Below are 110777 nucleotides of genomic sequence, written 5' to 3'. Positions count from 1 at the left end.
CAGCTGGAACAGCTGATGCGGCACCTGCGCGCCAACTGGCCGCACGTGCCGGTGATCCTGGACGCCAAGCGCGGCGACATCGGCTCCACCGCGGAGCAATACGCCCGCGAAGCCTTCGAGCGCTACGGCGCCGACGCGGTGACCCTGTCGCCCTTCATGGGCTTCGACTCGGTGCAGCCCTACCTGAAGTACCCGGACAAGGGCGCCTTCCTGCTTTGCCGCACCTCCAACCCGGGCGGCGACGACCTGCAGAACCAGCGCCTCGCTTCGGTGGACGGGCAGCCGCTGCTGTACGAGCACGTCGCGCGGCTGGCGCAGGGGCCGTGGAACCTCAATGGGCAGCTCGGTCTGGTGGTGGGCGCCACCTATCCGGCGGAGATCGAGCGGGTGCGCGAGATCGCGCCGACCTTGCCGCTGCTGATTCCCGGTGTCGGGGCGCAAGGCGGCGACGCGGTGGCGACGGTGCGGGCCGGCTGGCGCGAGAACGGGGCGATCGTCGTGAATTCCTCGCGGGCGATCCTCTACGCGTCGAGCGGAATGGATTTCGCGGACGCCGCGCGGGCGGAAGCCTTGCGCACGCGCGAGGTGTTGCAGGCGGCGCGGCCTACTGCGGGTAAACCGTAGGCGTCGAGAAGTCCCGGCCGACCAGCGCGCGCGCGTACAGGTAGTTGTTGCGCGCCTTCTCGCTCAGGCTGTCCAGGTCCACGTGGCCTGCGGCGTCGCAGGGGAAGGAGAAGCCGCGGCCGCTGTCGAACAGCGAGCAATAGCGCAGCTGGAACGCTTCGTCGAAGTGGGCGGCGGTAGTCATGGCGTCCCTCCCTCAGAGCACGCGGTGCTGCCGGCCGCGGAACAGGCCGACGATGACGAGCAGGACGATGGCGCCGATGATGGAGGCGATCCAGCCGGCCGGCTGGCCCGGCGCGTACCAGCCCATGGCCTCGCCGACGTACTGGGCGATCAGCGCGCCGGCGATCCCGAGCAGCGTGGTCAGGATGATGCCCATGCGGTCATTGCCCGGCTTCAAGGCCCGCGCGAGCAGGCCGACGATGAAGCCGACGACGATGGTGCCGATGATGGTCATGTTGCGCTCCCTTGGCGTCCTTTTGCCTTGGTACCAATGTAGCCAGCCCGGGCTGGCTTAGCTGTAGGCGCAGGCGGGCGGGAGCAGTAAGACGAATTACAGCAAGCGCTGCAGGTAACGCCCCGTGTGGCTGCCGGGATGCTTCGCGAGCTCCTCGGGCGTGCCGGCCAGCACCAAGGTGCCGCCGCCGTCGCCGCCCTCCGGCCCCATGTCGATCACCCAGTCGGCCGTCTTGATGACGTCCAGGTTGTGCTCGATCACGACGATGGTGTTGCCGGCGTCGCGCAGCTGGTGCAGCACCTTCAGCAGCAGGTCGATGTCGGCGAAGTGCAGGCCGGTGGTCGGTTCGTCCAGGATGTAGAGCGTGCGTCCCGTATCGCGCTTGGACAGCTCCAGCGCCAGCTTCACGCGCTGCGCTTCGCCGCCCGACAGCGTGGTGGCGGCCTGCCCGAGCTTGATGTACGACAGGCCCACTTCCGTCAGCGTCTGCAGCTTGCGCGCGATCGACGGCACCGGCTTCAGGAACTCGTAGGCGTCCTCCACCGTCATGTCGAGGATCTGCGCGATGTTCCGGCCCTTCCACAGCACTTCCAGCGTCTCGCGGTTGTAGCGCTGGCCGCGGCAGACGTCGCAAGGCACGTAGACGTCGGGCAGGAAGTGCATCTCCACCTTCACCACGCCGTCGCCCTGGCAGGCCTCGCAGCGGCCGCCCGCCACGTTGAAGGAGAAGCGGCCCGGGCCGTAGCCGCGTTCCTTGGCGATGGTGGTCTCGGCCATCAGCTCGCGGATGGGCGTGAACAGGCCCGTGTACGTCGCCGGGTTGCTGCGCGGCGTGCGGCCGATGGGCGACTGGTCGACGTTGATCACCTTGTCGAAGTGCTCGATGCCTTCGATGGCGTCGTGCGGCGCCGGCTCCTCGTGGGCGCGGTACAGCTCGCGCGCGACCGCCGTGTACAGCGTGTCGTTGACCAGGGTCGACTTGCCCGAGCCGGACACGCCGGTGACGCAAGTGAAGAGGCCCACCGGCACCTCCACCGTCACGTCCTTCAGGTTGTTGCCGCGCGCGCCGACGATCTTGATCACCTGCGGGTCGGGCTGCTGGCCGAGGTGGTTGCGCTGCTTCGGCACCGGGATCTGCAGCGCGCCCGACATGTAGCGGCCGGTCAGCGAGGCCGGGTCGGCCAGCACTTCCGCCGGCGTGCCCTGCGCCACCACCTGGCCGCCGTGGATGCCGGCGCCCGGGCCCATGTCGACCACGTAGTCGGCGGCGCGGATCATGTCCTCGTCGTGTTCCACCACCAGGACGGAGTTGCCGAGGTCGCGCAGGTGCTGCAGAGTGCCGATGAGGCGGTCGTTGTCACGCTGGTGCAGGCCGATCGAGGGCTCGTCCAGCACGTACATCACGCCGGTGAGGCCGCTGCCGATCTGCGAGGCGAGGCGGATGCGCTGCGCTTCGCCGCCGGAGAGCGTCTCGGCGCTGCGATCGAGCGAGAGGTAGTTGAGGCCGACGTCGTTGAGGAACTTCAGGCGCGCGCCGATTTCGCGCACCACCTTGTCGGCGATCTCCGCCTTCGCGCCCTTCAGCGCCAGCTGCTCGAACCAGGCCTGGCTGTCGCGCAGGGTCATGCGGCCGATCTCGTAGATCGCGCGGCCCTGCGGGCCTTCGCCCAGGCGCACGTGGCGCGCTTCGCTGCGCAGGCGCGTGCCTTCGCAGGTGGGGCAGGGCTGCAGGCTGCGGTAGCGCGCCAGTTCCTCGCGCACCGCGGCCGAATCGGTTTCGCGGTAGCGCCGCTCCATGTTGGGAAGGATGCCCTCGAAGGGATGCTTCTTGTTCACCTTGCGGCCGGCGGACGGGCCGCTTTCCAGCGCATAGGTGAACTTGACCTCCTCTTCGCCGGAGCCTTGCAGCAGCGCCTTGCGCACGTTGGCGGGCAGCTTCTCGAAGGCCGTGTCGACGTCGAACTTGTAGTGCTTCCCCATGCTCTCGATCATCGAGAAGTAATAGGGGTTGCGGCGGTCCCAGCCCTTGATGGCGCCGCCGGCCAGCGACAGCTCGGGGAAGGCGACGACCCGCTGCGGGTCGAAGAACTCCATGGTGCCGATGCCGTCGCAGCTGGGGCAGGCGCCCACCGGCGAGTTGAACGAAAACAGGCGCGGCTCGAGTTCGGCCAGCGAGTAGTGGCAGATCGGGCAGGCGAACTTCGCGTTGAACAGGTGCTCCTTGCCGCTGTCCATTTCCATCGCCACGGCGCGCGAGTCGGCCAGGCGCAGCGCGGCTTCGAAGCTTTCGGCCAGGCGCTGCTGGATGTCCGGCTTCACCTTCAACCGGTCGATCACGACGTCGATGTCGTGCTTCTCCGTCTTCTTCAGCTTCGGCAGGTTGTCGAATTCGTAGATCTCGCCGGCCACGCGGAAACGCACGTAACCCTGGCCCTGCATCTCGGCGAACAGCTCGGTGAACTCGCCCTTGCGGTCGCGCGCCACCGGCGCCAGGATCATCAGCCGCGTGTCCTCGGGCAGCGCCAGCACCGCGTCGACCATCTGCGACACGGTCTGCGACTGCAGCGGGATCTCGTGCACCGGGCAGTAGGGCGTGCCGGCGCGCGCGTACAGCAGGCGCAGGTAGTCGTGGATTTCGGTGACCGTGCCCACGGTGGAACGCGGGTTGTGGCTGGTGGCCTTCTGCTCGATGGAGATCGCCGGCGACAGGCCTTCGATGACGTCGACGTCGGGCTTGTCCATCAGCTGCAGGAACTGGCGGGCATAGGCCGACAGGCTTTCCACGTAGCGGCGCTGGCCTTCGGCATACAGCGTGTCGAAGGCGAGCGAGGACTTGCCCGAGCCGGACAGGCCCGTGATCACGACCAGCTGGTAGCGTGGCAGGTCGAGGTCGACGTTCTTCAGGTTGTGCGTGCGGGCGCCGCGGATGCTGATCCGCTGGCCCAGGGCGGCGTGCAGGTACTTGCCTTCGGTGCTGTCGTTCAAGGGGTCAGGCGGCGTTCAGGGAAACCAACCATCTTAGCCCGCTACGGGCATCCGCGCACCCCGCTTTCTCGAATGCCGGAGAATGCAGGGTTTGCCGGCCATCCCGCCTGCGCCTGCCGGCGTGCTTTTTTCACGACCTCCTTCCGTGACCGCCCCTGCCTCCGCCCCCCTGGCCAACCGCATGACGCCGCTGGAGCGGCGCGCCAGCGGCTCACTGGCCCTCATCTTCGCCGCCCGCATGCTGGGCCTGTTCCTGGTGCTGCCCGTGTTCGCGCTGGAGGCGGCCCGCCTGCCCGGCGGCGACGACCCTGCGCTGGTCGGCCTGGCCATGGGCATCTATGGCCTGACGCAGGGCGTGCTGCAGATTCCCTTCGGGCTGGCCAGCGACCGCTTCGGCCGCAAGAAGGTCATCGTCATCGGCCTGCTGGTGTTCGCGGCGGGCAGCTTCCTCAATGCCTCGGCGACCACGCTGCACATGCTGGTGATCGGCCGCGCGCTGCAAGGCGCCGGCGCGGTGTCGGCTGCCGTCACCGCGCTGCTGGCGGACCTGACGCGCGACACCGTGCGGACCAAGGCGATGGCACTGGTCGGCGCCAGCATCGGGCTGATGTTCGCGCTGTCGCTGGTGGGCTCGCCGATCCTCGCTGCGCGCATCGGCCTGCATGGACTGTTCACCATCACCGGCCTGCTGGCGCTGGCCTGCATCGCCGTGGTGCTGTGGTGGACGCCGCCGGAGCCGAAGGTCCACGCGAACGTGCCGCGCGGCCGCCTGGCCGACGTGCTGAAGCACGCGCCGCTGCTGCGGCTGGACGTGGGCGTGCTGGTGCTGCACGCGGTGCAGATCGCGATGTGGGTCGTGCTGCCGTCCTTGCTGGTGCAGTCCGGCCTGGCCAAGGAGCAGCAGTGGCAGGTCTACCTGCCCGCCGTGCTCGCTTCGTTCGTCGTGATGGGCGGCTTGCTGTTCCCGCTGGAGCGCCGCGGCTACCTGCGCGCCGTGTTCCTCGCTTCCATCGGCTTGGTGCTGCTGGTGCAGCTGGGTCTGTTGCTGGTGGCGCCGCATCCCAGCGTGCCCGCGCTGGCCGTGCTGCTGTTCCTGTTCTTCTGCGGCTTCAACGTGCTGGAGGCGACGCAGCCCAGCCTGGCCTCGCGCGTGGCGCCATCGCAGGCGCGCGGCGCCGCGCTGGGCGTCTACAACACGCTGCAGTCGATCGGCTTCTTCCTGGGCGGCGCGCTCGGGGGCTGGCTGGCCAAGCATGCGGGCTTCTCGGGCCTGTTCATCGCCTGCGCGGTGCTGATGCTGGTGTGGCTGGTGGTCGCCTGGCCGATGAAGGCCCCGACCTCCCGCCCGACGCCCGAGGAAGTGCTGGCCGACGAGGCTGAGGCCACCTGAAGCCGCGGCCGGCCCGCGTTTCGTCTTTCGACTTAACCGGACCCTAGGGTTGGTCCGGAGCGCTAATTTCGGCAGCGCCCGTCGCGAAAAGTCATTCTTGCGCGCACACCTTGCGTCACCGAGGATTCGTCCACTCTCGGAGACAAAAGGAATTGCAGATGACCCATTTCGTGGACATGCACCGCCGCCGCTTCCTCGGTTCGACGCTTGTGGCCGGCGGGCTGGCCGCCGCCGGCCCGATGCTGTCGGTGCAGGCATTCGCCGGTGACAAGGCCAAGCTCAGCATGCAGCTGGGCTGGATCGCCAGCGGCAACCAGGTGGGCGAGGTCGTCGCCAAGCGGCTCGGCTACTTCGACCAGGAAGGCATCGCCTTCAGCATCGCCGCCGGCGGCCCCAACGTGGACGGCGTGGCGGTGGTGGCTTCGGGCCGCTCCGAAGTCGGCCAGGTCTCGTCCAGCCCCTCGGTCATGCTGGCCGTGTCCCAGGGCCTGCCGATCAAGGCCTTCGCGGTGGGCGCGCAGCGCCACCCCTTCTGTTTCTTCTCGCTGGCGAAGAACCCGGTGCGCAAGCCGGCCGACCTGGTCGGCAAGAAGGTGGGCCTGCCCGCAACCGCGCACATCCTGATCCGCGCGCTGCTGGCGCAGAACAAGGTCGCCGAGAAGGATGTGACCATCGTCCCGACCGGCACCGACATGACGCCGCTGCTCACCGGCCAGGTCGACGTGGTCACTGGCTGGCTCACCAGCACCACCGCGCTGAAGGTGCTGGGCAAGGACCGCGTCGACATGGCGCTGTGGGACGGCGGCGTGAAGCTGTACGCGCTGCCCTACTACGCGACGAACGAGACGATCCAGCAGCATCCGCAGGTGCTGGCCGGCTTCCTTCGCGCCACGGCCCGCGGCTGGTCGTACGCCGAAGCCAACCGCGAAAAGGCGGTGGACCTGCTGGTGGCCGAATACCCCAACCTGAACAAGCAGGACGAGCTGGCCGGCCTGGACGCCATGCTGCGCTACAGCTTCGGCGAGCTGACGAAGACCCGGGGCTGGGGCGCGATGGACCCTGCGATCTGGAAGGACCAGATCGACCTGTACGCGCGCCTGGGCCAGTTCACCGCACGCACGCCCAAGGTGGAGGATGTCATGACGCTGGACATCCTGAAGGCCACCGAGGCCGCGCGCCTGAAGGGCTGAGCCATGCTGGCCACTGCCACCGCGCCTGCTTCCGCGGATGCTTCCATCCGCTGCCGCGACATCGGCGTGCGCTTCTTCAGCGAGCGCCGCACGGTCACCGCCATCGGCTCGCTCGACCTGGAGGTGAAGGCGGGCGAGTTCCTCACCTTGCTGGGCCCCTCGGGCTGCGGCAAGTCGACTTTCCTGCGCGTCGTCTCGGACCTCGTCACGCCCAACAAGGGCAGCATCGAAGTGCTGGGCGGCACGCCGGAAGCCGCGCGCCTGCGTCGCGACATCGGCTTCGTGTTCCAGGACGCCGCGCTGCTGCCCTGGCGCTCGGTGCTGCAGAACGTGGAGCTGCCGCTGCAGGTGGGCGGCGGCGCCGCCCGCCAGGGCAAGCGCAGCCCGCGCGAACTGCTGGAGCTGGTGGGCCTCAAGGGCCGCGAGAACGCCTGGCCGCACGAACTCTCGGGCGGCATGCGCCAGCGCGTGGCGATCGCCCGCGCGCTCGCCAGCGATCCGAAGATCCTGCTGATGGACGAGCCCTTCGGCGCGCTGGACGAGATCAAGCGCGACGGGCTCAACGAGGAACTGCGGCGCGTGTGGAAGGAACTGGGCATCACCATCCTGTTCGTCACGCACAGCATCGCCGAGGCGGCCTACCTGGGCCAGCGCGTGCTGGTGCTGGCCGCCAACCCGGGGCGGGTGCGCACGATCGTGCCCGTGAACCTGCCGGAGGACCGCACGCTGGCCGTGCGCGAATCCCCCGCCTTCGTGGAACTGAGCGCGCAGCTGCGGCGCGAGCTGGAGGCCTGCTGATGAACATGCGAACCCTGGATCCGGCCCTGGCCGGAGCGCTGGCCGCCGCGCCCGCGGGCGAGGATGCCGAGATGGTGCAGTGGCTGGCCGAGCGCAGGCGCAAGGTCTGGCGCCGCCGCCTGCTGCCCACGCTGGGCATCGTCGGCCTGCTGGTCGCCTGGTGGGCCATCGTCGCCGGCTTCGGCGTCAAGCCCTTCATCGCGCCGTCGCCGCTGCTGGTCCTGCAGACGCTGTGGGACAAGCACGACGTGCTGCTGCAGAACCTGTGGCCCACGGCCGTGGAGGCGGCCGGCGGCTTCCTGCTGGGTGGCCTGGCCGCCGTGCTGGTGGCCACGGTGTTCATCCACAACAAGACGCTGCAGGACATCTTCTTCCCGGTGGTGGTGATGTTCAACGCGATCCCCGTGGTCGCCAAGGCGCCGATCCTGGTGCTGATCCTGGGCAACGGCATGTCGCCCAAGATCACCATCGCGGCGCTGGTGTGCTTCTTCCCGACGCTGGTGAACATGGTGCGCGGGCTGGAGTCGGTGAACCCGCAGGCGATGGAACTGATGCGGGTGCTGAACGCCAGCAAGGCGGAGGTCTTTCTCCGCCTGCGCATGTTCAACGCGTTGCCCTACCTGTTTTCGGCGCTGCGCATCGCGGCTTCGCTGAGCGTGATCGGCGCGGTGGTGGGCGAGTGGATCGGCGCGAACACCGGCATCGGCGCGCTGATCATCCAGGCCACCTTCAACTTCGACTCCGCGCTGCTGTACGCCGCCATCGTCATGAGCGCGTCGCTCTCCGCGGCCTTCTTCCTGGCGGTGACCCTGGCCGAACGCTGGGTCATCCGCTGGCAGCCGGACATCGGCCAACACTGAAATCCCGGGCGTCCCGCGCGGGGCGCCCTCCCAACCAAGGAAATGAACATGAGCCAGATCGGTGATTGGCTGCGGGAAGACGTGCGCGACGTGCGCGTCGTCGCGAAGTCGGACGTGGTGGTGGTCGGCGGCGGACCCGCCGGCCTGAGCGCGGCGATCGGCGCGGCGCGCAACGGCGCCCGCGTGACGCTGCTGGAGCGCTACAACCACCTGGGCGGCCTGGCCGCCGGCGGCATGGTGCTGGTGCTGGACGACATGTGGGACAGCCACCTGCGCGAGATCTCGGTGCGCGGCAACTGCCTGGAGATGATCGAGCGCATGGCCTCGCTGGGCCTGGCGCAGTTCCCGCGCGAGGACGAGTGGGGCAGCGACCCGGCCAGCCAGCGCCGCTGGGGCCGCTGGGGCACCTTCGACTTCCACAGCCACGAGAAGCCGCATCCCATCTGCTTCGCCGCGGCCTTCGACCCCGACGCCTGGAAGCGCGTTTCGCTGGACCTGGTGCAGCAGCACGGCATCGACCTGCGCCTGCACTCCTGGTTCTCGCGCACGCTGGTCGAAGACGGCAAGGTCAAAGGCGTAATCTGCGACACCAAGGCCGGTCGCCAGGCCATCCTGGGCGACGTGGTGATCGACGCTACCGGCGACCTCGACGTCGCCGCCTCGGCCAGCGCGCCGCACGTGGGCGGCAGCTACATCATGACCACCGTGTTCCGCCTCGGCGGCGTGGACGCGGAGGAGGCGGAGCGCTTCGAGCGCGAGGAGCCCGAAGCCTTCGACGCGATGGACCGGGAGGTCAAGCGGGTGCTGGGCGGCAGCTGGGCCAAGTGGTGGCTGCGCACCCCGCTGCCGGGCGTGGTGTGGTGCAACGCCCCGCACATCGCGGGCCTGGACGGCACGCGCGTGGAAGACCTGACCAAGGTGGAGATCGAAGGCCGCAAGGCCATCCACCGCACGGTGGACTTCCTGCGCACGCGGCTGCCCGGTTTCGAGAGCTGCTTCGTGGTCGACGTCGCGCCGCAGACCGGCGTGCGCCAGACCCGTTTGCTGGAAGGCGAATACGTGATGAGCAAGGACGACGTGGTGAACCGCGTGCGGTTCGCCGACAGCGTGGCGCGCGGCCGCGACTACTACTACCCCTACCGCTCGCTGCTGCCGCGCGGCATCGACAACCTGATCGTGGCGGGCCGCCACTACTCCGCCACCTCGGCGGCGCAGAAGATGTCGCGCGAGATCCCGCCCTGCATGGCCATGGGCGAAGCGGCCGGCGTGGCCGCGGCGCTGGCGGTGGATGCCGGCGTGAGCGTGCGCAACGTCGACGTGCAGAAGGTGCAGCGCACCCTGCGCGCGCAGGGCGCCGACCCCGGCGACCGCGAAGGCTGCAACCCGGACGTGCCGGCGATCGCCCGCGCCGCCCGCCAACGCGTGGAGGCCCTGGCATGAAGGCGCACCCGGACATCTTCCGCGAAGAGGGCGGCGCCGCGCTGCCGCTGGCCGGCATCCGCGTCATCGACTTCACCCAGGTGATGATGGGCCCGGTCTGCACGCAGATGCTGGCGGACTACGGCGCCGACGTCATCAAGATCGAGCGCAAGGGCGCGGGCGACCTGAGCCGCTCCACCTTCAAGCCGGTGGCGGGCAACGACAACCCCATCTTCTGCAGCCTGAACCGCAACAAGCGCAGCGTCGAGATCGACCTGCGCGACGCCGCGCAGATGGAGCAGGTGAAGGCGCTGATCGCCGGGGCCGACGTGGTGGTCAACAACTTCCGCGCCGGCGTGATGGAGCGCCTGGGCCTCGGCTACGAGGCCTGCGCGCAGCTGAACCCGCGCATCGTCTACGCCGTGGGCACCGGTTTCGGCGAGACCGGCCCCAACGCCCACAAGGGCGGGCAGGACGTGCTGGCCCAGGCCATGAGCGGGGTGATGGCGCGCCGCTCCGACGCCGGCGCGCCGCTGTCCATCTACGCCACGGCGCTGGCCGACTACACGGCCGGCATGCACATGGTGCAGGGCGTGCTGCTGGCGCTGCTGCAGCGGCAGCAGACCGGCCGCGGCCAGAAGGTCAACGTGTCCCTCTACAACTCCATGCTGGCCATGCAGATGCAGGAAGCCGCCATGATCATGATGGAGGACTCGGAGGTGAACTGGGCGGCCATGCCGCTGTCGGGCGTGTTCGAGACGAGCACCGGTGCGCTGGTGCTGGTGGGCGCGTTCAAGGCCAACCCGCTGCGCGACATCTGCGCGGCGCTGGAGCTGCCGGACCTGTCGGGCGACCCGCGCTTCGACAGCCTGCAGCAGCAGTTCAAGCACAAGGCGGAACTGCACCAGATGTTCCGCGACCGGTTCGCCACCAACACGCGCGAACACTGGCTGGCGCGGCTGGAGGAACAGGACCTGCTGTGCGCGCCGGTGCGCGACATGCGCGAGGTGCTGGTGGATCCGCAGACGCTGCACAACCGCATGATCATGGAAGCGCAGACGTCCACCGGCCGCAAGCTGCGCTTCATCGGCAGCCCGATCCAGCTGTCCGGCGCGCAGGTCGCGCTGCGGCGCGAGCCGCCGCGGCTGGGCGAACACACCGACGAAGTGCTGAACGAAGTGAGGGCCTCTGCATGAGCGTGCAATTCCAGGTGGTGGACCACGTCGCCACGATCACCGTCGCCCGCCCCGACGTGCTGAACGCGATCGACCTCGACACCGAGGCGCTGCTGCAGAAGATCTGGACCGAGATCGAACAGCGCGACGACGTCCGCGTGGTGGTGCTCACGGGCGCCGGCGACCGCGCCTTCTGCGTCGGCGCCGACCTGAAGAACCCTTCGGTGAAGGGCGTCGAGTACTGGGCTCGCTCCCGCGTGGGCGGCTTCGGCGGCATCGCGCTGCGCGAGACGCTGAACGTTCCCGTCATCGCCCGCGTCAACGGCTTCGCCCTGGGCGGCGGCTTCGAGATGGTGCTGGGCTGCGACATCGTGGTGGCCGCCGAGGAAGCCAGCTTCGGCCTGCCCGAGCCGCTGGTGGGCCGCATGCCGCTGGATGGCGGCATGACCTTGCTGCAGCGCCAGGTGCCGTACCGGCAAGCCATGGGCATGCTGATGACCGGCCAGCGCATCAACGCGAAGCGCGCGCTCGAGATGGGCCTGGTCAACGAGGTGGCGCCGCGCGCCGAACTCGACGCCGCGGTCCGGCGCTGGGTCGACAACATCCTGGCCTGCGCCCCGCTGTCGCTGCAGGCGATCAAGCAGGTGGTGCGCCAGACCTCGACCCTGTCGCCGGCCCAGGCCCAGGCGGTCCGGCTGCCGGCCCTGGTGAAGGCGCTGCAGTCGCAGGACGCGGAAGAGGGCGTGCGGGCCTTCCAGGAAAAGCGCAAGCCGCGCTGGCAGGGCCGCTAGCGCCATGGCCTACGTCGTCACCAGCGCCTGCATCGACTGCAAGGACGGCGCCTGCGTGCAGGCCTGCCCCGTGGACAGCATCTACGAGGGCAAGCGCACCATGTACATCCACCCGGATGAGTGCATCGACTGCGGCGTGTGCGTGTCCTTCTGCCCGCCGCAAGCGATCTTCGAGGACCTGCGGCTGCCGGAGTCGGAGCGGCACTTCCTGGCCGTGAACCGCGAGTTCTTCGAGCCGGCGGTGAGCGGCCTGGGTTCGCCGGGGGGGGCCGGCGACGTCGGCCCCGTTCCCTGCGATCATCCGGTGGTTGCCGCGCAGCCGCCATGCATGCCAGTGTCCTGAAATATTTCGTCGAAGTCGCCCGCTGCGGTTCGGTCCGCAAGGCGTCCGAGAACCTCTACGTCGCCTCCAGCGCCATCAACCGGCAGATCATCAAGCTGGAAGACGAGCTGGGCACCGAGCTGTTCGACCGGGTGCCGAACGGCATGCGCCTGAACGCGGCGGGCGAGCGCCTGCTGAAGCACGTGCAGTCCACGCTGCACGACTTCCAGGTGATGCGCTCCGAGCTGGACGCGCTCAAGGGCGAGCGCACCGGCCACGTCAAGGTGGCCACCATGGACTCGATGCTCAACGACTTTCTGCCGGCCTCGGTGGAGGAGTTCTCCGAGGCCTTTCCCGCCGTCACGTACACCATCACGTCGGCCGCGCCGATGGACGTGCCGTCCTACGTGCTCTCGGGCCAGGCCGATGCCGGCCTCACCTTTATCGTGCGGCTGCCCAGCGGCCTGGAGACGGTGGCCGAGGCGGCCCTGCCGGTCGGCGTGGTGATGTCGCCCGGCCATCCGTTGACCGCGAAGCAGGCGATCGGCCTGGACGACTGTGCGCGCCAGCCCTTCCTGCGCTCGGGCGGGCAGTCGCCGATCAGCAGCACCCTGTCGCCGGAATTCGCCCAGTTCTGGGACGGGCTGGAGCCGGTGGTGACCTGCAATTCCACCGAGATGATCAAGCGGCTGATCATTGCCGGCAAGGGCATCAGCTTCTTCTCCAAGATCGCCTTCATCGGCGAGCTGGAGCGCGGCGAGGTGGTGTGGCGGCCCTTCGACCTGCCGGCGCTGAACCAGCTGAAGGTGGGCATCGTGGTGCATGGCCAGCGGGTGCTGCCCGCCGTCAGCCAGAACTTCATCGGCCGCATGGTGCGGCGGCTGCGGCAGATGGAGATCGCCGCGGCGGCGGTCTGAAGGCCGGCCTGCGACTTATTTCCGTCACCCCAGGGTCGGCGGATGCGGGTTCCACCGCGTTGCAGGTGGGTGCCGCCCAGGCTCCATAATCTGCACCATCTGGAGGAATCCCCATGGCATCCGTCAATAAAGTCATCCTGGTCGGTAACTGCGGCCGGGACCCCGAAGTCCGCTACCTGCCCTCGGGGCAGGCCGTCGCCAACGTCAGCGTTGCCACGTCCAGCCGCCGCAAGGACAAGACCAGCGGCGAAACCGTCGAAGAAACCCAGTGGCACCGCGTCTCCTTCTTCGACCGGCTGGCGGAAATCGTCGGTGAGTACGTGAAGAAGGGCACCCCGATCTACGTCGAAGGTCGCCTGGTGTACCGCAAGTTCACCAACAAGGACGGCGTCGAACAGAACGCCACCGACATCATCGCCACCGAAATGCAGCTGCTTGGCGGCCGCCAGGGCATGGGTGGCCCGTCCGCCGGCGACGACGACGGCGGTGGCGCCCCGGCGCCGCGCCGCTCGGCGCCCCCGCCGCGCGCGCCCGCTCCCGCGAGCCGTCCCGCGCCGTCGAAGCCCGCCTCCGGCTTCGACGACATGGACGACGACATTCCCTTTTAAAAAATCGAGGGTGTCTGCCGCAAGACGCTTGCCGCTCTCCAGGCGGCAGGCGTTTTCTTTTTTCCGGGGAGGGCTTGCCATGTTCCGCCTGCGCCTGCTTGCCGCCATCGCATCGCTGTTCCTCGCGGCCGGCGCGCCCGCGCAGGAGGCGACGCAGCAAAAGGCGCAGGCCCTGATGGCCGCCATGCTGCAGCGGGAGCTGGAAGGCGACACGCTGCAGCAGCGCATCGCCGTGCTGTATGGCGGCCGGCTGGACGCCGACAAGTCGCAGGTGGTCGAAGACGTGCTGCGGCGGACTTACGCCAACCCGCACCTGGCGGAGTACCTGGGGCGGTTGACGCTGGCTCTGTATCGCCAGGGCGCCAGCAACGAGCGCATGCGCGCCACCGTGCCCGAAGCCATGCAGCTGCTCAAGGTGCGCGGCATCGCGCGCCTGCCCGCGGAGGACCAGGCCAGCTTCCTGCGCTACATGCTGCGCATGGCCGGCCAGCTGCCGGCGGAGACCTGCGCGGCGATGTTCCTCGGCAAGCTGCCCGAAAAGGCCGTCGACCAGCTCGAGTCGGATTTCGCGGTGGGGGTCGACCTGCAGTCGTTCAAGGAGATCATGGACGTCTACGGGCGCGCCACCCTTGCGGAGCTGGATGGCGACCCGCCGATGCGCTCCGTGAGCCTGCTGCAGGCTTCGCAGGCGCGCGATGCCCTGGTGCGGGCGCTGGCGGCGCGGCTGCGCGAGACCATGTCACCGCAAGCCGTGCAGCGCATCGCGCGCGACATCAAGTCGGCGCCCGAGGGCGACGTCTGCACCTACATGCGCAACGTGGCGCAGGCCGTGCTGGACCTGCCCGAGCCGGAACGCGGCTGGCAGCTGGTCGCCTTCACGGAGGCGATGCGCGGGCAGCGCTGAGGGGCGGCGTCACACCCGCCCGCTCAACTCCCGCGCCGCCGCCAGCACGTGCTTCGCATGGCTCTCCTTGTAGCGGTGCGAAGGCATCGTCAAGGTCACCGCCGCGGCGATGCTGCCGTCGGCGTGGAACACCGGCGCGGAGATGCCGCCCACTTCGGCCAGGCGGTCGCCGATGGCGGTGTAGAAGCCGGCCTCGCGGATGTGGGCGTAGAGCTTGCGGTCGGCCGCGCTGCCCGCCTTGGCGCGCTCCGGCTCGAAGGCCGTCAGCACGCGGCCGCCGGTGCCGCGGGCCATGGGCAGCACGTCGCCCGCCTGGATGAAGTCGCGGATCGGGTGCGGTGAATCCACCCGGTAGCGGCACAGCCGCACCGCGTTCGCGCCATGCCCTTGCTGCACGTGGTAGGCCGCGCTCTCGCCGGTGACCTCCACCAGCTTGCGCAGCGCCGGCAGCACCACGCGGTCCTGCGAGAACGAGGCCGCGTGGATGGCGTTCAGCCGCGCGACCTCGCTGCTCAGCGCATAGCGGCCATCCTCCAGCCTTTCGAGGAAGCGCGCATGTTCCAGCGAGGCCAGCAGGCGCAGCGCCGTGCTCTTGTACAGGCCGCAGCGCTGCGCCAGTTCGGTCAGCGTGAGCGCGGCATCGCCGGTGCGGAAGGCGGCCAGCAGGCACAGCGCGCGGTCGACGGCCGCGGCGCCGCCGGGCGCGGGCTTCTCGTCGGCGACCGATGCGTTGAGGGGCTTGCGGGGCACGTTGACATCCTCCGGCCGTTCGGCCAATATTTCCATAGACAGAACTTGGTTCTATCTTACAGAACCACTCCTCCCCATGCAAGAGAATCCCCCCGAGGTCCTCGTCAGCGAGGTCGGCCCGCGCGACGGCCTGCAGTCGGTGAAGGCCGTCATGCCCACCGCGGACAAGTTCCGCTGGATAGCCGCGCTGTACGCCGCCGGCGTGCGCGAGATCGAAGTCGCCTCCTTCGTGCCCGCGAAGCTGCTGCCGCAGATGGCCGATGCGGCCGCAGTCGTGCGCCACGCGCTCACCTTGCCGGGCCTGACGGTGATGGCGCTGGTGCCCAACGTGCGCGGCGCCCAGGCCGCGCTCGAGGCCGGCGTGCACAAGATCACCATTCCCGTTTCGGCCAGCGAGGCGCATTCGCTGGCCAACGTGCGCAAGACGCGCGAGCAGATGGTCGAAGAGGTGCGGGCCATCGTCGCCCTGCGCAACGAGATCGCGCCGCAGGTGAAGGTGGAGGCGGGGCTCTCCACCGCCTTCGGCTGCACGCTGCAAGGCCAGGTCGCCGAAGACGACGTCGTGTGGCTCGCCGGACAGGTCATCGCCGCCGGCGCCGACGAATCCGGCCTGTCCGACACCACCGGCATGGCCAACCCGGCGCAGGTGCGGCGGCTGTTCCAGCGCGTGCGCGCCGAGATCGGCGAGCGCACCGGCGCCGCCCACATGCACAACACGCGCGGCCTGGGCCTGGCCAACTGCCTGGCGGCCTACGACGTCGGCGTGCGCACCTTCGATTCGTCGCTGGGCGGCCTGGGCGGCTGCCCCTATGCCCCGGGCGCTTCCGGCAACGTCGTGACCGAGGACCTGGTCTTCATGTTCGAAGCCATGGGCGTGTGCACCGGCGTGGACATCGACAAGCTGCTCGCCGCGCGCGAACCGCTGCGCGCGGGCCTGCCCGGCGAGCCGGTGTACGGCATGCTGCCGGAAGCGGGCCTGCCCAAGGGATGGAGCGTCGCATGAGCAAACGACTCCCTTACGAAGGCATCCGCGTCGTCGAATTCACCCACATGGTCATGGGGCCCACCTGCGGCCTCGTGCTGGGCGACCTGGGCGCGGAAGTGATCAAGGTGGAAGCGGTGGGCCACGGCCGCGAGGGCGATGCCACGCGCCGGCTGCTCGGTTCCGGCTCCGGCTTCTTCCCCATGTTCAACCGCAACAAGAAGAGCGTGGCGCTGGACCTGCAGACGCCCGAAGGCCGCGAGGCGGCGCTGCGCCTGATCGCCACGGCGGACATCGTCAGCGAGAACTTCAAGCCCGGCACGATGCAGAAGCTGGGCCTGGACTACGAAAGCCTCAAGGCCAGCAACCCGCGCCTCATCTACGTGAGCCACAAGGGTTTCCTGCCCGGCCCCTACGACCATCGCACCGCGCTCGACGAAGTGGTGCAGATGATGGGTGGCCTCGCCTACATGACCGGCCGCCCCGGCGACCCGCTGCGCGCGGGCACCAGCGTCAACGACATCATGGGCGGCATGTTCGGCGCCATCGGCGCGATGGCGGCGCTGGCCGAACGCGAAGCCACCGGCTGTGGCCAGGAGATCCAGTCCGCGCTGTTCGAGAACAACGTGTTCCTGGTGGCGCAGCACATCCTGCAGTACGCGGTCACCGGCAAGCCGGCGTCGCCGATGCCGGCGCGCATCTCGGCCTGGGCCGTGTACGACGTGTTCGAGGTGAGCGACGGCCAGATCTTCCTGGCCGTGGTCAGCGACACGCAGTGGGCGATCTTCTGCGAGGCCTTCGGCTTCGCCGACCTGCGCGCCGACGAGCGCCTGAAGTCCAACAACGACCGCGTGCGCGCCCGCGAATGGCTGATGCCGGACCTGCGCCAGCGCGTCGCCGGCTTCACGGTGCAGGAACTGTCCGCACGCTTCGAGCAGGCCGGCCTGCCCTTCGCGCCGATCACGCGCCCGCAGGACCTGCTGGACGACCCGCACCTGCAGGCCACCGGCGGGCTGTCGCCCATCACGCTGCCCGATGGTTCGCAGACGCAGACCGTGCTGCTGCCGATCACGATGGGCGGCGAACGCCCGCAAGTGCGCCTCGACCCGCCCAAGCTCGGTGAACACAACGAAGAAGTGTTCGCCGCGCTCGGCTACTCCCCCGAACAGATCCAAGCATTCACATCCAAGGAGACCCAGTGAGCCTCAATCGCCGCCAGTTCGCTGCCCTCGCAGCCATCGCCGCCTGTGCCTTCGCCGGCGCCGCCCTGGCGCAATCCTGGCCTGACAAGACCATCCGCTTCGTCGTGCCCTACACGCCCGGCGGCGGCACCGATGCCGTGACGCGCCAGCTGGCCGATGCCATCACGCGTGACACCAAGTGGGCCTTCCTGGTGGACAACAAGCCGGGCGCGGCTGGCAACATCGGCATGGACCAGGTTGCCAAGGCGGCGCCGGACGGCTACACGCTGGGCATGGGCCAGACCGCCAACATGGCGATCAACCCTGCGGCGCTGTCGCACATGCCCTTCGACGCCAGCAAGGACTTCGTGCCGGTGGCGCTGGTGGCGGCCGTGCCCACCGTGCTGGTGGTGCGCGCCGACAGCCCCTGGAAGTCGCTGGCCGACCTGGTGAAGGCCGGCAAGGCCAAGGACGGCGGCCTCAACCAGGCGCTCGCCGGCACCGGCACCGTGGGCCACCTGTCCGGCGTGATGCTCGCGTCCAAGGCGGGCTTCAAGACGGTGGACGTGCCGTACAAGGGCGCAGCGCCCGCGGTGACCGACCTGCTGGCCGGCCAGACCGACTTCATGTTCGCCACGCCGCAGGCCATCATGGGCATGCTGCAGGGCAACAAGCTGCGCGCGCTGGCGGTCACTTCGGCCAAGCGCGTCAACGCGCTGCCGAACGTGCCCACAGTGGCGGAGCAGGGCTATCCCGGCTTCGTGGCGGTGGACTGGAAGGTGGTGATCGCCCCGGCCGGCACGCCGGCCGACGTGGTGACGCGCCTGAACGCCGCGGTCGCCAAGGCGATGACGCAGCCCGCTGTCGTGGCCCGCCTGGCGGACGAAGCGAGCACCGCCATGCACGGCAACCCGCAGGAAGCGGCGAAGTTCGTGCACGCCGAACAGGCCAAGTGGGCCACGCTGATCAAGCAGGCCAACATCCACCTGGATTGACCTTGACGCGGCGGCCCCCCGCCGCTCAAGATGCCTGCTGAGCAAAAAAAAAGAGGGGGCGGTTCATGAAGTGGACGGGCAGGCTGGTCCTGGCGCTGGGCGCCTTCGCGCTGGCGGCGTCGGCGCAGGCGCAGCTGAAGAAGGTGCGCGAAGTCGAGAGCGTCACCGAGTACGCGCTCCCCAATGGCCTGACGGTGCTGGTGCACGCGGATGCATCCAAGCCGACCACCACCGTCAACCTGATCTACAAGGTGGGCAGCAAGCAGGAAGGCCACGGCGAAACCGGCGCCGCGCACCTGCTGGAACACATGCTGTTCAAGGCCAGCGCCACCATCCCCGACCCCAAGCTGGAGATGACGCGCCGCGGCGCACGCTGGAACGGCACCACCTGGGACGAGCGCACCAACTACTTCGCCCAGTTCGCCGACAACGCCGAGACGCTGGACTGGATGCTGGGCTGGCTGGCCGAGTCCATGACCGGCGCGAAGCTCGATGCGAGCGAGCTCGCCAGCGAGATGACCGTGGTGCGCAACGAGCTGGAGCGCGCCGAGAACAACCCGGACCGCATCCTCGGCGCCCGCATCCGCGCCGCCGCCTTCCAGTGGCACGGCTATGGCCGCGACACGCTGGGCGCGCGCAGCGACGTCGAGAACATCCCGATCGAGCGCCTGCGCGCCTTCTATCGCACCTGGTACCGGCCCGACAACGCGGTGCTGGTCATAGGCGGCCGCTTCGACGTGCCGGCGGCCTTGCAGCGCGTCGAAAAGACCTTCGGCGGCATCCGCCGCCCCGATGCGCCGCTGCCCGCCGACTACACGCGCGAGCCGGTGCAGGACGGCGAACGCCAGGTGGTGCTGCGGCGCGTCGGCGGGCCGGCGAGCGTCGCCGTGCTGTACCACGTGATGCCGGCGGCGCAGCGCGATTACGCCGCGACGCGCGTGCTCGCGCAGCTGCTGGCGCAGGAGCGCGGGCCGCTGGACCGGCAGCTGGTCGACAAGCACCTGGCCGCGCTGCGCTGGTCCTGGGCGATGGCGGGCACCGATCCCGGCTACCTGATGGTCGGCGTCACGCTGCCGGCGGCGCCCGACCCGGAGGCCGCGAGCCGCGTGGCGCTGGACGCGCTGGTGAAGACGGTCGAGACGCTGGTGGTGGACGAGCGCGGCGTCAACGAAGCGCGCGCGCAATTGCTGCAAGGCGTGCAGGCGCAGCTGCGCGACCCGGAGCGCCTGAGCCTGGGCCTGACCGAGATGGTGGCCGAGGGCGACTGGCGCCTGCTGTTCGCGCAGCGGGACTGGATCGAGGCCGTGACGCCGGCGGACGTGCAGCGCGTCGTCGCCACGTGGCTGCTGCCGTCCAACCGGACCACCGGGCTGTACATCCCGGAAAGCGCGGCGCCGGCGCGCGCGCCCTTGCCGGAGCTGGTCGCCGCCGCCGACGTGCTGCGTGACTACCGCGGCCGCACCGTGCAGGCCGTGGCCGAGGACTACGCGCTGACACCGCAGAACATCGAAGCGCACCTGGTGAAGTCACGGGTGGCGGTGGCCGGCGCGCCGGGCCTGCAGCTGGCGGTGCTGCCGCGGCAGACCAAGGAGGCGCGCGTCACCGGCGTGCTGCGCCTGCGCTGGGGCACGGCCGAAAGCGTCAAGGGCGACGCGGTGCTGGCCAGCTACCTCGGCCCGATGTTCACCCAGGGCTCGGAGAAGCTGCGCAGCGACCTGTTGGCGCTGGAAGCGACGCTGCGCATGAACAGCGGCGCCGGCGGCCTGACAGCCAACTTCGAAGTGCCCGCGCGCAATCTCGAGCCCTTCCTGCAGCGGCTGGCCGGCCTGCTGCGGCAGCCGGAATTCGACGAAGCCGCCTTCGAGCGCATCCGCGCGGCCTCGCTCGCGGTGAACCAGACCAACCAGTCCGACACCTCCGTGCTCGCCAACAACACGCTGCAGCGCGCCTTCTCGCAGTACCCGGAAGGCGACCCGCGCGCGGCGCGCACGCTGCAGCAGACGGCAGACCTGCTGCGCGCCGCCACGCCGGCGCAGCTGCGCGCCTTCTGGCAGCGCTTCGGCGGCGCTGGCCATGGCGAGCTGGCGCTGGTCGGGCCGGTGGACCCGGAGGCCGTGCGCGCCAGCGCGCAGCAGCTGTTCGGCGACTGGAGTTCGGCTGAGCCGAACCGGCCCTGGCTGTTCGAATATCCCGCGGACCTGAAGGCGCGCTGGGAGCAGGTGCCGGTGCCGGACAAGGCCAACGCGAATTACAGCGCGCGCATCCCGCTGGCGATGAACGAGGAGTCGCCGGACTTTCCCGCGCTGTTCGCCGCGGTGCAGCTGCTGGGCGGCCGCGCGGGCGGCACCGCGTTGTGGAAGCGCGTGCGCGAGCAGGAAGGCCTGAGCTACGGCGTGAGCTCCTCGCTGTACGTGCCGGCCAGCCCGCGCGCCGAAGGCGAGGCCGCGGCCATCAACATCGGCGCGAGCTTCGCGCCGCAGAACCGCGACCGCCTGCGCGCCGCGATCCGCGACGAGCTGCAGCAGCGCGCCAGGAACGGCTTCAGCAGCCTGGAAGTGGGCTTTGCCCGCCGCGCGCTGGTGAGCGGCCGCGCCGACTGGCTGGCGCAGCCCGGCAACCTGGCTGGCCTGCTGGCGAGCAACCTGCGCTGGGGTCGCGACATGGGCTGGTACGCCAGGATGACCGACGCCTACGACCACCTCGATGCGCAGGCGGTGAATGCGGCGCTGGCGAAGTACCTGGATCTCGATCGGCTGACCGAGGTGGCGGCGGGTACGTTCCACTGAGCTGCCCGGCTCCATGCGATTGCCGGGCGCAAGTCATGCAAGACTTGCATTGGCACGTGCGCTGGGCGTCCGCTAGATTGAACGGACCATGTCGCACGTCGTCTACCTCTGCTCCCGAAGCGTCCGCTCCGCCGGCCGCCAGGCGAGCGTGCGCATGCCGTTCTTTCGAATTGCGGCCACCGCACCTTCCCTGCCGCTGACGCGAAGCAGCTTCCGCTGACCTTCGCTTCCAGCGAACTCGCGCTGTCCCTTGCTTGAACGCGCTCCCGCCGGGAGCGCACTGGAGCCGCCATGAACAAGAAGACATGGCCCCGGGTCGGGGCCTGGGCAGGTGTCTGCGCGCTGAGCGTGGGCGCGGCGCTGCTGGTGGTCCTGCAGGAACTGCGGGACGACGCAGCTAGCGCTCGTTCGCCAGCGGTGGCTCAGGCGCCGGCTCGTTGACGATCACCATGCCGGGCAAGGCCTGCGCCACGACGCGGTCGCCCGGCGTCTTGTTCAACAGCAGCCGCGTCACGTCCGGCCGCGAGTAGTGGCCCGCCGGGTCGGCCGCGGCCTTCGCCAGCGAGATCAGGCCGAGGTCGAGGTCGGCGATCACCAGGCCTTCCTCGGTCTCGGGCAGCGGCGTGCCGAGGGGCGAGCCGTCGGGCGCATAGATGCGCGCGAAGCCGCCGCCTTCGCGCAGCAGCTGGCGCTTGGTCTCGTCGGTGCACAGCAGCTCCACCATCTCCTTCGAGACGGTGGCGCAGGGCGCGACGACGAAGCACTGGCCCTCGGCCGCATAGAGCTGGCTGGCGGCGTTGTTCAACTCCGGACCCAGTGCGTAAGCCGCGCCCCGGTACAGCGAGAAGCTGGGCCAGGCGGCGATGTGGATCTGCTCGTTCTGCGCATACATCGCGTACTTGGTCAGCGGCTGCAGGTGTTCCCAGCAGCACAGGGAGCCGATGTTGCCGATGGCCGTCTCCATCACGGCCAGGTGGCTGCCGTCGCCTTCGCCGAAGACGGTGCGTTCCACGTGCGTGGGCTTCAGCTTGCGCCGCGCCTGCACCAGGCGGCCCTCGTCGTCGAACAGCGCCTGCGCCATGTAGAGGCTGCCGCCGGCTTTCTCGCTGAAGCCCATGGACAGCCACATGTGGTGCCGGGCCGCCGCCGAAGCGAGCCGCTGGAACTCCGGCGAGCCGACGGTGAGCGAGTTGTCGTGGTAGCGCTGGACGAAAGCCATGCCGCCCGCGGGCGAATCCAGCCAGGCCCACCAGGGGTAGCCCGGGATCCAGGTCTCCGGGAAGGCGATCAGGTTCACGCCCTTGTCGGCGGCGCGGGCCATCAGCGTGATGGCCTTGTCGATGCTGGCGTCGATGTCCAGGAAGACGGGAGCGGCCTGGACGGCGGCGACGCGGGGCTTGGGGTGGCTGCGGCTGGGCATGGCGCTGTTCTCCTGTGCGGGCCTGCATGTTCCCGCGCCGCCGCCGGGCCGTCTTGTCCAGGAATCGCGGCCTTGTTGCCCCGCCTTCTCGCGCGGCCGACAATGAAGCGAGGAGGGCCGCCATGAGCCACGTCCTGTCCACGGCCGCGGTCGAGCCCGCGCGGCGCCTGGCCTACTGGATCGACATGATCTGCAGCACCTACGTGCAGCTGGAATGCGACGCGCCGGCCGCGCCGGGTTTCGACGGCTCCATCGAAAGCCGGCGCATCCCCGGGCTGGACCTGTCGGTGGTGAGCTCGGGCCCGCAGGACGTGCTGCGCACGGCCAGCCAGATCTCGCGGGCGACCGACGACTACTTCCTGGTCAGCATCCAGTCGCGTGGCCACGGCCGCATCGAACAGGACGGCCGCAGCGCGCAGCTGGCGCCGGGCGACTTCGCGCTGTACGACAGCACGCGCGAATACGCGCTGCGCTTCGACGGCGACTTCCAGCAGTTCGTGCTGAAGCTGCCGGCCGAGCGCCTGCGCCACCGCGTGCGCGACACGCAGAAGCTCACCGCCACCGCGGTGTCCGGCAAAGCCGGCGCGGGCCACCTGATGATCAACATGATCCGCACGCTGTGGCAGGACGTCGATGCGTTGCAGCCCGCCAGCGCGGCGGCCGTGGCCGACGGCGTGCTGAACATCCTGGCCGCCGGCCTGCAAAGCCTGCCGGCCAGCAGCTGCGCCGAGCCGTCCTCACTGGCGGCGTACCACCTCGCGCGAATGAAGCTGGTGATAGCCGCGCGCCTCGGCGATCCCGCTTTCGGCGTGGGCGAACTGGCGCGCGAGCTGCGCCTGTCGGTGCCGCACATTCACCGCCTGTTCCACCACGAGGCGACCACGCCGGCGCAGTACATCTGGGGCAAGCGGCTGGAAGCCTGCAGCCGCGACCTGCTGGACCCGCGCCAGGCGCAGCGCTCGATCAGCGAGGTGGCCTACCGCTGGGGCTTCAGCGATGCCGCGCACTTCAGCCGCGCGTTCCGGGAACGGTTCGGGGTGGCGCCGCGGGTTTGGCGGCAGGGGCGGTGAGAGTGCGTCAGCGCCGGCTTGCAAAGGCGATGACGGTCTCTGCCAAGGCAAGGCACTCCTCGAAAGGGCGCTTGTAGTCGATTCGCTGGATGTGGATGAATTCCTCTTCCAGGTACTCGGCGTTTCCTTTCAGGCGTGCAATGAAGGCGTCGCCGTTCCGCACGAAGAAGGGCGCTGCCTGGTCGATGGACGCGGGGTCCAGGTCGGCAACCGCGCAAAGGTCGAACAGATCGCGCGCCTGCGCCTGCGTGCCACGGTAGTGCGGATCCGGGACGAACAGGTCGATGTCCCTGCTGTGGCGATGATTGATGCGCAGCATCAACACCGTGCCTCCGCCGAAGGTCCATACGGGTTCTTCAAGGACGGTGGCTAGATGGTCCGTCAGCGTGAGAGCTGCCTCGAACAGGCCGGTCCAGGCTCCTGGCCTGGTCAGATTGGCATGCTTTGCCACAGGCGCCGGTCGCATTTCAGCACGCCCGCAAGCATGCGCATGCGCTTCCAGGTGTCGGGAACGGGAACGTCGTGCGATTGCCGCAGTTCATCCGCGACGTTCGCCAGGATGGCAACGGGCGCCTCCTGGAGCAAGGTGCGCAGGTGTGGGATGTAGCCTGGTGGCACGACCCCCTCTTTCAGCGATTCGAGAAGTACGGCCGCCGGCAACTCCTTTGTGTAAGGCACGCTGGCGATCCGGGCTGCCGCATCAATGGCGCTCTTGTCCTTCGAGCGCCGCGTGCCGACGAGCCCGACGGCAAAGCCCAGCTCGTTGGCGAGCCGCTCGATCCTGTTCGAGCTCAGGTCGTTCAGCTTTCCGGTCTCCAGCGAATTGACGGTGGCCCGCGAGAGGTCCACGAGACTGGCCAATTGCTGCTGGCTGAGGCCCATTTCCTGCCTGCGTTGGCGCACCGCTGTGCCGAGTTCCTTCAGGAGTGGCATGTCACAAGGTACTCCGTCGGACGTGTCATGTCAAATATATTCAGCTTCGCCCTGCCAAACATATTTGGCTTCGTGCCTGACTCGCGTTCAGTCAGCAGCCCTGGCCGCCTTCGCCGCAGCCGCTCGCAACTTGTCCTTCTTGCTCGGCCTCTTCCCCTTGATCCCACCCGTCCCCGGCGAGGCCGGCGGGGCGGCCTCCGTCGGCTCGAAGCCCGCCACCTGCTCGCGCGGCAGCGCGAGGCCTTGCCGTTTCTCGATCAGCCGGAAATGCGCCTCGGTGGCCGCGCTGACGAGGCTCACCGCCAGCCCCTTGGCGCCGGCGCGGCCGGTGCGGCCGATGCGGTGGACGTAGTCGTTGGGCGAGCGCGGCAGGTCGTAGTTGACCACCACCTCCAGCGCGGGGATATCGATGCCGCGCGCCGCCAGGTCGGTCGTCACCAGCATGTCGATGGCGCCGTCCTTGAAGTCCTGCAGCACGGTGCTGCGTGCGCCCTGGCTCATCTCGCCGTGCAGGGCGGCGGCGCGCACGCCGCGGCTCGCCAGCTTCTGCGCGACGTTCTCGCTCGCATGGCGCGTGGCCACGAACACCAGCACCCGCCGCCAGTCGTCCTGGTTCGCCAGTTGGCGCAGCAGCTCGGTGCGGCGCGGCTCGTCCACCGCGATGGCGCGCTGCTCGATGTCGGGCACGGCCTCCGGCAAGGCGGCCACCTCGATGCGCACGGCATCGCGCAGCAAGGTGTCCGCCAGCGCCTGCACGTCCGGCGCGAAGGTGGCGGAGAACAGCAGGTTCTGCCGCCGCTCGGGCAGGGCGGCCAGCACGCGCTCGCGTTCGGCGGCGAAGCCGAAGTCCAGCAGCCGGTCCGCCTCGTCGAGCACCAGCGCTTCGACGGCGTCCAGCCGCAACGCGTTGTGATCCAGCAGGTCGAGCAGGCGGCCCGGCGTGGCCACCACGACGTCCGCACCGCCGCGCAGCGCCATCATCTGCGGGTTGATCGAGACGCCGCCATAGACGATGGCTACCTTCAGCGGCCGCGGGCAGGACGTGCCCAGGCGCTGGAACACCTCGCCCACCTGCGCCGCGAGTTCGCGCGTGGGCGCGAGCACCAGCACGCGCACGCGCCGGTAGGCGTGCTGCCGCCCGGCAATCAGGCGCTGCAGCAGGGGCAGGGCGAAGGCGGCCGTCTTGCCGGAGCCGGTGGGCGCCAGGCCCAGCAGGTCGCGGCCTTCCAGCAGGGGCGGAATGACCTCCACCTGCACCGGCGTGGGCTCGACGTAGCCGGCGGCCGCGCAGGCCTGCAGCAACGGAGCGGATAAACCCAGGGAGGCAAAACTCATGGCGACCGATGCAACCGCGGGGCCGACAGCGCCTCCAGGCTTTCGCCGATGGCGAGGTCGACGTCGCGCCACTTGCCGGTCAGCTGTGCTTCGGCCATCTGCTTCTCCAGCGCCCGCAGTTCGCGCACGCCGGGCGCCACCTTGATCTGGGCGATGGCCGCCGCCGGGTTGCCGGCGCGCAGCAGCGCCAGGACCTTGCCCGGCCAGGGAGAGGGAGGTTTCACGGTTTTCTTCATCGGATCAGCGAGGCCTGCATTGTCCGCTGTGGAATGATCGGGGCCATGCCCCAGGCTTTCGACACTCTATCCCTCTCTCCCGCCACGCTGGACAATTTGCGCCGGCTCGGCTACCTGGAGATGACCGCCATCCAGGCCGCCAGCCTGCCCAGCGCGCTGCTCGGCAAGGACCTCATCGCCCAGGCCAAGACCGGCAGCGGCAAGACGGCCGCGTTCGCGCTCGCCCTGCTGGCGAACCTCAACCCCCGGCGCTTCGCCGTGCAGTCGCTGGTGCTGTGCCCCACGCGCGAGCTGGCCGACCAGGTCACCACCGAGATCCGGCGCCTGGCCCGGGCCGAGGAGAACATCAAGGTGGTCACGCTGTCCGGCGGCGTGCCGCTGCGCGGCCAGACGACCAGTCTGGAAAACGGCGCCCACGTCGTCGTCGGCACGCCGGGCCGCGTGATGGACCACCTGGACCGCGGCAACCTGCAGCTGGACGCGCTCGGCACCCTGGTGCTCGACGAAGCCGACCGCATGCTCGACATGGGCTTCTTCGACGACATCGCCAAGGTCGCCCGCCTGTGCCCCGCCCAGCGCCAGACTTTGCTGTTCTCGGCCACCTATCCGGAAGGCATCGCCAAGCTGGCGGCGCAGTTCCTGCGCGATCCCGTCACCGTGAAGGTGGAGGCGCAGCACGGCGGCGAGCAGATCGAGCAGCGCTGGTACGAGGTGCGCGACTCCGAGCGCTTGCCCACGGTCGGCCGCCTGCTGGACCACTTCCGTCCCGTGAGCACGCTGGCCTTCTGCAACACCAAGGTGCGCTGCCGCGACCTGGTGGAGCTGCTGCAGGCCCAGGGCTACAGCGCGCTGGCGCTGCACGGCGACCTGGACCAGCGCGACCGCGACCAGGTGCTGGTGCGCTTCGCCAACGGCAGCTGCTCGGTGCTGGTGGCCACGGACGTCGCCGCGCGCGGCCTGGACGTCGCGGGACTCGCTGCCGTGATCAACGCCGACGTCACGCCCGATGCGGAAATCCACGTGCACCGCATCGGCCGCACCGGCCGCGCCGGCGAGACCGGGCTGGCGCTCAGCCTCGCGAGCCTGGACGAGATGGGCGCGGTCGGCCGCATCGAGCAATTGCAGGGCCGCGAATCCAAGTGGCACCAGCTGGACGAACTGACGCCGGCCGACGGCGGCCGCCTGCTGCCGGCCATGGCCACCGTGCACATCCAGGCCGGACGCAAGGACAAGATCCGCCCCGGCGACGTGCTGGGCGCGCTGACCGCGGACCTGGGCTACACGCGCGAGCAGGTCGGCAAGATCGACATCAACGAGTTCGCCACCTATGTCGCCGTGCAGCGCGACATCGCCGGCGAAGTGGTGGCGCGCCTGAACCAGGGCCGCATCAAGGGCCGCACCGTCAAGGCGCGGCTGCTGAAGGATTGAAGCCATGGACGAAGGAGACGAACCACTACGCCTCGCGCGCGTCGTCGCGTCGCGCAAGGGCTGCACGCGCCGCGAGGCCGAGCAGTACATCACCGAAGGCTGGGTGACGGTGGACGGCCAGCCTGTCGATCTGCCGCAGTTCCGCGTCGCCGCGGGCCAGCAGGTCGAGATCGACCCGAAAGCGAAGCTGCAGACCATCGAGCCTGCCACCTTCCTGCTGCACAAGCCGGCCGACACCAGCCCGGACGATGCGCGCGCGCTGGTCAACGCGGCGACCCGCTGGAGCGAAGACGCCTCCGGCATCAAGCATGCAAGGAGCCACGAAGTCCACCTGGCGCCGCTGTTGCCGTTGCCATACCCAGCCAGCGGGCTGGTGGTGTTCAGCCAGGACCGGCGCATCGTGCGCCGGCTGCAGGAAGACGCGGCGCTGATCGAGCAGGAGCTCGTCGCCGACGTGGCGGGCACGATCAAGCCCGATGGCCTGGCGCGCCTGTCCGGCGGCATGGTCTGGCAGACGCGGGCGTTCCCGATGGCGCGCGTCAGCTGGCAAAGCGAGACACGCCTGCGCTTCGCGGCCAAGGGCCTGCCGCTGGAGGCCTTGCCGTGGATGTGCGAGCAGGTCGGCCTGCAGCTGAAAGCGCTGCGGCGCATCCGCGTCGGCCGGATCCCGATGGCGGGGCTGCCCGCGGGCCAGTGGCGCTACCTGGCGCGCGGGGAGTGGTTCTAGCGCGGCGCGCTCGCCGCGGCGCGCCCCGCCTGCGCCGTGCCGTTGTCGCGGCTGTCGGTGTCCGCCGGCGCCAGCGTCGTCGGGCCGGGGTGCCGCATCGCGTCCACGGTGGACACTTCGGTGCCGGCCACGTGGTCGAAATGCAGCTTGCCGCGCAGCTCGCCCACGGCCTTCGCGTCCACCGGCTCCGCCGCGTTGCCCCAGCTGTTGCGCACGTAGCTGGCGACGGCCGCCACCTGTTCGTCATCGAGCTTCCAGGCATACGAGGGCATGGACAGCGGCGCGGGATTGCGGTCGTTGGGCGTGCGCCGGGTGCCGGCCAGGATGAAATGCAGCATCGAGGTGGCGTCCTTCTGCTGCACGTTGGCGTTGCCCTTCAAAGGCGGGAACAACCGCGGCACGCCGCTGCCGTCCATGCGGTGGCAGGCGGAGCAGCTGTCCTGGAAGATCGCTTCGCCCTGCTTCATGGCCGCAGCGTCGGGCGCCGAGACCTTCGCGTCGGCTGAGGCCGGCATGCTGCGTACGTAGGCGATGATGGCGTCGCGGTCGGCGTCGGTCATCTGCGAAGTGGAGAAGCCGACCACCTCGCCCATCTCGGCGGACGCGTCGCTGTGCACGTTGGCGCCCAGGCGCAGGAAGTCGCGCAGGTCGGCGTCGCTCCAGCCGCCGATACCCGTGCGCTTGTTCGGCGTGATGTCCGGTGCGTAGAGCTCGCCGAAGCGCCCGCCCTGGTAGGCCTCGCCGTTCTTCGAGCCGCCGAGGAAGTTGCGTGGCGTGTGGCAGGCCGCGCAGTGCCCGAGCCCCTGGACCAGGTAGGCGCCCCGATTCCAGGATGCGGAGCGGTCGCTGCGCTGCTCCACCGGCCCCTGGTCGAAGAACAGCCAGTTCCATCCGGCCATCAGCGCGCGGATGTTGAACGGGAAGGGCAGCCTGTTGCGCTCGAAGTCATGCCGCACCGGCGGTACCGTGCGCATGTAGGCGTAGATCGCGTCCGAGTCCTCGCGCGTGATGTGCGTGTAGTAGTTGTAGGGGAAGGCCGGGTAGAGATGGCTGCCGTCGGCGGACTTGCCCTCGTGCAGCGCGCGGTAGAACTGGTCGGCGTTCCAGCGGCCGATGCCGCTGTCCGCGTCCGGCGTGATGTTGGCGGACAGCACCGTGCCGAAGGGCGTCTGCAAGGGGCGGCCGCCGGCAAAGCGCGCGCCGCCCTTCTGCGTATGGCAGGCCACGCAGTCGCCCAGCTGCACGAGATAGCGCCCGCGTTCCACGGTGGCCGGGCTCACGCCGGCCGGTGCCGGGTTGGGGTGTTCCACGGGAAGCTGCGGCGCCGAGTCCGGCTGTGCCGCAACCCAGCCCGCCGCGCCCAGCGTGCCGAGCGCGAAGGCGACCAGGAAGGAGGAAGTGACTCGCCGCATCGCCCGCTCCTCAGGCCAGCGGCCCGGGCGCCTTCAGGTAGCGCGTGCGGATGGCGTCGGCGGCCCAATAGGCCAGCGCCGCGACGGTGCCGGTCGGGTTGTAGCCCGGGTTCTGCGGGAAGGCGCCGGAGCCGAGCACGAAGAGGTTCGAGACGTCCCAGCTTTGCAGGTAGCGGTTCACCACGCTGGTGGACGGGTCCGTGCCCATGACCGCGCCGCCGGTGTTGTGCGTGGTCTGGTAGGGCACGACGTCCCAGCTGCCCTGGCGCTTGTTGACTTTGATCTCGCGCGGCTTCATCGCCTTGGCCAGGTCGGTCGCCTTGTCCGTCAGGTAGTCGGACATCTTGTGCTCGTTGTCGGTGAAGTCGAAGGTCATGCGCAGCAGCGGGCGACCGTAGACGTCGCGGTAGGTCGGGTCCAGGTCCAGGTAGTTGCCACGATGGCTCATGACCGCGCCGTGCGTCACCACCGAAGTCGAGCGCAGGTAGTTCCTGGCGATCGCCTTCTTGAAGGCGCTGCCCCACTTGGGCGTGCCCTCGGGCGTGGCGTGCATCTCGATCGGCCGGCCGCCGGTCTGCACGATGCCGATGAAGCCGCCGCCGATGAAACCCAGGCCCGAGTGGTCGAAGTTGTCGCCGTTGAACTCGTCGATCAGCATGCCGTGCGCGCCGGCGCCGATGAAGGGGTTGAGCAGCTTGTCGTCGTAGAACACGTTGACCGAGGACGTGATCTGGTACGCGTAGTTGCGGCCCACGACGCCGGTGCCGGCCACCGGGTCGTAGGGCTTGCCGATGCCCGAGAGCAGCAGCAGCCGCACGTTGTGCAGGATGTAGGCCGTCAGCACGATCAGGTCGGCCGGCTGCTCGTATTCGCGCCCGGCAGCGTCGACGTAGGTCACGCTCACCGCGCGCTTGCCTGTGGAATCGAGGTTGATCTTCAGCACCTCGGATTCGGTGCGCAGCGTGAAGTTGGGCTTGCGCATCAGCACCGGCAGGATCGTGGTCTGTGCTGTCGCCTTGGAATAGTTGCCGCAGCCGAACTTCTCGCAGAAGCCGCAGTAGGTGCACGGGCCCAGCTGCACGCCCAGAGGATTCGTGTACGCCTGCGACATGTTGGCCGAAGGCTGCGGGAAGGGCTTGTAGCCCAGCGAGCGCGCGGCTTCGGCGAACAGCGTGGGCGGGTAGCTCATGGCCATGGGCGGGTTGGGGTAGGGCCGCGCGCGCGGTCCTTCGAAGGGGTTGCCGCCCGCCTGGATGGCGCCGCGCAGGTTGCCGGCCTGGCCCGAGATGCCGCAGATGTATTCGAAGCGGTCGTAATGCGGCTCGAGCTCGTCGTAGCTGACGCCCCAGTCCTGGATGGTCATGTCCTGCTGCAACTTGCCATAGCGCTGCAGGTTGTGGCTGTGCGCGACGAAGTCGCTGGGCAGGAAGCGCCAGGTCTGGCCGTTCCAGTGCACGCCCGCGCCGCCCACGTTGGAGCCGGGCAGGAAGGAGCCGAGCTGCCGCATCGGCAAGGCCGTCTGGCCGATGTTGTTGCGCACGGTCAGCGTCTCGTGCGAGAGCCGCTCGAACAGTTCGTGCCGGAAGTAGTAGCGCAGTTCGTCCTGCGCGAAGGTCGGCGCGAAGTCGGTCGGCGTGTCGCGCCAGGCGCCGCGCTCCAGCGCGAGCACGTTGAGTCCGGCATCGGTGAGTTCCTGGCCGAGGATGGCGCCGGTCCAGCCGAAGCCGACCAGCAACGCGTCGACTGGCGGCAGGCGTTCAGCCATTGCTGCCCTCCTTGCGCCAGGCCGGCCGCCCGCCCAGGCCCGTGGGCGGCAGCGGGAAGGCCTCGCCATGCTTGCCGACGTAGGCGGTGTAGTCGTAGTGCGCGCCGGGAAAGCCGATCAGCTTCCAGCCCGCCATGTCGCGGTTGCCACCGTAGACGGGATCGGACCAGAAGCCTTCCAGCGTGTTCTGCAGCAGCATGGTGAAGAAGGTCTTGGCATCGGCCGTCGGCAGTTGCGGCTTGCCGTCTTCCAGGTCCTTCAGCCAGCGGTCCTGCTCGGCGACGGCGAGCTTGGCGAAGCTCGCGGCCTTGCCTTCGTGTCCGACCGCGGCGTCGATCTCGCGGATGGCGGCGCGGTACAGGTTGGCCGGCGTCATCCGCGTCTGGTAGCCCTGTGTCTTCTCGCCCTTGGCCCACGGGCCCTGCATGTACCAGCGCTCGCCGCGGCCGAATTCGCCGGCGAGTTGGCGGTCGATGAAGACGGCGGCGCCGGCCTCGAGCGCGCCGGGGCCGAGTTCGTCGTGGGGAATGATGCGTGCGACGGCCGCTTCGACGAAGGCGGCTTCGGCGGCGGCCAGGAAGGCGTATTGGTTTCCCTGCGAGGCCTGCGTCGCGGCCGTGGGCTCGGCGGCGGTGCCTTCCTGCCAGGGCATGTCGCGGCGGATCAGCTGCGAGGCGGCGGTGGCTGCGACCGGGAGCACCGCGCCGGCGGAAAGGAGCCGGCGCCGCGTGATGCGGACCGGTGCGGAGTCTGTTGTCATGGGAATGCTTCCGCAGCGTGAATTGCGCTACGCAAGCATCCTAGGACGCGCGCTTCGTTTTGGGGCCTCGGTCTGGACGCATGTACAGCGTCCGGCGCGATGAATTTGTACGAATGCTTGGCTTCAGCGCGCGGCCTGCAGCCGGAAGATCGGCGAGGTCGCGCCCGACAGCCCGAGCTCCGCGGCGGCTGCCACCAGCGGCTGGCCCAGTTCGAGCATGCGCTGCGGTGTGAGCCGGATCAGCGGGCCGGCGATGGTGATGACGCCGATCGCGCCGGTCGCGCCGCGCCGCGTCACCGGCGCCGCCATCGCCGTCATGCCCGGCGCGTACTGCTCCACGATCATCGCGTAGCCGCGCTTGCGGTCCTCTTCCAGCACCTTCATCAATGCGCGGAAGGTCGTGGGCGCCTTCGGCCCGAACTCCTTGGCCGGGCCGAAGCCCTGGCGCGCGACGAGCTCGGTCGCGCGTTCATCGGACAGCGTCATCAGCCACGCATGGCCACCGGCGCTGCACGACAGGCGCACGTCGATGCCCATGTCGGGGTCGTAGCGCAGGCCGGAGCGCGCGCCCTGTGCCTTGGCGACGAAGGTGAGGCGATCGCCGTCGACGATGGCCAGCCGCACCAGCTCGCCCGAGACCTCGGCGAGCCGGTCGATGATCGGCTGCGCGATGTCGACGATGCCCGCGCCGCCGAGGAAGGCGAGGCCAACCGCGGGCAGCTTGCTGGTGAGCACATATTCACCGCGGTCGCGCAACTGCCGCACGTAGCCGATGGCCGTGAGTTCCGCCAGCAGGCGATGGCACGCGCTCTTGGGCAGGCCGATCTCGCCGGCGAGATCCGCCAGCGCGATGCCTTCGGGTTCGTGCGCGAGCGCCTCGACGATCCGGAAGGCGCGCTGCACGGTGCCGGTGGAAGTGTTCGTCATGTGAAATGCTGTTCCAGTTTGAAACGCCATTCTGTTGGCCTTCCTATGATGCCGCACCTCAAAACGCATTCAGGAGACAAACAGTGAAAGCAAACCTCCGCGGCATCGCCTTGGCCGCCACCCTTGTCCTCGCCGCCGGCTTCGCGCAGGCGCAGGACATCCAGCAGCGCGTCATCAAGTTCGGCCACTTGAACAACACGGACCACCCCGTGAGCATGGGCGTGCACAAGTTCGCCGAGCTGGTGGCCGCCAAGAGCGGCGGCAAGCTGAAGGTGCAGGAGTTCCCGTCCTCCACGCTGGGCAACGAGCTGCAGCAGCAGTCGGCGCTGCAGGGCGGCGTGCAGGAGATGTCGGCGCCGGCCACGACTTCGCTGGCGGGCATCGTCAAGGAGTTCGGCCTGGTCGACTTCCCCTTCACGGTGGCCAACTTCGCGCAGGCCGATGCGCTGCTCGATGGTCCGCTGGGCCAGGCGCTGATCGCCAAGCTGCCGGAAAAGGGCCTGGTCGCCCTGGGCTTCTGGGACCTGGGCTTCCGCAACGTCACCACCAGCAAGCACCCGATCACCCGCGCCGAGGACCTCGATGGCCTGAAGCTGCGCGTCATCCCGAACCCGGTGTTCCTCGACACCTTCAAGGCCTTCAAGGCGAACCCGGTGCCGATGCCTTTCGCTGAGCTGTACAACGCGCTGGAGTCCAAGGCGGTCGACGGCCAGGAGAACCCCTTCGCGGTGATCCTGTCGAACAAGTTCTACGAAGTGCAGAAGTACGTCAGCGCCACCAACCACGTCTACGCCGCCAACATCGTGCTGGTGAGCAAGAAGTTCTGGGACAAGCTGTCGCCCACCGAGAAGAAGATCCTCAGCGACGCCGCCATCGAGGCGCGCGCCTACCAGCGCCAGGTGAGCCGCGAAGCCGCGCGCAAGGCCGTCGGCGAGCTGGAAGCCAAGGGCATGAAGTACAACGAAGTCTCGCCCGCAGAACAGGCCCGCATGCGCCAGATCGCCAAGCCGGTGACCGACAAGTTCCTCGCGAGCTACGACCCCGCCATCGTCAAGCTCTACACCGAACAACTGTCGCAGCTGCAGAAGTGAAGATGACGCGCCTCCTCGTCCTGCACGGCCCGAACCTGAACCTGTTCGGCCGGCGCGAACCCCACATCTACGGCACCACCACGCTGGCGGAGATCAACGAGCGGCTGCAGAAGCTGGCCGGCGAGCTCGGCGTCGACCTGCACATCGTGCAGTCGAACCACGAGGGCACGCTGATCGACACCTTGCACGAGAACATCGACACCGCGCAGGGCGCGCTGGTGAACCCCGCGGGGCTCACGCAGTACGGCGTGCCGCTGCACGATGCGATCAAGGCGATGCCCTTCCCGGTGTTCGAGATCCACATGAGCAACATCGCCGCGCGCGAGCCCTGGCGCAGCCATTCGATCATCTCGCCGGCGGTCAAGGGCACGATCCAGGGCCTGGGCTGGCGCTCGTACACGGCGGGCCTGCGCGCCCTCGCCGAAATCGCGGCGGAGTCCAAGGCGTGAAGGCGCTCGCCAAACCCGCCGGCGAATTGGCCGGCGACCGCATCCTGCGCCTCTATTGCCGCGGCCTCGAGTACGTGGTGGCCGGCTGCCTGGTGGCCATGGTGCTGCTGGTGTTCGGCAACGTGGTGCTGCGCTACGCATTCAACTCCGGCATCGCGGTGTCGGAGGAGATCTCGCGCTGGCTGTTCGTGTGGCTCACCTTCCTGGGCGGCACCGTGGCCTTGCGCGAGCACGGCCACCTCGGCACGGAAGTGCTGGTGGGCCGGCTCGGCGTCACGGGCAAGAAGGTGTGCCTGGTCGTCGGCTACGTGCTGATGTTCTGGGTCTGCTGGCTGCTGTTCAGCGGTTCACTCGCGCAGGCGCGCATCAACTGGGACGTCTCGGCGCCCTCCAGCGGTGCGTCGATGGCCTGGTTCTACTCGGTCGGCGTCGTCTTCAGCGTGTCGGCCGCGGCCATCCTGGGCATGGACTTGTTCAAGCTGCTGACCGGCCGCGTGGCCGACGCAGACCTGATCATCGTGCGCGAGTCGGAGGAGCAGGCATGACCTTGTTCGTTTTCGTCGGCTCGCTGCTCGGCGCGATGGCGCTGGGCATCCCGATCTCCTTCGCGCTGCTGGTCTGCGGCGCGGCGCTGATGTGGCAGCTGGACATGATGGATGCGCAGATCCTGGCGCAGAACGTCATCAACGGCGCCGACAGCTACCCGCTGCTGGCCGTGCCCTTCTTCCTGCTGGCGGGCGAGGTGATGAACGTCGGCGGCCTGTCGCGGCGCATCGTGGACCTGGCCCTGGCGCTGGTCGGCCACATCAAGGGCGGCCTGGGCTACGTCACCATCGTCGCCGCCTGCCTGCTGGCCGCGCTCTCGGGTTCCGCCGTGGCCGATGCGGCCGCGCTGTCCACGCTGCTCTTGCCGATGATGGAACGCGCCGGCCACGACCGCGCGCGCTCCGCGGGGCTGATCGCCTCCGCCGGCATCATCGCGCCGGTGGTTCCGCCCAGCATCGGCTTCGTCGTGTTCGGCGTCGCCGCCAACGTGTCGATCTCCAAGCTGTTCTTCGCCGGCATCTTCCCCGGGATCATGCTGGCCGCGACCTTGTGGGTCACATGGGCCTGGCTGGTGCGCCGGGAGAACGTGGCATCGCCGCCGCGCAAGTCGGCCAAGGAACTGCTGCGCGCGCTGCGCGACGCCGCCTGGGCGCTGGTGCTGCCCTTCATCATCATCATCGGCCTGAAGATGGGCGTGTTCACGCCGACCGAAGCCGGCGTGGTGGCCGCGGTGTACGCGCTGGTGGTGGCGACGCTGGTCTACCGCGAGCTGAAGCCTTCGCAGCTGTTCGGCGTGCTGGTCGCAGCCGCGCGGACCAGTGCGGTGGTGATGTTCGTGGTGGCCGCGGCGGCGGTGAGTGCCTGGCTGATCACGGTGGCCAACATCCCGTCTCAGGTGGTCAGCCTGCTGCAGCCGCTGCTGGGCAACCAGACGCTGCTGATGATCGGCATCATGGTGCTGGTGATGATCGTGGGCACGGCGCTGGACATGACGCCGACCATCCTGATCCTGACGCCCGTGCTGATGCCGCTGGTGACGGCGGCCGGCATCGACCCGATCTACTTCGGCGTGCTGTTCATGATCAACAACGCGATCGGGCTGATCACGCCGCCGGTGGGCGTGGTGCTCAACACGGTGGCGGGCGTGGGCCGGGTCAGCATGGATGCGGTGACCAAGGGCGTGCTGCCCTTCATGCTGATGCAGTTCATCGTCATGTTCGCGATGGTGCTGTTCCCGAAGCTGGTCACCGTGCCCGCGCACTGGTTCTACAAGTAGCGGCGCCGGCCCGCGAGTTCGGGTCTAATCGCGGCCATGGTTCGCGAGGAAGAAGTCGAGTTCACCGCCATGCGCGCCCAGGGGCCGGGCGGGCAGAACGTCAACAAGGTGTCGAGCGCAGTGCATCTGCGCTTCGACATCCGTGCCTCGTCCCTGCCCGAATCCGTGAAGGAGCGCCTGCTCGCCATGCCGGGCCGGCGCGTCAGCAAGGACGGCATCCTGATCCTCAAGGCGCAGTCGGCGCGCAGCCAGGAGCAGAACCGCGCGCTGGCGCTGGCGCGCCTGGAGGCCCTGGTGGAAGAAGCCTCGCAGGTGCAGGCCGTGCGCAAGCCGACGAAGCCGACCTATGGCTCGAAGCGGCGCCGGCTCGAAGGCAAGTCGATCCGCTCCGAGCTGAAGGCCGGGCGCGGCAAGGTCCGCGAGTAGGGCCGCGAGTAGGGCATCAGGCCCGGCGCTTTTCCTTGGGCAGCAGCGCCGCGACCAGGCCCAGCAGCGGCAGCCAGGCGATGGTCTGGTACACGTAGTCGATGCTGGTGCGGTCCGCGAACACGCCCAGCACCGCCGCGCCCAGGCCGCCCATGCCGAAGGCGAAACCGAAGAACAGGCCGGACACCGTGCCCACCTTCCCCGGCATCAGTTCCTGCGCGTAGACCAGGATCGCCGAGAAGGCCGACGACAGCACCAGGCCGATGATGATGGTGAGCACCGTGGTCCAGAACAGGTCGGCGTGCGGCAGCAGCAGCGCGAACGGCGCCACGCCCAGGATCGACACCCAGATCACCGGCTTGCGGCCGATGCGGTCACCCACCGTGCCGCCGAAGATCGTGCCCAGGGCCGACGCGAACAGGAAGATGAACAGGTGCACCTGCGCGCTTTGCACCGACAGCCCGAAACGCTCGATCAGGTAGAAGGTGTAGAAGCTGCTGATGCCGGCGACGTAGAAGTACTTGGAGAAGATCAGCACCAGCAGCACGAGGACGGCGCCGATCACGACCCGGCGCGGGTACGGCGCGGCCGGCGCGGCTTTCGCACTGCGGCTGATGGCGACGTGGTGCGCCGAATACCAGCGGCTCACCTGCAGCAGCATCGCCGCGCCCACCAGGGCCGCCAGGCTGAACCAGGCCACGCTGCCCTGGCCGAAGGGCACGATGAAGGCCGCGGCCAGCAGCGGGCCGATGGCCGTGCCCATGTTGCCCCCCACCTGGAACAGCGACTGCGCCAGGCCGTGCCGGCCACCCGAGGCCAGGCGCGCGATGCGCGAGGACTCCGGATGGAAGATCGAGGAGCCCACGCCCACGAAGGCCGACGCCAGCAGCAGCATCGGGTAGTTCGGCGCAAAACCCAGCAGCAGCAGGCCGACGAGCGTGAAGAACATGCCCACTGGCAGCGAGTAGGGCCGCGGGCGCTTGTCGGTGACGAGGCCGATGAAGGGCTGCAGCAGCGACGCCGTCAGCTGGTAGGTCAGGGTGATGAAGCCGATCTGCGCGAAGCTGAGGGCGAAGTTGCCTTTGAGGATCGGGTACATCGCCACGATCAGCGACTGCATCATGTCGTTGACCATGTGCGAGGCGCTCAGCGCCCCCAGGATGCGGAAGGCGGGCCGGGCCTTCGCGGGCGCCGGGTCCGCGGCCGGCTGCGCGCCGCCGGGAGAGAGGGTCTGGGCTGAAGCGGTCATGGGGATTCTGGTTTTTGCAGCCAGAATCCTAGGCAGGCCGCGAGCGCCTGTCTCGCGCCATCCGACCAGGAACCTTCGCAAAAAGGACATGGTGTACCCGAGCCCCTCCCCGCCCGGCGCAAGTCCCGTCCTTGCGCGGCGGACGACCTACCCCGTCGGTTGGCACATCCCGCCGCACCTGCACGACCGCCACCAGCTGCTGTACGCGGACCGCGGCGTGATCGTGGTGCAGGCCGAAGCCGGCCGCTGGATCGTCCCGCCCACGCGCGGCATCTGGATGACCGCGGGCACGACGCACGAAATCCGCTGCGTCGGGGAAGTGCGCATGCACAGCCTGCTGATCGCCCCGAAGATCGCGCCGAAGCTGCTGGACCAGACCCAGGCCGTGGCGATCCCGCCCCTGCTGCGCGAGCTGCTGCGCGCCGCCATGGACGTCGCGCAGCCCTACCAGGCCGGCACGCGCGACGCCCGCCTGATGCGGCTGATCCTCGACGAGCTGCGGGCCTTGCCGGTGCTGCCGCTGCACCTGCACATGCCGGCGGACGCGCGCCTGCTTCGCATCTGCCACGCGCTGCAGGAGCAGCCGGACGACACCTCCACCCTCGGCGACTGGGCGAAGCGGCTGGCCATCGACGTCAAGACGGTGCAGCGCCTCTTCACCAGGGAAACCGGCATGACCTTCGGCCAGTGGCGGCAGCAGGCGCGGCTGCTGCGCGCGCTGGAACTGCTGGCGACCGGCGAGAGGGTCATCGACGTCGCGCTGGCGCTGGGCTACGACAGCCCCAGCGCGTTCGCGACGATGTTCCGCAAGAACTTCGGGCAGTCGCCGACGCAGTTCTTCGCGCCGGAGGCGGCGTAGCCGCAAAGCCGGCGGGGGTTCCGGCATGGCAGTTGCTTCATGCAACTGCGCTGGCATAGACTTCCGTCCATGCAGCGCAAGAGTTTCACCGGAATGAACTGTTCGATCGCCCGCTCCCTCGAGGAGGTCGGCGAGTGGTGGTCCCTGCTGATCGTCCGCGAGATGACGCAGGGCATGAACCGCTTCGACCAGTTCCAGAAGGAGCTGGGCATCGCCCGCAACATCCTCACGGCCCGCCTCGAGCGGCTGCAGGAGCTCGGGATCGTCGAGCGCTACCCGCTGCCGGACCGGGCCAACACCGACGGCTACCGCCTGACGCCCAAGGGCGAGGACCTGTACCCGGTCATCGTCGCGCTGATGCAGTGGGGCGACCGCTGGCTGGCCCACCGCGGCAAGCCGCCGACGGCGCTGGTCGAGGACAAGACGGGCCGCCCGATCGAGACCTTGTCGGTCCACGCCAAGGGCGGCAAGCCGCTGGGCTTCCGTGACGTTCGCTTCGCGCCCGGCCCCGGCGCGACCTCCAACACGCACGCCGTCATCGACGGCCGCAACGAGCGCGTCCTGGGCCGGATCCCGCCCCGCTGAGCTCACCTTGACCGTTCGTCCAGTCAGTTGCATGAAAAAACTGCTTCGCCTATAGTTGCATCACGCAACTGTGACGCGAAGAGGTGATGGGAATGGACAAGCGGCTTCTGGTGCTGGCGCTCGGGATGTTCGCGCTGGGGACGGATACCTTCGTGGTGGCCGGCGTGCTGCCGAAGATCGCGCAGAGCTTCCAGGTCGACATCGGCATCGCCGGGCAGTTGACGACGCTCTATGCGATTGCCTATGCGCTGCTGGCGCCGACGGTGGCGGCGATCGCCGCGCATGTCCCGCGCAAGCAGCTGATGCTGTCGGGGCTGGGCATCTTCGTGCTCGCCAACCTGGCGACGGCGCTGGCGCCCAGCTTCACGATCGCGCTGGTCTCCCGCGTGTTCGCCGGCCTCGGCGCGGCCATGTACGCGCCCACCGCAACGGGCACCGGCGCGACGATCGTCGCGCCCGAGCGCCGCGGCCAGGCGATCGCCATCATCGTCGCCGGCCTGACCGCGGCCACGGCGCTCGGCTCTCCCATCGGCACGGTGATCGGCGGATTGAGCGACTGGCGCTGGACGATGTATTTCGTCTCGGCGATCGGCCTCGCCGCGGGCCTGGGCATCCTGTCCCTGCTGCACGACGTGCCCCTGCCGCCCAAGGTCGCCCTGAAGGCGCGCCTGGCCCCCTTGCAGGATGCGCGCGTGGGCTGGACCCTGCTCACCACCTTCCTGGGCATGGCCGGCAACTTCCTGGTCTACATCTACTTCTCCGTGGTCTTCGACCGCGTGCTGGCCAACGCCTTCGTGTTCGGCGCGCTGCTGGTGGTCTGGGGCACCAGCGGCACCGTGACGAACATCGCCCTCGCCCGCGTCCTCGACAAGGTCAGTGCGACCAAGCTGATGTTCGTGGTGCTGGTGGTACAGGCGGCCACGATGGCCGTCCTGCCGTGGGCCAGCGCCTGGCTCTGGTCGGCTGCGCTCGCCGTCGCCGTGTGGGGCGCGACCGGCTGGGGCATCCAGGGGCCGCAGCAATACCGGCTGGTCACCGTGGCGCCCGCCATCGCACCCATCGTGCTCGGGCTGAACACTGCTGCGACCTACCTGGGCGTGACGACGGCCGGCGTGCTCGGCGCGGTCGGGATCCACCTGCTCGGCGCGCACCAATTGGGCTTCCTCAGCGTCGGCGTCTTCGTGCTCGCCATCCTCAGCTCGCAAAAGGCGGGCGCTGCCATCCGCCGCTCGGCTAGTCCCGATGTGCCAGGTAACGTGCGGCCAGCGCCGCCCAGAAGCGCGCAGCCGGCGCGATGATGTCGTCGTTGAAGTCGTAGCCGGGGTTGTGCACGGCGCAGGCGCCCGGCGTGCCCGGGCTGCCGTTGCCCACCAGCACGTAGCAGCCCGGCACCTTCTCCAGCATGAAGGCAAAGTCCTCGCTGGCGGTCAGCGGCGCGGCATCCGTGTTCACGCGCTCCCGGCCGAACAGGTCCAGCGCCACCTGGGCGGCGAAACCCGTTTCCGGCTGCGTGTTCACCAGCACCGGATAGCCGTCGCGCCAATCGATCTCCGCCGTCACGCCGAAACTCGCGGCCTGCAGGCGCGCGAGCTCGCAGATGCGCTCCTTCAACAGCAGCCGCACCGCGCGGTCCAGGGCGCGCACGCTCAGCTCCAGCACGGCCTGCTCGGGGATCACGTTGTTGGCCGTGCCGGCGTGGAAGCTGCCCACGGTCACCACCGCGCTGTGCAGTGGATCGACGTTGCGCGCCACCACCGTCTGCAAGGCCGAGACCAGGGCCGCGCCTGCAACGATGGGGTCCGCCGCCGCTTGCGGCATGGCCCCGTGGCCGCCGACGCCGCGCAGAGTGATGGTGACGTTGTCGCTCGAGGCCATGGCCGGCCCGCTGCGGAAGTGGAAGTGCCCAGCCGGCAGCCCGGGGATGTTGTGCAGCGCGAACACCGCGTCGCAAGGGAAGCGCTCGAACAGGCCGTCCCGCATCATGCGCGGCGCGCCACCGGCGCCTTCCTCGGCGGGCTGGAAGATCAGGTTCAGCGTGCCGTCGAACTCGACTTCTTCCGCGATCAACCGGGCCGCGGCCAGCAAGGTGGCCGTGTGGCCGTCATGCCCGCAGGCGTGCATCACGCCCGGCGTGCGGCTCCCCCAGTCGCGGCCCGGGTGTTCGGTGACCAGCAGCGCGTCCATGTCGGCGCGGATGCCCAGGGATCTGGCACCGCGGCCGCGGCGCAGGCGTCCCACCACGCCGGTGCCGCCGATGCCTGCGGCCACCTCGTAGCCCCATTCCGCCAGCTTGCCCGCGACGAGCGCCGCCGTGCGGTGTTCGCCGAAAGCGAGTTCCGGGTGCGCGTGGATGTCGCGGCGGATGCGGATGAATTCGCCCAGCCGCGGCAACAGCGCGTCGCCGAGGTAGCCGCCCTCGATGGCACCCATCACTGGGGTTGCAGGTTCATCGCCTTCGCGATGGCGCGGTACTTGGCCGCATTGTCCTCATAGAGCCTGGCCAGCGCCGGCAGCGGCTGCGGGCGCGGCACCACCATCGCCTGCGCTTCCAGCGCCTCGCGGATGGCGGGGTCGTTCGCCACTTCGCCCAGCGCCTTGTGCAACGCCTGCACCACCGGCTCCGGCGTGTCCTTGCGCACGAAGTAGCCGGCCCAGGTGTCGAACACGAAACCCTTCAGCGCCGGCGTGTCCTGCAGCGGCGGCACGTTCTTCAGCAGCTGCTGGCGGTCGGCGGAGAGCACGGCCACGGCCTTCAGCTTGCCCTGGTCGATCATCGCGACCTGGCCGGTGCCATAGGGCGTGATGAAGATGTCGACCTGGCCGCCCATCAGGTCCTGCAGGGCCGGCGCGCTGCCCTTGTACGGCACGTGCGTCATCGGGATGCCGGTCAGCTTGGACAGGTGCTCGCCCAGCAGGTGGTACATGGAGCCGGCGCCGACACTGGCGTAGGTCATCGGCTTGCCCTCCGCCGCGGCCTTGCGGGCGTAGGCGAGCAGCTCGTCGCCGTTGCTGGCCGGCAGGTCCTTGCGGGCGAACACCGCCAGCGGGTTGATCGAGATCATCTGCACCAGGCGGAAGTCCTCGCTGCGGTACTTGAGCGCCGCGTTGGACATGGGCGCCAGCACCAGCTCGTTGGGCGAACCCTGGAACACCATGTGGCCGTCCGCCGGCGCGGACAGCACCTTCTGCGCCGCGATGCCGCCGCTGGCGCCGCCCAGGTTGTCGACGATCACGGTCTGCCCCAGCTGCTTCGACAGCGTGCTGCTGATCGTGCGGGCGATCACGTCCGAAACCCCGCCGGCGGGGTAGGGGACCATCAGCGTCACCGGTCGGCCCGGCAAGGACTGCGCGAAGGAGAGGCCGGCGAGGGTGAGGCCGGCGAAGGCGGCCGCCGCGCGGCCCAGGACGAGGCGTTTGCTGGGGTTCATCGTCCGATGCTAGGAGTGGGCCCTGCATGTGTCCAATGCATTATTTTCCGGATAATGATTCGAGGAGCTCATTCATGCACATCCGCCACCTCGAGCATTTCCTGGCCGTCGCCGAGAGCGGCTCGTTCAGCCGCGCGGCCGAAAAGCTGTTCCTCACGCAGTCGGCCCTGAGCCGCAGCATCCAGGCGCTGGAAATGGAGATCGACGGCAAGCTGCTGGATCGCATCGGCAAGCGCAACGAGCTGACGCCGCTCGGGCGCCACTTCGTCGAGCGCGCCAGCCGCATCGTGCTGGAGGCTTCCGAGCTGAAGCGGGCCACCGAGCTGATGCGCAATGCGGACGCAGGCGCGATGCGCATCGGTCTCGGCTCGGGGCCAGGCGCGATCCTGATGGTGCCGCTGCTCAGCGAAATGGCGGTGCACCACCCGAAGGTGCGCGTGCGCCTGGTGCGCGGGCCGACCGAGCTGCAATTGGTCCACCTGCGCGAGCGGCAGCTCGATGCGCTGGTGGTCGACATGCGCGTGCTGTCGCCGGACGAGGACCTCAGCATCGAGCCGGTGGCGGAGATGGCCGGCGGCTGGATCGTGCGGGCCGGGCACCCGCTGCTGGCGCGGCAGTCGGTGACGCTCGCGGACGTGCAGCGCTACCCGATCGCCTCCACGCCGCTGTCGACTGAAGTGGCCCGGGTGCTGATGGACCAGTACGGCGCCGCCGCCAACCCTGCACGGCTGCTGACGATGGAAAGCGAGGACGTGCGCGGGATGCTCGACGTCGTCGAGCGCACCGACACGATCCTGCTGGGCGTGCTGGCCACGGCGCGCGAGCGGCTGGCGGCGGGGGCGCTGGAAATCCTGCCGGTGCGGCCCGCCCTCAAGGCGACGGCGCGCTTCGCCTACGTCACCTTGAAAGGCCGCAGCGAGGCTCCGGTGATGTCGCTGTTCCGCGAGTTCGTGGCGCAGCGGATGGTGGACTGAGGCCCGCGCGGCCTCAGTGCCGGCCGGATCGCTCCGCCTGGCGCGCCAGCACCCATTGCAGCTTGCCGATGTCGATGGGCTTGCCGAGGAATTCGTCCATGCCCGCCTCCAGGCAGCGCTCGCGGGCGCCGTCGACCACGGTGGCGGTGACGGCCACGATCAGCGAGCGGCAACCCGCTTCGCGCAGCCGGCGCGTCGCCTCGTAGCCATCCATCACCGGCATCTGGCAGTCCATCAGCACCAGGCCGTATTCGCGCTGCGCCGCCATGCGGACGGCTTCGCTGCCGTCGTTGGCGACGTCGATGTCCTCGCAGCCCAGTTTCTGCAGCAGCTTGACGGCGACCACCTGGTTGATCGGGTTGTCGTCCACGACCAGCACGCGCGGCTTGCCGGCTTTCGCCGGCAGCCCCAGGCCCAGCCGCACGAGCTGCGTGATGTCGTGCAGCACGCCGGTCACGGCAACCAGGCGGCCGTCCTCGTACTGCGGCTCGCCAACGGAGCGGACCCAGAGCTCGCGTCCCTTGGCCGTGCGCATCGGCAGGCGCAGGTCCCAGGACTGGCCGCTGGCGATCGACTGCCGCACGGCGTCCTCCAGCTGCATGCGCGCCCCGGCGGAAAAGTACTTCACGTGCTCGTCGCCGCGCGGCACGTAGTCGTCCGGCAGTTCGTGGATGCGCCGCATGTTGCTGGTCCACTGCAGTTCACGCGTGCGGATGTCGAAGCGCCAGCAGCCGACGCCGGCGATGGCCTCGGCGCGCGCCAGGAAGGCGTTGGCGGACTCCAGGCGCTCCAGCTTGCTGGCCGAAGGCGTCACGTCCACCAGCGACACCGTGTAGCCGCGCAGCTTGCCGACGTGCGAGGCCAGCGGCGCGGCGCGCAGGCGCACATGCGTCATCGGGCCATCCAGCCGCTCGACGCGCAGGATGCGCTCGATGCCGAGCGTGTCGTAGGGGCGGTGCCACATCGCGCTGGCGGTCGCCTGGTCCAGCGGATGCACCGCCTGCATCCAGCCGGTGCCCAGCGGGTCGACGACGTCCAGCAGGCGCACGCACTCCGCATTGGCGTAGCTGCAGTGGCCCTGGGCGTCCACCTGCATCAGGCCCGCCGGGCAGGTCTCGGCGAGCTCCCGGAAATCCAGCGCGTTCTCCGTCTTGTCCGCGATGCCCATGCTGCGTCCTTCCTGGCGGCGGACTGGCGCCTTTGCCAGCCTGCATGCCAGGCGGATGTTATCGGCAAAGCCCGCGGCGCGGGAGGGGATTCAGTTCCGCCAGGATTTCCGGTCCCGCCGGAAGCCCTGCGCGACGAACTCGCCGGCCTGGATCGGCTCGTACGCGGTGTCGCCGCCGCCCGGGATGTCCGCCGGGTCCACCTTGGCGAAGTAATCGAGGTGGTGGAACTGCGGGATCGAGAAGCGCTCGTTGCCGGAGATGTTGACCACGCGGTGGACGGCGGAGCGGAAGCGGCCGTTGGTCCAGCGCGTGAGCAGGTCGCCGACGTTGATGATCAGCGCGCCCGGGCGCGGCGGCGCGTCTATCCAGTCGCCCGAGGTGGACTGCACGTGCAGGCCGCCGTTGGCGTCGTTCAACAGCAGCGTGATCAGGCCCTTGTCGGTATGGGCTCGCGCGCCTATGCCTTCTTCCAGCGCCGGCGGCTGCGGCGGGTAGTGCACCAGCCGCATGTTCGTGAAAGGCTGTTCGCAGCGCGCCACGAAGAAATTGGTATCAAGATCCAGCGACTCGGCCATGGCGCGCAGCACCTGCTGGCCGCACTGCAGCATGGAGAAGTAGAGGTTCTCCACGCGCCAGCGGAAACCGGGGTCCTGCGGCCAGGCGTTGCGCGAGTAGAACGGGATCTCCGCCAGCTGCGCGAGGGCTGCCTCGTCCAGCGGATAGCCCATGTCGAAGGACTCCTTGACGTCGGGCGCCTCGCCTTCGCGCTGGGTGTCGAACATCGGCTGGTAGCCGCGGTTCTGCCGGCCGGTGGTGGCCTTGCAGGCCACGCGCTGCTCCACCGGCAGCGCGAAGAATTCCTGCGCGGCGGCGAAGCCGTTCGTGATCACGTCTGCCGGGATGCCGTGCTGGTCCAGGTAGAAGAAGCCGTAGTTGCGGCAGGCCTGGTTGATCTGCCGCGCGACCGCGGCGCGTTCTTCCGCCGCGCCATAGCGGTAGCGGGAGAAGTCGATGGCGGGAATGGTCTCGGGCGACATCACGCGGCAAAGATCATGCGGGCCGGGGCGGCGGGCAGGTGCTTCATGTCCACCAGGTCGGCGGCCTTGGGCACGCTCTTGAACTCCAGCACCTTGGCCAGGGCGTCGATGCCGTGCTGGTAGCGGTCCAGGTCGAACTGGCCGATGCCGTTCTTGCGCACCGCGGCCGTGCCGATCTCGTCTTCCAGGATGATGCGCAGGCGCTGCAGCTCGATCGCGTCCACCGCCAGCGGCTCGTGCGCCTTCAGCAGGGCCACGGCGCCGTTGCGGTCCATCAGGGCGTCCTTGTAGCCGCGCGTCAGCGCGCGCAGGTAGCCGGCCACCGCGTTCGGCTGCTCGCGCAGGAAGGTCGGCGTCGCCATCACGGCGTTGCCGTACAGCGGCACGCCGTAGTCGGAGAAACGCATCGTCGCGATGTCTTCCGGCTTCACGCCCAGGCGCTGCAGCGACATCAGGCCGGAGGCGATGTAGCCGGAGATGGCGTCCACCTGGCCGCGGGCCAACATGGACTCGCGCAGTGCGGCGTCCACCGTCTGCCATTTCACGTCGTTGGGGCCGAGGCCATTGGCGCTGGCGAACAGCGGGAAGATGCGGCGCGCACCATCGGTGATGGGCGCGGCCAGCGTCTTGCCCTTGAGGTCGGCGGGCTTGGCGATCGCGCTCTTCTTCAGCGAGAACACCGCGGCCGGCGTGGTTTCGTACAGGACCATCACGGCCTTGGCCGGGACCTGGCCGTTGTTGGCGGCGAATTCCGCCAGCGAGCTCATGTCGCCGGTGCCCATGTCGAAGTTGCCGGTGGTCAGCCGGTTCACCGTGGCGGCCGCGCCGATGCCGACGGTGAGGCTGACGTCCAGGCCTTCCGCCGCGAAGTAGCCCTTGCGCAGGGCGACGATGTGGGGAATGGTGCCGGCCTCGAAGCGCCAGTCCAGCTGGTAGCGGACCTTGGTGAGCGGGGCCTGGGCGAGGGCGGGCAGGCCGACGGCCGCGGCGGCGGCCAGGCCGGCGGAGAACTGCCGGCGGGAAAGCGTGTGGACTCGAGACATGGTTTGGGTTTCGGGGACTTTGATCCCGGTCAAATCTAGAAGAGCCCGCAAGCCCGCACAAGCAACAAAAACGCTGTCCTGCGTTTACCTGGAAGCAACGCTGGCCTGGCCGGCGTAGGCGTTGAAGCGGTGTTCCAGCAGCTCCAGCAGCAAGGCGGCGGCGGGCGTCAGCGGGCGGTCCGCGCGCACCATCAGGGCCAGCGGCATCGTGGAGACGCCGCGGTCGGAAATGGGGATGTGGGCCAGCGTGCCGTTGGCCAGCTCCTGCTGCACCGTCACCCGCGTCATCACCGAGATGCCGGCGCGCGCGACCAGCAGCGACACGATGGTGGCGATGGAGTTCGACTCGACGAAGGGCGCGACCCGGCGGCCGGTGCCGCGGGCTGCGTCCTCCAGCGTGCGGCGCAAGGCCATGTCCTGCGACTGCAGGACCAGCGGGTAGGTCAGGCACTCGGCCAGCCGCATCGCCTTGCGCCCGGCCAGCTCGTGGTCGGTCGCGACCACCACGCCGATCGGCACCGGGTAGACGCGCACGGTCCGCACGGGCGTCGAGGCCGGCGGCGCCCAGCACAGGCCGATGTCGATCTCGCCCTTGAGGATGCGGTCGATGATCTCCGGCGAGTTGCCGGTGTGGATCGTGTACGCGAAGCCGGGGTGGTCGCGCGTCACGTCCACGATCAGTTCGGGCACGAAATGCGAACTCATGTACTGCAGCACGCCGATGCCCACGTGGCCGCGCCGCATGCCCTTCAGCGCATCGACCTGCGCCAGCGCGGAGCCGAACTCGCGCTGCATGCGCTGGATCTGCGCCAGCATCATCTCGCCGGCGGCGGTGAGGCGCACGCCGCGCGGCAGGCGGTCGAACAGCGGCGCGCCCAGCTGCTCCTCGAACAGCGCGATCTGCCGGGTGACGGCCGAGGGCGAGACATGCAGGCGCTCCGCCGCGCGCCGCACCGACTTGTTGAGGGCGACCTGCTCGAAATAGCGGACCTGCAAGGAGAACGGCTGCATGGGGCCGTAATCTACAGGCGCAGCTCCAGCCAGCTGCGCATCAGCGGCACCTGCTTGCGCAGCCAGACCGTAGGGATCGCCTGCGTGCCCCAGTGGTGGCGCCGGCTGGCGTATTCGCCCAGCAGCCAGATGTGGCGCGCCACCATCATGGCCGGCACGGCCGCGAGATCTGCATCGGCGACGGGCCGCACGCGGCGGTAGCCCGCGAGGAACTGCTTGAACTTCCCGGCCGCCTCGGCTTCCAGCGCCGGGTCGGCACGGCGCGGCACTTGGCCCCACAAGAGCACCGCGAGGTCATAGGCGAGCCAGCCCGGGCCGGCATCGTCGAAGTCGAAGAAGGTCGCGCGCTGCGCGGCGATGTAGTTGTTGCCACCATGGCAATCGCCATGGCACGTGACGTGCTCCAGGCCACGCGCGTCGCCAATGCGTTTGCGAACTTCCTGCGCGAGCGCGTGGAAGTCATCGACCAGCGCCGCGTCCATGGTGGGCGACTCGCCGAGCCACTGCAGCGGGTGCGTCACCAGGTGCTCGAGATCGATCGTGTAGCGGCTGGGCGGGCCATCGAGGCTGGCCCCGGCCGCGTGGATGCGCCCCAGCTCCTCGCCCGTCAGCGCGTAGTCCTCTTCCGACTCGGGCCAGCTGCCCTCGACGTGGCGGAACACTGCGAGATCGCGCTGGCCTTCCGGCAAGGCCAGCCGGATCGGCCCCGCGACGCCGCCCGCCACGCTGGCGCCGCAGGACTCCAGGTGGGCGAGGAAGGCGAGCTCCCAGGCGACATTGGACGGGCCTCGGGCACGCAGCGCGGCCAGGCGGGCAACGTAACGGCCGGTGCTGCTGCGCAGCTCGTAGACCTCGTTGAAGCCGCGCCGCAGCAGCGCGCAGCTTTCGATCTCGCCCAGGGCCGGCTGGCCGCGCAAGGCTTGGGCGATGGCTTCGCCGGCGAGGATGGTGTGGGCGGTTTGCATGGGCCTCGGAGGGAAGGGCGAGGCGGCCGACTTTACAGGGCGAGGGGCCCTTGCGTCAGCTCGCGGCGCTGGCGAGGTTCCGCTTACCCCAGCAGCTTCTTCGCTTCCTTCGGGTCCAGGCCGTACATCTCGGCGAATTCGGCCACCGTCTTGCCGCTGGCCTGGAAGGCGTTCTGCAGGGCTTCGCGGCGCGCGCCCTTTTGCGCCACGATGGCCAGGGCTTCTTCCAGCATTGCGTGCACGTTGTCGTCGGGCGAGTTGAAGCGCTCGCGATACTCCTCGCGGCTCAGGCCCGACGCCTCGACGGCGGCCGCCAGCTGCGCCACGGCGCGCTCGCGCGCCTGCTCCGGCGCCCGGCCGCTGCGGCGCCGGTAAACCTCCAGGATGGCGTGATGCACGTGCTCCGGCGCCACCGGCTCCGTGGGCTTGCCCTGCAGGTCATGGCGGCCCAGGCCGGACGCCACGGCCTCGATATAGCGCGTCGAGCGCGTGTGCAGGCCGATCGCCACCTTGAGGTCGGCCGCGGGCAGCGCTTCCGGGTGCGCCGCCACCAGGTCTTCGAACACACCGATCTTCAGCGGCAGGAAGCGGGCGCCGAACAGCCGCGGATACAGCTCGAACAGCTTTTCCAGGAGGGGATGGACCGGCCGGGGGGCCTTGCGGGCGGCGGCCTTGCCGCGCGGAGCTGGGGAGGGGGCGATCGAATCTTGGGTCATGGTCATTCTTGGTCGACAGGCGCCAAGCGGCCGGGTGATGCAAAGCAGGCGGCTCCGATGGCGCCGCCTGCCGGGCGAGCTCGCCTCCCAGTGGGAGAGGGCTTCTTCGCCTTGGCGACAGTTTAGTGGCAAAGCGAGGACGCGCTACATCCACAGCCGGTAGGCCCAGAACCCCTCGTGGTCGCGGATGCGCCGCCGGAGTTCGTCCGGCGGGAAGCCCGTCATCCGGCGCGTCGCACGCGTGAAGTGCGCCTGGTCGGCATAGCCGCAGTCCGCGGCGACGTCCGACCAGCGCGCCGTATTCTCCTTCTCCGCCGCCAGCCGCGCATAGAAGGCCTGCTCCAGCCGGCTGACGCCCTGGAGCTCGCGCATCGGCTGGCCCGCCCAACGCTTGATGTGGCGTTCCACCTGGCGCAGCGAGCGCCCCGGTGCCGTCAAGGCGGCGCGCATCGCCAGGTGGCGGGTCCAGTCCGCGTAGCGCGCGGCCAGGCTGGCGCGCGTGGGACGCACTGCCTGCCAGCGCGGCTCCAGGAAGGCCTCGATGGCCGCCAGCCGGGCCGCATCGTCGGGCAGCCAGAAGAGCCCCTCCGCCCACGTGCGCCACTCCGGGGGCAGCAGCGGCAGGGCATCGACGACGCGGTTGGCGATGGCCGCGGGTTCGATGCCGGTGAGCAGCTGCAAGGCGTCGGGCATCAGCAGCAGCATCATCCCGTGCGAGGGCCCCGGGCTGTAGACGACCGAGGGCGCGTTGAAGGGCCCGACCAGCGTCAGCCGTGGCGTGATGGGCGTGCGCGGGTCCTGGGGCGAAGCCTCCCGCTGCGGCAAGGCCGCGTCGACCAGCTCCGCGTCGCCCTCGAAGCGCCAGCCCAGCGAACACAGGGGCGTGGCCGGGAAGTAGCTCAGTCGCTGCCAGTCGTCCAGCGCCAGGCCACGCGTATCGCGCAGCATCACGGCGCGCACGCACGCGGACAGCGAAGCGCGCGGCGTCCAGATCTGGTTCAGGGCCGAGGAAAGGGGCGCCGGCATGCTCATGGAAGCCCGAGTTTAGGGGCCGGCCAGGATGTCGACTTCGTTCAAGACGCGCAGCTCGCGGCGCGCCATGCTGCGTGCATGGACTCACCCGGAACCCACGATCTTCACGGCGTGCCCGCGGCCCGCTGCCCCCATGCCGGCGCGGCCGACCCGCAAGCCTCGCCTCTTGCTTCCAGGACCTGGGCCGACCTGCCACGGCCGCCCTCGCGCTGGTGGGGCCTGTCGCTGCTCGGGGACATGCGGCGCGACTACCTCGGCTTCGTGGAGCGCCTGCAAGCAAGCCATGGCGACCTGGTCGCGATGCGCATCGGCTTCGAGCGGATGGTGGACGTCTTCGATCCCGAGGCGGTGCGCGAGGTGCTCGTGCAGCACGCGGGCCGCACCGTCCGCTGGGAGCGCGGCATCGAGATCTTCGCGCAGTCCTTCGGGCGCAGCGTGCTGGTGACCGAGGGCGCCGAGTGGCAGCGCCAGCGCCGCATGCTGCAGCCGGCTTTCGCGACCAGGCCCGTGGCCGAACAGGCGGGCGAGATGGTGGCGACGGTCGCCGCTGCGATGCGTGCGCTGCCGGACGCGCCGGAGGCCGAAGTCGACCTGGAGGCCTTCTTCTCCTCGGTGACCGTGCGGGTGATCCTGCGCACGCTGTTCGGCCCGGAAGCGGAGGCGGACACGCAGGCCGCGGCCTGGGCGACGCAGGTGCTCTCGCGCACCGCGATGCGCGAGATGACATGGCCGATGACGCTGCCCGACTGGCTGCCGCTGCCGGGCAAGAGCGCGAAGCGGCGCGCGTTGCGCACGCTGCGGGAGCTCGTGGCGCGGCAGATCGCGGCCCGGCGCGCGGCGCTGGCTGCAAGCGGCGCGGGAGATGCGCACGTGCTCCTCGACCGCCTGCTGTCGCTGCGCAACACGGAAGGCCCGGATGCCGATGGCGCGCCGCTGTCCGAACAGGAGATCTTCGACCAGTGCATGGTGAGCTTCCAGGCCGGCCACGAAACGACGGCGGCGGCGCTGGCCTGGTGGGCGCGGCTGATGGCGGAGCATCGCGAAGCTTCGGCGCGGGCGCAGGCGGAGGTCGATGCCGTGCTGGAAGGGGGCAGGGCGCCGGGCGTGGACGACGTCGCGCGCCTGACGTGGCTGGTGGCGACGCTCAAGGAAGCGATGCGCCTGTACCCGCCGGTGGCGGCGGTCATGAGCCGCCGCGCCACGGAGGACATCGTGCTCGGGGGCGTGTCGATTCCCAAGGGGACCTTGCTGCGCATCACGCCGTGGGTGATCCAGCGCGACCCGCGCCGCTTCGAGCAGCCGTCGGAGTTCCGCCCCGAGCGCTTCCTGCCCGGCACCCCCGGGCCGGAGCGCGGTGCGTGGCTGCCCTTCGGCACGGGCCCGCGCGTCTGCCTCGGCCAGCACTTCGCCATGCTGGAGATGACGCTGGTGGCCGCCATGCTGGTGCAGCGTCATGCGTGGAGCCTGCCGCCCGGGGCGCCGGCGGCGCGACCGGAGATGAACGTCACGCTGCGCGATCCCGGCGGCCTGCGTGTGCGCTTGCGGCTCCGGTCCTGATCATCCGCCCATGGCCGCACGGCCAAGCCGATTTCGCGCCTTCAGCCGCGCCCCTCCACGATGCGCAGGTCTCTCTCCGCGCCGTGGCCCAGCGCCTTGAGCGCTTTCTGGCAAGCCGCGCTGTCGTGCGCCGCCATGGCTTGCTGCACGGAGTCGAACTCGATCAGCACGGTCCGCTGGGCGACGCCTGCCTCGTACGCCGCCGCGGCGGTACCGCGCGCGAGAAAGCAGCCGTCGCCTTGCTGGATGGCAGGGCCGGCGAGCGCCGCGTAGCGCTTCAGCGCCTCGGCGTCGTTGACCGAGCGGTGCATGGCGATCCAATAAGCCTTGGCCATCTGGTGTCCTCCGAATGTTGGGGCCGCGCACCGTGCGGGGCGCAGCGGCCGGATGGCAATCGCTCCGCTCGGGCCCACTGGTCGGCCCAGGCCGCTTGCGCGTTGCGCGCCGTTGGAGCGGCTGCTGCACGGCGGTTGAACTCCAGGGGCAGGTTGCGCGTCGCACAATGAACAGTCGGGTGCTTCTGCCTTCGATGGCGGCTCTAGACTGGTCTGAGTCACTCGCGGTATACGGAACGAGCGACTGCTCCGTTCGTGACCCGACGTTCGACGGACGCCGGCTCGAACGCCCGCTGGGCATCCGAGACGATCTCTCGAATTGTTGTGATGTCCGGTGCCTAGTCGGAACGACCGTTTACGGCCGAGACGAACTCGCGCTTGTTCCTACCGCTTCGCCAGGGTGTCATCGGCCAACAAGTCCCCTCGCTTGCCAAGGTACATCGGCTTGTCGGGGCCACGATATGCAGGAAGCCAACGCTTGTCCTTCGGGCCGGTTGGATGGTCGTACTCAGTGGATGAGAAGACAAGCTGAGCATTGTTCGCTTCGCACATCTTCTCCAGTTCCTTGAGGTACTGAGCTAGGTCGGCGGTATGGAGTTCTTCTTGCTTCGGCGTGTCGAGGATCAGGAAGCGGAACGGACGAGACTTATCGGATAGGTACGCCTCAAATAGGGCCGCGTGTATGGCGAGGACCAGGCGAATGGTCGTACTGCTGGTGCCGCCACTGCCGATGGTCTCTATCGTTTCGCCACCGAACGTGAACCGAAGGTTCAAATCAATGTCGACGTTCGTTGACACGTTCTGCGTTACCAGCGTCTGCATCCACTTGACGGTCAGTTCGCGCAGAGTCAACCGCAGCTTCATGAAGTCGTTGTCGGCTCTGCCCGCGTTGGACAGGCCGTCGATCCGGTCCTGAATGCGGTCTCGTTCTCTCTCCAGTTCAAACAGCTTCAAGCGCTCGTCCTTCAGCGCTGATATGCGGCCCAATTCAGACTGCGCTTCGACAAGCTGCTTTGTCAATGCCTTAACGGCCGTCACCAGTTGATCGACGCCGGAAGTGGTAGGCGAGTCGAGGTTGTCAACGAGCGTCTGACGCTCCACGCCCAACTCGCCGAGATGCTCTTGCAGTTGCTCGGCTCGAATTTCAGCGCGAAGGCTGTTGCGTTCAAGGTCTTTGATTTGATCCTTGAGGTACAGGAGGTTCTTCCCATACGACTCAGTGCTACCCAGGAAGAGCCCGCAGTTCGGCACGCGGCAGATTTCCTGAAAAGAGGTGAAAACGCGTCGAGCCTCTTCGTTCAGACCAAGTGTCTTGACCTCGCCATCAATCTCAGCACGGATGGTCTCGATGCCAGCCACACGATTCTGCAAGTCAAAGAGTTCCACCTGCTTGGCCCGGATTTGGACATCCTTCTGGCGCAGCATCTCGGAGAGGGTGGAACTGGCAGTACCCTTGGCGTCGACAGATGCACGAAGCGCGTCGATCTGCCGGCTCAGGTCTTCTACGGTCCGCAGCAGCACGTCGTGGTTGGCATCGCTGGCGTCAACTCCACGGCTTTGGTACTCCAGCACCCGCTGCGCCCCCACGATCTTGCGCGTCTGAGCCTCAAGAGCACTCTTCTCTTCGATAAGGTTCTTCTTGACCTCGTAGGAGTGCTTGGGATTCAGTCCAAAGGCGAAGCGGACCATCTCAGCGAACTGGTCCTCAATGAACGGATTGGGGGACCGGTACGCGGCAGAGTACCCGTACCCCTGAATCAAGTAGAAAACTGGCAGCAGCGTGGAGATGTAGGGTTGCGCTTCTTCACCCTTATTCGAGACGAGACGGGGGGGCTTGAGGCCGAGTAGTCTGAACAGCGCAATGGAGAAGGAACCCTCCGAGTGATGCTCGGTCCCCTTGCCATCGAAATCAATCGTCGCGTAGAACTCGTTGTTCGTCGCCCCGATCACTCTGCGGATCGTCAGGGGCTTGCCTTCAGACTCTGCATGCAGAACAACTGCCTTGCACTTCTCAAGGATGTCGCTCCGAAACTTGTTTGGAAAACCGAGTGCCGACGCGAGTGCCCGGATGATCGGTGTCTTTCCGCTGCCATTCAGGGCGAACAGCATCGTGGTTCGGTGGCCAAGCTCCAGCACGGGGCTTTCCCACCCTGCCTCGCCGAGGGGTTCGATTCGTAGTGACTGCAGCCTCAATTCACGTCCCCTCTGGCCCGCGCTTCATCCCTGATGTACTGGTAGCTGAGCTCTATTGTTCTCATGGATACAGCCAAGAGGGTCTCCCCGTCGATGGCGCCGTTGTAGACTTTCTTGCCAAGTTCGGTCGCGGAGATCCGACGCGTGGCTTCGTCAATAGTGACCTGCCCCGTCGACTCGAGAAACGTGAGTGCCTTGATCGTTCTGATGCGAAGGTTGCCGGACCATCCAATGTCCTGCGAAGAACCCTTGAAGCCAGCGACGGTGCGCTCCAGGCACTCGCCCACCAGCCGACCTATTTCTGGCAGTTCGGGCTTGGATAGTCCCTTCGAAATTGCCAAGATGGTCATGGCAAGCAGGGGCAGCTGAAAGAGCGCCTCGTTATCGAGCGTGTGCACCGGGGACGGCCCGTCGCCGGACAGCTGCAGCTTCAGGTTGAGCCGTCTTGCCTCGCCGAAGAAATCGGCTGCACTCATCGCGTCGACCTTCTAACGACGGCGGCGCAGAACGCTCCGAACACGAGGTCGGTGTTCAGCACCGGGAATTGCTTGCCAATGTTTGAGTTCAGAATGCCTTGAATGAAGTTCTCAAGGTCTGCGAAAGCACCTCCTGCAAGCAGCCAAGCCTTGCACTTGGTGTCGATTTCTTCGAGCAGGACGTTGAAGGTGAAGTCGGGCGCCCCATGCCGCGCACTGCGCACCCAGACGTCCCATGAAACCTTTGCGCGCGAGGCTGCCTCAATCATTGAGTCGGTGGCGCCGACCTCCTTCAGCTTCCGCTGAAGAATGGATGCGGCCTTGATCGCCGCTGGATCACCCCCATCCAGCAGGGTCTGATACACCTGGGTTGAAATGCTCAGGACCTTGAGTAGGTCTTCTAGGCCAACGCTTGCCGCCATGTCGATGCCGGACTTGGACAGGCCGCCAATCGGAGCACACGACTTCTCCTCGACGAGCGTTACTAGGCTGTTGGCGATGCGTTCTACCTCGTGCTGGTGCAACTCGATTTCGCTGTGCCTCCAGATTGCGTTGTGCGTTGCAATGGCGAACGCGTCGAGCGTATCGCCGATGTACTGAACGTTTGCGAGGAGGGACAGCTTTTTCCGCGCCGCTTCGACCTCCTCCTTCGACATTGGCTTGCTTGGAGAGACGATGTCTGCGAACTTCTCTATGAACTGGCGGATGTACTTCTTGCTGGACGATCCAGCCGAGAGGGCGGCGACGACTTCGTGAACATCGTCGGCGAAGTGCACATTGCTGAGCACAGTAACCTCACGGCACTGCCCGCCAAACTCGACCGTGTGCACAAACAGCTTGCCAGCGATGCTGTTTCGAACAGCCTCAAGCTTTTCTTCCGTGTCAAGCGCGCCTTGCTTTTTGAGCGCGAAGATCGCGGCAGCATCCCACTGCTGGTTGGGCTTGCCCTTGGTTTTGACCTGGAAGAAGTGGTACTCGACGACGCCAGCGACAGTGCGGCGCACGACAAAATCGTCGTGATAGTCGCAGTAGACACGGTCGACCTCCTTGCCGCTCAGAATTTCAAGCGCCGCGTAGGCGGCTGCCTGGAATTGCATTCGGAATCGCGTAACCGTGGTGCGCCCGACTGTCTCCCGCGGCGGCGTGTCATGGATGGTGTCCATGGATTTTCTTGTGTACTCCCCGCATTTCGCGCGCGCCCTTTGTAACAGATTTAAGAACGCGAACGGGATAGTTCGATCCCCAATCTCAACGATGCCAGCGGGTCTGACGCGCTGGCAAAACCGAACGTCCGCAGCCGCAGGCATCGCAAGGCGACCTTCACTGCAACTCAACGCGGTGGCGTTCGGGGAATACATGACTGTACAAATATACAGCTTCGCCAGCCATTTGCCCGACATGACACGAGCCAGTCAAGCGACTGCTCCGTCGGCCCTAGCAAACTATACGCATAGCCTCACAATTCCTTGAAATTGCGAATTTTGAGCTATATCATATAGTTATGACATGGGAGGGCGCACCTTTGCCAACGTCGCGCTCCCGGCTTGCCGCCGTGTTGCGCGCGACGAAAGAGGTGGTGTCGATTGACGCCGTGGCAAAGACGCTCGACCTAGACCGCACAGCTGCTGCCAAGGTCCTCTCCCGTTGGCGCGAGCAAGGATGGCTGCGCCGTATTGGTCATGGTTTGTATGTCCCCGTCCCCCTCGATCTAGCCGGAAGCGAGCAGGTTGTCGAAGACCCGTGGGTGCTGGTGCCCGCACTCTTCGGGGAAAGCTATATCGGTGGGTGGACTGCAGCTCACCACTGGGACCTGACCGAGCAACTGTTCAACGAAACGATTGTCTTCACCACACGTCGCATCAGCAAGAAGCGCGTGTTGGCACAGGGCGTGGCTTTCGTGCTCCGGCACACCTCCGTGAAGCGGACCTTCGGTCTCAAATCTATCTGGCGCGGCTCGCTGCGCGTCAGCATTTCGGACCCGACGCGGACTGTCATAGACATTCTCGCGATGCCTGAACTTGGCGGCGGCATCGATCACGTCGCCGACTGTCTCGCGGAGCTTCGGAAGTCTTCGGCCTACGATGCGGCACTGCTCATCAACTATGGCGAACAATTCGGCAACGGCGCGGTCTTCAAACGTCTCGGCTTTCTGGCTGAGACGCGGCTGCACGATTTCGAGCTTGCCGCCGCATGCCGCGCGCGACTGACCCAAGGCTACGCGCAGCTTGACCCCGCTTTGAAGTCCGGCCACCTGCAGACGGCGTGGCGGCTATGGGTGCCTGAGCGCTGGAAGGGCGGTGCACCGTGATCGACAGGCGCGAGATCCTTGAGGCCGCGTCCGCGTTCTCTCTGCAACCGGGCGTCGTAGAGAAGGACTACGTTCTCGGCTGGCTGCTGGCCGGGATCTATGCTCATCCCGAACTCGTTGATTCATGGGTGTTCAAGGGCGGCACCTGTCTGAAGAAGTGCTTCTTCGAAACGTACCGGTTTTCCGAGGACCTCGACTTCACACTGCGCGAAGAAGCGCACCTCGAAGACGGATTTCTCCGTCGCGTTCTCGGTGAAGTCATTGCATGGGTTGCCGATCAATCCGGGCTCGTCATGCCCGCCGACCAGCTTGGCTTCGACATCTACGCAAACCCTCGCGGCCGCCTGTCTTGTCAGGGAAAGGTCGGCTATCGCGGCCCGGTTTCGCCAACATCGAGCGCTGGTGGTTGGCCGAAGATCAAGCTGGACCTCACAGGCGATGAACGCCTGGTGCTGCCCACAACACGGCGCGAGGTGTTCCACCCCTATACCGACCGCCCCGAAGCCGGGCTCTGGATCAACAGCTATTCATATGAGGAGGCCTTCGGCGAAAAGATCCGCGCGCTTGGCGAACGCACGCGTCCACGCGATCTTTACGACGTGGTCAACCTGTTCCGGCACGGCGACACACGTCCCTCGGCGTCAGTCCTGCTAAATGTCCTTGAGCAGAAATGCGAATACAAGGGGATCGACGTGCCGACGCTGGAAGCGCTCGAACCGCATCGCGCCCACCTGGAAGCAACGTGGGACAGCATGCTGGGACACCAGTTGCCGGCGCTGCCGTCGGTCGCAGATTTCTGGGCCGCGCTGCCGGAATTCTTCACCTGGCTTAGGGGTGAGGCCGAAGCTCCGGAACGCGTGCGCATAGATCCGGGCGCAGGCGAAGTCACAATTCGCAGCCGTACGCTTCCGATGGCGATCCCGTATCGCTCGCGCGCGCCACTTGAAATCATCCGCTACGCTGCAGCGAACCATCTCTGCGTCGACCTAACGTATGACGGCAGTGTTCGCCGAATCGAGCCCTACTCACTCCGGCAAACCGCCGAAGGGAACTTCGTCCTCCATTCGGTTCGTAGCGATACCGGCGAGCACCGCTCGTATCGGGTCGATCGCATGCAGGGTGCGTCGGTCGCAAGTCAGTCGTTCATGCCGCGATACCTCGTCGAGCTTTCATCAGAGGGGCCGTTGCCGATCGCGGCATCCACGGCGCGGGCGAGCGTGACGCGCGCCAACTCTTTTGGAGGGCGCGCAGCCCCGCGCCGCGCGCCGGTGCACAGCGGCGGGCCGACCTATGTCTACCGATGCACTGTGTGTGGCAAGACTTTCGACCGCAAGACAATGGACGGCACGCTCAACCCGCACAAGAACCGTCAAGGCTACCCCTGCTATGGCAGCTACGGCGTCTATGTGAGGACCAAGCATTGATGACAGCGAATGGCTCGCAGCGTCTGTACAACGCATCCATATAGAGGACGCGATCAGGCCGAGTGGCCGCAAACGACCAAGCGAGGTAGTCACCACTCGGCGGAGGTCCGCAGTTCACCACAAACCGAACGTTGACTTGGAGGTTGCCACCGACAGCAATCGCTGCAACCCGGAACCCCAGGCCCCGATGCACCGACCGGTGGGAACCGTAGCAATTCCGATCCGGAGACCAGTCGGGTGCGATGCCCGCTCCCGCCCCATACCGCCCGGTGACGAACGGCAACTTGCAGGCAGGTCACAATCCCATACGGTCAGAAACCCGAAGCATGCAGACGCATCGCGCTTGCATCTTCCCCTTGGTCCCCCTCAAAGCAACCGCATGTCTTTCACCCTCCCCGGCTTCGACCTGGCTGCCTTTGTCACCAACACGCTATCCGAAGACCTCGGCATCGGCCTTCCCGGTGGCGGGCGCGACGTCACCTCGGAGAGCGTCATCCCGGCGGACGCGCGCTTTGCCGGGGTGATGGACAGCCGCGAGGCGATCACCGTCGCAGGGCTGCCTCTGGCCGCCGCGTTCTTTCGCCATCTCGACCCGGCGTGCGAGATCGAAATGCTCGTGCAGGATGGCCAGGGCGTCACTCCCGGGACCGCGCTGATGCGGATTGCCGGCAACGCCCGCGCCCTGCTTACCGCGGAGCGCAACGCCCTCAATACCATCCAGCACCTCTCGGGCATCGCGACGATGACGCGCGCCTATGTCGAGGCGATGCACGGCCACGCCACGCTGCTCGACACCCGCAAGACCCTTCCCGGCCTGCGCGCGCTGGAGAAATACGCGACGCGGATGGGCGGCGCGACCAATTACCGCATGGGCCTGTGGGATGCGGTGATGATCAAGGACAACCATGTCGCGGTGGCGGGCGGCGTCGGGCCGGCGGTGGCGCGGGCCAAGGCGGCGGGCATCGAGCGGATCATCTGCGAGGTCGATCGCATCGACCAGATCGAGCCGGCGATCGTGGCCGGCGCCACGCATATCCTGTTGGACAACATGACGCCGACGATGCTGGCCGAGGCCGTGGCGCTGGTGGCGGGCCGTGCGGCAACCGAGGCCAGCGGCGGCGTGCGGCTCGACAACATCGGCGCGGTCGCTGCTAGCGGAGTGGATTACGTCTCGGTCGGGCGGCTGATGCAAAGCGCGCCTGCGGCGGATATCGGGCTGGATTTCGAGCTGGCGTGATGGGGCTTTCTCGAAGTCCGGAACAGGTCGGGATGCAAGTCTTCATCGTGGGCTCGGGCAAGCTGGCATCCGAATTGCTCGAGCACCTGTCGCTGGCGCCGCCTTTCGAAATCCACCGCTGGCAGGGAGCGCCCGCAATCCGAGAGCGAGCCATCGTCGTCCACGCCGGCTCCGGCCGGGAACTGGACGAAGCGGTCGCCTTCTGCGAGCGCAGCGGCTCGGCCCTGGTCGAACTGTCCACCGGCTCGGCGCTGGAGGCCCGGCCGCCTGCCTGCCCCGTGGTCCTGTGCCCCAACACGAACATCCTGATGCTGAAGTTCATGGCGATGCTGGATCGCGCGGGCCCGCTGTTCGCCGGCAGCCGCATCAGCATCACCGAATCGCACCAGGCCGGCAAGACGTCCACGGCCGGTACGGCGGTGGCCATGGCCGCGTCGCTGGGGCTTGGCGCCGGCGATGTCGTCTCCGTGCGCGATCCGGCGGAACAGCAAGGCGCGCTGGGGATCCCGCCCGAACACCTGCCGAGGCACGCAGTCCACGTGATCTCCATCGACGACGGCGCGTGCAGCATCGCGATGGAAACGCGTGTCTACGGCGCGTCACCCTATGCCGACGGCGTGGCCCGCATCGTGTCCGCGGTGCACGCGCATCCGCTGGCGAACGGCGTCCACTCGATCGCGGAGTTCATCGAACGGGGCTGGATCTAGGCGGAACGCTCAATCGAGCAATGCGCGCATGAAGGGCGGCAAGGGGCGGCCGGCTCCGAGCAGCCAGGTCGCCATGGCCTGCGCGACTTTCCGCACCGGCGCGCGGCCTGACATGCGATCGCGCCATGCCAGCAGCAATGGCGTGTCCTGCGTCAAGGTCGCGCCCTGGCGCTCGCCAAAAAGCGCGGCCATGTAGAACGCGATGTCGGCATAGGTGAACTCTTCGAGCAGCCAGGGGCGCCCGTCCGCGAGCCGGGCTTCCAGCGCCGCGTAGAAGGCGCGCGCGGCGGCGATGGCCGCCTGGGCAGGCGGCTCCTGCAGGCGGTCCTGCAGGCCCATGAGGCGAACCACGTGCGGGAAGTAGACCTCGTCGGACTGCAGTTCCAGCAGGCGTGCCCGGGCGCGGGCGCGCAGGTCACGCGGCCACAGGGCGGGCGTGGGCTGCAGGTCCTCGAAGTACTCGAAGATCTGCGTCGAGTCGAACAGCTCCAGGTCGCCATGCACCAGCACGGGAACCTGGGCCTTCGGGTTGATCCGCAGCACTTCGGGGTGCTTCGGCACGTAGAGTGCGTGGAAATCGAAAGGCACCATGACCAGGTCGAACGCGATGCCTTTTTCGTGCGCGGCGATCTCCGCTTTCGCGCCGAACATGCTCAGGGGGCCGGAGTAGAGGGTGGGGCGGTCGCGGGTCATGCGCGCACACTAACACCGCGCCCGCCAGAATGTGTCAGCAGCGTCCGCGCCGGCCCCGAACCCGATGACTGATCCCACCGACCCTCGCAACCCCGTCCTGGCCGGCTACGCCGCCGATGCCAAGGCGCTGATCCCGCGCTATGAAGCGGTGCGCAGCGTGGACAAGCTGGCGCCCGTTGCGTACCTGCTGCCGCGCAAGCCGTCCAGGGTGGCGGACATCGGCGCCGGCACAGGGGTGGACGCTGCCTGGTTCGCGGCGCAAGGGCATTCCGTGCTGGCGATCGAACCGACCAAGGAGCTCCGGGAGGCCGGCCGGCAGCTGCATCCGTCGGCGAACATCGTGTGGCTGGATGACAGCCTGCCAGCGCTGGAGAAGGCCCTGTCGACCGACGAGCGCTTCGACCTCGTGCTCGCGTGCGGCGTCTGGGCGCACCTGTCGGAGGAAGCGCGCGGCGAAGCCCTGGCCAGCATGACGCGGCTGCTTGCGCCCGGCGGCTTGCTGATCCTCTCCATCCGCCATGGCCCTTCGGCACCGGGCCGGCCGACTTACCCCGCCCCGGTCGAACAGGTCATCGCGCAAGCGAGCGGCTTGCGCCTGATCTTCCACGGCGAAGCCGACTCGGTGCAGGCCGCCAACCGCGCCGCCGGCGTCACCTGGAGCTGGCTCGCCTTCAGGACCGCGCCGGCGCCATAGCCAGCGGCGCGGCGGCCGCCGGCTTGCGGATGGCCAGCACGCCGATCGCGGCCAGCAGGCAGGCCAGGCCGGCGGCGGTCAGCGCCGGGTTGTAGGTGAGGAGCACCGTGCGGATCACGCCCGCCGCATAGGCCGCCGTGGCGGCGCCCAGCTGGTGCGCGGCAAAGACCCAGCCGAACACGAGGCCGGCCTTCTCCTTGCCGAATTCCGCGGCGGACAGCTTCACCGTGGGCGGCACGGTGGCGATCCAGTCCAGCCCGTAGAACATGGCGAACATGCTGAGGCCCACGAGCGTGAAGTCGGAATAGGGCAGCCACAGCAGCGACAGGCCGCGCAGGCCGTAGTACGCCATCAGCAGCTTGCGGTTGTCGTAGCGGTCCGAGAGATAGCCGGACAGCGTGGTGCCGAACAGGTCGAACACGCCCATCATCGACAGCACCGAGGCGGCGGGCACGGGCCCGAGGCCGCGGTCGCCGCACAGCGAGATGAAGTGCGTCTGCAGCAGGCCGTTGGTGCTGAGGCCGCAGACGAAGAAGGTGCCGGCCAGGATCCAGAAGGTGCGGTTGCGCGAGGCTTCGGCCAGCACCTTGAAGGGACCGGTGAAGCCCAGCGGCACGGGCGCGGCCGCCGGCGCCGCGGCGCCAGCTGCTTCGCCGTAGGGGCGCAGGCCGAGGTCCGCGGGGTTGTCCTTCATCAGCAGCGAAATCAGCACAACCACCGCGGCGGCGGCGATGCACACCGGCAGCACGGCGTAGCGCCAGCCCAGGTGCTCGATCAGCCACGCCGCCACCGGCAGGAAGATCAGCTGGCCGGTCGCCGTGCTGCCCGCCAGCAGCCCCATGACCAGGCCGCGGCGCTCGGTGAACCAGCGGTTCGCGACGATGGCGCCGAGCACCATGGCGACGGTGCCGCTGCCGAAACCGAGCAGCAGCCCCCACAGCAGGAACAGCTGCCACAGCTGCGTGACCTGCGTGGCCAGCCCGATCGTGAAGCCGATGATGGTCAGCGCGATCGCCACCACGCGGCGCAGCCCGAAGCGCATGATGAACACCGCCGCGAATGGCCCCAGCAGGCCGAACAGCGCGAAGCGGACAGCGAACACCGAGGACAGCTGTTCGGTCGTCCAGCCGAACTCCTGCGACAGCGGCTGCAGCATGGCGCCGGGCAGGCCCAGCGCGGCGGAGGTGACCAGCATCGCCAGGAAGGTGAGGGCCATGACCACCCAGGCGTAGTGGATGCCGTGCCGCTGCAGGCGGCGGGAGACGAACGGGGCGAACATGCGGGATCTCCTCGGGGAGCTCGGTTTGATGTCGCGGATCATATATCGTAAAATGATGTCCGTCATCTAACAGGGTTGCCGACATGAAAGTCAGTCGCGAACAGGCGCAGCACAACCGCGAGAAGGTCGTCGAGGCCGCGGCGCGGCTGTTCCGTGAGCGCGGCATCGACGGCGTCGGCCTGGCGGAGCTGATGCAATCCGTGGGCCTCACCCACGGCGGCTTCTACGGCCAGTTCGGCTCCAAGGAGGAGCTCGTCGCCGAGGCCTGCAACTGGGCCTTCGAGCGCTCGGTGGCGAAGTGGAAGCGCACGGCGCAGGCGCATCCGGGCGCAACCGCCCATGCCATCGCGGACTTCTACCTGGCGCCCGAACACCGCGACCGCCCGGGCACGGGCTGCGCGGCAGCCGCGCTGGCCGGCGACATGGCGCGCGAAGGCGTGCATGCGCGGCAGGCGTTCACGCAGGGCGTGCGCGACCTGGTCGGCGTGCTCGCAGAGGATGCTGCGGATGCGGAAGGCCGCCGTGAAGCGCTGGCCGACTTCAGCACGCTGGTGGGCGCGATCGTGCTGGCACGCGCGGTCGACGATCCGGAGCTGGCCGACGACTTCCTGCGGGCGGCCCGCGAAAGGCTCTAGCGGCCTTCCTTCCGCGTGCCGGCGCCGCCATACTCCGCCCGGTGCACGAACTCGAACACATCCTGGCCCTCTTCGTGGCCGCCGTGCTGCTGGCCGCCGCTGCGCGGCGGGTGGGGGCGCCGTATCCCGTCTTCCTGGCCATCGGCGGGGCGCTGCTGGCGCTGGTGCCGGGCGCGCCCAGTCCGGCCTTCCCGCCGGAGCTGGTGCTGGCGCTGTTCGTGGCGCCTATCCTGGTGGACGCCGGCTACGACGCCTCGCTGCGCGACCTGCGGGACAACTGGGTGCCGCTGGCCAGCCTGGTCATCTTCGCCGTGGGTTTCACGACGGCGGCGGTGGCGGTCGTTGCGCATGCGATGGTGCCGGGCCTGCCCTGGGCCGCGGCCATCGCGCTGGGCGCCATCGTCGCGCCGCCGGATGCGGTCGCGGCCACCGCGGTGCTGCGGCCGCTGCATCCGCCGCAGCGCTTGCTGGGCATCCTGGAAGGCGAGAGCCTGCTGAACGACGCCAGCGCGCTGCTGATCTACCGGCTTGCCGTCGGTGCGGTGACGGCGGGTAGTTTCTCGTTGCAGACAGTCGCGCCGACCTTCCTGCTGGCGGTGCTGGGCAGCCTGGTCGCGGGTCCCGTGCTGGGCCTGCTGGTGCAGCGGACCTTGGAGAAGGTGCAGCACATCCCCACGGCCATCATTCTGCAGTTCGTGGGCACCTTCAGTGTGTGGCTGCTGGCCGAGAACATCGGCCTGTCGGGCGTGCTGACGACGGTGTGCTTCGCGATGACCCTGGGCCGGACGGCGCCCGGGCGCACGCCAGCGCGCATCCGCGTCCCGACGAATGCGGTGTGGGCCACCGTGGTGTTCGCGCTGAACATCTTCGCCTTCATCTTCATCGGCCTGCAGATCCGGCCGATCCTGGTGGAGCTGGCGCCGGTGCAGCGGGCGCAGTACCTGCTGGTGGCCGCCGCGGTGCTGGCCACCGTGATCCTGGTGCGCGTCGCCTGGCACATGTGCTTCAACGCCGCCACCCGCTGGCGTGACCGCCGCTATGGCTTCCATCCGCCGCGGCCGATGCTGCAGGCCACGGTGGGCAGCGGGCTGGTGATCTCCTGGGCCGGCATGCGCGGCATCGTCACCTTGGCCGCGGCGCTGGCGCTGCCCGCGGATTTTCCGGCCCGTGCATTGATCGTACTGACGGCGTTCTCGGTGGTGCTGGGCACGCTCCTGATCCAGGGCCTGACCTTGAAGCCGCTGCTGCGCGCGCTGGACCTGCATGATGGCGACCCGGTGGCGCGCGAGGAGCACAAGGCGCGCCAGCGCCTGCTGGAGGCGGCCTACGCGCAGCTGCCGGCCCAGGCTTCGCCGGCCATCACCCTGGTGCGCAAGGACCTGAAGGTCCGCCTGGGGCAGGTGCAGCGCGGCGACGGCCCGCACGCGTCCTTCGGCGCCGAATACGACAGCGCCTACCGCGCGGCGCTGGGCGCGGCGCGCCAGGTGCTGCTGGCGATGCGGGACAGCGGCGACATCGGCGACGACGCCTTCCACACGCTGGAGAACGACCTGGACTGGATGGAGGTGTCGGATCCGCTGCGGGCGGCGAATGCGGACGCGGTGGAGTAGGGTGCTGCGAACGCAGGCCTGGGCCTTTTCACCTGATTTTGCTTCTGCCGACGCGGTGCACGAGTTGTCCGTACTCCTGCGCTTCGAGCGTGTCGGCTGTCAGCTCGGCCTGGATGGTGCTCCTTTTCGAGGACAGATAGGCCGTCATGTGCATGACTGGCTTCGCCGGCGCTTCCCGCATCAGCCGCTCGATCCGCAGCAGCGGCGAACCGATGCCCACCTGCAGTAGCGAGGCGACATGGGGCTCGGCGGCGACGGCATCAATGGACTGGGACACCTGGGTAAAGCGGGCACCATGCGCCAGGAGTGTTTCGGACAGCCCCTGATGCCTCAGTCGTTCGACGGTGATGTGGACCGCTTGTTCGGCAACGATCCAGGCATCCATGGCCAACAGCGGAACCTGGCCGATGCTGCGCAGGCGACTGACGAAGACTGCCGCCTCCTGGGAGGCCAGTTGCAACGCGTTCGCAATGGCAGGCGGCGGAATTCGGCGGCTCAACTCCAGGACCCGGGCCTGGGTCTGGCGCGAGCGCCGCATGAACGATTCCACCAGGCTGAGGGGTGGCCCGGCGTCGGCAGCGTCGCTTCTTGCAAGTACGAATGTGCCCCGGCCCGATCGCTTTTCCACCCACCCGGCGTCGACCAGCTCGGTCACCGCGCGCCGAACGGTGATGCGCGAGACACCGAACAGTCGTCCAAGCTGGTCTTCCGACGGAATCGCGGAGCCTTGGGGATACACCCCACGGCTGATCTGCTCCCGCAAGGCGAGAAACAGCTGCTTGTGGAGAAGGTCGCCTTGATCGCGGTTCAGGCGCATCGTCATGGTTTGGCCTAGGCGCGCAGAGTCATCATACTATTATGATGGGTAAGCTGGCTGCCCTCTGCCGGATTCGCTGGCCAGAGGAGACGCCGGTGTCATGCGAGGCCATCGCCCATGAAACAGCTTGAGCTGTCCAGCATGCGAATTTTCGCGGTGGTGGCTGAATGCGGCAGCATGTCGGCGGCCGCAGACCGATGCAGTCTCACCGTCGCCGCGGTGAGCAAGCGGATCCGCGACCTGGAGTCGTCGTTCGGCAACCAGCTCTTCCTGCGGCACGCGCGGGGCATGGCCCTGACTGCCGCGGGGCACGCGCTGCTGCAGCATGCGCGGGACATCATGGGAACCGTGGAGAAGATGCGAAGCGAGCAACGGCAACTCGCTCGCGGCATTACCGGCGTCGTGCGCATTGCTTCGATGAGTTCGGCGGTGACGCAGTTCCTGCCGGCCGATATCCGCCGCTTCACCGAACAGCATCCGAACGTCGCCATCGACCTGACCGAGGCAACCACCCCGGAGGTGGTGGAGGCGGTCGTCGAGGGGCGCGCGGACGTAGGCATCTTCCTGGCCCCGATCGACCACGACTTGCTGGCCACTTACGAGTATCACCGGGACGCTTTGGGAGTCGCCGTGCCGCTGGAGCATGCTCTGGCGCGCCGAACGCACGTTTCGTTCTCGGAGCTCCTGGAGTCCGAGTTCATTGCGCTCGCTCCCCGGAGCACCATCGTGCAGCGCATGCTTTCCGAGAGCGACGGCGCGCTGAAGATCCGCCTGCACGTGCGCACCAGCGAGGCCATGTGCCGCATGGTCGGGGCTGGCCTGGGCATCGGGATCTGCCCGCTCGGGGCGGCACGAAGCAACCGGCACGTGGCCGACATCCACGTTCTGGAGCTCGATGAACCTTGGGCCGTGCGCCAGCTTCTGATCGGCGTGCGGCCTGACGAGGACGCGGTGTCAGGGGCTGCCCGCGTCTTCCTTGCACATTGCCGCGCGGCTGCATCCCTGGACCTGGACGACGACTAGTTCCGGCAACAGCGCTTGCTTGAACGGTGGGTTGACCACCCCCTCGCTCGAAGTTGAACCGGACTGTCATGGAATCAATACAGTCACGCGCCGTGAACAACATTCTTCGACATTTGCGCATCCAGCCTCGCCGCTGCGCCACTTCTGCGGCCGGCGCGGGACTTTCCCGCTCGGTCGCGGCGGCGCTGATCGCGCTGGCTGCCTTCAACCCGTTCGCCGCCAGCCAGGCGGGCACGTTTCCTGAGCGGTCCATCGAACTGATCGTTCCTTCCTCGCCTGGAGCGCCGATCGACATCGTCGCGCGCGCCATCGCGCCGTCGATGGCCGCGGCACTCAAACAGCCTGTCGTGGTGCAGAACGTGGCGGGCGCCGGCGGCGTGATCGGCGCAACGCGGCTCGCGCGGGCCCCCAAGGACGGCTACACCATCGGCATAGCCTCTTCGAACATCGTGATCGCGCCCTCGCTGTACAAGCTGCAGTACAACGCGCAGAGCGACATTGCCGCAGTGACGATCCTGGCGGAAGGCCGGATGGTGCTGGCCGCCAATTCCGCCGTTCCCGCGAAGGGCGTCCAGGACTTGCTCAAGCTGGCCGCCGCGAGGTCCAGCGAGCGCAGCTTGACCTACGGCTCCCAGGGCGTGGGCTCGATCGCGCACCTGGAGTTCGAGCTGTTCCGCGATGCCACGAAGGCCTCGTTCCTGCATGTGCCCTACAAGGGTTCGGACCAGATGTACGCAGCGCTGAGTGCGGGCGAAATCGACGTGGCCTTCGTCGCCGCCTCTGCCGCGATGAACCTGGAAAAGTCCGGGCGCATCAAGGTGCTCGGGGTGATGGGCGACCAGCGCGTCAGCGGTCTGCCGGGCATACCCACGATGAAGGAGCAGGGTGTCAAGGTGATGGACACGACGTCCTGGATCGGAATGTTCGCGCCCAGCGGCGTCGACGCCGCGGTCATGGATCGCATCCGCAACGAGGCCGTCCGGGCCTTGAATTCGCCCGAGGTGCGCAAGGTACTGGGCGCCGCGGGCTACCAGTTCGTCGGAAACGGGCGGGCCCAGGCGCAGGCCACCTATCTGTCGGACCTGCGCCGGTACCAGACCCTGATTACCGAGCACAACATCAAGGTGTCCGAATGAGCGGGCCAGGGATGACGGGCGCCGCGGCGGCGGCGCCGCATCGCTTCGGCGGCATTCAGGCCGACCGGCCGGACTACCTGGCCCGCCAGCCAGAGGAGCCCGTCCTCGAGCCCGGGCTGCCGATTGTCGATGCGCACCACCACTTGTGGGACATCAAGGGTGCAGCAGATCCCAGGCTGGGCGGCATCAGCCATCGCTACCTGGTCGATGAGTACGCCGCGGACGCCGCGAGCGGTCACAACATCGAGGCGACCGTCTTCGTGGAATGCCGGGCGATGTATCGGTCGCAGGGGCCGGTGCAGTTGCGCCCTGTCGGCGAGGTGGAGTTTGCCGCCGGCATGGGCGCCATGGCCGACAGCGGAAGCTATGGTCCGACCCGGATTGCGTCCGTGGTGATGGGCCAGGCCAACCTGAGCTTGGGGGCGGACGTTCGGGAGGTGCTGGAGGCCTGTGTTCTCGCCGGTGCGGGGCGTTTTCGCGGCGTGCGACACAGCGCAGGCTGGGCCAACGTGCCCGGCGTGCGCAACAACGCGACCTCCACCGGACCGGAGCTGTACCGGTCGGCCGCATTCCAGGCGGGCGCGCGCTGCCTGACCGAGATGGGCCTGGCGCTCGACCTCTTCCTCTTCCACCATCAGCTGGAGGACGTTGCCATCCTGGCTCGCGCGATTCCCGATGCCCGTCTCGCGCTTTGTCATTGCGGGGGGCCGCTGGGCTTCGACGCATCGCGTGAGCATCAGCAAGCCGTCTTCGATGCGTGGCTCCGCAACATCCGTGCGGTCGCGGCCTGCGACAACGTGCGCATCAAGCTCGGTGGAATCATGAACCGGCTCGGCGCGTTTGACTTCCGCACCGCGCCGCGCCCGCCGAGCTCCGAAGAACTGGCCGCGCTCTGGCGCCCCTACATCGAGACCTGCATCGAACTGTTCGGTGCGCGTCGTTGCATGTTCGAGAGCAACTTTCCCGTCGAGAAGATGGGCATTTCCTTCAAGGCGCTGTGGAACGCTTTCAAGCGCATCACGGCCGGCTGCTCGGACGCGGAGAAGGCGCTGCTTTACAGCGGCACCGCGCGAAGCTTCTACCGCATTCCCTGAGTCGCGCGAACCTGGACCCGGAGGGGGGTCCAGGCTGGGATGCAGATATCCGTCATTCAGAACTCTTACAGGAGACCACGTCATGCACGTCCGAAAGCTTGCCTTGGGCTTGTTGCTTCCCCTCTTGCCCGTTCTCGCGCCGGCGCAGGCCGTGCCGGCTGGCTACCCGGCAGACTACGCCCGCCTCATCGAGGCGGCGGAGCGCGAGGGCACGGTGACCATCTATTCCTCGTTCGACTCCAAGTCGGCGGTCGGCCTGCTGCAAGCGTTCCAGGCCAGGTTCCCGAAGATCAAGGTTGATTTCGTGGACCAGAGCAGCAATGAGATCTATACCCGGTTCACCAGCGAGGCCGCGGCAGGGCAAGGCACGGGTGACATCGGCTTGGGCGGTGCCGATACCGCCGTGAAGCTGTACCAGGACGGGATCGCTGCCGAATATGCGAGCCCGGAGGCGCGCAACCTGCCGCCCTACGCGATCTGGAAAAACGTGGCCTTCGCGACGACCTACGAACCGATCGTCACCATCTACAACAAGCGCCTCATGCCGCCAGGCGACGTGCCTGCCACGCACCAGGATCTGACGCGCCTGCTGACCGACAAGCGCGAAGCCTATCGCGGCAAGATCGGGACTTATGACCCGGAGCGCAGCGGCGCCGGCATCGGCTTCCTGGGCGAGGATTCCATTGCCTACCCGGGCACGGCATGGCCCTTGTTCAAGGCCATGGGACAAGCGGAGGTGAAGCTCTTCACCTCGAATGGCACGATGGTGGAGCGCGTGGCCTCCGGCGAGATCTTGCTGGCCTACAACCTCGCCGCCGCCAATGTGGCGGAGCGGATGAAGACCGACAGCTCGGTGGGAATGATCCTGCCCTGCGACTACACCCTCTACCTGACGCGCACGGCCATCCTGTCCAAACGCGGCAAGCATCCGAATGCCGCCAAGGTGTTCCTCGACTTTCTTCTGAGCAAGGACGGGCAGCAGCAGCTGGCGGACAAGTCCGTCGGCAGCATCCGCTCCGATGTCAAGAACAATCCGGTCCTGCAGCGCGCGGCCGCTTGCACGAATGCCAAGGCCCTCACCCCCGGGCCGGAGCGACTGGAGGTGTTTGACCCGGCCTGGCGGGTGAGCTTCCTGCGTCAGTGGAAGTCCGGCCTGCAGGCGAAATAGCCGATGCCGACGCGCCTGCGCATCGCGCTTGTCCTGGCCACCGCGCTGTTCGTCCTGTCACCGATCCTCCTGATCGCCTGGCAGAGCGTCCAGAGCGACGCATTCTTCAAGCCGAATGCGCAGCTATCGCTTTCGGCGTTCAAGTTCGTCCTGACGGATCCGGACTTCTACGCCTCGCTCTGGAACTCGGCCCAGGTTGCGGTCGGCATGACCTTGATCGCCGTCCCGCTGGGCAGCGTGCTGGCATTCCTGCTGACGCGGACCGACGTTCCGGGGGGACGATGGATCGAGCCGCTGGTGCTCGTCCCGATGTTCATCTCCTCGCTGGTGCTGGCCTTCGGGTACGTCGTCGGCGCAGGCCCGGTCGGATTCCTCAGCCTGGCGGCGAAGTCGGTCCTCGGCTCCGTCCAATGGACGCTCTACTCCAAGCCCTCGATCATCATCATCGCCGGCTTGACGCATGTCCCCCACGTCTACCTGTACGTCTCGACCGCGCTCAAGGGGGTGGGCTCCGACATCGAAGAGGCGGCCCGGGTCTCCGGCGCCAGTCCGTGGCGGGTGGCGCTGACCGTCAGCCTGCCGATGGTGCTGCCGACCATCCTGTTCTGCGCGCTGCTGCTCCTGTTCCTGGGCATCGAGCTGTTCGGCCTGCCGCTGGTGCTTGGCGAGCCCGAGGGCATCTCCGTGCTGGCGACTTACCTGTTCAAGCTCACCAACCTGTTCGGCACACCGGCCTACCACCTGCTGGCGGCAGTCGCGATGCTGATCGTGGCGATGACGCTCCCCATGGTGTACCTGCAGCGCAAGATGATGAAGGACGGCGACCGCTTCGTTTCGGTCAAGGGCAAGGCGGCCGCGCGCAAGCTGCTCTCCCTCGGCCCCATGCGCTGGGTCGCGTTCGGCGCGATCGTCGCCTGGCTGGCCGTGAGCGTTGTGCTGCCCGTGGGCGCCGTCATCCTGCGCAGCGTGCTCAGGACCTGGGGGGACGGTGTCCCGCTGGCTGGGAACTTCACCGCCCAGCACTTTCTGGCGATCTTGGAGTTCCCCAACCTTCAGCGCGGCATCGTCAACACGGCCCTGATGGCAACCCTCGGCGCCGCGCTGTCCGTCGGTGTCTACACCATGGTCAACCTGTCGGTGCATCGCTGGAAGTCTCGCTGGGCCGCAACGATCGACTACCTGGTGCTGCTGCCGCGCGCCCTTCCCGGGCTGGTCGCCGGCCTGGCGATGTTCTGGATGTTCCTCTTCATCCCGCTGATCAGCCCCTTGCGGTCGACGCTGCTCTCCGTCTGGATCGCCTACACGCTGGTCTGGCTCGGATACGGAATCCGCCTGATCAGCGGGCCGCTCATGCAGATATCGCGAGAACTCGAGGAAGCCGCGCGCGTTGCCGGCGCCTCACCGGGTCGCGTCAGCATGCATGTCACGCTGCCCTTGGTGAGGGCCGCGCTGGTCGGGGCATGGGCACTGATCTTCATCACCTACGTCAAGGAGTACTCGACCGCCGTCTACCTGCTCGCACCGGGCACCGAGGTCCTGGGCTCCTTGATGATTTCCCTGTGGGATACCGGGGCGATCGACACGATTGCCGCACTTTCCACGATCAACATCTGCATGGTCGGCATCGGCGTGCTGCTTCTCCAACGATTCGAAAAGGCCTCCCATGCCCAAGCTTGAAGTCGAGGCCCTTCGGGTCACCCTTGGCCACACGCAGATTCTCAAAGGCGTCTCCACGTCGTTCGAAGAGGGCGAGATCGTCGTCCTGCTGGGTCCGTCCGGGTGTGGCAAGACCACGCTGCTGCGCTCGATTGCGGGCCTGGAGCACCCGACCAGCGGCCGGATCGCCATCGACGGACTGACGGTCTACGACAGCGAGAAGGGCATCGATCTTCCCAGCGAGAAGCGCAACCTGGGCCTGGTGTTCCAGTCGTATGCGCTCTGGCCCCACAAGACGGTGTACGAGAACGTGGCCTATGCATTGCGACTGCGCAAGCAGGCGGAGGAGCAGATTCGCGCCACCGTGGAGAAGGTGCTGGCCGGCATCGGGCTGGAAGGGATGCATGGCCGCTATCCGCACCAGCTTTCGGGAGGGCAACAGCAACGGGTCGCCCTGGCCCGGTCCATGGCGTACAGCCCGCCGGTCCTGCTGCTCGATGAGCCGCTGTCCAACCTGGATGCAAAACTGCGCGAGGACGCGCGTATCTGGATCCGCTCGCTGATCAAGTCCCTGGGCCTGAGCGCCATCTTCGTGACGCACGACCAGGTCGAGGCGATGGCGATTGCCGACCGCATCGTGCTGATGGATGCCGGCCGGATCGCGCAAAGCGGCACGCCCGAGGCGCTGTACGGCAGCCCTGCCAGCCTGTTCGCGGCGGAATTCATGGGCGCGAACAACCAACTCCGGGCTGCGGTCACCGCATCCACGCCCGGTTCCGCGGTCCTGGACCTTGGAGGCCAGCCGCTGCGGGGCAAGGACCAGGGCGGCGCGAGCCGGGTGGGAACCACGGGCGTCGCGGTCATTCGTGTCGAGTCCGTCGGCAGCGCGGCAACCCAGGCCGGGGACAACGCGCTCCACGCCGAACTCGAGACCGCGGTCTATCTCGGTGGCAAATGGGAGGCCGTCTACAGGCTGTCGGAGCACCGGATCCGCGCGTTTCACGCCCGCCGGCCGGCGGACGGCCCCCACACGCTGAACATCCCACAGGACGCCGTCTGGTTCTTCGCGGACCCGCCGTCCCATTGACCCTCGTCCCACAAACACACTCATTGCGAAAGAGTCCCATGTCCCAACGGCTGCGCGATACCACCAACATCATCGTCCCCTCAGGCTCCCTCGGTGCGGGCATCCGCGCCGAACACATTGACGCCGGCATCGCAGCGGGCGCCCACGGCATCGCGTGCGATGCGGGGTCCACGGACAGCGGGCCGGCCTATCTCTCCAGCGGGAAATGCAAGTACTCCAAGGCGGCCATCAAGGAGGACTTCCGCGTACTGATGCTCGCCCAGGCGAAAGCGAACATTCCCCTGCTGGTCGGTTCGTGCGGCACCTCTGGCTGCGACATGGCGCTCGACTGGACGCGCGACATCGTGCTGGAGATCGCGCGGGAGCATGGCCTGAGCCCGAAGATCGCCATGCTCTATTCCGAGCAGTCGCCCGCCTTGCTCACCACTCGCGCAAGCGAGGGCAAGGTCACGCCGCTGCCACCTTTGACAGGCTCCGGCATCGATTTGTTCGGCGAGTGCGACCACATCGTCGCCCTGATGGGCCCGGAGCCGTACATCGCGGCGCTGGAGGCTGGCGCGGACATCGTGCTCGGCGGCCGCACCACGGACACTGCGGTTCTCGCGGCCTTGCCCTTGCTGCGCGGGGCCGGAAAGGCCGCATCCTGGCATTCCGGGAAGATCGCGGAATGCGGCGGGCTCTGCACCACCCACTCGCGCGAGGGCGGCGTCATGATCCGCGTCGGGAAAGACGCATTCGAAGTGGAGCCGCTCGGCAATGTGAGCCGATGCACGCCCTTCACCGTCTCCGCCCACATGCTCTACGAGAACAGCGATCCCTTCCTGCTGACCGAGCCCGGCGGTGTCCTGGATGTCACCGACGCCATCTACGAAGCGGTCGATGAGCGCGTCGTGCGCGTCACCGGCTCCAGGTTCCATGACAAGCCCTACACGATGAAGCTGGAGGGCGCAGGGCGCGGCGGATTCCAGACCATCATGTTCGTGGGCATCCAGGATCGCGCCGTCTGCGCAGAGGTCGACCTGTTCATCGAGCGCATGCACAAGGCGCTGTGCGAGCGCGTGAAGACGACGATGGGCCTGCCCTCCGACGCATTCGACATCTCGCTGCGTCCTTATGGCTGGAATGCCGTGACCGGGATGCCGGTCGACGATGGCGCTGCGCCGCCGCGCGAGATCGGCTTGATGTTCGTCGCGACCGCGCCATCCCAGGACATCGCGACGCAGATCGCCAAGACCTGCAATCCCTGGTTCTTCCACATGCCGATCCGGCCCGAGGTCGAACTTCCGAGCTACGGCTTCCCGTTCTCACCGTCGGAAACGGAGCGCGGCCCGGTCTATGACTTCAAGCTCAACCACGTCGTCCATGTCGCCCATGCCCTCGAGCTCGTGCGCACGGAGTATGTCAACCTGAAGGAGGCCGCCCATGCCTAAGCTCAGCGAGGTCTGCCACCACGTCCGCTCCAAGAATGCCGGTCCCTTCTGGATCACGCTGGATTTCTCGTTCGCGGACCAGCAAGCGTTCGACCGGTATTGCAACGCGCCCGCGTTCGACCCCGCCACCATCGGCCAGACGATGAATGTGGACGCAAGCCTCGTCAAGGTCTTCCGGGTCCCCAAGCTTCGGGTCGTCAAGGTGTCCTATCCCCGGCGCAAACCCCAGGGCGGGATGCTGGAACGCGACATGCACGGGGGCCAGCAGTACGTGCGCTTCCTCGACCTCGAGATGGCATGAAGCCTGACTTGACGATCGCTAGCGGCCAGCAAGACGGCGCATTCGGCCTGATCGCACAGCAGGTGCGCTTGCATGCGACCCAACGCCCCGAGGCCACGGCACTGCAGGATGAAGCTGAATCGCTCACCTGGGAGGTCCTGGATTCCTGGATGGACAGGATAGCGGCCGCCCTGCAGCGCGATGGATTGCTTCCGGGCGACAGCATTGCGATCTGCGCCCTGTCATCGGTGCGCTATGCAGCCGTCTTCCTCGGCGCACTTCGCGCGGGCGTCGCCGTCGCGCCACTGGCGCCCAGCTCGACGCCCGATGGACTGCACGGCATGCTGTGCGACTCGCGTGCGAAGCTGCTGTTCAGCGACGCCACAACCTGCGGAACGTTCATCGGGATGCCGCGGCTGCCTGGCACCGTGGCCCTGGATGACGCGAGCGGATGCGGCGGTGCGCGCCGGTTCGGGGACTGGATGGCACCTGAAGGTGCGGTTCCGGCTTCCGCCGGCATTTCGCCCGACACGCCCTTCAACATCATCTACTCCTCGGGCACGACCGGCCAGCCCAAGGGCATCGTCCAGGGACACGGGATGCGATGGGGACACGTCGTGCGGTCCGGTCGCCACGGCTACGGGCCGGACTCCATCACGCTGGTCTCGACACCGCTTTATTCGAACACCACGCTGGTAGCCTTCTTTCCAACGATTGCCTACGGCGGCAGCTCGGTGCTGATGTCCAAGTTCGATGCAGCTCGTTTCCTGAAGCTGGCCGAGGCGCATCGCGTGACGCACGTCATGCTGGTGCCGGTGCAGTACAAGCGGCTGCTGGATCATCCGGACTTCGGGACCACGGACTTGAGCGCATTCCGGTACAAGTTCTGCACCAGCGCCCCCTTCGGCGCGGCGCTCAAGGCAGAGGTTCTCGCACGGTGGCCCGGTGCGCTCGTCGAGTTCTATGGCATGACGGAGGGCGGCGCCACCTGCCTGCTGGATGCCCACCTCCATCCTGGCAAGCTGCATACGGTCGGCCGCCCGGCGCCGGGATGCGAGATCCGGCTGATCGACGAGACCGGGCAGGAGGTCCCGCCGGGCGCCCCAGGCGAGATCGTCGGCCGCTCGGCGTCCATGATGACGGCCTATCTCAACCAGCCGGCCAAGACGCGTGAAGCTGAGTGGTTTTCGCCGCAGGGCGTCCGGTTCATTCGAACCGGCGACCTGGGCCGGTTCGACGATGACGGATTCCTGGTTCTCATCGACCGCAAGAAGGACATGGTGATCAGCGGCGGCTACAACATCTACCCCAGCGATCTCGAGGCCGTCCTGTTGCAGCACCCCGACGTGGTCGAGGCCGCGGTCGTGGGCGTGCCAAGCGAAGCCTGGGGCGAAACGCCGGTCGCCTTTGGCGTCCTGACTCCGGCCAGCAAGCTCGCACCGGAGGCCTTGCAGGCGTGGGCCAACAGCCGGCTTGGCAAGACCCAGCGGATCTCGGAAGTGCACCTCTTGCGGGAGTTGCCACGCAGCGCCATCGGCAAGGTGCTCAAGCGGGAACTGCAGCGCATGAGAGCAGCATGAGCGGAGCCAGGATACCCGCTTGGCGGCAGCCGCCTCAGTCGTCCGCGACGACCGGGTTGCGCAGCACGCCGATGCGGTCCACTTCGATCTCGCAGACGTCGCCCGGCTTCATCCACACCGGCGGGTTGCGCCTGGCGCCGACGCCGCCGGGCGTGCCCGTGACGATGACGTCACCGGTCTGCAGCGGCGCGATGGTGGACACGTAGGCGATCTGCCGCGCGATCGAGTGGATCATCATGTCGGTGGTCGCGCATTGCAGCTCCTGGCCGTTCAGGCGCGTGCGCAGCTTCATCACGGTGCCGAAGGGGATCTCGTCCGCCGTCACCAGCCAGGGGCCGAAGCCGCCGGTGCGCCAGAAGTTCTTGCCCGGCGCCCATTGCGGCGTGTGGCGCTGCCAGTCGCGGATGGAGCCGTCGTTGTAGCAGGCATAGCCGGCGATGTGGCGCGCTGCGTCGGCCACGGCAATGCGGCGCCCGGGCTCGCCGATCACCACCGCGATCTCGGCCTCGTAGTCGAACTGCGTCGACTCGCGCGGGCACACCAGGCCCTGGCCGTGCCCGGCCTGCGAATCGGCCACGCGCAGGAAGAAGGTGGGCTGCTCGGTGACCTCGCGCTGCGTCTCCGCCACGTGTTCGGCGTAGTTGAGCCCGCAGCACCAGATCTTGCCGGGACGGGGGATGACCGGCAGCAGTTCCAGCTGCGCGAGGCTCTGGTCGGCCGCGCGGCCAGCGAGCACGGCGCGGACTTCGGCCAGGCCCGCGTCGGTGAGGACCTGCGCAAGCTCGGTGTAGCGGCCCTGGAAGGCGCGGCCCAGGTCGACGACACCGTCGTCGCCGATGACGGCGCCGAAGCCGGGGCGGCCGGCTTGGAGAAAGCTAATGAGTTTCATGGTGCGAAGGTGTCAGGGACGAACCCACTGGCCGAAAGTCCAGCCGCCACCCGTACCGGCGGGACTGCGCGCGGTGGGCACGTAGTCGACCAGCTCGAATTGGTGGTCCTGGCAGGCGCCGGCAGCGACGATCCAGTTGCGGATCTCGCCGGTCGGCGTGTCCAGGCGCGGCAGGTTTTCCAGGATCGAGCGGTCGTTGGTCTCCAGGCCCTTGATGACCAGGCGATCGAGCTCCTCGTCGAGGACGAAGTGGCTCAGGCCGCCGCTGGCCACCAGCAGCACGCGCTGGTCCGAGGGGTAGGCTTCGATCAGCTCGCGCAGCGCGGCGCCGAAGTTGAAGCAGCGGCGCGGGTTGGGCCGGTTCGGCGGGTAGCAGGTGTTCAGGAACACCGGCACCATGGGAATCAGCTGGTTGTCCAGCACCGACTTGGCCACATAGGCAAAGCCGTGCGGCATGCCCTTGCGTCCCGGGGCGCGGGTGCGCTTCTCCTCGATGAAGCCGCTGGGGCCCACGCTGCCGCCGTACTCGTCGCGCAGGTAGCGGAAGTGCGAGATGTCGAAGTCGCGCTCGGCGAGCCCGCCGATCAGGTATTCGCCCATCGCCGCGTCCACCGGCATCACCAGCTCGCGGTCGCCCCAGCCGTTCTGGAAGGTGTTGAACAGCGGATGCGCGCCGGGGCGGTGCGTCTTCCACGGGTACAGCGGCCAGGACTCGCCCCAGTAGATCGACAGCGACGGCATGTTGTCGTCGAAGAAGATCTCTTCCTGGTCGTCGCTGATCACCATCACCACGTCGGGCGCGAGTTCGGTCGTGATGTCGCGCAGGCGCTGGGCGCCCGCCTGCATGCGCTCGTACTTGGCCGCGAAGATTTCGGGCGTCAGTTGCTCCAGCAGCTGCGGGTCCGAGGCGGCCACTTCCTGCACCAGGCCTTCATAAGGCGTGATCCGGCCCGTGCGCGGCGACTGCAGCTCCTCGTTCTTGCGGTCGACGATTTCCGCGTGCTTGTCCCAGTACTGGACCTCCAGGAACATCGGCGGCGAATGCGATGTCCCGATGGCCCCGACGAATTTCGCCATGTTGGCTCCTTGGTTCTCGAAAATGGCCGTGCAGCCCGCTGCTGCACAATGGGCCGCAGTTTGCATGCGCGCCACGGGCCTGTCGATTGAGTAATTGGCCGGCCCGCGTTGAGCCAACGGTTAAGTCATGTCGCAGATCGATTCCTATCTCCAGGTCACCTTGAAGGCGCGCCAGCTGCGCCTGCTGGTGGCGCTCGACGATTTCGGCCACCTGAAGGAGGTGGCCGAGATCACCCACGTCACCGTGCCCGCGGTGTCCAAGGCGCTCGCGGAACTGGAACGCGGGCTGGGCCTGGAACTGTTCGTGCGCACGACGCAGGGCCTGCGCCCCACGCCGCACGGCGAATGCCTGATCCGGCATGCGCGCCAGATGCTGGTGAGCCTGCACCAGGCGCGCGCCGAGCTGAAGGCGCTCAGCTCGCCTTCGGAGGACAAGATCAACGTCGGCGTGTTCCCCGCTTCCGTCACGGCGCTGCTGCCCAAGGCGCTGGCGCTGCTGAAACAGCGCGAGCCGCGCGTCAACGTGCTCGTCACCGAGGGAATGATGGCCACGCTGATGCCCGAGCTGCGCCAGGGCAAGCTGGACATGATCGTCGGCCGCCTGCCCGCGCGCGACGGCCAGGACACGATCGCGGAGCAGGAGCTGCTGGAGGAGCCGGTGTCGCTGCTGGTGCGGCCCGCGCACCCGCTGGCTGGCCGCAAGAAGCTGAAGTGGGCGGACCTGAAGCCTTACCCGTGGGTGCTGCCGCCCGTGGGCGCGCTGCTGCGCGACCCGCTGGAGCGCATCCTGGAAAGCCACGACATCCGGCCCAAGGACTACATCGAGACCTCGTCGACCACGCTGGCCCGCGCCTACCTGCACGCCAGCGACGGCATCGGCGCGATGGCCGGCGCGGTGGCGCGCGACCCGGCGGAGCCGCTGGCCAGGTTGCCGCTGGCGCTGCCGCAGTTGATCCGCGGCTCCGGGGTGTTCTGGGACAAGCGCCGCGCGCTGACGCCCGCGGCCAGGCTGATGATCGCCTGCCTGGAGGAAGCAGCCGCCGGGCTGCGCCCCCACTACGCCTGAAGCTGCGCTCAGTCCAGCGTGGCGCCGGACTTGCGGATCACCTCGCCCCAGCGCGGGATCTCGCGCGCGACCAGGGCGCCCAGTTCGGCCGGCGTGCTGGTGGCAACCTGCAGGCCGATGCTGTCCAGGGCGGCCGCGGCATCGGGCGCGCGCACGGCCTTCTTCACCTCCGCATTCAAGCGGTCGACGATGGCCTTGGGCGTGCCCTTGGGCGCGAAGATCGCGTGCCAGGACATCACGGTGAAGCCGGCCACGCCGGACTCGATCATCGTCGGCACCTTGGGCAGCGCGTTCACCCGCTTCGGCGAGCTCACGGCCAGCGCCTTCACCTTGCCGGACTGCACCATGGGCAGGGTGGTCCCGAGCTGGTCGAACATGAAGGTGAGCCGGCCCCCGGCCACGTCCAGGATGGCGGGCTGGCCCTTGTAGGCCACATGGGTGAGCGGCACGCCGATCGTCTCGGAGAACAGCTCGCCCGCCAGGTGCGGCGAGGTGCCGGCGCCGGCCGAGCCGAAGGTGCGGTGCTGTTCGTCCTTTTTCATCAGCGCGATCAGCTCGCCCACGGTGTTGACGCCGAGGCTGGGGCTGACCACCAGCACGCTGGGCACCGAGCCGATCAGCGCGACCGGCTCGAAGTCCTTCACTGGGTCGTAGGGCAGGGAGCGGTACAGCGTGGCATTGGCGGCCTGCGTGCCGCTGGTGCCACCCAGCAGCGTGTAGCCGTCCGGGGCGGCTCGGGCCACGGCGGAGGCGCCGATGCTGCCGCCGGCGCCGGCCTTGTTGTCCACGACGAAGGACTGGTGCAGCGCGGCGCCCAGCTTCTGCGCCATCAGCCGGCCCACGACGTCGGCGCTGCTGCCGGCGAAGAAGGGGACGACGTAGGTGATGGGCCGGGCCGAGGGCCAGGCACTTTCTGCGCGGCTCGTCAGCGGCGCGCCGGCGGTGAGCGCGGCGGCGCCCAGGGAGGCGAGGAACTCGCGGCGGTCGGTCATGTTCTTGTCTCCGATGGGAAAGGCGCTACTTGTCGCGCCACTGGGTCATTTTGATTTGCTCGAGTGAACTCACGCCGGCGCGCAGCTTGTCCATCATCTCGAGTTCCTTCGCCACGCGCGCCTGCGACTTCTGCAGCGCCTCGTCGAAGCGCGCGGCAGGCACCACGACGATGCCGTCGTCGTCGGCGATCACGATGTCACCGGTGGCCACCGGGCAGCCGCCGATGCGCACCGGCTTGCCCGTGCCGGGCATGCTGGCCTTGACGGTGCCGCGGATGGAGATGCCGCGCGCGAAGGTGGGGAAGGCATGCGCGGCGATGGCTTCGGTGTCGCGCACGCCGCCGTCGATCACCAGGCCGACGACGCCGGCCGCTTCGGCCGCCACCGTCAGCACTTCGCCCCAGTAGCCGGCGACGAAGCCGCCGGCGTCCACCACCAGCACGCTGCCGCGCGGCGCCCGTTCCATGGCCACGTGGATGGCCAGGTTGTCGCCGGGCGCGCATTGCACCGTGTAGGCCGGCGCGGCGAGCTTGGCGCCGCGCCACACCGTGCGGATGGCGGGGTCGACCATCGTGTCGATCTTCAGCGCTTCGTAGATCGTCGCGGTGCCGTAGGCCTTGGCCTGCTCGAAAGGCGTGGCGGCGCTCATGCCTGCAGCCTCGCGTAGACGCGGCGCGCGTTGCCTTCGAAGATCTTCGCCTTGTCCGCGGCGCTCAGCTGCGTCGCGGCGTCGATGTAGCGCTTGGTGTCGTCGTAGTGGTGCCCGGTGGTGGGGTCGATGCCGCGCACGGCGCCCACGGTTTCCGAGGCGAACAGGATGTTCTCCGGCGGGATCACCTTCAGCAGCAGGTCGATGCCCGGCTGGTGGTACACGCAGGTGTCGAAGAACACGTTTTCCAGCAGCAGCTCCTGCAGCGGCGGCAGGCCCAGGTCCTGCGCGATGCCGCGGTAGCGGCCCCAGTGGTAGGGCACCGCGCCGCCGCCGTGCGGGATCACGAACTTGAGCGTCGGGAAGTCCTGGAACAGCTTGGAGGTGAGGAACTGCATGAAGGCGGTGGTGTCGCCGTTGATGTAGTGCGCGCCGGTCGCGTGGAAGTGCGGGTTGCACGAGCCGCTGACGTGGATCATGGCGGGCACGTCGAGCTCCACCATTTTCTCGTACAGCGGGTACCACCACTTGTCGTGCAGCGGCGGGTCCTTCCAGTAGCCGCCGGTGGGGTCCGGGTTCAGGTTGCAGCCGACGAAGCCCAGCTCCTTGACGCAGCGCTCCAGCTCCGGGATGCAGTTGGCCGGCGCCACGCCGGGGCTTTGCGGCAGCTGGCACACGCCGGCGAACTTGGTCGGGTACAGGCCGCAGATGCGGTGGATCAGGTCGTTGCAGACGGTGGCCCAGCGCGCGCTGGTCTGCGCGTCGCCGATGTGGTGGCCCATGCCCACCGCCTTGGGCGAGAAGATCGTCAGGTCGGTGCCGCGCTCGCGCTGGATGCGCAGCTGCGCCTTCTCCAGGGTCTCGCGGATTTCGTCGTCCGAGATCGAGGGGTCGGCGATGGCCGGGTAGGGCTCGCCGCGCGAGACGCAGTCGCAGGCCGCAACCTGCAGCCGCCGGTAGTCGTCCAGCTGGCGCGGGGCCGTGGTGTAGTGGCCGTGGCAATCGATGATCAAGTGATGGCTCCTTGTCGTTCTGGGGTGTCGGGGTCTAGGCCAGGGCCCGGGTCACGTCGGTGAAGAGCTCGTCGACGGAGTAGCGCTGCGGGATGAGGCGCTGCTCGTAAGCGCAGGCGATGGCGACCTCGAGGTTGCGGCGGTTCGCTTCGAAGCCGAAAGGCAGCGGCGCGGCGCCGGCCGCCAGCGCGATGCCGCGGCTTTGCGCGAAGGCCTGGTAGACGTCCTTCACGGCTTCCGGGTGTTGATCCAGCAGCGATTGCCTGACCACCAGCATGTGGTTGATCTGGATCGCGCCGTGGCGCTGCTGCCAGTCGCTCGCGGCGGCTGCGGGGTCGGCGATCAGGGGCTGGCACCAGTCTTCCTTGGGCAGGCCTTCGCCAAGGATGGCGGCGGCTATCTCCCCGTCGCGCAGCATGGACACCATGTCCTTGCCGCCGCCGACGCGCGTGACGTTGGGCGGGTCCTGGAATTCGGCCACGTGCGGCTCGTCCAGCGTGATCCACTGCACCGCGTCCGGCTGCACGCCGTGGTCGTGCCAGAGGATGCTGCGCATCCAGGCGCCCGTCGTCACCGAGTACGAGCGGATGCCGATCTTCTTGCCGGCGAGGCCTGCCGGCGTGAGCGGCCCGCGCGCGGCGTTGTAGGCCAGGAAGGGATGCTGGAAGCGCGCCGCGACGACCGCGGGCAGCAGCGCCAGCGGCTTGCCGTGCGCCTTGGCGATCAGGAAGGTGACGATGGCCAGTTCGGCCACGTCGAACTCCATGCCGCGCACGACGCGCTTGAAGGCGCTGCTGGCGCGCGCGACATCGGCGATGTCGAGGGCTACGCCTTGCGGCGCGACTTCGCCGCGCTTGAGCGGCAGGGTGATGGGATGGTCGCCGACCATCGTCTTGAGCTTCATCATGCGTTCACCTCCGTGCGCAGTGCGGGGTAGAGTTTTTCGGCGGTGCCGCCGAAGATCCAGGCCTGGTCTTCGGCGCTGGCCCAGGCGAGCGCCGAGCGCGCTTCCTGCAGCAGTTCGGGCATCGAGCCGGGCGTGGCCGGGAAGTTGGAGCCCCAGGCGATGCGCGAAGCGCCGAACTCGGACACGACGCGGCGGAAGAAGCTTTCCGGCGTGGCGAGGCCCTTGTGGCTGTTGCGCACGATCACGCTGGTGAGCTTGAGGTAGACGTTGGGGTGGTCGACCAGGCGGAACAGCGGCTCGGCGGCGGCATAGGGCGGCCCCGCGTCGAGCGGCGCGTTGAACATGTGGTCGATGATGATGGTGGCCCCGGGATAGCGCTGCAGCAGCACCTGCAGCTCCGGCATGCCCTGGGTGCGCATTTGCACGACCACCGGCAGGCCCAGGCCCACGGCGCAGTCCCAGGCGGCGAACGAGCGCGGGTCGGCCAGGCCCGGCGCCTGGCCGACGATGGTGCTGCCGCTGGTGAACAGGCGCAGGCCGGTGAGCTTGCGGCCGACCCAGTGGTGGATGCGTTCGGCGGCGTCGGCGGCCACCATGTCGACCGAGAACACGCCGGTGAAGCGCTCGGGGTAGCGGGCCACCGCGTCGGCGACATAGGAGTTGTCGAAGCCGTAGCAGGTGGAGGCCTGCACGATGGCGGCCTTGGCCACGCCGGCGTCGTCCATGGCCTGCAGCAGCTGCTCCGGCGTGGTGGGCCGCTCCTGCGACCAGGTGGACTGGTTGCCGAAGAGCGGGGCCCGGGGATAGGTGCTCGTGTCGGTGGAAATGATGTGTGGATGGATATCCACGATCTGGCTTGGCATGCTTTGGGGGAACCCGATTTGGCTTGGAGGCGGCGAATGTTGTCGCCAGCCCGCGGGTGTGTCGATTGACAAATGCCGCGCGGGCCTTGACCGAACGGTTAACAGCCGGCGCGGGCGTTAACCATTCGCTCAAGGGCGCCGCTTTTTTGTTCAATCGACGGCAGGCCCGCGCTGCGGATAAAGTTTCCGCAACGACATGGACAACACCAAGCTTCTCGCTGCCCTGCGGCGTTACGAATACAACGATGCGCTCTTCGACGGGCAGGCCCACGAAGGCCTGACGCTGGAAATCGCGCGCTACGAAGGCTCGCTGCTCAATGCCATGCGCGCCATGCTGCATGAGCGCGCCTACGACGTCTGCGAGATGTCGCCGTCCTCGTACCTCATCGCGAAGCAGGCCGGCGCAGCGCTGATCGCATTGCCGATCTTCCCGTTCCGCCAGTTCCCGCTGGACCAGGTCGTGGTGCGCGAGGACTCGAAGTTCACGAAGCCCGAGGACATCGCCGGCGCCACCATCGCCGTGCGCACCTGGGCGCAGCCGACGGCGCTGTGGGCGCGCCAGTACCTGATGGACTACCTGGGCCTGGACCTGGGCGGCGTGAAGTGGATGTTCATCGGCGACGACCCGGTGCCCGGCCTGCGCCGGCCCGAAGGCTCCGTCACCCGCAAGGGCGAAACCCTGGAAGGCCTGCTGGCCTCCGGCGCCGCCGACGTCGCCATCGGCCTGCACTCGGTGCCGCCAGGCTGCCGCACGCTCATCGCCGACCCCGAGGCCGCGAGCCGCGCATGGCGCGCCAGCACGGGCGTCGTGCCGGCCAACCACCTGATGGTCGTCGACGGCCGCCACGCGGGAACGGCCGTGCCCGAACTCGTGTGCCGGCGCATGGACGCGGTCGTGCGCGACTACCTGGCCGGCGGCGCGGCGGCGCCCGGCGTGATCGCCGACCTGCAGCGCATCGCCCCCGAGCCCGACCCGCTGCCCAGCGGCCGCGCGGCCAATGCGGCCATGTGGGAGACGCTGGTCGGCACCATGGTGCGCCAAGGCATGCTGGCCCCGGTCGCCTCGCCCCTGGACCTGCTGTACGACTGGGAGCCGGTCTTCCGCCCCGCGCCAAACCCTTGAACTGAATCGACGCCGCGCTCGCGGGAGCGAGCCGCGTCCATCGCTCCAACGCTTCATCGCAACCCGCCCGGGAGGCCCTCGTCGGCCTTCCCCGGACGGCGCGCGCCTGAAGCAGCCATCACCGACCCCGAAACGAACAACAACGGAGACTGAAATGAAGAAAACCTGGATCGCGCTGGGCATCTGTTCGGCGCTCGCCGGCCCTGCGCTGGCGCAATCGAGCGTCAGCATCTACGGCATCGTGGACGTGGGCGTCACCAAGCAGAACGGCGGCACCACGCCCTTGTCCGGCGGCAACGGCGTGACGGGCCCCGGCGGCGACAAGTGGGACGTGCGCCAGGCCTATGCCTCGCGCCTGGGTTTCCGCGGCACCGAGGACCTGGGGGGCGGCTTGCGCGCCGGCTTCAACATGGAGATGCGCTTCATGCCGGACACCGGCGCGATGCAGGGCACGCAGGCCTTCTTCGGGCGCAGCGTCGTCACCTTTGGCGGCTCGGCGGGCGAGTTGATCATGGGGCGCGACTACCTGCCGGCCTTCTACGTCGCCATCGCCGCCGACCCGTTCTCGTACAACGGCATCGCCCAGATGGGCCAGCTGCACACCTTCCCGGGCTACAGCGCGGCGGACGGCACGGGCCCGGTGCAAGCGGTGCGCAACGACAACCAGATCAGCTACAAGTCGCCGTCCATGGGCGGCTTCACGACCCAGGTCGCCTACTCGCCCAACGAAGGCAGCCGCGGCACGCTGGGCCGGGCCGTGGGCGGCAACGTGGAGTACCGCGCCGGCGCGCTGTATGCAGGCGTGGGCTTCGACCAGACCCGCAACAACGGCACGGGCCACGACCCGCGGCTGCTGGTGGCGACCATGGCCTACGACTTCGGTGGCGTGAGGCCCATCCTGGGCTACGGCCGCGGCCGCAGCGCGCTGCTGGATGACAGCGTCGACGTCAGCCTGGGCCTGAACGTGACCGCCGGCCCCGGCGTCATCCACGCCCTGGCCGCCCGGCTCAACCCGCCTGGCGACAACAACACGCTGGTGAAGTACGGCCTGGGCTACGAGTACTTCCTGAGCAAGCGCACGTCGCTGTACGCGGACGTGGCAAGCGCGAAGAAGCAGGCGCTCACGACGACGACGGGTTTCGACACCGGGGTGACCTTGCGGTTCTGAGCCCCGCGGGTTCGGCGGGATTGCCGCGGGCGCCGCGGCAAATCATGATGGGCATCCTTCCTGTTTCGGAGTCATTTGGATGCTCATGCGATTCACGGCCGCCATCGCCTTCCTCCTCGCCGGTACGGCGCATGCCCAGCTCACGGACACGGAACAGCGCATCGTCGCCGCCGTCAAGCAGCGCTCGCCGGCGGCGCTGGAGCTGCTGGAGCAATCGGTCCGCATCAACAGCGGCACCCTGAATCCGGAGGGCGTGCGGGCGGTCGGTGAGATCTACCGGGCCGAGCTGGATGCGCTGGGCTTCAAGACCCGCTGGATCGCCATGCCGCCGGCCATGAAGCGCGCAGGCCACCTGGTCGCCGTGCACGAAGGCGGCCCGGGCAAGCGCCTGCTGCTGCTGGGTCACCTGGACACGGTGTTCGAGAAGGGCAGCTCCGTGCCGTTGTGGGAGCGCCGGGGCGACCGCGTGCGCGGCCAGGGCGTCAACGACATGAAGGGCGGCGACGTGATCATGCTCGAGGCCCTGCGCGCGCTCAGGAGCGTGGGCGCGCTGGACGGCGCGAACGTCGAAGTCATGTTCACCGGCGACGAGGAGCGCGGCGGCCAGCCGCTGAAGGTGGCGCGCGCCGACATGGTGGAGATGGGCAAACGCGCCGACTACGCGCTGTCCTTCGAAGGCAATAGCAAGCACGACGGGGTGGACACCGCCAGCATCGCGCGCCGCTCCTCGGGTGGCTGGGTGCTGAAGGTCCAGGGCAAGGCGGCGCATTCCATGGGCGTGTTCTCGGCGCAATCGGGCTACGGCGCCATCTACGAGACGGCGCGCATCCTCAACGCCTTCCGGGAGCAGGTGATCGAGCCCAGCCTCACCTTCAACCCTGGGCTGGTGTTCGGCGGCACCAATGTCTCGTACGCCGAGGACACGGCGACCGCCAGCGCCTTCGGCAAGTCCAACGTGATCGCGCGCGACTCCGAGGTGCTGGGCGACCTGCGCTACCTGTCGCCGGAGCAGGGCGAACGCGCGCGCCAGAAGATGCGGGCCATCGTCACCACCGGCAACCTGCCGGGCACTTCGGCGACGATCAGCTTCAGCGAAAGCTATCCGCCGATGCCGCCCACGGACGCCGGGCGCAAGCTGGTGGAGATCTATTCCAAGGCCAGCCAGGACGCGGGGCTGGGCCGCATCGAAGTGCTCGACCCCTCGATGCGCGGCGCCGGCGACGTGCAGTTCGTCGCGCCGTACACCGTCGGCATCGACGGCCTCGGCGCGCAGGGCCGCGGTTCGCACACCGACGACGAGGACCTGGAAATCGCTTCGATCGAGCGCGGCGCCATCCGGGCGGCGCTGCTGATCTACCGGCTGGCGCAAGCGCCGGCGCCCTGAACGCAGCGCGGACATGGCCGTCCATCGCATCTTCGCCATGGCCTTCGCGAAGGTCTACCCGCTGTACGTGCAGAAGGCGGAACGCAAGGGCCGGACGCAGGAGGAAGTCGACCGGGTGATCTGCTGGCTGACCGGGTACGACGGCGCGGGGCTGCAGCGGCAGATCGAGAGCGGGAACGATTTCGAGACCTTCTTCGCGCAGGCGCCTGCGATGCATCCGAACACTGCGCTGATCCAGGGTGTGGTCTGCGGCGTGCGCGTGGAGGAAATCGACGACCCGCTGATGCAGAAGATCCGCTACCTGGACAAGCTCGTCGACGAGCTGGCGAAGGGGAAGAAGATGGAGAGCATCCTGCGGAAATAGCAGGTCCGAAAGCGGCCAGCCTGGCGCGCCGGCTGCGCGCAAAGTGGCTCCATCGCAAGAGGAGCCAGCCATGCACTTCCGGATCCAGGGCCTGCCGGCCGCCAACTTCCTTCGCCTCGCCGGCCTCGACGAACACGAGCTTGCCGAACGCGGCGTGTTGCGGCGCGTGGCGGATTCCTTTCCTGGTTATCCGGATCGCATCGCCCTGCGCGATGCGCAGCCGGGTGAAAGCCTGCTGCTGTTGAACTACGAGCACCAGAGCGCGGCCAGCCCCTACCGGGCCAGCCATGCGATCTTCGTGCTCGAAGGCGAGCGGCAGACCTTCGATGAGATCGACGTCGTGCCGGATGTCATGCGCAGGCGCGTGCTGTCGCTGCGAGCGTTCGACGAGCAGGGGATGATCGTCGGCGCGGAGTTGGTGGACGGGAAGGAGTTCGAGGCGGGCATCGAGCTGCTGTTGGCGCAGCCCGAAACCGCGTACGTGCATGCGCACTACGCGAAGTTCGGGTGCTATGCAGCCCGCGTGGACCGCGCCTAGGCCGGAACGCCGGCCATCAGCTCGCTCTTGCGCGCCTGCAGCTGGTCGGCCAGCTTCATCAGGTCCATGCCCTTGGCGCGGCGCGCTTCGGGGAACATCTTCTCGCGCTCGTCGTTCACGTGGTGCAGGATGCCGTCTTCCAGCTCCAGCATCAGTCGGGCGTTCTGGCGGTCGGCCTCGATCCTGGCGATGAGTTCGCGTGCCTCCTTGTGCTCCTTCAGCGAATCCTCGAGCCGGTACTTGTCGCCGGTCGCGCGGATGAAGGCGGGGTAGAAGATCTCTTCCTCGATCTGCATGTGCACCAGCAGCGAACGGCAGATCTTCGAAGCGAGCAGCTGCTGCTTGCTGCCGTCGTGCGCGGCCTTGTACTGCTCGAACATGCCGATCACCTCGTCGTGGTCGAGATCCAGCAGAACGGTTGCATCGTGCTGAGCCATCGGGTTCTCCTTGGGTTTGCACCCCAAGTTACCGGCCGGTGGCGCAGTTGCCGAGCCGGGAGCGTCGCGCATTCCTGTAGTAGCGCGCCTACCGCCGATTCGCGACGATCTTGTTACTCCCACCTTCGCGCCGGGCTGCCTAGAGTCCTCCTGACACGACAAGGAGCACGCGGTGGCAACGAACGTAGCGAGCCTGTGGCCCTGGCTGGCCATGGCGGCGGCCGGCGCCCTGCACGGGCTGAATCCCGCCAGCGGCTGGATCTTCATCGGCTGTGCCGGCCGCGCGCGGCCGCTGCCGGCACTCGCCGCCATCGCCTGCGGCCATCTCGCCGGCGTGGCGCTGGCGGCCGCCGCGTCATTCGCCGCCTTGCGGGCGGCCTTGGACATCAACGGGCTGGCGCTTCCGGCCGCGGCGGCGGCGGGAATGCTGGGCCTGGCCGCGCGGCGCTTCCACTCGCATGAGCCACCGCGCGCGTGGCAGGCGGTCGGCCATGCGGGGCTGGCGCTGTGGTCCTTCCTGATGGCGACCGTCCAGGGCGCGGGCCTGATGCTGGTGCCGCTGCTGGCGCCCATCTGCGCGACGGGCGTGACGATGGGCTCCGAGCCGCTGTTGCTGGCCGCCGCAGTGGCGGGCCTGCACCTGGCCGGCATGCTGGCCGCCACGGCCTGCATGGCACTCGGTGCGCGGCGCGGGTTCGATGCGCTCGCGCGCTGGCTGGATGCGGCGAAGTCCTAAACCGCCTTGCGCCGCGGCGCCTTGCCGCTGGCCTTGCCCGCCTGCGTCAAGGCCCGCGCGAAGCCTTCGGCCGCGGGCGACAAGGTTCGGCCCCGGCGCCGGATCAGCCCGATGGTGCGCGTGATCGCCGGCTCCTCCAGCGGCACGCCGACCACCGCCGACGCGTCGCCCGGCAGCGTGAGCTGCGGCACGATGCCCACCGCCAGCCCGTGCTCCACCAGGTCGATCAGCGTGGAAACGTGCTGCACTTCCAGCACCGGCCGCGGCAGGGTGCCCGCCTCGGCGAGCGCCTGGTCGATCAGCACGCGGTTGCGGCTGGCCTGCGAGACCAGCGCGTAAGGGTGGTCCGCCAGCTCCTCCCAGCGCACCGAGCGGCGGCGCGCCAGCGGGTGCGCCGCGGGGCAGGCCAGCACGAAGGATTCCTTCATCAGCGCCGTGAACTCCACCTCCGGGTCCTGCATGCCGGTGTAGTTCAGCGCGAAGTCCGCCTCGCCGGACTTCACGACGGCCAGCACTTCGTCCGCTCCCTCTTCGATGATGCGCACCAGCACCCGCGGGTGCTGCTCGCGGAAGGCGCGGATCACCGGCGGCAGGAATTGGTGCACCGCGCTGAACACGCAGCCCACCGTCACGTCGCCGGCCTCCAGGTGCGCGACGTCGTGCAGGCTCACCACCGAGCGGTCCAGGTCGTCGATGGCGGTGCGCACCTGGCCCAGGAAGCGCTCGCCCAGCGCCGTCAGCTCCACGCTGCGCGTGGTGCGATCCAGCAGGCGCACGCCCAGCTGGTCCTCGAGGTTGGCGATGCGCCGCGACAGCGCCGGCTGCGACAGGTGCAGCGCCTTGGCGGCGCCGGCAAAGCTGCGCAGCTGGCCCACGGTGACGAAGGCGCGCAGGTCGGCAAGGGAGGGTTTCATTGATGCAACGAACGGATCAAGACTTCCGAAAGATGCAATTTACAACAGAAGCGCCGGCCGCCAAGATGCGCCCCATAAACACGGAGACAAGCAGGACCATGAAACGCCGACAGCTTCTGCAGGCCGCGTCGCTCGCGGCCGCCTTGCCGCGGTTCGCCATCGCGCAGGCCTTCCCGACCAAGCCCATTCGCTACATCGTGCCGGTCGCGGCCGGCGGCGGCAACGACATGATCGCCCGCGTCGTCGGCGAGCGCTGGGGCGCGGCCCTGGGGCAGACCTTCGTCATCGAAAACCAGAGCGGCGGCGGCGGCGTGGTGGCCTGCCAGAGCACGATGCGCGCGGCGCCGGACGGCTACACGCTGATGCAGGGCTACGTGGCCACGCACGGCACCACGCCGGCCACGCGCCACGTGAGCTACGACGCCATCAAGGACTTCACGCCCATCGGCATGATCGGCGCCACGCCCAACGTGCTGGCGATCAATGCCAACGTGCCGGCGAAGACCGTCCAGGAATTCATCGACTACGTGAAGGCGCAGAACGGCAAGGTGAGTTACGGCTCGGCCGGCGCCGGCTCGCTGACGCACCTGACGATGGAGCTGTTCAAGCAGGAGACGGGCGTGCAGATGGTGCACGTGCCCTACCGCGGCATCGCGCCGGCCATCAACGACGTGCTGGGCAACCAGACGCAGGCCATGTTCCCCGGCCTCGCCGCGGCCTTGCCGCATATCCGCTCCGGCCGCATGCGCCCGCTGGCCGTCACCGGCAAGCAGCGCAGCGCGCAGCTGAAGGACGTGCCCACCATGGAGGAAGTCGGCTTCAAGGGCTTCGACGCCATGCAGTGGTACGGCTCGGTCGGTCCCGCCGGCATCCCGGCCGACGTGGTGAAGCGCCTGAACGAAACGCAGGTCGCGGTGCTGAAGGCCCCCGACATGGCGGAGAAGCTGGCGTCCGAAGCGGTCGAACCCTGGCCCATGACGCCCGACCAGTTCGGGCAATACATCCGTTCCGAAGTGCAGCGCTGGACCGCGCTGGCCAAGGCTCGCAACATCCATCTCGACGAATAAGGCTTCCTCCTTGGCTCGCAATACCCACGTGCCCGCGGACACCGCGGCACCTCCCGTCACTGCCATCCTGGCGAAATTCGTTTCCGGCCATGCCGCGCGCGGCTGGTCCGACGCCGTCGAACACGAAGCGCACCGCACCTTCTACAACTGGCTGGGCTGCGCCATCGGCGCGGCGGAGCACGAGGCTGCCGGCGCTGCCATGGCCGCCGTGCAGATGCTGGAGCCGGCGCCGCAGGCCACCGTGCTCGGGCGGGCGGAGAAGGTCGACATGGCCAGCGCCGCGCTGGTCAACGGCATCACCTCGCACACCTTCGACTTCGACGACACGCACCTGAAGACCATCATCCACCCGGCCGGGCCGGTGGCCTCGGCGGTGCTGGCGCTGGCGGAGAAGAACGGCAACAGCGGGCGCGACGTGATCGACGCCCTGGTGCTGGGCATCGACGTCGCCTGCCGCATCGGCAACACCATGTACCCGGACCACTACGACCGCGGCTGGCACATCACCGGTTCGACCGGCATGCTGGGCGCGGCCGCGGGCTGCGCCCGCCTGTTGAAGCTGGACGAACAGCAGACGCAGATGGCGCTGGGCATCGCGGCTTCGCAGCCGGTGGGCCTGCGCGAGCAGTTCGGCACCATGACCAAGCCCTTCCACCCGGGCGGCGCCGCGCGCGCCGGCCTGATGTCCGCGCTGCTGGCCAGCCGCGGCTTCACGGCCAGCCCGCGGGCGCTGGAGGCGCCGCGCGGCTTCGTGCAGGTGGTTTCGGACAAGCGCGCCTGGAACGAGGTGACCGACGAACTGGGCTCGCGCTTCGAGATCTCGTTCAACACCTACAAGCCCTTTGCCTGCGGCATCGTCATCCACCCCAGCATCGACGCCTGCGTGCAGCTGCGCGAGCAGGGCGTGCGGCCGGAGCAGGTGGAGAAGATCGAACTGCGCGTGCACCCGCTGGTGCTGGAACTCACCGGCAAGAAGGAGCCGCAGGACGGCCTGCAGGGCAAGTTCAGCGTCTACCACGGCTGCGCCGCCGGCCTGATCTTCGGGCGCGCCGGCGAGGAGGAGTTCTCCGACGCCGTCGTCACCGACCCGCGCGTGGTGGAACTGCGCCGCAAGGTCGAAGCGACCGTGGACCGCTCGGTGCGCGAGGAGTCGGTGCAGGTCGCCGCGCTGCTGAAGGACGGCCGCCGCATCCAGGTGAACGTGGACCACGCCATCGGCTCGCTGGAGAAGCCGCTCTCCGACCAGCAGCTGGAAGCCAAGTTCGGCCAGCTGGTGGAGCCGGTGCTGGGCGAGCGCAAGGTGCGCGCCATCACCGATGCCTGCTGGTCGCTGGCCCGGGCGGCCGACGTGCGCGCGCTGACGGCGCTGTGCCGGCCTTGAGGAGGACGCGATGAGCGAAGCATTGCGCATCGGCATCCTCGATGGCGACGACATCGGCCTGGAGATCGTGCCGGCCTCGGTGCAGGTGGCGCGCGCCGCCGCCGAAATCCACGGCGTCAAGATCGATTGGAAGCCGCTTCCCATCGGCGCCCGTGCGCTCGAAACGCACGGCCACACGCTGCCGCCGGAAACGATGGACACGCTGAAGACGCTGGACGGCTGGATCCTCGGCCCGATCGGCCATCGCGCCTATCCCAAGGGACCGAACGCGATCAACCCGCACCCGATCCTGCGCAAACAGTTCAACCTGTTCGCCAACGTGCGGCCCACGCGCTCGTACCCGGACATCGGTTGCCTGCACGACGACGTGGACCTGGTGATCGTGCGCGAGAACAACGAAGGCTTCCAGCCGGATCGCAACATGGTCATGGGCTCGGGCGAGTTCCGGCCCACCGACGAAGTGACGCTGTCCGTGCGCGTGATCACCCGTGCCGGCAGCCGCCGCGTCGCCAAGGCCGCCTTCGAGCTGGCGCGGCAGCGCCGCAAGCACCTGACCTACATCCACAAGGACACCGTGTTCAAGCTGTCCTGCGGCATGTTCGTGGAGGAGTGCAAGAAGCTGGCGGCGGAGTACCCGGACGTGCGCGTGGACGACGTCATCGTCGACACCTTCGCGATGCGGCTGGTGCGCGACCCGCAAAGCTTCGACGTGGTGGTCACCACCAACATGTTCGGCGACATCCTGTCCGACGAGGCCGCCGGCCTGGTGGGCGGCCTGGGCATGGCGCCGGGCTTGTGCATCGGCGATGGCGACGTGGCGATGGCGCAGGCCACGCACGGCTCGGCGCCCGACATCGCGGGCAAGGGCATCGCCAACCCCTACGCGATGATCGAGTCGACGCGCATGATGTTCGAGTGGCTGGGCCACAGCCGCAATGTGCCCGGCGCGGTCAAGATGGCGCACTCGATGGCGGCTGCGACCACCGCGGCGCTGGCCGACGCCAATGCGCGTACCGGCGACATCCGCGGCAAGGGCAACACGGCCAGCTTCACGCAGGCCATCGTCCGCAACCTGAGGGCCTAAGCCATGCCGCACCAGCCCGCTTCCGCCGCGCTGCAGCGCTTTCGCGTCATCGACCTCACGCAGGTGCGCGCCGGCCCCACGGCCTGCCGCCAGCTGGCCGACTGGGGCGCCGACGTCATCCAGGTGCAGATGCCCGAGCACATGCGCGGCGACGACACGCTGGGCGGCCAGGACGGCTCCGACTACCAGTACACGCACCGCAACAAGCGCTCGATCACGCTGAACCTGAAGGAGCCGGAGGGCATAGAGACGCTGAAGAAGCTGATCGCCACCGCCGACGTGGTGGTGGAGAACTTCCGCCCCGACGTGAAGTTCCGCCTGGGCATCGACTACGAGACGCTGGCCCAGGACAACCCGGGCCTGGTCTACGCCAGCATCTCCGGCTTCGGCCAGACCGGCCCGCTGGCGCAGCGCCCCGGCTTCGACCAGATCGCGCAAGGCATGGGCGGCCTGATGTCGGTGACGGGCCTGCCCGGCGACGGCCCGGTGCGCGTGGGCATCCCGATCGCCGACCTGTGCGCCGGCATCTTCGCGGCGCAAGGCATCCTGGTCGCGCTGCTGGAACGCGAGCAATCCGGCCGCGGCCAGTGGGTGCACAGCAGCCTGCTGGAAGCGATGGTCTACATGATGGACTTCCAGACGGCGCGCGTGCTGGCCGACGACGAAGTGCCGCAGCAGGCCGGCAACTTCCACCCGACCAGCATCCCCACCGGCGTCTACAAGGCGCGCGACGGCTACATGAATATCGCCGTGTTCGGCAGCAAGATCTGGGAGCGCTTCTGCGCCATCCTGGGCGCGCCGGAGTGGGTGACGGACTCGCGCTACCACGACAAGGCTTCGCGCTCGGTCAACCGCGACGCGCTCAACGCCGAGATCAACAAGCGGCTCGCGCACGAGGACCGTGCGTACTGGGTCCAGCAGTTCAACGAAGGCGGCGTCGCCTGCGGAATGATCAACGACATGCGCGAGGTGTTCCAGGAGGCGCAGGTGCAACACCTGGGCATGGTCAAGGAAGTCGTGTCGAAGTGGCAGGGCAAGCAGCAGCTGGTGGGCCAACCCGTGCAGCTGGAACGAACGCCCAGCACCATCGCCCGCGCCACGCCGCGCCGCGGCGAACACACCGAGGAAGTGCTCGCCGAACTGGGCGTCGCGAGCGAGGAACTGCAGCGCCTGAAAGCCAGGGGGGTGTACTGATGGCCGAACCGAACTACGCATCGACCAGTGAGCGCGTGCAGTCCTGGCTGGACGGCCGCACGCTCCAGATCCGCTTCGACAACCCGGCGCGCCACAACGCGCTGTCGGTGGACATGTGGGAAGCCGTGCCGCCGCTGCTGGCGGCCGCGCGTGACGACGACCGCGTGCGGCTCGTCGTGTTCTCCGGCGCCGGCGGCAAGGCTTTCGTGTCCGGCGCCGACATCTCGCAGTTCGAGGACATGCGCGCCGCCCGCGAAGCCGTGTCCCGCTACGAGAGCATGGCTGAGACCACGCTACAGGGCATCGCCGAGTTTCCGAAGCCGACCTTGGCCTGCATCCGCGGCTGGTGCATAGGCGGCGGCGTCAACGTGGCCATCGCCTGCGACCTGCGCATTGCCGCCACCGATGCCGTCTTCTCGGTGCCGGCCGCGCGCCTGGGCCTGGGCTATCGCTATTCGGCGATGAAGAACCTGGTGGACCTGGTCGGGCCCGGTGCAGCCAAGGACTTGTTTTTCACTGCGCGCCGCGTCGGCGCCGAGGAAGCCAAGGCGCTGGGCCTGGTCAACCGCATCGCGCCGCCGGAGGAACTGGACGCGCTGCTGGGCGAGTACCAGCAGGCGATGGCCGACAACGCGCCACTCACCATCATGGCGGCCAAGGCGATCACGCGCGAGATCCTGAAGCCTTCGCCGGACCAGGACACGGCGCTGTGCGCCTCGCTGATCCGCGGCTGCTTCGAAAGCGCCGACTACGCCGAAGGCCGCACGGCCTTCATGCAGAAGCGCAAGCCGGTCTTCACCGGCCGCTGAGGAGGGCACATGCAAAGCTGGTGGATGCAGATGGACGAGCACGGCACGCAGCTGGAACAGCGCGACGTGGCCGTGCCGCAGCCCGGGCCCGGGCAATTGCTGGTGCGCGTGCACGCGGCCTCGCTGAACCGCGGCGAGTTCGTCGCGGGGCACGGCCTCACCAAGGCGGGGCAGTGGAAGGCGATCGGCGGCGAGGGCGCGGGCGAGGTCGTCGCTGTCGGACCGGACGTGACGGCCTTCCACCTCGGCGACCGCGTGATGGGGCGCGGCGCCGGTGCCTTCGCGCAGTACATGCTGCTGGACGCGGCGGAGACGATCGCGGTGCCCGAACGTTTGACTTGGGAAGAGGCCGCGAGCATTCCGCTGACCTTCCTCGTCTCCTACGACATGCTGGTGCTGCAAGGGCGGCTGAAACCGGGCGAGTGGCTGTTGATCAACGGCGTGTCCTCGGGCGTGGGCGTGGCCTCGCTGCAATTGGGCAAGGCGCTGGGCGCGAAGGTGATCGGCACTTCCGGCTCGGCGCAGAAGCTGGAGGCGCTGAAGGCGCTGGGCCTGGACGTCGCGCTGCACACGCGTGCGCCGGACTTCCACGCCGCCGTGATGGATGCGACCGGAGGGCAGGGCGCCAACCTGGTGGTCAACACCGTCGGCGGCTCCGTGTTCGCCGAGGACGTGCGCAGCATGGCCTTCGAAGGCCGGCTCGCCACGGTTGGCTATGTCGATGGCGTGCTGCATGCCGACATCGACCTCGAAGCCCTGCACGCCAAGCGCCTGGTGCTGTTCGGCGTGTCGAACAAGCTGCGCACGAAGCCGCAGAAGGCGGCCGCCGTGCCGCGCTTCGTGGCCGAGGTCATGCCGCACATCGCCGCCGGCCGGATCAAGCCGCAGATCGACCAGGTGCTGGATTTCGCGCAGCTGCCCGCGGCCAAGGCCCGCATGGAGGCGGGCGGGCACACCGGGAAGATCGTGCTGCGCATGCCGGCCTGAAGAACAAACCAAGGAGACAAGCCGATGAAGAGAGTGCAGTTCCTGCTGGCGCTCGGCCTGGCTGCGGCCGCCGTGACCAGCGCCGCCCAGACCGCTTCCTATCCGAACAAGCCGATCCGCCTCGTCATCGGCTTCGCGCCGGGCGGGGCCGCCGACATCGTGGCCCGCGCGATGAGTGACGCCTTCGGCAAGGCGCTGGGCCAGCCCGTGGTGGTGGACAACAAGCCGGGCGCCGGCTCCAGCATCGCGGCGGACATCGTGGCGCATGCGCCGCCGGACGGCTACACCTTGCTGATCGCCAGCCCCAGCAGCATCTCGGTGAACCCCGCGCTCAACCCGAAGCTGCAATACAAGCCGGCGGACCTGCAGGCAGTCACCAAGATCACGACCTCGCCGCTGGTTCTGGCGGTGAACCCGGCCACCGGCATCAAGTCCATCCCGGACCTGATCGCGCAGGCCAAGAAGGACCCGGGCAAGCTCAATTACGCGACCTCCGGCAACGGCTCGGCGCCGCACCTGGGCGCCGCGCTGTTCGGCCTGATCACCGGCGCCGAGATGACGCACGTGCCGTACCGCGGTGGCTCGCTGGCCATCCAGTCGGTCATGGCGGGCGACACGCAGCTGACCTTCGGCACCTCGCCCTCGGTGCTGCCGCAGGTGGGTGGCGGCCGGCTGCTGGCGCTGGCCGTCAGCACGCGCGAGCGTTCCGCGCTGGTGCCCGACCTGCCCGGCATGAGGGAAGCCGGCCTGCCCGAATACAACCTGGAGTTCTGGTACGGAATGTTCGTGCCGGCCGGCACGCCGCCTGCCGTCGTCAGGAAGGTCTACGACGCCACGGTCGCGGCCATGCAGCAGCCTTCGGTGAAGGCGGCGCTGGCGCGCGAAGGCACCGAGGTGTCGGTGTCGGCATCGCCGGAAGCCTTCGACAAGTTCCTGGTCGACGACGGCAAGTTCTGGGTCGGCCTGGTGAAGTCGGCCAAGGTCAAGGTGGAGTGACCGCCATGAAGAGGACGCTTCTGGCTTCGTTGTTGCTGGCCTGCAGCTTCGCGCAGGCGGAAGTGGTGCGCTTCGAGGTGCTGCAAAGCCAGCCCGCGTTCGAGGGGCGCAGCTTCGGCGATGTCGGCCCCTACGTGCGAATCACCGGCCGCGCGACCATTGCCGTCGATCCGGCCGACCCGCGCAACGCCGTCATCGCCGACATCGCACAGGCGCCGCGCGACGCCGCCGGCAAGGTGGAAGCCGTGGCCGACGTCGTGATCCTGCGGCCGGCCGACCCGGCCAAGGGCAATGGCACCTTGCTGGTGGACGTGCCCAACCGCGGCCGCAAGCTGGCGCCGCAACTGTTCGACGATGCCACGCAGCCCGGCGCCAACGACGCCGAGAAGGCGGCGGATGCAGGCCTCGGCTTCCTGCACCGCCAGGGCTACGCGATGGCCTGGATCGGCTGGCAGGCCGATATCCCCTCGAAGCCGGGGCAGCTCGCGCTGCAGGCGCCGGTGCTGAAGGGCGTGACCGGCCCTTCGCGCGACGAGTTCCTCTTCGACCACATGCGCTCGCCGGCTTCGGCGACGCTGGAGTGGCCCATCGCCGACCCGGCCTCGCTGCGGGTGACGGTGCGCCCGCGCTGGGACGCGCCGCGGCAGCAGCCGGAAGGCCTCGCCATCCGCGCGACCGGGCCGCAGACCGTGGAGATCACGCGGCCCGCGAGCGGTTTCGATGCCGCCGCGCTTTACGAAGTGACCTACACGGCACGCGATCCGGCGGTGCTCGGCCTGGGTTACGCCGCGACGCGCGACGTCGTGTCCTTCCTGCGCCGCGACAGCAGCGCCGCCAATCCCTTGGCCGGCGCCAAGCCGCAGCGCGCGATCGGCTTCGGCGTCTCGCAGTCCGGCCGCTACCTGCGCGACTTCCTGTGGCTCGGGTTCAACGAGGACCTGGCCGGCGGCCGCGTGTTCGACGGCCTGATGCCGCACGTCGCCGGCGCGCGCCGCATGGCGACCAACGTGCGCTTCGGCAACCCGAGCCGCAACGCGCGCCATCCCGAGGACCCCGTCTGGCAGGCCGACCTGTTCCCCTTCACCTACGACAGCTTGAAGGATCCGCTGAGCGGCCGCACCGACGGCCTGTTGCAGCGTTGCCGCCAGAGCGATACCTGCCCGCGCGTCATCCAGACCGACAGCGAGCACGAGTGGTGGGCCTCGCGCGCCTCGCTGCTGGTGACCGACCTGCAAGGCAAGCCGATCGCGCTGCCGGACAACGTGCGCGCCTACATGATCGCCGGCACGCCGCACTTCGCCGAAGTCACCGACCGCATGAAGCAGGCGCCCACGATGGTGCTGCCCGTCAACCCGATGCACTCGGGCATGCCGATGCGGGCGCTGGTCACCGCCATGCAAGCCTGGATCCAGGACGGCGTCGCGCCGCCGCCCAGCCGCACGCCGAACCTGGCCGACGGCACGCTCGTGCCGGCCGCGGATGCGGTGCGCAAGGACATCCCGGTGTTGCCTTATGCCGCCATCTACACGGGCGCGGCTTACACCGACCAGTCCGTGTTCCCGCCCAAAGTGCTGGGGCAGTACCCGGTCTTCGTGCCGCGCGCGGACGCCGACGGCATGGCCATGGGCGGCATCCACATGCTGGCCCTGGCGGTGCCTCGCGCCACCTACACCGGCTGGAACCCGCGCTCGCCCGGCTATGGCGCTGGCACGCTGTACCCCCTGCAGGGCGCGGTGCTGCCCTTCGCCGCGACTCGGGCCGAACGCGAGGCGGCACACGATCCGCGCCTGTCCGTTGCAGAGCGTTACGCGGACAACGCCGCCTATGTCGCGGCCGTTCGTGCGGCCGCCGACAAGATGGTGAGCGAGCGCCTCCTGCTGCCGGAAGACGCGCAGCGCGCGGTGGAGGCGGCCGCGCAGGACCAATTGGCCAGGCTGCATTAGCGTGATCCCCGCGGCGTGGGGACCCAGGGCGCCCTGGGTTCCCGCCTGCGCGGGAATGACGAAGGGGGTGTCGTTGCATAACGCCGACACCCAGGCTGCAAGAATGCGGCCCATGATCGGCCTAGTCGTACGCCGCGCCCGGGAGGAAAGGTTGCCGCAGGTCGCCGGCAGCCTCACCTTCACCACCGTCCTCTCCGTCGTGCCCATGCTCGCGGTGAGCTTCGCGCTGTTCATGCGCATCCCGGCCTTCCGCAAGGCCGGCAAGACCTTGCAGGAGCAGCTGCTGCAAGGCCTGCTGCCCGAGACGATCGCCCGCACCGTGCTGCGCTACCTGTCGCAGTTCACCGCCAACACCGGCGGCCTCACGCTGGTGGGCTTCTTCTTCGTGGCCGTCAGCGCGCTGGCCTTGCTGCTGACGGTGGAGAACGTGCTCAATCGCATCTGGCAGGTGAAGCAGGCCCGCCCCTTGCACCTGCGCGTGGGCATGTTCCTGTTGATCCTGGTGGCCGGCCCGCCGGCGCTGGGCGCCAGCCTGTGGGCGAGCTCCTATGCCTTCGGCGCTTCGGCCGGCCTGGTGCGCCACCTGCCGGCGTGGCGCCACTGGCTGCTGGAGCTGGGGCCCGCCATCCTCGGCACGGTGGGCCTGGCCTGCCTGTTCTACTTCGTGCCCAACACGCAGGTGCGGCGGCGCGACGCCATCATCGGCGGGCTGCTCGCCAGCGTCGGCCTGGAGCTGGGCAAGCGCGGGATCGCCTGGTACCTGCTGAAGGTGCCCACGTACAAGACGGTGTACGGCGCCTTCGCGGTGGTGCCCGTCTTCCTGCTCTGGGTCTATCTCTCCTGGCTGATCACGCTGGCCGCGGCGCTGGTGGCGGCCAGCCTGGCGCGCGGCGCTCAGCGCGCCAAGTCGGGGTACGCGGCCAACAAGCGCTTGGCCAGACAATCGAGGTAGTCGTCCGGGATGGTCCAGGCCTGCGAGCCGGGCTGCTGCCGCAGGCAGCGCTGCGCCGGCGCGATCGGATAGCGCAGCGACAGCGTCACGTCGGTGGAGATCACTTCGTTGGCGTACCAGTAGCCGTGGCCCTTCATGCCGCCCATCTCGTGGGCGCCGCGCACGTCGGTCACGTCCACCGCCTGCAGCCGCGGGTCGTTCGCCAGCTCGCGCAGCTGTTTCGGGTCGAGCCCCTCCAGGTCTTCCTTGTTCGGATCGCCCAGGCGCGAGGCGCCGGCGATCAGCGACGAGAAGCCCAGTGCGCGGTCGATGCGCGAGTAGTAGACGATCACCTGCCGTGACAGGTCCAGCGCCGGCTGCACGTGGTCGCGGGCGAAGGTCTTCAGGTCGACGTCGGAGGCGGCGAAGATGACGTTGCCGATGCGATAGCGCTGCTGCAGGGCCTTGGGGTCCAGGTCCTGGTGGTGCTCGCGCAGGTTGGCGAGCGCCGCCGCCAGCAGCGGCGAGCCGCAGCTGTAGGCCAGCAGGTTGACCTGCTTCGCCTGCGTGTGCGAGAGCAGCTCCAGCATCCGCTCGATGTCCGGGATCGATTGGCGCGCGCGCGGGCAGTCCGTCACGTAGTTCCAGAACCTGGTGCCGGTGGGCCACTGGAAGGTGACGACCGTGCCCTGGCCCAGGTAATGCGCGAACGATCCCATCTGCACCGCCACCTCCTCGAAGGTGACGCGGTAGCCGTGCACATACATCACGAGCGAAGGATTCGGCGTGCGCGCGAGCTGTGCGTCGATGGCCTGGATGAAGGCGCGATCCGCTTCGGTGAGCTCCGCGCCGCGGCCGGCAGATCCGAAGGGCTTCACCGCCAGGACGGCGCCGTCGCGCGGATGGTCCACGCTGCTGGCCATGTCGGACGCCACCAGCTGCTGCCAGCTCCAGCCCGGTTCGCCCAGGCGCACGTCGGCGACACCGAGGTTGACGTTTTCGGACTGGCCGTTGCCATAACGCTCGGGGCCGTCCGTGGGCTCGCGCGTCGTCGCGTAGAAGACCGGCAGCTCGGTGGTCTTCAGCGCGGGCGGCAGCTGCGTGGCGAAATCGAGCCGCGGGTCCTTGAGGATGGCCGGCGTCGGCGCGAGGTGCGGCAGCACGGGCGCGCAGCCCGCGAACAGCAGGGCGGCGGACAACAGGAACAGGCGCGCAATGTCGAGCATGGCGCCCAGTGTCCCGTGCCTGATGCACAGGGGATCATTGGACGAAGGTCTCATGGCACGCGCGCGCGTGCTGGGAAGAATGCGCCGATGCAGTTTTCAGTCCGATTGGCGCTTTGCACGCTGCTGCTGGTGCTGCCTTGGGGCGCGCGTGCGGATTTCCTGGAGGGCTTCCGCGACAAGGAGGACGGCCGCATCGACCTGTCCGACTGGCTGCTCGATCGCAAGGGCGTGCTGCCGGTGCCGATCTTCATCACCGAGCCCGCGGTGGGCTACGGCGGCGGGCTGGTGGCCCTGTTCTTCCGCCAGTCGATGGCGGAGAAGGCGCAGCAGGCCAAGGAGTCCGGCAAGATGACGCCGCCGGACATCTACGCCATCGGCGGCGCCGCCACCGAGAACGGCACCAAGGCCGCCTTCGCCGGCGGCATGGTCACCAGCGACGACGGCCGCTGGCGCTGGCGCGGCGGCATCGCCAAGATCGACGCCAACCTGGACTTCTACGGCATCGGCGGCAACCGCGGGCCGCTGCGCTACAACCTGCAGGGCATCGCCTCGGTGCAGCACGGCATGATGCGCATCGGCCAGAGCGACACATGGTTCGTCGCGCGCTGGAACTACCTGGACCTGGACAACCGCTTCGGGTCGGAGCAGAGCACCGCCATCTTCGGCCCCATCGTGCGCAGCAACACGGCTTCGGGCCTGGGCGTGTCCATCGAGACGGACACGCGCGACACCATCTTCACGCCGTCGCGAGGCTGGACCGGCAGCCTGGACCTGACCTTCTACAACCCGTCCTGGGGCAGCGACACCACCTTCCAGTCCTACCGCGCGCACGTGTTCGCCTACTGGCCGGTGGCGAAGTCGCTGGTGCTCGCGGGCCGCGCCGACGCCCGCGCCGCCAATGGTTCCGTGCCCTTCTTCATGCTGCCCTACATCGACCTGCGCGGCGTGCCGCTGGGGCGGCTGCAGGACGAGCGCACCGGCGTGCTGGAGACGGAACTGCGCTGGAACCTCGATGCCCGCTGGGCCCTGATCGGCTTCCTGGGGGCCGGCCGCGCCTGGGGCACCAACACCAGCTTCTCCGAAGGGGCCGGCACCGTCAGCAAGGGCGTGGGCTTCCGCTACATGCTGGCCCGGCGCATGGGCCTGTACGCCGGCGTCGACTGGGCCTGGAGCACGCAGGACCACGCCTGGTACCTCACGGTGGGCTCCGCCTGGCGCTGAGGCGGTTCCATAATCCGTCTCCGAACAACGATGGAGACGCCATGTACCGCGCCCTGATCGCCGCCGGCACGCTGGCCCTGAGCGCCTGCACCGCACTGCCCGTGACGGCCGACATTCCCAGCGGGCCCGTGCCTTCGCAGGTGCCGCCGGCCATCCAGGCCGAGCTGGAGAAGCTGGGACGCGTGGTGGCGCCGCCGCCGACCGCTGCGCTGTACGCGCCGCTGCAGCAGAAGGAACCGTATGCGGGCGTGGCCGTCACGCGCGACGAGCGCTACGGGCCCGATGCGCGCCACCGGCTGGACGTCTTCACGCCTGCCGCGAAGGACGGCCCGCGGCCGGTGCTGGTATTCGTGCACGGCGGCGCCTTCATGGGCGGCGACAAGCGCACCGGCGACAGCCCCTTCTACGACAACATCATGCTGTGGGCGGTGGCCAACGGCATGGTGGGCGTCAACATGACCTACCGGCTCGCGCCACAGAACCAGTGGCCGGCCGCGCAGCAGGACCTGGCGGCGGCGCTGCGCTGGGTGCGCGCCAACATCGTGGCGCGCGGCGGCGACCCGGAGCGGATCTTCCTGATGGGGCATTCGGCCGGCGCCGCGCACGTGGCGCAGTACGTCGGCCACCCCGAGTTCCATGTCGCCCGCGGCGGCGGCATCGCCGGCGCGATCATGGTGTCGGGCCTGTTCGATCCGTCGACGGCGGAGGTCAACCCGCCGCTCCAGTCCTACTTCGGCAAGGATCCTTCGAAGTACGAGGCGCAGTCGGCGCTGCCTGGCATGTCGGCGTCGAAGCTGCCGATGCTGTTTGCCTACGCGGAGCTGGACCCGTCGGATTTCCACCGCCAGGCCGGCCAGGTGCGCAGCGCGCTGTGCGAGGCGAAGCGCTGCTCGCCCTTGCTGCTGCTGCTGGGGCACAGCCACATGTCGGAGATCTATTCGATCAACACGGCGGACCACGCGTTGACGGATGCGATCCGGACTTTCGTGTCCGAGACCCCGGTCAGGTAATCACGCCCCCGCCCAGGCATACCTCGCCGTCGTACAGGACGGCCGACTGCCCGGGCGTCACCGCCCATTGCTGCTCGGCGAAGTCCAGGCGGAAGCCCTGCGGCGTCGGGTCCAGCAGCGTGCACGCCGCGTCGGCCTGGCGGTAGCGCGTCTTGGCGGCATAGGCGCCGGGCGCGGGTGGCGTGCCGGCGGTCCAGCTGGCGTCGTCGGCGGCCAGCGAGGGCGAGAGCAGCCACGGGTGGTCGTGGCCTTGCACGACCCACAGCGTGTTCTTCTCCATGTCCTTGCGCGCGACGAACCACGGCGCGTGTTCGCCGCCGCCCCGCTGCGCGCCTTTCTCCTTGAGGCCGCCGATGCCCAGGCCCTGGCGCTGGCCCAGCGTGTAGAAGGACAGGCCCTGGTGCTTGGCTATGGTGCGGCCGTTGGCGTCCTTCATCGGGCCGGGTTCCTTCTGGATGTAGCGGTTCAGGAACTCGCGGAAGGGCCGCTCGCCGATGAAGCAGATGCCGGTGGAATCCTTCTTCTTCGCGTTGGGCAGGCCGATCTCCTCGGCCAGCCGGCGCACCTCGGTCTTGCGCAGCTCGCCCACCGGGAACAGCGTCTTCGACAGCTGGGCCTGGTCGAGGCGGTGCAGGAAGTAGCTCTGGTCCTTGGCCGGGTCCAGGCCCTTCAGCAGTTCGAAGCGGCCCTCGCGTTCGCGCACGCGGGCGTAGTGGCCGGTCGCGATCTTCTCGGCGCCCAGCCGCATGGCGTGGTCCAGGAAGGCCTTGAACTTGATCTCGGCGTTGCACAGCACGTCCGGGTTGGGCGTGCGGCCGGCCTGGTATTCGCGCAGGAACTCGGCGAAGACGCGGTCCTTGTAGTCGGCGGCGAAGTTGACGTGCTCGATCTCGATGCCGATCACGTCGGCCACCGCGGCGGCGTCGACGAAATCGACGTTGGACGAGCAGTACTCGTCATCGTCGTCGTCCTCCCAGTTCTTCATGAAGATGGCGACGACTTCGTACCCCTGCTGCTTGAGCAGGTACGCGCTGACCGCGGAGTCCACGCCCCCGCTCAGACCGACAACTACGCGTGGCTTGCGACCCATGTGTGCGATTATCCCAGCGCCACCAATTCCCCATGCTGCAACGGCCCACCCACGCGTCGCTGCCCCGGCAGCGCCCTTCGCCGACGGCGCTGGCCGCCACGGGGGTGCTGCACGTCGCGCTGATCTGGTTCCTGCTGCAGTACACGCCGGTGCAGCAGGCGGTGCGCTACGTGGTGACCCAGGCGTTCCGGCCTTCGAGCAGCAGCAGCCCGGCGCCTGCGTCGTCCAGCAGTTCCAGCAGCCCCGCCCCGGTGCCGCCCAGCCGGGCGATCACCTTGCCCGGGCCGCGTGGGCGCAGCGGCGAATCGGCCGACCTGTTTTCCAACAATCCGCAGTCCAGCGTGCCCATGCAGGTGACGAGCCAGCTGCCGGACACGCTGAAACCCGCCCGGCAACGGCAGCGCGTCCGCCAGCGGACGCCGGCTCCGCCGGTGGAGGCGCCCGCTGCCGCGCCGGCGCCGGCGCCGGAGCTGCGGCTGGAGCCGCAGTTGCACCTGCCCGAGCCGGCGCCGGAGGTCCCGCAGGTGGCGCCGGCCCCGCCGCCGGAGCCACAGCCGGTTCCGCCCTTGCCGGTTCCGGCACCACCGCCGTTGCCGATTCCCGTGCCGCCTCCGCCGGAGCCGGTGCCTGCTCCGCCGCCGGAGCCTGTGCCAGTCCCTGCACCGGCTCCCGCGCCGCTTCCTGCGCCCGCGCCCGTCCCGGCTCCTGTGCCGGCGCCAGTGCCAGTGCCTGCGCCCGCTCCAGCGCCCGCACCAGCGCCGGTTCCCGTGCCCGCTCCCGCGCCTGCGCCAGTCCCTGCGCCGGCACCCGTTCCCGCGCCCGCTCCGGTTCCTGCACCAGCGCCCGTCCCCGCACCGGCACCGGCCCCAGCGCCCGCGCCCGCTCCGGTACCCGCCCCAGAGCCAGTGCCTGCGCCCGTACCAGCGCCTTCGCCGGCGCCCGCGCCGGTGCCTGCTCCAGCCCCCGCACCCGTGCCAGCCCCGCCTGCCCCGGCGCCCGTGCCTGCGCCAGCCGCGCCTGTTCCCGCACCCGCTGCGCCAGCCGCTGCGCCGCCCGCACCGGCCGCTCCAGCCGCGGGTCCTGCAGGGCCTGGCCCGGCGGGACCGCAAGCCGCACCTGGCCCGGGCGGACCCGGCGCCCCCGGTGGCCAGCAGCGCGGTGCCCCGGTGCCCGCCGCTCCGGCCCCCGGCTGGGGCGCGCCCGGCGTGGCACCGCCGACGGCGCTGCCGCCTGCCCCGCTGATCCTGCCGCCGCCCTCCGGGCCGGTGGCTCCCGGACCTTACCGGCTGGCGCCACGGCGCAGCCTGGCCGACATGGCCAACGAGCAGCTGCGACGCGGCAAGCCCAAAGACGCGCTGGAGCAGGGCGTGGAAGGCGCTGGCCGCGACGATTGCCTGCACCAGCCGGAGCAGCGCCCCAAGGCGGACGGCCTGCTGAACGCACCCAGCGTCATCGGCCGCGCCATGAGCGGCGAGTGCGCCCGCTGACGCGGCGGGCGTCGGTTCCCCGCGACAGCTCATCGCTTTCCCGCATGGCGGGCACGCACACCAAGTGCCTACATTGGCCGCGCTGCCGACCCCGGCAGCAATTCACCGACCCTCGGAGGATGTCCATGAAACTGCAGCACGCCACGGCCGCGGCCGTCGCCACCTTGCTGCTGGCATGCGGTACCGCCAGCGCGCAACAACAGGCCCCAGCCAACCCGCTGGACGCCGTGCCCGAGAAGATGCCTTTCGATGTGCCCTACGGCGCGCCGATCAGTCTCGACCGCGCCGACGCGATCCTGAACGCGGCGATCGGCGAAGCGCGCCGCCGCGACTGGAAGCTGGTCTGCGCCGTGGTCGATTCCGGCGCACAGCTGGTGGCGCTGAGGCGCATGGACGGCGCGCAGCTCGGCTCCATCGACATCTCGCAGCACAAGGCGCGCGCCGCGGCCAAGTACCGGCGCGAGACCAAGGTGTTCGAAGGCGGCATCCAGGGCGGCAACACCTACCTGCTGACCTTGGACGACATCATCGGTTCGCGCGGCGGCATTCCGCTGGTGCTGGACGGCCGGCTGATCGGCGCGATCGGCTGTTCGGGCGGCACGGGCTCGCAGGACGAAGTGGCGGCGAAGGCGGGAGTCGCGGCGCTGAAGTAGGCCGGGTTCGGCGCAGCCGAACCCAGCTACGCCGCCTCCTTCTCCACGCGTGCCGCGGCCGGCGCCAGCAATTCCACCCCCGGCCAGCGCCCCGTCTGCGCCAGCATGCGCACCGTCTCCCGCAGTTCGGTGCGCACGGCGGCCGCCGCGGGCGACAGCCGTTCCGGCACCACCGAATAGAGATAGCTGGAACGCGTCAGATGCGCATCCGAGAAGGACAGGCAGCGCCATTCCGGGCTCAAGGTGTCGCCCGCCAACGCCGCCGACATCGGCTTGATCGTCGCGCCCATGCCGCGCCGCACGCAGGCCATCAGCAGCGACAGCGAGTCGATCTCCGCCACCACGCGCATCGCGAGGTTGCGCCGCTCGAATTCGGTGGTGATGCGCCGGCGCAGGCCATGGATGCCGGTGGGCAGGATCAGCGGCAGCTCCGCGGCCTCGGCCACCGTCAGCCTGGTGCGCCGCGGCGGCACCAGCGTGCTGTGGCGCGGCACGATCACCACCAGTTCCTCGGCGAGCAGCGGCTCCGACGGCAGGTCCGCGATGGCGTCCCGCGAGAACAGGATGCTCAGGTCCAGCTGGCCCAGCTGCATCATCTGCGTCAGGTGGCCGCTCATGCCTTCGACGACATTGAGCACCACGCCCGGATAGCGCTCGCGGATCGTCTGCACCAGCGGCACGCCGACCGCGCAGACCGTCGTCGCCGCCAGCCCCACCGACACCATGCCGTGCACCGTGCCCGGCTCCTGGCGCGCGATGGACAGGGCCTGGTCCAGCTGGCGCAGCATGAAGCGCGCGTGGTGGTGCAGCGCGGTGCCGTTTTCGGTGGGCGTCACGCCGCGCGCGGTGCGCACCAGCAGCGGCTTGCCCACCTCCGCCTCCAGCTTGGCGATCTGCTGGCTCAGCGCCGGCTGCGCGATGAACAGCTGGCGCGAAGCCTTGGCGAGGCTGCCGCTCTCGACGATGGTCACGAAATAGCGAAGCTGGCGCAGGTCCATGGGGCATATGTTTTTCCTATAGGACGTCTACGAAAACGGTATTTTCCCGATGCACTGCGCTGGCCTAGCATCCGTCGCGCTTCTTCGGACTACAGAACATCAGGAGACGACGATGACGAAGCGATCGCATGAAGCTGGCCGCCGCCACGCCCTGCAGGCCGGCGCCGCACTGGGGGCGCTGCTGGTTGTGCCGGGGCTGCGCGCCCAGGGCGAGAAGATCCGCATCGGCCACCTCACGCCGCTCACCGGCTTCCTCGGGGCGCTCGGTGAGTACGCGCAGCAGGGCATCAAGATGGCCGCCGAGGAGATCAATGCCTCCGGCGGCGTCATGGGCCGCCAGCTCGAGGTGATCAGCGAGGACTCGGTGAACCCGCAGGTGGCCGCGACCAAGGCGCAGCGCATGATCGAGCGCGACAACGTCGCCGTGCTCATGGGCGAGATCAACTCCGCCTCCGCGCTCACCATCTCGCAGGTGGCGGCGCGCAACCACAAGCTGTTCCTGAGCATCGGCGCGCGCTCCGACGCCTTGCGCGGCAAGGACTGCAACCGCTACACCTTCCACGTCGACATCCCGGTGACCGTGATGGTCAACACCGTGGGCCAGGCGCTGGTGCGCGACCACATGGTGCAAGGCAAGAAGATCTTCGCCATCACCTCCGACTACCTGTTCGGCCAGGATCTCTCGGCCAAGGCCAACAAGTTCTTCGCCGCCAACGGCGCCACCGTCATCGCCAACGAGCTGGTGCCGACGGACCTGACCGACTTCAGCCCCTACATGCTGAAGATCCGCCAGGCCAAGCCGGACGTCATCTCCACCAACCTGGGCGGCAACCAGGTCACCAACTTCGTCAAGCAGTACGCGGAGTTCGGCCTGCCTTACCCGGTGGTGGGCTTCAACCTGAACACCGCCGACGCCTGGGCGGCCGGCGAGGGCAACCTGGGCGGCATCTGGCCTACGGTGTGGCACCACGACCTGAATACGCCCGGCTCGAAGAAGTTCGTGGCCGACTTCACGAAGAAGTACGGCCGCATCCCTGAGAACCACGCGTGGATCGAGTACATCTCGCTCAAGCTGCTGGCGCAGGCCATGAACGAGGCCAAGTCCACCGACAGCGACAAGCTCATCGCCTACTTCGAGTCGGAGGCGCAGTTCGACAT

General features: G+C 68.7%; 109 protein-coding genes (2 of these 109 only partly in view). 66 read left to right on the top strand and 43 right to left on the bottom strand.

Features of this window, described 5'->3' with window-relative positions:
• On the top strand, window positions 1-624 hold the 3' portion of the coding sequence (gene pyrF, locus HHL11_RS01115; RefSeq protein WP_169416544.1) for an orotidine-5'-phosphate decarboxylase. Its footprint begins 216 nt before the window's first position; 624 of the gene's 840 nt are visible here — the last part of the coding sequence; its start codon lies off the left edge, out of view; the stop codon is at window positions 622-624.
• Here the strand turns inward: pyrF and HHL11_RS01110 are convergent.
• From HHL11_RS01110 to uvrA, 3 genes are all read right to left on the bottom strand, one after another.
• Entirely contained in the window at window positions 605-808 is a 204-nt protein-coding gene (locus tag HHL11_RS01110; RefSeq protein WP_169416543.1) for a hypothetical protein, read from the bottom strand. The two genes, pyrF and HHL11_RS01110, sit on opposite strands and share 20 nt — an antisense overlap.
• Window positions 809-820: 12 nt before the next feature.
• Window positions 821-1081, bottom strand: coding sequence for a GlsB/YeaQ/YmgE family stress response membrane protein (locus tag HHL11_RS01105; RefSeq protein ID WP_169416542.1), 261 nt, complete (start codon window positions 1079-1081; stop codon window positions 821-823).
• 96 nt (window positions 1082-1177) lie between these two features.
• Window positions 1178-4066: an excinuclease ABC subunit UvrA gene (uvrA, locus tag HHL11_RS01100; protein WP_169416541.1), complete on the bottom strand. Its 2889-nt coding sequence runs from the start codon at window positions 4064-4066 to the stop codon at window positions 1178-1180.
• A 181-nt stretch (window positions 4067-4247) separates the two neighbouring features.
• On the opposite strand from uvrA, the gene HHL11_RS01095 reads away from it, so the two are divergent.
• The 11 genes from HHL11_RS01095 to HHL11_RS01045 all read left to right on the top strand — a co-directional run bounded on the left by HHL11_RS01095 (window position 4248) and on the right by HHL11_RS01045 (window position 14440).
• Complete coding sequence (locus HHL11_RS01095; RefSeq protein WP_169419864.1) at window positions 4248-5456, top strand: MFS transporter; 1209 nt, start codon at window positions 4248-4250, stop codon at window positions 5454-5456.
• 158 nt (window positions 5457-5614) lie between these two features.
• Entirely contained in the window at window positions 5615-6646 is a 1032-nt protein-coding gene (locus HHL11_RS01090; protein WP_169416540.1) for an ABC transporter substrate-binding protein, read from the top strand.
• A gap of 3 nt (window positions 6647-6649) precedes the next feature.
• Window positions 6650-7444 carry an ABC transporter ATP-binding protein gene (locus HHL11_RS01085; RefSeq protein WP_169416539.1) on the top strand — a complete coding sequence of 265 codons (795 nt, stop codon included), beginning with the start codon at window positions 6650-6652 and terminating at the stop codon, window positions 7442-7444.
• A complete protein-coding gene (locus HHL11_RS01080) occupies window positions 7444-8304 on the top strand; it encodes an ABC transporter permease (protein WP_169416538.1) in 861 nt (286 codons plus the stop codon). The genes HHL11_RS01085 and HHL11_RS01080 overlap by 1 nt, the downstream gene beginning before the upstream one ends.
• Window positions 8305-8352: 48 nt before the next feature.
• Window positions 8353-9744 carry an FAD-dependent oxidoreductase gene (locus HHL11_RS01075; RefSeq protein WP_169416537.1) on the top strand — a complete coding sequence of 464 codons (1392 nt, stop codon included), beginning with the start codon at window positions 8353-8355 and terminating at the stop codon, window positions 9742-9744.
• Window positions 9741-10919 (top strand): CaiB/BaiF CoA transferase family protein, encoded by a 1179-nt coding sequence (locus tag HHL11_RS01070; protein ID WP_169416536.1) that lies wholly within the window; start codon window positions 9741-9743, stop codon window positions 10917-10919. Before HHL11_RS01075 ends, HHL11_RS01070 begins: the two co-directional genes overlap by 4 nt.
• Window positions 10916-11689: an enoyl-CoA hydratase-related protein gene (locus HHL11_RS01065; RefSeq protein WP_169416535.1), complete on the top strand. Its 774-nt coding sequence runs from the start codon at window positions 10916-10918 to the stop codon at window positions 11687-11689. The genes HHL11_RS01070 and HHL11_RS01065 overlap by 4 nt, the downstream gene beginning before the upstream one ends.
• 4 nt (window positions 11690-11693) lie before the next feature.
• Complete coding sequence (fdxA, locus tag HHL11_RS01060; protein WP_169416534.1) at window positions 11694-12032, top strand: ferredoxin; 339 nt, start codon at window positions 11694-11696, stop codon at window positions 12030-12032.
• The gene (locus HHL11_RS01055) at window positions 12014-12928 is read left to right on the top strand and encodes a LysR family transcriptional regulator (RefSeq protein WP_169416533.1); all 915 of its coding nucleotides are present in this window, start codon (window positions 12014-12016) and stop codon (window positions 12926-12928) included. The genes fdxA and HHL11_RS01055 overlap by 19 nt, the downstream gene beginning before the upstream one ends.
• A gap of 113 nt (window positions 12929-13041) precedes the next feature.
• Window positions 13042-13536, top strand: coding sequence for a single-stranded DNA-binding protein (ssb, locus tag HHL11_RS01050; protein ID WP_169416532.1), 495 nt, complete (start codon window positions 13042-13044; stop codon window positions 13534-13536).
• A gap of 79 nt (window positions 13537-13615) precedes the next feature.
• Window positions 13616-14440, top strand: coding sequence for a hypothetical protein (locus HHL11_RS01045; RefSeq protein ID WP_169416531.1), 825 nt, complete (start codon window positions 13616-13618; stop codon window positions 14438-14440).
• Window positions 14441-14449: 9 nt separating this feature from the next.
• Here HHL11_RS01045 and HHL11_RS01040 read toward each other — a convergent pair whose 3' ends face one another.
• The gene (locus HHL11_RS01040; RefSeq protein ID WP_169416530.1) at window positions 14450-15190 is read right to left on the bottom strand and encodes a helix-turn-helix domain-containing protein; all 741 of its coding nucleotides are present in this window, start codon (window positions 15188-15190) and stop codon (window positions 14450-14452) included.
• A 76-nt stretch (window positions 15191-15266) separates the two neighbouring features.
• On the opposite strand from HHL11_RS01040, the gene HHL11_RS01035 reads away from it, so the two are divergent.
• The 4 genes from HHL11_RS01035 to HHL11_RS01020 all read left to right on the top strand — a co-directional run bounded on the left by HHL11_RS01035 (window position 15267) and on the right by HHL11_RS01020 (window position 21134).
• Window positions 15267-16193: a hydroxymethylglutaryl-CoA lyase gene (locus HHL11_RS01035; RefSeq protein ID WP_169416529.1), complete on the top strand. Its 927-nt coding sequence runs from the start codon at window positions 15267-15269 to the stop codon at window positions 16191-16193.
• Entirely contained in the window at window positions 16190-17374 is a 1185-nt protein-coding gene (locus tag HHL11_RS01030; RefSeq protein WP_240979980.1) for a CaiB/BaiF CoA transferase family protein, read from the top strand. Before HHL11_RS01035 ends, HHL11_RS01030 begins: the two co-directional genes overlap by 4 nt.
• On the top strand, window positions 17371-18348 hold the full coding sequence (locus HHL11_RS01025; protein ID WP_342593155.1) for a Bug family tripartite tricarboxylate transporter substrate binding protein: 978 nt from the start codon (window positions 17371-17373) through the stop codon (window positions 18346-18348). Before HHL11_RS01030 ends, HHL11_RS01025 begins: the two co-directional genes overlap by 4 nt.
• A 65-nt stretch (window positions 18349-18413) precedes the next feature.
• On the top strand, window positions 18414-21134 hold the full coding sequence (locus HHL11_RS01020; RefSeq protein WP_169416527.1) for a M16 family metallopeptidase: 2721 nt from the start codon (window positions 18414-18416) through the stop codon (window positions 21132-21134).
• Between the two features lie 397 nt (window positions 21135-21531).
• Here HHL11_RS01020 and HHL11_RS01015 read toward each other — a convergent pair whose 3' ends face one another.
• A complete protein-coding gene (locus tag HHL11_RS01015; protein WP_169416526.1) occupies window positions 21532-22554 on the bottom strand; it encodes a carbon-nitrogen hydrolase family protein in 1023 nt (340 codons plus the stop codon).
• 122 nt (window positions 22555-22676) lie between these two features.
• Here HHL11_RS01015 and HHL11_RS01010 point away from each other — a divergent pair, with 122 nt between their 5' ends.
• Window positions 22677-23624 carry an AraC-like ligand-binding domain-containing protein gene (locus HHL11_RS01010; protein ID WP_169416525.1) on the top strand — a complete coding sequence of 316 codons (948 nt, stop codon included), beginning with the start codon at window positions 22677-22679 and terminating at the stop codon, window positions 23622-23624.
• A gap of 7 nt (window positions 23625-23631) precedes the next feature.
• On the opposite strand, the gene HHL11_RS01005 is transcribed toward HHL11_RS01010, so the two are convergent.
• The 4 genes from HHL11_RS01005 to HHL11_RS00990 form a co-directional block, all read right to left on the bottom strand.
• Window positions 23632-24075, bottom strand: coding sequence for a nucleotidyl transferase AbiEii/AbiGii toxin family protein (locus HHL11_RS01005; protein ID WP_342593154.1), 444 nt, complete (start codon window positions 24073-24075; stop codon window positions 23632-23634).
• Entirely contained in the window at window positions 24054-24557 is a 504-nt protein-coding gene (locus HHL11_RS01000; RefSeq protein ID WP_169416523.1) for a helix-turn-helix transcriptional regulator, read from the bottom strand. Before HHL11_RS01000 ends, HHL11_RS01005 begins: the two co-directional genes overlap by 22 nt.
• An 87-nt stretch (window positions 24558-24644) precedes the next feature.
• A complete protein-coding gene (locus HHL11_RS00995; protein WP_169416522.1) occupies window positions 24645-25892 on the bottom strand; it encodes a DEAD/DEAH box helicase in 1248 nt (415 codons plus the stop codon).
• Complete coding sequence (locus tag HHL11_RS00990; RefSeq protein ID WP_169416521.1) at window positions 25889-26128, bottom strand: hypothetical protein; 240 nt, start codon at window positions 26126-26128, stop codon at window positions 25889-25891. Before HHL11_RS00990 ends, HHL11_RS00995 begins: the two co-directional genes overlap by 4 nt.
• Window positions 26129-26173: 45 nt before the next feature.
• Between HHL11_RS00990 and dbpA the strand changes: the two genes are divergently transcribed.
• Together dbpA and HHL11_RS00980 are read left to right on the top strand one after the other, a co-directional pair.
• Entirely contained in the window at window positions 26174-27556 is a 1383-nt protein-coding gene (gene dbpA, locus HHL11_RS00985) for an ATP-dependent RNA helicase DbpA (RefSeq protein ID WP_240979979.1), read from the top strand.
• Window positions 27557-27560: 4 nt separating this feature from the next.
• Window positions 27561-28283 (top strand): RNA pseudouridine synthase, encoded by a 723-nt coding sequence (locus HHL11_RS00980; protein ID WP_169416519.1) that lies wholly within the window; start codon window positions 27561-27563, stop codon window positions 28281-28283.
• On the opposite strand, the gene HHL11_RS00975 is transcribed toward HHL11_RS00980, so the two are convergent.
• From HHL11_RS00975 to HHL11_RS00960, 4 genes are all read right to left on the bottom strand, one after another.
• Entirely contained in the window at window positions 28280-29695 is a 1416-nt protein-coding gene (locus tag HHL11_RS00975; protein WP_169416518.1) for a c-type cytochrome, read from the bottom strand. The two genes, HHL11_RS00980 and HHL11_RS00975, sit on opposite strands and share 4 nt — an antisense overlap.
• 10 nt (window positions 29696-29705) lie before the next feature.
• Window positions 29706-31460 carry a GMC family oxidoreductase gene (locus HHL11_RS00970; RefSeq protein WP_169416517.1) on the bottom strand — a complete coding sequence of 585 codons (1755 nt, stop codon included), beginning with the start codon at window positions 31458-31460 and terminating at the stop codon, window positions 29706-29708.
• Window positions 31453-32220 (bottom strand): gluconate 2-dehydrogenase subunit 3 family protein, encoded by a 768-nt coding sequence (locus tag HHL11_RS00965; protein ID WP_169416516.1) that lies wholly within the window; start codon window positions 32218-32220, stop codon window positions 31453-31455. The genes HHL11_RS00970 and HHL11_RS00965 overlap by 8 nt, the downstream gene beginning before the upstream one ends.
• Window positions 32221-32343: 123 nt before the next feature.
• A complete protein-coding gene (locus HHL11_RS00960; protein WP_169416515.1) occupies window positions 32344-33147 on the bottom strand; it encodes an IclR family transcriptional regulator in 804 nt (267 codons plus the stop codon).
• Window positions 33148-33230: 83 nt separating this feature from the next.
• Here HHL11_RS00960 and HHL11_RS00955 point away from each other — a divergent pair, with 83 nt between their 5' ends.
• Genes HHL11_RS00955 through arfB form a run of 5 tightly spaced genes read left to right on the top strand, consistent with a single transcriptional unit; the run spans window position 33231 to window position 36935 of the window.
• The gene (locus HHL11_RS00955) at window positions 33231-34238 is read left to right on the top strand and encodes a TRAP transporter substrate-binding protein (protein ID WP_425355178.1); all 1008 of its coding nucleotides are present in this window, start codon (window positions 33231-33233) and stop codon (window positions 34236-34238) included.
• Window positions 34239-34240: 2 nt separating this feature from the next.
• The gene (locus HHL11_RS00950; protein WP_169416513.1) at window positions 34241-34687 is read left to right on the top strand and encodes a type II 3-dehydroquinate dehydratase; all 447 of its coding nucleotides are present in this window, start codon (window positions 34241-34243) and stop codon (window positions 34685-34687) included.
• Complete coding sequence (locus tag HHL11_RS00945; protein WP_342593152.1) at window positions 34684-35232, top strand: TRAP transporter small permease; 549 nt, start codon at window positions 34684-34686, stop codon at window positions 35230-35232. Before HHL11_RS00950 ends, HHL11_RS00945 begins: the two co-directional genes overlap by 4 nt.
• Entirely contained in the window at window positions 35229-36509 is a 1281-nt protein-coding gene (locus HHL11_RS00940; RefSeq protein ID WP_169416512.1) for a TRAP transporter large permease subunit, read from the top strand. Before HHL11_RS00945 ends, HHL11_RS00940 begins: the two co-directional genes overlap by 4 nt.
• 36 nt (window positions 36510-36545) lie before the next feature.
• Window positions 36546-36935, top strand: a complete 390-nt coding sequence (gene arfB, locus HHL11_RS00935) for an alternative ribosome rescue aminoacyl-tRNA hydrolase ArfB (protein ID WP_169416511.1) — start codon at window positions 36546-36548, stop codon at window positions 36933-36935.
• Window positions 36936-36951: 16 nt separating this feature from the next.
• On the opposite strand, the gene HHL11_RS00930 is transcribed toward arfB, so the two are convergent.
• Window positions 36952-38184, bottom strand: coding sequence for an MFS transporter (locus HHL11_RS00930; RefSeq protein WP_169416510.1), 1233 nt, complete (start codon window positions 38182-38184; stop codon window positions 36952-36954).
• Window positions 38185-38272: 88 nt separating this feature from the next.
• Here HHL11_RS00930 and HHL11_RS00925 point away from each other — a divergent pair, with 88 nt between their 5' ends.
• The 3 genes from HHL11_RS00925 to HHL11_RS00915 all read left to right on the top strand — a co-directional run bounded on the left by HHL11_RS00925 (window position 38273) and on the right by HHL11_RS00915 (window position 40926).
• Complete coding sequence (locus tag HHL11_RS00925) at window positions 38273-39043, top strand: AraC family transcriptional regulator (protein ID WP_240979978.1); 771 nt, start codon at window positions 38273-38275, stop codon at window positions 39041-39043.
• 69 nt (window positions 39044-39112) lie between these two features.
• A complete protein-coding gene (locus HHL11_RS00920) occupies window positions 39113-39628 on the top strand; it encodes a winged helix-turn-helix transcriptional regulator (protein ID WP_169416508.1) in 516 nt (171 codons plus the stop codon).
• A 92-nt stretch (window positions 39629-39720) separates the two neighbouring features.
• A complete protein-coding gene (locus HHL11_RS00915) occupies window positions 39721-40926 on the top strand; it encodes an MFS transporter (protein WP_240979977.1) in 1206 nt (401 codons plus the stop codon).
• Here the strand turns inward: HHL11_RS00915 and HHL11_RS00910 are convergent.
• Together HHL11_RS00910 and HHL11_RS00905 are read right to left on the bottom strand one after the other, a co-directional pair.
• Window positions 40862-42058 carry a M20 aminoacylase family protein gene (locus HHL11_RS00910; RefSeq protein ID WP_169416507.1) on the bottom strand — a complete coding sequence of 399 codons (1197 nt, stop codon included), beginning with the start codon at window positions 42056-42058 and terminating at the stop codon, window positions 40862-40864. The genes HHL11_RS00915 and HHL11_RS00910 overlap by 65 nt on opposite strands.
• Entirely contained in the window at window positions 42058-43056 is a 999-nt protein-coding gene (locus tag HHL11_RS00905; RefSeq protein WP_169416506.1) for a Bug family tripartite tricarboxylate transporter substrate binding protein, read from the bottom strand. Before HHL11_RS00905 ends, HHL11_RS00910 begins: the two co-directional genes overlap by 1 nt.
• A 74-nt stretch (window positions 43057-43130) precedes the next feature.
• Here HHL11_RS00905 and HHL11_RS00900 point away from each other — a divergent pair, with 74 nt between their 5' ends.
• Window positions 43131-44030: a LysR family transcriptional regulator gene (locus HHL11_RS00900; protein ID WP_169416505.1), complete on the top strand. Its 900-nt coding sequence runs from the start codon at window positions 43131-43133 to the stop codon at window positions 44028-44030.
• Window positions 44031-44043: 13 nt separating this feature from the next.
• Here the strand turns inward: HHL11_RS00900 and HHL11_RS00895 are convergent, their stop codons facing one another.
• From HHL11_RS00895 to HHL11_RS00865, 7 genes are all read right to left on the bottom strand, one after another.
• The gene (locus HHL11_RS00895; RefSeq protein ID WP_169416504.1) at window positions 44044-45198 is read right to left on the bottom strand and encodes a response regulator; all 1155 of its coding nucleotides are present in this window, start codon (window positions 45196-45198) and stop codon (window positions 44044-44046) included.
• A 90-nt stretch (window positions 45199-45288) separates the two neighbouring features.
• A complete protein-coding gene (locus HHL11_RS00890) occupies window positions 45289-46236 on the bottom strand; it encodes an isopenicillin N synthase family dioxygenase (protein WP_169416503.1) in 948 nt (315 codons plus the stop codon).
• Window positions 46236-47279: an ABC transporter substrate-binding protein gene (locus HHL11_RS00885; protein ID WP_169416502.1), complete on the bottom strand. Its 1044-nt coding sequence runs from the start codon at window positions 47277-47279 to the stop codon at window positions 46236-46238. The genes HHL11_RS00890 and HHL11_RS00885 overlap by 1 nt, the downstream gene beginning before the upstream one ends.
• An 84-nt stretch (window positions 47280-47363) precedes the next feature.
• On the bottom strand, window positions 47364-48290 hold the full coding sequence (locus HHL11_RS00880; protein ID WP_169416501.1) for a LysR family transcriptional regulator: 927 nt from the start codon (window positions 48288-48290) through the stop codon (window positions 47364-47366).
• A gap of 11 nt (window positions 48291-48301) precedes the next feature.
• Window positions 48302-49255 (bottom strand): phosphotransferase enzyme family protein, encoded by a 954-nt coding sequence (locus HHL11_RS00875; RefSeq protein WP_169416500.1) that lies wholly within the window; start codon window positions 49253-49255, stop codon window positions 48302-48304.
• A gap of 83 nt (window positions 49256-49338) precedes the next feature.
• Window positions 49339-49971 carry a ProQ/FINO family protein gene (locus tag HHL11_RS00870; RefSeq protein ID WP_169416499.1) on the bottom strand — a complete coding sequence of 211 codons (633 nt, stop codon included), beginning with the start codon at window positions 49969-49971 and terminating at the stop codon, window positions 49339-49341.
• A gap of 144 nt (window positions 49972-50115) precedes the next feature.
• Window positions 50116-51003 (bottom strand): helix-turn-helix domain-containing protein, encoded by an 888-nt coding sequence (locus HHL11_RS00865; RefSeq protein WP_169416498.1) that lies wholly within the window; start codon window positions 51001-51003, stop codon window positions 50116-50118.
• A gap of 78 nt (window positions 51004-51081) precedes the next feature.
• Between HHL11_RS00865 and HHL11_RS00860 the strand changes: the two genes are divergently transcribed.
• Complete coding sequence (locus HHL11_RS00860) at window positions 51082-52560, top strand: cytochrome P450 (RefSeq protein WP_169416497.1); 1479 nt, start codon at window positions 51082-51084, stop codon at window positions 52558-52560.
• A 41-nt stretch (window positions 52561-52601) separates the two neighbouring features.
• Here HHL11_RS00860 and HHL11_RS00855 read toward each other — a convergent pair whose 3' ends face one another.
• From HHL11_RS00855 to HHL11_RS00840, 4 genes are all read right to left on the bottom strand, one after another.
• A complete protein-coding gene (locus tag HHL11_RS00855; RefSeq protein ID WP_169416496.1) occupies window positions 52602-52895 on the bottom strand; it encodes a DUF1330 domain-containing protein in 294 nt (97 codons plus the stop codon).
• Window positions 52896-53279: 384 nt separating this feature from the next.
• Window positions 53280-55004 carry a hypothetical protein gene (locus HHL11_RS00850; RefSeq protein WP_169416495.1) on the bottom strand — a complete coding sequence of 575 codons (1725 nt, stop codon included), beginning with the start codon at window positions 55002-55004 and terminating at the stop codon, window positions 53280-53282.
• An 80-nt stretch (window positions 55005-55084) separates the two neighbouring features.
• Window positions 55085-55564 (bottom strand): hypothetical protein, encoded by a 480-nt coding sequence (locus HHL11_RS00845; protein WP_169416494.1) that lies wholly within the window; start codon window positions 55562-55564, stop codon window positions 55085-55087.
• Window positions 55561-56727, bottom strand: coding sequence for a dsDNA nuclease domain-containing protein (locus tag HHL11_RS00840; RefSeq protein ID WP_169416493.1), 1167 nt, complete (start codon window positions 56725-56727; stop codon window positions 55561-55563). Before HHL11_RS00840 ends, HHL11_RS00845 begins: the two co-directional genes overlap by 4 nt.
• Before the next feature lie 338 nt (window positions 56728-57065).
• Between HHL11_RS00840 and HHL11_RS00835 the strand changes: the two genes are divergently transcribed.
• From HHL11_RS00835 to HHL11_RS00820, 4 genes are all read left to right on the top strand, one after another.
• Window positions 57066-57872 carry a type IV toxin-antitoxin system AbiEi family antitoxin domain-containing protein gene (locus tag HHL11_RS00835; protein ID WP_169416492.1) on the top strand — a complete coding sequence of 269 codons (807 nt, stop codon included), beginning with the start codon at window positions 57066-57068 and terminating at the stop codon, window positions 57870-57872.
• Window positions 57869-59296 carry a nucleotidyl transferase AbiEii/AbiGii toxin family protein gene (locus HHL11_RS00830; protein WP_169416491.1) on the top strand — a complete coding sequence of 476 codons (1428 nt, stop codon included), beginning with the start codon at window positions 57869-57871 and terminating at the stop codon, window positions 59294-59296. The genes HHL11_RS00835 and HHL11_RS00830 overlap by 4 nt, the downstream gene beginning before the upstream one ends.
• A 379-nt stretch (window positions 59297-59675) precedes the next feature.
• The gene (gene nadC / locus HHL11_RS00825) at window positions 59676-60533 is read left to right on the top strand and encodes a carboxylating nicotinate-nucleotide diphosphorylase (RefSeq protein WP_169416490.1); all 858 of its coding nucleotides are present in this window, start codon (window positions 59676-59678) and stop codon (window positions 60531-60533) included.
• Window positions 60534-60565: 32 nt separating this feature from the next.
• A complete protein-coding gene (locus HHL11_RS00820; protein ID WP_169416489.1) occupies window positions 60566-61240 on the top strand; it encodes a dihydrodipicolinate reductase C-terminal domain-containing protein in 675 nt (224 codons plus the stop codon).
• A gap of 9 nt (window positions 61241-61249) precedes the next feature.
• On the opposite strand, the gene HHL11_RS00815 is transcribed toward HHL11_RS00820, so the two are convergent.
• Window positions 61250-61933: a glutathione S-transferase family protein gene (locus HHL11_RS00815; RefSeq protein WP_169416488.1), complete on the bottom strand. Its 684-nt coding sequence runs from the start codon at window positions 61931-61933 to the stop codon at window positions 61250-61252.
• A gap of 64 nt (window positions 61934-61997) precedes the next feature.
• Here HHL11_RS00815 and HHL11_RS00810 point away from each other — a divergent pair, with 64 nt between their 5' ends.
• Entirely contained in the window at window positions 61998-62627 is a 630-nt protein-coding gene (locus HHL11_RS00810) for a class I SAM-dependent methyltransferase (protein WP_169416487.1), read from the top strand.
• Here the strand turns inward: HHL11_RS00810 and HHL11_RS00805 are convergent.
• Window positions 62605-63906 (bottom strand): MFS transporter, encoded by a 1302-nt coding sequence (locus HHL11_RS00805; protein ID WP_169416486.1) that lies wholly within the window; start codon window positions 63904-63906, stop codon window positions 62605-62607. The two genes, HHL11_RS00810 and HHL11_RS00805, sit on opposite strands and share 23 nt — an antisense overlap.
• An 83-nt stretch (window positions 63907-63989) precedes the next feature.
• Between HHL11_RS00805 and HHL11_RS00800 the strand changes: the two genes are divergently transcribed.
• Complete coding sequence (locus HHL11_RS00800) at window positions 63990-64541, top strand: TetR/AcrR family transcriptional regulator (protein WP_169416485.1); 552 nt, start codon at window positions 63990-63992, stop codon at window positions 64539-64541.
• A gap of 41 nt (window positions 64542-64582) precedes the next feature.
• Window positions 64583-66151 carry a cation:proton antiporter domain-containing protein gene (locus HHL11_RS00795; RefSeq protein ID WP_169416484.1) on the top strand — a complete coding sequence of 523 codons (1569 nt, stop codon included), beginning with the start codon at window positions 64583-64585 and terminating at the stop codon, window positions 66149-66151.
• A gap of 28 nt (window positions 66152-66179) precedes the next feature.
• Here the strand turns inward: HHL11_RS00795 and HHL11_RS00790 are convergent, their stop codons facing one another.
• Entirely contained in the window at window positions 66180-66974 is a 795-nt protein-coding gene (locus HHL11_RS00790) for a GntR family transcriptional regulator (RefSeq protein ID WP_169416483.1), read from the bottom strand.
• A gap of 111 nt (window positions 66975-67085) precedes the next feature.
• Between HHL11_RS00790 and HHL11_RS00785 the strand changes: the two genes are divergently transcribed.
• The 9 genes from HHL11_RS00785 (at window position 67086) to HHL11_RS00745 (ending at window position 77422) form a co-directional block, all read left to right on the top strand.
• On the top strand, window positions 67086-67991 hold the full coding sequence (locus HHL11_RS00785) for a LysR substrate-binding domain-containing protein (RefSeq protein WP_169416482.1): 906 nt from the start codon (window positions 67086-67088) through the stop codon (window positions 67989-67991).
• Between the two features lie 92 nt (window positions 67992-68083).
• Window positions 68084-69127: a tripartite tricarboxylate transporter substrate-binding protein gene (locus HHL11_RS00780; RefSeq protein ID WP_169416481.1), complete on the top strand. Its 1044-nt coding sequence runs from the start codon at window positions 68084-68086 to the stop codon at window positions 69125-69127.
• 11 nt (window positions 69128-69138) lie between these two features.
• The gene (locus tag HHL11_RS00775; protein ID WP_169416480.1) at window positions 69139-70221 is read left to right on the top strand and encodes an amidohydrolase family protein; all 1083 of its coding nucleotides are present in this window, start codon (window positions 69139-69141) and stop codon (window positions 70219-70221) included.
• 82 nt (window positions 70222-70303) lie between these two features.
• On the top strand, window positions 70304-71389 hold the full coding sequence (locus tag HHL11_RS00770) for an ABC transporter substrate-binding protein (protein ID WP_169416479.1): 1086 nt from the start codon (window positions 70304-70306) through the stop codon (window positions 71387-71389).
• Between the two features lie 3 nt (window positions 71390-71392).
• Entirely contained in the window at window positions 71393-73066 is a 1674-nt protein-coding gene (locus tag HHL11_RS00765; protein ID WP_169416478.1) for an ABC transporter permease, read from the top strand.
• Entirely contained in the window at window positions 73053-74132 is a 1080-nt protein-coding gene (locus tag HHL11_RS00760) for an ABC transporter ATP-binding protein (RefSeq protein WP_169416477.1), read from the top strand. The genes HHL11_RS00765 and HHL11_RS00760 overlap by 14 nt, the downstream gene beginning before the upstream one ends.
• A gap of 38 nt (window positions 74133-74170) precedes the next feature.
• A complete protein-coding gene (locus HHL11_RS00755; RefSeq protein ID WP_169416476.1) occupies window positions 74171-75562 on the top strand; it encodes an acyclic terpene utilization AtuA family protein in 1392 nt (463 codons plus the stop codon).
• Entirely contained in the window at window positions 75555-75863 is a 309-nt protein-coding gene (locus HHL11_RS00750; protein ID WP_169416475.1) for a DUF4387 domain-containing protein, read from the top strand. The genes HHL11_RS00755 and HHL11_RS00750 overlap by 8 nt, the downstream gene beginning before the upstream one ends.
• Window positions 75860-77422 carry a class I adenylate-forming enzyme family protein gene (locus tag HHL11_RS00745; protein ID WP_169416474.1) on the top strand — a complete coding sequence of 521 codons (1563 nt, stop codon included), beginning with the start codon at window positions 75860-75862 and terminating at the stop codon, window positions 77420-77422. Before HHL11_RS00750 ends, HHL11_RS00745 begins: the two co-directional genes overlap by 4 nt.
• A 34-nt stretch (window positions 77423-77456) precedes the next feature.
• Here the strand turns inward: HHL11_RS00745 and HHL11_RS00740 are convergent, their stop codons facing one another.
• Together HHL11_RS00740 and HHL11_RS00735 are read right to left on the bottom strand one after the other, a co-directional pair.
• Window positions 77457-78311, bottom strand: coding sequence for a fumarylacetoacetate hydrolase family protein (locus tag HHL11_RS00740; protein WP_169416473.1), 855 nt, complete (start codon window positions 78309-78311; stop codon window positions 77457-77459).
• A gap of 12 nt (window positions 78312-78323) precedes the next feature.
• A complete protein-coding gene (locus HHL11_RS00735) occupies window positions 78324-79388 on the bottom strand; it encodes a DODA-type extradiol aromatic ring-opening family dioxygenase (protein ID WP_169416472.1) in 1065 nt (354 codons plus the stop codon).
• Between the two features lie 127 nt (window positions 79389-79515).
• On the opposite strand from HHL11_RS00735, the gene HHL11_RS00730 reads away from it, so the two are divergent.
• On the top strand, window positions 79516-80454 hold the full coding sequence (locus HHL11_RS00730; RefSeq protein WP_169416471.1) for a LysR substrate-binding domain-containing protein: 939 nt from the start codon (window positions 79516-79518) through the stop codon (window positions 80452-80454).
• An 8-nt stretch (window positions 80455-80462) separates the two neighbouring features.
• Here the strand turns inward: HHL11_RS00730 and HHL11_RS00725 are convergent, their stop codons facing one another.
• The 5 genes from HHL11_RS00725 to HHL11_RS00705 are packed head-to-tail and all read right to left on the bottom strand — an operon-like array spanning window position 80463 to window position 84863.
• A complete protein-coding gene (locus HHL11_RS00725; protein ID WP_169416470.1) occupies window positions 80463-81446 on the bottom strand; it encodes a Bug family tripartite tricarboxylate transporter substrate binding protein in 984 nt (327 codons plus the stop codon).
• A gap of 25 nt (window positions 81447-81471) precedes the next feature.
• A complete protein-coding gene (locus HHL11_RS00720; protein WP_169416469.1) occupies window positions 81472-82095 on the bottom strand; it encodes an RraA family protein in 624 nt (207 codons plus the stop codon).
• The gene (locus HHL11_RS00715; RefSeq protein ID WP_169416468.1) at window positions 82092-83108 is read right to left on the bottom strand and encodes an amidohydrolase family protein; all 1017 of its coding nucleotides are present in this window, start codon (window positions 83106-83108) and stop codon (window positions 82092-82094) included. The genes HHL11_RS00720 and HHL11_RS00715 overlap by 4 nt, the downstream gene beginning before the upstream one ends.
• A gap of 34 nt (window positions 83109-83142) precedes the next feature.
• Window positions 83143-84015 (bottom strand): substrate-binding domain-containing protein, encoded by an 873-nt coding sequence (locus HHL11_RS00710; RefSeq protein WP_169416467.1) that lies wholly within the window; start codon window positions 84013-84015, stop codon window positions 83143-83145.
• Window positions 84012-84863, bottom strand: coding sequence for an amidohydrolase family protein (locus HHL11_RS00705; protein ID WP_342593151.1), 852 nt, complete (start codon window positions 84861-84863; stop codon window positions 84012-84014). The genes HHL11_RS00710 and HHL11_RS00705 overlap by 4 nt, the downstream gene beginning before the upstream one ends.
• A 211-nt stretch (window positions 84864-85074) precedes the next feature.
• Between HHL11_RS00705 and HHL11_RS00700 the strand changes: the two genes are divergently transcribed.
• From HHL11_RS00700 to HHL11_RS00680, 5 genes are all read left to right on the top strand, one after another.
• Window positions 85075-86001 (top strand): substrate-binding domain-containing protein, encoded by a 927-nt coding sequence (locus HHL11_RS00700; RefSeq protein WP_169416465.1) that lies wholly within the window; start codon window positions 85075-85077, stop codon window positions 85999-86001.
• Between the two features lie 154 nt (window positions 86002-86155).
• A complete protein-coding gene (locus tag HHL11_RS00695) occupies window positions 86156-87169 on the top strand; it encodes a porin (RefSeq protein WP_169416464.1) in 1014 nt (337 codons plus the stop codon).
• Between the two features lie 79 nt (window positions 87170-87248).
• Entirely contained in the window at window positions 87249-88553 is a 1305-nt protein-coding gene (locus HHL11_RS00690) for a M20/M25/M40 family metallo-hydrolase (protein ID WP_169416463.1), read from the top strand.
• A 13-nt stretch (window positions 88554-88566) separates the two neighbouring features.
• Window positions 88567-88917 carry a DUF2200 domain-containing protein gene (locus HHL11_RS00685; RefSeq protein WP_169416462.1) on the top strand — a complete coding sequence of 117 codons (351 nt, stop codon included), beginning with the start codon at window positions 88567-88569 and terminating at the stop codon, window positions 88915-88917.
• A gap of 70 nt (window positions 88918-88987) precedes the next feature.
• Complete coding sequence (locus tag HHL11_RS00680; RefSeq protein WP_169416461.1) at window positions 88988-89455, top strand: DUF1203 domain-containing protein; 468 nt, start codon at window positions 88988-88990, stop codon at window positions 89453-89455.
• On the opposite strand, the gene HHL11_RS00675 is transcribed toward HHL11_RS00680, so the two are convergent.
• Complete coding sequence (locus HHL11_RS00675) at window positions 89452-89892, bottom strand: hemerythrin domain-containing protein (protein WP_169416460.1); 441 nt, start codon at window positions 89890-89892, stop codon at window positions 89452-89454. The genes HHL11_RS00680 and HHL11_RS00675 overlap by 4 nt on opposite strands.
• 172 nt (window positions 89893-90064) lie before the next feature.
• Between HHL11_RS00675 and HHL11_RS00670 the strand changes: the two genes are divergently transcribed.
• Complete coding sequence (locus tag HHL11_RS00670) at window positions 90065-90628, top strand: hypothetical protein (RefSeq protein WP_342593150.1); 564 nt, start codon at window positions 90065-90067, stop codon at window positions 90626-90628.
• Here HHL11_RS00670 and HHL11_RS00665 read toward each other — a convergent pair.
• A complete protein-coding gene (locus HHL11_RS00665; RefSeq protein WP_169416459.1) occupies window positions 90625-91542 on the bottom strand; it encodes a LysR family transcriptional regulator in 918 nt (305 codons plus the stop codon). The two genes, HHL11_RS00670 and HHL11_RS00665, sit on opposite strands and share 4 nt — an antisense overlap.
• 98 nt (window positions 91543-91640) lie before the next feature.
• On the opposite strand from HHL11_RS00665, the gene HHL11_RS00660 reads away from it, so the two are divergent.
• From HHL11_RS00660 to HHL11_RS00620, 9 genes are all read left to right on the top strand, one after another.
• Complete coding sequence (locus tag HHL11_RS00660; protein WP_169416458.1) at window positions 91641-92609, top strand: Bug family tripartite tricarboxylate transporter substrate binding protein; 969 nt, start codon at window positions 91641-91643, stop codon at window positions 92607-92609.
• 10 nt (window positions 92610-92619) lie between these two features.
• On the top strand, window positions 92620-93990 hold the full coding sequence (locus HHL11_RS00655; RefSeq protein ID WP_169416457.1) for an MmgE/PrpD family protein: 1371 nt from the start codon (window positions 92620-92622) through the stop codon (window positions 93988-93990).
• A gap of 10 nt (window positions 93991-94000) precedes the next feature.
• Complete coding sequence (locus tag HHL11_RS00650) at window positions 94001-95074, top strand: isocitrate/isopropylmalate dehydrogenase family protein (RefSeq protein ID WP_169416456.1); 1074 nt, start codon at window positions 94001-94003, stop codon at window positions 95072-95074.
• Between the two features lie 3 nt (window positions 95075-95077).
• The gene (locus HHL11_RS00645; protein WP_169416455.1) at window positions 95078-96268 is read left to right on the top strand and encodes a CaiB/BaiF CoA transferase family protein; all 1191 of its coding nucleotides are present in this window, start codon (window positions 95078-95080) and stop codon (window positions 96266-96268) included.
• Complete coding sequence (locus HHL11_RS00640; RefSeq protein ID WP_169416454.1) at window positions 96268-97077, top strand: enoyl-CoA hydratase; 810 nt, start codon at window positions 96268-96270, stop codon at window positions 97075-97077. Before HHL11_RS00645 ends, HHL11_RS00640 begins: the two co-directional genes overlap by 1 nt.
• A gap of 9 nt (window positions 97078-97086) precedes the next feature.
• Window positions 97087-98064 (top strand): quinone oxidoreductase family protein, encoded by a 978-nt coding sequence (locus HHL11_RS00635; protein WP_169416453.1) that lies wholly within the window; start codon window positions 97087-97089, stop codon window positions 98062-98064.
• Between the two features lie 24 nt (window positions 98065-98088).
• The gene (locus HHL11_RS00630) at window positions 98089-99060 is read left to right on the top strand and encodes a tripartite tricarboxylate transporter substrate binding protein (RefSeq protein WP_169416452.1); all 972 of its coding nucleotides are present in this window, start codon (window positions 98089-98091) and stop codon (window positions 99058-99060) included.
• Window positions 99061-99065: 5 nt separating this feature from the next.
• Complete coding sequence (locus HHL11_RS00625) at window positions 99066-101003, top strand: alpha/beta hydrolase domain-containing protein (protein ID WP_169416451.1); 1938 nt, start codon at window positions 99066-99068, stop codon at window positions 101001-101003.
• Window positions 101004-101115: 112 nt separating this feature from the next.
• Window positions 101116-101955 carry a YihY family inner membrane protein gene (locus tag HHL11_RS00620; protein ID WP_240979976.1) on the top strand — a complete coding sequence of 280 codons (840 nt, stop codon included), beginning with the start codon at window positions 101116-101118 and terminating at the stop codon, window positions 101953-101955.
• On the opposite strand, the gene HHL11_RS00615 is transcribed toward HHL11_RS00620, so the two are convergent.
• A complete protein-coding gene (locus HHL11_RS00615) occupies window positions 101898-103160 on the bottom strand; it encodes an alpha/beta hydrolase (RefSeq protein WP_169416449.1) in 1263 nt (420 codons plus the stop codon). The genes HHL11_RS00620 and HHL11_RS00615 overlap by 58 nt on opposite strands.
• Before the next feature lie 87 nt (window positions 103161-103247).
• Here HHL11_RS00615 and HHL11_RS00610 point away from each other — a divergent pair, with 87 nt between their 5' ends.
• Together HHL11_RS00610 and HHL11_RS00605 are read left to right on the top strand one after the other, a co-directional pair.
• A complete protein-coding gene (locus HHL11_RS00610; protein WP_169416448.1) occupies window positions 103248-104381 on the top strand; it encodes a BamA/TamA family outer membrane protein in 1134 nt (377 codons plus the stop codon).
• Between the two features lie 41 nt (window positions 104382-104422).
• Window positions 104423-105391, top strand: a complete 969-nt coding sequence (locus HHL11_RS00605; RefSeq protein WP_169416447.1) for an alpha/beta hydrolase — start codon at window positions 104423-104425, stop codon at window positions 105389-105391.
• Here the strand turns inward: HHL11_RS00605 and mnmA are convergent.
• Window positions 105384-106481, bottom strand: a complete 1098-nt coding sequence (mnmA, locus tag HHL11_RS00600) for a tRNA 2-thiouridine(34) synthase MnmA (protein WP_169416446.1) — start codon at window positions 106479-106481, stop codon at window positions 105384-105386. The two genes, HHL11_RS00605 and mnmA, sit on opposite strands and share 8 nt — an antisense overlap.
• 166 nt (window positions 106482-106647) lie before the next feature.
• Window positions 106648-106806 (bottom strand): hypothetical protein, encoded by a 159-nt coding sequence (locus HHL11_RS00595; RefSeq protein ID WP_169416337.1) that lies wholly within the window; start codon window positions 106804-106806, stop codon window positions 106648-106650.
• An 841-nt stretch (window positions 106807-107647) separates the two neighbouring features.
• Here HHL11_RS00595 and HHL11_RS00585 point away from each other — a divergent pair.
• Both HHL11_RS00585 and HHL11_RS00580 read left to right on the top strand, forming a co-directional pair.
• The gene (locus HHL11_RS00585) at window positions 107648-107968 is read left to right on the top strand and encodes a hypothetical protein (protein ID WP_169416336.1); all 321 of its coding nucleotides are present in this window, start codon (window positions 107648-107650) and stop codon (window positions 107966-107968) included.
• Between the two features lie 125 nt (window positions 107969-108093).
• Window positions 108094-108621 carry a GlcG/HbpS family heme-binding protein gene (locus HHL11_RS00580; RefSeq protein WP_169416445.1) on the top strand — a complete coding sequence of 176 codons (528 nt, stop codon included), beginning with the start codon at window positions 108094-108096 and terminating at the stop codon, window positions 108619-108621.
• A 26-nt stretch (window positions 108622-108647) separates the two neighbouring features.
• Here the strand turns inward: HHL11_RS00580 and HHL11_RS00575 are convergent, their stop codons facing one another.
• Window positions 108648-109619: a LysR substrate-binding domain-containing protein gene (locus tag HHL11_RS00575; RefSeq protein ID WP_169416444.1), complete on the bottom strand. Its 972-nt coding sequence runs from the start codon at window positions 109617-109619 to the stop codon at window positions 108648-108650.
• 112 nt (window positions 109620-109731) lie between these two features.
• Here HHL11_RS00575 and HHL11_RS00570 point away from each other — a divergent pair, with 112 nt between their 5' ends.
• Window positions 109732-110777, top strand: the 5' portion of a protein-coding gene (locus tag HHL11_RS00570) for an ABC transporter substrate-binding protein (protein ID WP_169416443.1). The gene runs 196 nt beyond the window's last position; only the first 1046 of its 1242 coding nucleotides appear in the window; it begins with the start codon at window positions 109732-109734; its stop codon lies off the right edge, out of view.

This window comes from Ramlibacter agri, from assembly GCF_012927085.1.
GTDB classification, from domain to species: Bacteria; Pseudomonadota; Gammaproteobacteria; order Burkholderiales; family Burkholderiaceae_C; genus Ramlibacter; species Ramlibacter agri.
This window is presented reverse-complemented; position numbering and strand designations above follow the sequence as displayed.

Excerpts from the sequence above, each read along its gene's own strand:
- HHL11_RS00695 (WP_169416464.1), top strand. The coding sequence starts at position 86,156 with ATGAAGAAAACCTGGATCGCGCTGGGCATCTGTTCGGCGCTCGCCGGC.
- HHL11_RS00660 (WP_169416458.1), top strand. The coding sequence starts at position 91,641 with ATGAAACGCCGACAGCTTCTGCAGGCCGCGTCGCTCGCGGCCGCCTTG.
- HHL11_RS00925 (WP_240979978.1), top strand. The coding sequence starts at position 38,273 with ATGGTGTACCCGAGCCCCTCCCCGCCCGGCGCAAGTCCCGTCCTTGCG.
- HHL11_RS00975 (WP_169416518.1), bottom strand. The coding sequence starts at position 29,695 with ATGCGGCGAGTCACTTCCTCCTTCCTGGTCGCCTTCGCGCTCGGCACG.
- fdxA (WP_169416534.1), top strand. The coding sequence starts at position 11,694 with ATGGCCTACGTCGTCACCAGCGCCTGCATCGACTGCAAGGACGGCGCC.
- HHL11_RS00995 (WP_169416522.1), bottom strand. The coding sequence starts at position 25,892 with ATGAGTTTTGCCTCCCTGGGTTTATCCGCTCCGTTGCTGCAGGCCTGC.
- HHL11_RS00690 (WP_169416463.1), top strand. The coding sequence starts at position 87,249 with ATGCTCATGCGATTCACGGCCGCCATCGCCTTCCTCCTCGCCGGTACG.
- HHL11_RS00805 (WP_169416486.1), bottom strand. The coding sequence starts at position 63,906 with ATGTTCGCCCCGTTCGTCTCCCGCCGCCTGCAGCGGCACGGCATCCAC.
- HHL11_RS01035 (WP_169416529.1), top strand. The coding sequence starts at position 15,267 with ATGCAAGAGAATCCCCCCGAGGTCCTCGTCAGCGAGGTCGGCCCGCGC.
- HHL11_RS01020 (WP_169416527.1), top strand. The coding sequence starts at position 18,414 with ATGAAGTGGACGGGCAGGCTGGTCCTGGCGCTGGGCGCCTTCGCGCTG.
- HHL11_RS00915 (WP_240979977.1), top strand. The coding sequence starts at position 39,721 with ATGGACAAGCGGCTTCTGGTGCTGGCGCTCGGGATGTTCGCGCTGGGG.
- HHL11_RS00815 (WP_169416488.1), bottom strand. The coding sequence starts at position 61,933 with ATGACCCGCGACCGCCCCACCCTCTACTCCGGCCCCCTGAGCATGTTC.
- HHL11_RS01080 (WP_169416538.1), top strand. The coding sequence starts at position 7,444 with ATGAACATGCGAACCCTGGATCCGGCCCTGGCCGGAGCGCTGGCCGCC.
- HHL11_RS00895 (WP_169416504.1), bottom strand. The coding sequence starts at position 45,198 with ATGGGCATCGCGGACAAGACGGAGAACGCGCTGGATTTCCGGGAGCTC.
- HHL11_RS00775 (WP_169416480.1), top strand. The coding sequence starts at position 69,139 with ATGACGGGCGCCGCGGCGGCGGCGCCGCATCGCTTCGGCGGCATTCAG.
- HHL11_RS00620 (WP_240979976.1), top strand. The coding sequence starts at position 101,116 with ATGATCGGCCTAGTCGTACGCCGCGCCCGGGAGGAAAGGTTGCCGCAG.
- HHL11_RS00865 (WP_169416498.1), bottom strand. The coding sequence starts at position 51,003 with ATGAGCATGCCGGCGCCCCTTTCCTCGGCCCTGAACCAGATCTGGACG.
- HHL11_RS00680 (WP_169416461.1), top strand. The coding sequence starts at position 88,988 with ATGCACTTCCGGATCCAGGGCCTGCCGGCCGCCAACTTCCTTCGCCTC.
- HHL11_RS00635 (WP_169416453.1), top strand. The coding sequence starts at position 97,087 with ATGCAAAGCTGGTGGATGCAGATGGACGAGCACGGCACGCAGCTGGAA.
- HHL11_RS00735 (WP_169416472.1), bottom strand. The coding sequence starts at position 79,388 with ATGGCGAAATTCGTCGGGGCCATCGGGACATCGCATTCGCCGCCGATG.
- HHL11_RS00615 (WP_169416449.1), bottom strand. The coding sequence starts at position 103,160 with ATGCTCGACATTGCGCGCCTGTTCCTGTTGTCCGCCGCCCTGCTGTTC.
- HHL11_RS00685 (WP_169416462.1), top strand. The coding sequence starts at position 88,567 with ATGGCCGTCCATCGCATCTTCGCCATGGCCTTCGCGAAGGTCTACCCG.
- HHL11_RS00860 (WP_169416497.1), top strand. The coding sequence starts at position 51,082 with ATGGACTCACCCGGAACCCACGATCTTCACGGCGTGCCCGCGGCCCGC.
- HHL11_RS00755 (WP_169416476.1), top strand. The coding sequence starts at position 74,171 with ATGTCCCAACGGCTGCGCGATACCACCAACATCATCGTCCCCTCAGGC.
- HHL11_RS00765 (WP_169416478.1), top strand. The coding sequence starts at position 71,393 with ATGCCGACGCGCCTGCGCATCGCGCTTGTCCTGGCCACCGCGCTGTTC.
- HHL11_RS00760 (WP_169416477.1), top strand. The coding sequence starts at position 73,053 with ATGCCCAAGCTTGAAGTCGAGGCCCTTCGGGTCACCCTTGGCCACACG.
- HHL11_RS00870 (WP_169416499.1), bottom strand. The coding sequence starts at position 49,971 with ATGACCCAAGATTCGATCGCCCCCTCCCCAGCTCCGCGCGGCAAGGCC.
- HHL11_RS00750 (WP_169416475.1), top strand. The coding sequence starts at position 75,555 with ATGCCTAAGCTCAGCGAGGTCTGCCACCACGTCCGCTCCAAGAATGCC.
- HHL11_RS00720 (WP_169416469.1), bottom strand. The coding sequence starts at position 82,095 with ATGAGCGCCGCCACGCCTTTCGAGCAGGCCAAGGCCTACGGCACCGCG.
- HHL11_RS01085 (WP_169416539.1), top strand. The coding sequence starts at position 6,650 with ATGCTGGCCACTGCCACCGCGCCTGCTTCCGCGGATGCTTCCATCCGC.
- HHL11_RS00885 (WP_169416502.1), bottom strand. The coding sequence starts at position 47,279 with ATGTCTCGAGTCCACACGCTTTCCCGCCGGCAGTTCTCCGCCGGCCTG.
- HHL11_RS01015 (WP_169416526.1), bottom strand. The coding sequence starts at position 22,554 with ATGCCCAGCCGCAGCCACCCCAAGCCCCGCGTCGCCGCCGTCCAGGCC.
- HHL11_RS00700 (WP_169416465.1), top strand. The coding sequence starts at position 85,075 with ATGGACAACACCAAGCTTCTCGCTGCCCTGCGGCGTTACGAATACAAC.
- HHL11_RS00610 (WP_169416448.1), top strand. The coding sequence starts at position 103,248 with ATGCAGTTTTCAGTCCGATTGGCGCTTTGCACGCTGCTGCTGGTGCTG.
- HHL11_RS00640 (WP_169416454.1), top strand. The coding sequence starts at position 96,268 with ATGGCCGAACCGAACTACGCATCGACCAGTGAGCGCGTGCAGTCCTGG.
- HHL11_RS00710 (WP_169416467.1), bottom strand. The coding sequence starts at position 84,015 with ATGATGAAGCTCAAGACGATGGTCGGCGACCATCCCATCACCCTGCCG.
- HHL11_RS00980 (WP_169416519.1), top strand. The coding sequence starts at position 27,561 with ATGGACGAAGGAGACGAACCACTACGCCTCGCGCGCGTCGTCGCGTCG.
- HHL11_RS01000 (WP_169416523.1), bottom strand. The coding sequence starts at position 24,557 with ATGCCACTCCTGAAGGAACTCGGCACAGCGGTGCGCCAACGCAGGCAG.
- HHL11_RS00875 (WP_169416500.1), bottom strand. The coding sequence starts at position 49,255 with ATGCAAACCGCCCACACCATCCTCGCCGGCGAAGCCATCGCCCAAGCC.
- HHL11_RS00675 (WP_169416460.1), bottom strand. The coding sequence starts at position 89,892 with ATGGCTCAGCACGATGCAACCGTTCTGCTGGATCTCGACCACGACGAG.
- HHL11_RS00920 (WP_169416508.1), top strand. The coding sequence starts at position 39,113 with ATGCAGCGCAAGAGTTTCACCGGAATGAACTGTTCGATCGCCCGCTCC.
- HHL11_RS00580 (WP_169416445.1), top strand. The coding sequence starts at position 108,094 with ATGAAACTGCAGCACGCCACGGCCGCGGCCGTCGCCACCTTGCTGCTG.
- ssb (WP_169416532.1), top strand. The coding sequence starts at position 13,042 with ATGGCATCCGTCAATAAAGTCATCCTGGTCGGTAACTGCGGCCGGGAC.
- dbpA (WP_240979979.1), top strand. The coding sequence starts at position 26,174 with ATGCCCCAGGCTTTCGACACTCTATCCCTCTCTCCCGCCACGCTGGAC.
- HHL11_RS01045 (WP_169416531.1), top strand. The coding sequence starts at position 13,616 with ATGTTCCGCCTGCGCCTGCTTGCCGCCATCGCATCGCTGTTCCTCGCG.
- HHL11_RS01105 (WP_169416542.1), bottom strand. The coding sequence starts at position 1,081 with ATGACCATCATCGGCACCATCGTCGTCGGCTTCATCGTCGGCCTGCTC.
- HHL11_RS00575 (WP_169416444.1), bottom strand. The coding sequence starts at position 109,619 with ATGGACCTGCGCCAGCTTCGCTATTTCGTGACCATCGTCGAGAGCGGC.
- HHL11_RS00850 (WP_169416495.1), bottom strand. The coding sequence starts at position 55,004 with ATGCTGTTCGCCCTGAATGGCAGCGGAAAGACACCGATCATCCGGGCA.
- HHL11_RS00740 (WP_169416473.1), bottom strand. The coding sequence starts at position 78,311 with ATGAAACTCATTAGCTTTCTCCAAGCCGGCCGCCCCGGCTTCGGCGCC.
- HHL11_RS00880 (WP_169416501.1), bottom strand. The coding sequence starts at position 48,290 with ATGCAGCCGTTCTCCTTGCAGGTCCGCTATTTCGAGCAGGTCGCCCTC.
- HHL11_RS00800 (WP_169416485.1), top strand. The coding sequence starts at position 63,990 with ATGAAAGTCAGTCGCGAACAGGCGCAGCACAACCGCGAGAAGGTCGTC.
- HHL11_RS00905 (WP_169416506.1), bottom strand. The coding sequence starts at position 43,056 with ATGAACCCCAGCAAACGCCTCGTCCTGGGCCGCGCGGCGGCCGCCTTC.
- HHL11_RS01075 (WP_169416537.1), top strand. The coding sequence starts at position 8,353 with ATGAGCCAGATCGGTGATTGGCTGCGGGAAGACGTGCGCGACGTGCGC.
- HHL11_RS00790 (WP_169416483.1), bottom strand. The coding sequence starts at position 66,974 with ATGACGATGCGCCTGAACCGCGATCAAGGCGACCTTCTCCACAAGCAG.
- HHL11_RS01030 (WP_240979980.1), top strand. The coding sequence starts at position 16,190 with ATGAGCAAACGACTCCCTTACGAAGGCATCCGCGTCGTCGAATTCACC.
- HHL11_RS00810 (WP_169416487.1), top strand. The coding sequence starts at position 61,998 with ATGACTGATCCCACCGACCCTCGCAACCCCGTCCTGGCCGGCTACGCC.
- HHL11_RS00645 (WP_169416455.1), top strand. The coding sequence starts at position 95,078 with ATGCCGCACCAGCCCGCTTCCGCCGCGCTGCAGCGCTTTCGCGTCATC.
- arfB (WP_169416511.1), top strand. The coding sequence starts at position 36,546 with ATGGTTCGCGAGGAAGAAGTCGAGTTCACCGCCATGCGCGCCCAGGGG.
- HHL11_RS00730 (WP_169416471.1), top strand. The coding sequence starts at position 79,516 with ATGTCGCAGATCGATTCCTATCTCCAGGTCACCTTGAAGGCGCGCCAG.
- HHL11_RS00910 (WP_169416507.1), bottom strand. The coding sequence starts at position 42,058 with ATGGGTGCCATCGAGGGCGGCTACCTCGGCGACGCGCTGTTGCCGCGG.
- HHL11_RS00745 (WP_169416474.1), top strand. The coding sequence starts at position 75,860 with ATGAAGCCTGACTTGACGATCGCTAGCGGCCAGCAAGACGGCGCATTC.
- HHL11_RS01095 (WP_169419864.1), top strand. The coding sequence starts at position 4,248 with ATGACGCCGCTGGAGCGGCGCGCCAGCGGCTCACTGGCCCTCATCTTC.
- HHL11_RS00835 (WP_169416492.1), top strand. The coding sequence starts at position 57,066 with ATGACATGGGAGGGCGCACCTTTGCCAACGTCGCGCTCCCGGCTTGCC.
- HHL11_RS00970 (WP_169416517.1), bottom strand. The coding sequence starts at position 31,460 with ATGGCTGAACGCCTGCCGCCAGTCGACGCGTTGCTGGTCGGCTTCGGC.
- HHL11_RS00960 (WP_169416515.1), bottom strand. The coding sequence starts at position 33,147 with ATGACGAACACTTCCACCGGCACCGTGCAGCGCGCCTTCCGGATCGTC.
- HHL11_RS00990 (WP_169416521.1), bottom strand. The coding sequence starts at position 26,128 with ATGAAGAAAACCGTGAAACCTCCCTCTCCCTGGCCGGGCAAGGTCCTG.
- HHL11_RS00840 (WP_169416493.1), bottom strand. The coding sequence starts at position 56,727 with ATGGACACCATCCATGACACGCCGCCGCGGGAGACAGTCGGGCGCACC.
- mnmA (WP_169416446.1), bottom strand. The coding sequence starts at position 106,481 with ATGGGTCGCAAGCCACGCGTAGTTGTCGGTCTGAGCGGGGGCGTGGAC.
- HHL11_RS00965 (WP_169416516.1), bottom strand. The coding sequence starts at position 32,220 with ATGACAACAGACTCCGCACCGGTCCGCATCACGCGGCGCCGGCTCCTT.
- HHL11_RS00770 (WP_169416479.1), top strand. The coding sequence starts at position 70,304 with ATGCACGTCCGAAAGCTTGCCTTGGGCTTGTTGCTTCCCCTCTTGCCC.
- HHL11_RS01070 (WP_169416536.1), top strand. The coding sequence starts at position 9,741 with ATGAAGGCGCACCCGGACATCTTCCGCGAAGAGGGCGGCGCCGCGCTG.
- HHL11_RS00940 (WP_169416512.1), top strand. The coding sequence starts at position 35,229 with ATGACCTTGTTCGTTTTCGTCGGCTCGCTGCTCGGCGCGATGGCGCTG.
- HHL11_RS00665 (WP_169416459.1), bottom strand. The coding sequence starts at position 91,542 with ATGAAACCCTCCCTTGCCGACCTGCGCGCCTTCGTCACCGTGGGCCAG.
- nadC (WP_169416490.1), top strand. The coding sequence starts at position 59,676 with ATGTCTTTCACCCTCCCCGGCTTCGACCTGGCTGCCTTTGTCACCAAC.
- HHL11_RS00855 (WP_169416496.1), bottom strand. The coding sequence starts at position 52,895 with ATGGCCAAGGCTTATTGGATCGCCATGCACCGCTCGGTCAACGACGCC.
- HHL11_RS01065 (WP_169416535.1), top strand. The coding sequence starts at position 10,916 with ATGAGCGTGCAATTCCAGGTGGTGGACCACGTCGCCACGATCACCGTC.
- HHL11_RS00605 (WP_169416447.1), top strand. The coding sequence starts at position 104,423 with ATGTACCGCGCCCTGATCGCCGCCGGCACGCTGGCCCTGAGCGCCTGC.
- HHL11_RS00650 (WP_169416456.1), top strand. The coding sequence starts at position 94,001 with ATGAGCGAAGCATTGCGCATCGGCATCCTCGATGGCGACGACATCGGC.
- HHL11_RS00625 (WP_169416451.1), top strand. The coding sequence starts at position 99,066 with ATGAAGAGGACGCTTCTGGCTTCGTTGTTGCTGGCCTGCAGCTTCGCG.
- HHL11_RS00930 (WP_169416510.1), bottom strand. The coding sequence starts at position 38,184 with ATGACCGCTTCAGCCCAGACCCTCTCTCCCGGCGGCGCGCAGCCGGCC.
- HHL11_RS01090 (WP_169416540.1), top strand. The coding sequence starts at position 5,615 with ATGACCCATTTCGTGGACATGCACCGCCGCCGCTTCCTCGGTTCGACG.
- HHL11_RS00950 (WP_169416513.1), top strand. The coding sequence starts at position 34,241 with ATGACGCGCCTCCTCGTCCTGCACGGCCCGAACCTGAACCTGTTCGGC.
- HHL11_RS01055 (WP_169416533.1), top strand. The coding sequence starts at position 12,014 with ATGCATGCCAGTGTCCTGAAATATTTCGTCGAAGTCGCCCGCTGCGGT.
- HHL11_RS00900 (WP_169416505.1), top strand. The coding sequence starts at position 43,131 with ATGCACATCCGCCACCTCGAGCATTTCCTGGCCGTCGCCGAGAGCGGC.
- HHL11_RS01010 (WP_169416525.1), top strand. The coding sequence starts at position 22,677 with ATGAGCCACGTCCTGTCCACGGCCGCGGTCGAGCCCGCGCGGCGCCTG.
- HHL11_RS00820 (WP_169416489.1), top strand. The coding sequence starts at position 60,566 with ATGCAAGTCTTCATCGTGGGCTCGGGCAAGCTGGCATCCGAATTGCTC.
- HHL11_RS00845 (WP_169416494.1), bottom strand. The coding sequence starts at position 55,564 with ATGAGTGCAGCCGATTTCTTCGGCGAGGCAAGACGGCTCAACCTGAAG.
- HHL11_RS00630 (WP_169416452.1), top strand. The coding sequence starts at position 98,089 with ATGAAGAGAGTGCAGTTCCTGCTGGCGCTCGGCCTGGCTGCGGCCGCC.
- HHL11_RS00890 (WP_169416503.1), bottom strand. The coding sequence starts at position 46,236 with ATGTCGCCCGAGACCATTCCCGCCATCGACTTCTCCCGCTACCGCTAT.
- HHL11_RS01110 (WP_169416543.1), bottom strand. The coding sequence starts at position 808 with ATGACTACCGCCGCCCACTTCGACGAAGCGTTCCAGCTGCGCTATTGC.
- HHL11_RS00785 (WP_169416482.1), top strand. The coding sequence starts at position 67,086 with ATGAAACAGCTTGAGCTGTCCAGCATGCGAATTTTCGCGGTGGTGGCT.
- HHL11_RS00725 (WP_169416470.1), bottom strand. The coding sequence starts at position 81,446 with ATGACCGACCGCCGCGAGTTCCTCGCCTCCCTGGGCGCCGCCGCGCTC.